The sequence below is a fragment of the Ancylobacter mangrovi genome (assembly GCF_024752335.1).
In the GTDB taxonomy this organism is placed as follows: domain Bacteria; phylum Pseudomonadota; class Alphaproteobacteria; order Rhizobiales; family Xanthobacteraceae; genus Ancylobacter; species Ancylobacter mangrovi.
Map to the genome: position 1 here is coordinate 1 of NZ_JANTHY010000006.1, position 112,136 is coordinate 112,136.

Annotated in this window: 101 protein-coding genes, 3 other RNA genes and 1 pseudogene (1 of these 105 running past the window's edge); 55 read left to right on the forward strand and 50 right to left on the reverse strand. The window is 70.3% G+C overall.

The window, feature by feature from the left end; genetic code table 11:
• The coding region (locus NVS83_RS15430) for an NAD(P)(+) transhydrogenase (Re/Si-specific) subunit beta (protein ID WP_258733595.1) at window positions 1-131 on the forward strand (131 nt) is incomplete at its 5' end.
• 117 nt (window positions 132-248) lie between these two features.
• The gene (locus NVS83_RS15435) at window positions 249-1,709 is read left to right on the forward strand and encodes an extensin-like domain-containing protein (protein ID WP_258740128.1); all 1,461 of its coding nucleotides are present in this window, start codon (window positions 249-251) and stop codon (window positions 1,707-1,709) included.
• 7 nt (window positions 1,710-1,716) lie between these two features.
• Here NVS83_RS15435 and dapB read toward each other — a convergent pair whose 3' ends face one another.
• From dapB to NVS83_RS15460, 5 genes are all read right to left on the reverse strand, one after another.
• Window positions 1,717-2,502 carry a 4-hydroxy-tetrahydrodipicolinate reductase gene (gene dapB / locus NVS83_RS15440; RefSeq protein WP_258740129.1) on the reverse strand — a complete coding sequence of 262 codons (786 nt, stop codon included), beginning with the start codon at window positions 2,500-2,502 and terminating at the stop codon, window positions 1,717-1,719.
• Between the two features lie 23 nt (window positions 2,503-2,525).
• A complete protein-coding gene (locus NVS83_RS15445; RefSeq protein WP_258740130.1) occupies window positions 2,526-3,548 on the reverse strand; it encodes a linear amide C-N hydrolase in 1,023 nt (340 codons plus the stop codon).
• A gap of 84 nt (window positions 3,549-3,632) precedes the next feature.
• An RNA gene (rnpB, locus tag NVS83_RS15450) (RNase P RNA component class A) lies at window positions 3,633-4,026 on the reverse strand.
• 191 nt (window positions 4,027-4,217) lie between these two features.
• Window positions 4,218-4,721 (reverse strand): lytic transglycosylase domain-containing protein, encoded by a 504-nt coding sequence (locus tag NVS83_RS15455; RefSeq protein ID WP_258740131.1) that lies wholly within the window; start codon window positions 4,719-4,721, stop codon window positions 4,218-4,220.
• A 239-nt stretch (window positions 4,722-4,960) separates the two neighbouring features.
• Entirely contained in the window at window positions 4,961-5,773 is an 813-nt protein-coding gene (locus NVS83_RS15460) for an N-acetylmuramoyl-L-alanine amidase (protein ID WP_374115073.1), read from the reverse strand.
• A 277-nt stretch (window positions 5,774-6,050) separates the two neighbouring features.
• Here NVS83_RS15460 and NVS83_RS15465 point away from each other — a divergent pair, with 277 nt between their 5' ends.
• From NVS83_RS15465 to mraY, 7 genes are all read left to right on the forward strand, one after another.
• Window positions 6,051-6,527 (forward strand): division/cell wall cluster transcriptional repressor MraZ, encoded by a 477-nt coding sequence (locus tag NVS83_RS15465; RefSeq protein ID WP_258740390.1) that lies wholly within the window; start codon window positions 6,051-6,053, stop codon window positions 6,525-6,527.
• The gene (gene rsmH, locus NVS83_RS15470; RefSeq protein WP_258740133.1) at window positions 6,527-7,558 is read left to right on the forward strand and encodes a 16S rRNA (cytosine(1402)-N(4))-methyltransferase RsmH; all 1,032 of its coding nucleotides are present in this window, start codon (window positions 6,527-6,529) and stop codon (window positions 7,556-7,558) included. The genes NVS83_RS15465 and rsmH overlap by 1 nt, the downstream gene beginning before the upstream one ends.
• Before the next feature lie 9 nt (window positions 7,559-7,567).
• Window positions 7,568-8,179 (forward strand): cell division protein FtsL, encoded by a 612-nt coding sequence (gene ftsL / locus NVS83_RS15475; RefSeq protein WP_258740134.1) that lies wholly within the window; start codon window positions 7,568-7,570, stop codon window positions 8,177-8,179.
• A gap of 19 nt (window positions 8,180-8,198) precedes the next feature.
• Entirely contained in the window at window positions 8,199-10,007 is a 1,809-nt protein-coding gene (locus NVS83_RS15480) for a peptidoglycan D,D-transpeptidase FtsI family protein (protein WP_258740135.1), read from the forward strand.
• Window positions 10,008-10,168: 161 nt separating this feature from the next.
• On the forward strand, window positions 10,169-11,596 hold the full coding sequence (locus tag NVS83_RS15485; protein ID WP_258740391.1) for a UDP-N-acetylmuramoyl-L-alanyl-D-glutamate--2,6-diaminopimelate ligase: 1,428 nt from the start codon (window positions 10,169-10,171) through the stop codon (window positions 11,594-11,596).
• A 5-nt stretch (window positions 11,597-11,601) separates the two neighbouring features.
• Window positions 11,602-13,041 (forward strand): UDP-N-acetylmuramoylalanyl-D-glutamyl-2,6-diaminopimelate--D-alanyl-D-alanine ligase, encoded by a 1,440-nt coding sequence (locus NVS83_RS15490; protein WP_258740136.1) that lies wholly within the window; start codon window positions 11,602-11,604, stop codon window positions 13,039-13,041.
• 99 nt (window positions 13,042-13,140) lie between these two features.
• A complete protein-coding gene (mraY, locus tag NVS83_RS15495) occupies window positions 13,141-14,226 on the forward strand; it encodes a phospho-N-acetylmuramoyl-pentapeptide-transferase (RefSeq protein WP_258734653.1) in 1,086 nt (361 codons plus the stop codon).
• Window positions 14,227-14,253: 27 nt separating this feature from the next.
• Here the strand turns inward: mraY and NVS83_RS15500 are convergent, their stop codons facing one another.
• Entirely contained in the window at window positions 14,254-15,150 is an 897-nt protein-coding gene (locus NVS83_RS15500; protein WP_258740137.1) for an MBL fold metallo-hydrolase, read from the reverse strand.
• 112 nt (window positions 15,151-15,262) lie between these two features.
• Between NVS83_RS15500 and murD the strand changes: the two genes are divergently transcribed.
• The 14 genes from murD (at window position 15,263) to ligA (ending at window position 34,339) form a co-directional block, all read left to right on the forward strand.
• A complete protein-coding gene (gene murD, locus NVS83_RS15505) occupies window positions 15,263-16,657 on the forward strand; it encodes a UDP-N-acetylmuramoyl-L-alanine--D-glutamate ligase (RefSeq protein ID WP_258740138.1) in 1,395 nt (464 codons plus the stop codon).
• Window positions 16,658-16,699: 42 nt separating this feature from the next.
• Entirely contained in the window at window positions 16,700-17,986 is a 1,287-nt protein-coding gene (locus NVS83_RS15510; protein ID WP_258740139.1) for a sensor domain-containing diguanylate cyclase, read from the forward strand.
• Between the two features lie 81 nt (window positions 17,987-18,067).
• The gene (gene ftsW, locus NVS83_RS15515) at window positions 18,068-19,264 is read left to right on the forward strand and encodes a putative lipid II flippase FtsW (RefSeq protein WP_258734657.1); all 1,197 of its coding nucleotides are present in this window, start codon (window positions 18,068-18,070) and stop codon (window positions 19,262-19,264) included.
• Window positions 19,265-19,272: 8 nt separating this feature from the next.
• Window positions 19,273-20,382, forward strand: a complete 1,110-nt coding sequence (gene murG / locus NVS83_RS15520; RefSeq protein ID WP_258740140.1) for an undecaprenyldiphospho-muramoylpentapeptide beta-N-acetylglucosaminyltransferase — start codon at window positions 19,273-19,275, stop codon at window positions 20,380-20,382.
• 105 nt (window positions 20,383-20,487) lie between these two features.
• Window positions 20,488-21,903 (forward strand): UDP-N-acetylmuramate--L-alanine ligase, encoded by a 1,416-nt coding sequence (murC, locus tag NVS83_RS15525; RefSeq protein ID WP_258740141.1) that lies wholly within the window; start codon window positions 20,488-20,490, stop codon window positions 21,901-21,903.
• The gene (gene murB, locus NVS83_RS15530; protein WP_258740142.1) at window positions 21,900-22,823 is read left to right on the forward strand and encodes a UDP-N-acetylmuramate dehydrogenase; all 924 of its coding nucleotides are present in this window, start codon (window positions 21,900-21,902) and stop codon (window positions 22,821-22,823) included. The genes murC and murB overlap by 4 nt, the downstream gene beginning before the upstream one ends.
• Before the next feature lie 39 nt (window positions 22,824-22,862).
• Window positions 22,863-23,783 (forward strand): D-alanine--D-alanine ligase, encoded by a 921-nt coding sequence (locus tag NVS83_RS15535; RefSeq protein ID WP_258734661.1) that lies wholly within the window; start codon window positions 22,863-22,865, stop codon window positions 23,781-23,783.
• Window positions 23,784-23,884: 101 nt separating this feature from the next.
• Window positions 23,885-24,802 (forward strand): cell division protein FtsQ/DivIB, encoded by a 918-nt coding sequence (locus NVS83_RS15540; protein ID WP_258740143.1) that lies wholly within the window; start codon window positions 23,885-23,887, stop codon window positions 24,800-24,802.
• The gene (ftsA, locus tag NVS83_RS15545; protein ID WP_258734663.1) at window positions 24,802-26,118 is read left to right on the forward strand and encodes a cell division protein FtsA; all 1,317 of its coding nucleotides are present in this window, start codon (window positions 24,802-24,804) and stop codon (window positions 26,116-26,118) included. The genes NVS83_RS15540 and ftsA overlap by 1 nt, the downstream gene beginning before the upstream one ends.
• Before the next feature lie 87 nt (window positions 26,119-26,205).
• Window positions 26,206-27,927, forward strand: coding sequence for a cell division protein FtsZ (gene ftsZ / locus NVS83_RS15550; protein ID WP_258740144.1), 1,722 nt, complete (start codon window positions 26,206-26,208; stop codon window positions 27,925-27,927).
• Between the two features lie 297 nt (window positions 27,928-28,224).
• Entirely contained in the window at window positions 28,225-29,163 is a 939-nt protein-coding gene (gene lpxC / locus NVS83_RS15555; protein WP_258740145.1) for a UDP-3-O-acyl-N-acetylglucosamine deacetylase, read from the forward strand.
• Window positions 29,164-29,389: 226 nt separating this feature from the next.
• A complete protein-coding gene (locus NVS83_RS15560) occupies window positions 29,390-30,292 on the forward strand; it encodes an outer membrane protein assembly factor BamD (RefSeq protein ID WP_258740146.1) in 903 nt (300 codons plus the stop codon).
• A gap of 171 nt (window positions 30,293-30,463) precedes the next feature.
• Window positions 30,464-32,143, forward strand: coding sequence for a DNA repair protein RecN (recN, locus tag NVS83_RS15565; RefSeq protein ID WP_258740147.1), 1,680 nt, complete (start codon window positions 30,464-30,466; stop codon window positions 32,141-32,143).
• Window positions 32,144-32,149: 6 nt separating this feature from the next.
• Window positions 32,150-34,339, forward strand: coding sequence for an NAD-dependent DNA ligase LigA (gene ligA / locus NVS83_RS15570; RefSeq protein ID WP_258740148.1), 2,190 nt, complete (start codon window positions 32,150-32,152; stop codon window positions 34,337-34,339).
• A 180-nt stretch (window positions 34,340-34,519) separates the two neighbouring features.
• Here ligA and NVS83_RS15575 read toward each other — a convergent pair whose 3' ends face one another.
• The 3 genes from NVS83_RS15575 to NVS83_RS15585 all read right to left on the reverse strand — a co-directional run bounded on the left by NVS83_RS15575 (window position 34,520) and on the right by NVS83_RS15585 (window position 37,341).
• Complete coding sequence (locus tag NVS83_RS15575; RefSeq protein WP_258734669.1) at window positions 34,520-34,672, reverse strand: DUF3309 family protein; 153 nt, start codon at window positions 34,670-34,672, stop codon at window positions 34,520-34,522.
• Between the two features lie 185 nt (window positions 34,673-34,857).
• The gene (locus NVS83_RS15580) at window positions 34,858-36,690 is read right to left on the reverse strand and encodes an aminopeptidase P family protein (protein WP_258740149.1); all 1,833 of its coding nucleotides are present in this window, start codon (window positions 36,688-36,690) and stop codon (window positions 34,858-34,860) included.
• 21 nt (window positions 36,691-36,711) lie between these two features.
• Entirely contained in the window at window positions 36,712-37,341 is a 630-nt protein-coding gene (locus tag NVS83_RS15585) for a LysE family translocator (RefSeq protein ID WP_258740150.1), read from the reverse strand.
• A gap of 90 nt (window positions 37,342-37,431) precedes the next feature.
• On the opposite strand from NVS83_RS15585, the gene NVS83_RS15590 reads away from it, so the two are divergent.
• The 3 genes from NVS83_RS15590 (at window position 37,432) to NVS83_RS15600 (ending at window position 41,896) form a co-directional block, all read left to right on the forward strand.
• The gene (locus tag NVS83_RS15590) at window positions 37,432-38,247 is read left to right on the forward strand and encodes an ABC transporter substrate-binding protein (RefSeq protein ID WP_258740151.1); all 816 of its coding nucleotides are present in this window, start codon (window positions 37,432-37,434) and stop codon (window positions 38,245-38,247) included.
• Window positions 38,248-38,319: 72 nt separating this feature from the next.
• Window positions 38,320-40,836 (forward strand): ATP-dependent helicase, encoded by a 2,517-nt coding sequence (locus tag NVS83_RS15595; protein ID WP_258740153.1) that lies wholly within the window; start codon window positions 38,320-38,322, stop codon window positions 40,834-40,836.
• Between the two features lie 109 nt (window positions 40,837-40,945).
• Window positions 40,946-41,896, forward strand: coding sequence for a 50S ribosomal protein L11 methyltransferase (locus NVS83_RS15600; RefSeq protein ID WP_258740154.1), 951 nt, complete (start codon window positions 40,946-40,948; stop codon window positions 41,894-41,896).
• Window positions 41,897-41,912: 16 nt separating this feature from the next.
• Here the strand turns inward: NVS83_RS15600 and NVS83_RS15605 are convergent, their stop codons facing one another.
• Window positions 41,913-42,104, reverse strand: a complete 192-nt coding sequence (locus NVS83_RS15605; protein WP_258734675.1) for a hypothetical protein — start codon at window positions 42,102-42,104, stop codon at window positions 41,913-41,915.
• 160 nt (window positions 42,105-42,264) lie between these two features.
• Window positions 42,265-42,777, reverse strand: coding sequence for a thioesterase family protein (locus tag NVS83_RS15610; RefSeq protein ID WP_258740155.1), 513 nt, complete (start codon window positions 42,775-42,777; stop codon window positions 42,265-42,267).
• A gap of 240 nt (window positions 42,778-43,017) precedes the next feature.
• Between NVS83_RS15610 and NVS83_RS15615 the strand changes: the two genes are divergently transcribed.
• The gene (locus NVS83_RS15615) at window positions 43,018-44,433 is read left to right on the forward strand and encodes an FAD-binding oxidoreductase (protein ID WP_258740156.1); all 1,416 of its coding nucleotides are present in this window, start codon (window positions 43,018-43,020) and stop codon (window positions 44,431-44,433) included.
• Between the two features lie 181 nt (window positions 44,434-44,614).
• Entirely contained in the window at window positions 44,615-48,304 is a 3,690-nt protein-coding gene (locus tag NVS83_RS15620) for an AsmA family protein (RefSeq protein ID WP_258740157.1), read from the forward strand.
• 8 nt (window positions 48,305-48,312) lie between these two features.
• Here NVS83_RS15620 and serB read toward each other — a convergent pair whose 3' ends face one another.
• A complete protein-coding gene (gene serB / locus NVS83_RS15625; protein ID WP_258740158.1) occupies window positions 48,313-49,206 on the reverse strand; it encodes a phosphoserine phosphatase SerB in 894 nt (297 codons plus the stop codon).
• 118 nt (window positions 49,207-49,324) lie between these two features.
• On the opposite strand from serB, the gene miaA reads away from it, so the two are divergent.
• Window positions 49,325-50,248 (forward strand): tRNA (adenosine(37)-N6)-dimethylallyltransferase MiaA, encoded by a 924-nt coding sequence (miaA, locus tag NVS83_RS15630; protein WP_258740159.1) that lies wholly within the window; start codon window positions 49,325-49,327, stop codon window positions 50,246-50,248.
• Window positions 50,249-50,287: 39 nt separating this feature from the next.
• Here miaA and NVS83_RS15635 read toward each other — a convergent pair whose 3' ends face one another.
• From NVS83_RS15635 to purE, 3 genes are all read right to left on the reverse strand, one after another.
• Window positions 50,288-51,271: a protein-methionine-sulfoxide reductase heme-binding subunit MsrQ gene (locus NVS83_RS15635; RefSeq protein ID WP_258740160.1), complete on the reverse strand. Its 984-nt coding sequence runs from the start codon at window positions 51,269-51,271 to the stop codon at window positions 50,288-50,290.
• Window positions 51,272-51,424: 153 nt separating this feature from the next.
• Entirely contained in the window at window positions 51,425-52,501 is a 1,077-nt protein-coding gene (locus NVS83_RS15640; protein WP_374115081.1) for a 5-(carboxyamino)imidazole ribonucleotide synthase, read from the reverse strand.
• 8 nt (window positions 52,502-52,509) lie between these two features.
• Window positions 52,510-53,019, reverse strand: a complete 510-nt coding sequence (purE, locus tag NVS83_RS15645; RefSeq protein ID WP_258740162.1) for a 5-(carboxyamino)imidazole ribonucleotide mutase — start codon at window positions 53,017-53,019, stop codon at window positions 52,510-52,512.
• A 387-nt stretch (window positions 53,020-53,406) separates the two neighbouring features.
• Here purE and NVS83_RS15650 point away from each other — a divergent pair, with 387 nt between their 5' ends.
• Window positions 53,407-55,509: a L,D-transpeptidase scaffold domain-containing protein gene (locus tag NVS83_RS15650; protein ID WP_258740163.1), complete on the forward strand. Its 2,103-nt coding sequence runs from the start codon at window positions 53,407-53,409 to the stop codon at window positions 55,507-55,509.
• A gap of 425 nt (window positions 55,510-55,934) precedes the next feature.
• Entirely contained in the window at window positions 55,935-57,596 is a 1,662-nt protein-coding gene (locus NVS83_RS15655; RefSeq protein ID WP_309486207.1) for a peptidoglycan L,D-endopeptidase MepK, read from the forward strand.
• A 40-nt stretch (window positions 57,597-57,636) separates the two neighbouring features.
• Here NVS83_RS15655 and NVS83_RS15660 read toward each other — a convergent pair whose 3' ends face one another.
• The 3 genes from NVS83_RS15660 to NVS83_RS15670 form a co-directional block, all read right to left on the reverse strand.
• The gene (locus tag NVS83_RS15660; protein WP_258734685.1) at window positions 57,637-57,921 is read right to left on the reverse strand and encodes a DUF2312 domain-containing protein; all 285 of its coding nucleotides are present in this window, start codon (window positions 57,919-57,921) and stop codon (window positions 57,637-57,639) included.
• A gap of 210 nt (window positions 57,922-58,131) precedes the next feature.
• Window positions 58,132-58,434, reverse strand: a complete 303-nt coding sequence (locus NVS83_RS15665) for a DUF1244 domain-containing protein (RefSeq protein WP_258740164.1) — start codon at window positions 58,432-58,434, stop codon at window positions 58,132-58,134.
• Window positions 58,435-58,470: 36 nt separating this feature from the next.
• Window positions 58,471-59,346 carry an N-formylglutamate amidohydrolase gene (locus tag NVS83_RS15670; protein ID WP_258740165.1) on the reverse strand — a complete coding sequence of 292 codons (876 nt, stop codon included), beginning with the start codon at window positions 59,344-59,346 and terminating at the stop codon, window positions 58,471-58,473.
• A gap of 196 nt (window positions 59,347-59,542) precedes the next feature.
• Between NVS83_RS15670 and NVS83_RS15675 the strand changes: the two genes are divergently transcribed.
• On the forward strand, window positions 59,543-60,835 hold the full coding sequence (locus tag NVS83_RS15675; protein WP_258740167.1) for a glycerate kinase type-2 family protein: 1,293 nt from the start codon (window positions 59,543-59,545) through the stop codon (window positions 60,833-60,835).
• Entirely contained in the window at window positions 60,804-61,373 is a 570-nt protein-coding gene (locus NVS83_RS15680; protein WP_258740168.1) for a DUF1036 domain-containing protein, read from the forward strand. The genes NVS83_RS15675 and NVS83_RS15680 overlap by 32 nt, the downstream gene beginning before the upstream one ends.
• Window positions 61,374-61,632: 259 nt before the next feature.
• Here the strand turns inward: NVS83_RS15680 and NVS83_RS15685 are convergent, their stop codons facing one another.
• From NVS83_RS15685 to NVS83_RS15710, 6 genes are all read right to left on the reverse strand, one after another.
• Window positions 61,633-63,210, reverse strand: a complete 1,578-nt coding sequence (locus NVS83_RS15685) for a Do family serine endopeptidase (RefSeq protein ID WP_374115074.1) — start codon at window positions 63,208-63,210, stop codon at window positions 61,633-61,635.
• 204 nt (window positions 63,211-63,414) lie between these two features.
• On the reverse strand, window positions 63,415-63,600 hold the full coding sequence (locus NVS83_RS15690) for a DUF2065 domain-containing protein (protein ID WP_258740169.1): 186 nt from the start codon (window positions 63,598-63,600) through the stop codon (window positions 63,415-63,417).
• Window positions 63,601-63,610: 10 nt separating this feature from the next.
• The gene (hflC, locus tag NVS83_RS15695; protein WP_258740170.1) at window positions 63,611-64,597 is read right to left on the reverse strand and encodes a protease modulator HflC; all 987 of its coding nucleotides are present in this window, start codon (window positions 64,595-64,597) and stop codon (window positions 63,611-63,613) included.
• Window positions 64,594-65,748, reverse strand: coding sequence for an FtsH protease activity modulator HflK (hflK, locus tag NVS83_RS15700; protein WP_258740171.1), 1,155 nt, complete (start codon window positions 65,746-65,748; stop codon window positions 64,594-64,596). Before hflK ends, hflC begins: the two co-directional genes overlap by 4 nt.
• A 183-nt stretch (window positions 65,749-65,931) precedes the next feature.
• Window positions 65,932-66,210 (reverse strand): ribbon-helix-helix domain-containing protein, encoded by a 279-nt coding sequence (locus NVS83_RS15705; protein WP_258734693.1) that lies wholly within the window; start codon window positions 66,208-66,210, stop codon window positions 65,932-65,934.
• Window positions 66,207-66,527 (reverse strand): DUF4169 family protein, encoded by a 321-nt coding sequence (locus tag NVS83_RS15710; protein WP_258740172.1) that lies wholly within the window; start codon window positions 66,525-66,527, stop codon window positions 66,207-66,209. The genes NVS83_RS15705 and NVS83_RS15710 overlap by 4 nt, the downstream gene beginning before the upstream one ends.
• A 328-nt stretch (window positions 66,528-66,855) precedes the next feature.
• Between NVS83_RS15710 and fumC the strand changes: the two genes are divergently transcribed.
• Both fumC and NVS83_RS23465 read left to right on the forward strand, forming a co-directional pair.
• Complete coding sequence (fumC, locus tag NVS83_RS15715) at window positions 66,856-68,247, forward strand: class II fumarate hydratase (RefSeq protein ID WP_258740173.1); 1,392 nt, start codon at window positions 66,856-66,858, stop codon at window positions 68,245-68,247.
• Between the two features lie 133 nt (window positions 68,248-68,380).
• A complete protein-coding gene (locus NVS83_RS23465; protein WP_309486208.1) occupies window positions 68,381-69,250 on the forward strand; it encodes a hypothetical protein in 870 nt (289 codons plus the stop codon).
• 123 nt (window positions 69,251-69,373) lie between these two features.
• On the opposite strand, the gene NVS83_RS15725 is transcribed toward NVS83_RS23465, so the two are convergent.
• The 3 genes from NVS83_RS15725 to NVS83_RS15735 all read right to left on the reverse strand — a co-directional run bounded on the left by NVS83_RS15725 (window position 69,374) and on the right by NVS83_RS15735 (window position 71,298).
• Complete coding sequence (locus NVS83_RS15725) at window positions 69,374-69,853, reverse strand: GNAT family N-acetyltransferase (RefSeq protein ID WP_258740174.1); 480 nt, start codon at window positions 69,851-69,853, stop codon at window positions 69,374-69,376.
• 11 nt (window positions 69,854-69,864) lie between these two features.
• Complete coding sequence (locus NVS83_RS15730) at window positions 69,865-70,659, reverse strand: thymidylate synthase (protein ID WP_258740175.1); 795 nt, start codon at window positions 70,657-70,659, stop codon at window positions 69,865-69,867.
• Window positions 70,660-70,818: 159 nt separating this feature from the next.
• A complete protein-coding gene (locus NVS83_RS15735; protein ID WP_258740176.1) occupies window positions 70,819-71,298 on the reverse strand; it encodes a hypothetical protein in 480 nt (159 codons plus the stop codon).
• Window positions 71,299-71,520: 222 nt separating this feature from the next.
• Between NVS83_RS15735 and NVS83_RS15740 the strand changes: the two genes are divergently transcribed.
• From NVS83_RS15740 to NVS83_RS15760, 5 genes are all read left to right on the forward strand, one after another.
• On the forward strand, window positions 71,521-71,856 hold the full coding sequence (locus NVS83_RS15740) for a hypothetical protein (protein ID WP_258740177.1): 336 nt from the start codon (window positions 71,521-71,523) through the stop codon (window positions 71,854-71,856).
• 39 nt (window positions 71,857-71,895) lie between these two features.
• Window positions 71,896-72,263, forward strand: a transfer-messenger RNA (tmRNA) gene (ssrA, locus tag NVS83_RS15745).
• A gap of 57 nt (window positions 72,264-72,320) precedes the next feature.
• Window positions 72,321-73,103 (forward strand): SspB family protein, encoded by a 783-nt coding sequence (locus NVS83_RS15750; RefSeq protein ID WP_258740178.1) that lies wholly within the window; start codon window positions 72,321-72,323, stop codon window positions 73,101-73,103.
• A gap of 28 nt (window positions 73,104-73,131) precedes the next feature.
• Complete coding sequence (locus NVS83_RS15755; protein ID WP_258740394.1) at window positions 73,132-74,400, forward strand: flavin monoamine oxidase family protein; 1,269 nt, start codon at window positions 73,132-73,134, stop codon at window positions 74,398-74,400.
• Window positions 74,397-74,930, forward strand: coding sequence for a dihydrofolate reductase (locus tag NVS83_RS15760; RefSeq protein ID WP_258734701.1), 534 nt, complete (start codon window positions 74,397-74,399; stop codon window positions 74,928-74,930). Before NVS83_RS15755 ends, NVS83_RS15760 begins: the two co-directional genes overlap by 4 nt.
• Before the next feature lie 12 nt (window positions 74,931-74,942).
• On the opposite strand, the gene NVS83_RS15765 is transcribed toward NVS83_RS15760, so the two are convergent.
• The 7 genes from NVS83_RS15765 to NVS83_RS15795 form a co-directional block, all read right to left on the reverse strand.
• Window positions 74,943-75,770: a tetratricopeptide repeat protein gene (locus NVS83_RS15765; protein WP_258740179.1), complete on the reverse strand. Its 828-nt coding sequence runs from the start codon at window positions 75,768-75,770 to the stop codon at window positions 74,943-74,945.
• A gap of 133 nt (window positions 75,771-75,903) precedes the next feature.
• Window positions 75,904-76,029, reverse strand: coding sequence for a type B 50S ribosomal protein L36 (ykgO, locus tag NVS83_RS15770; RefSeq protein WP_013167868.1), 126 nt, complete (start codon window positions 76,027-76,029; stop codon window positions 75,904-75,906).
• 120 nt (window positions 76,030-76,149) lie between these two features.
• A complete protein-coding gene (locus NVS83_RS15775) occupies window positions 76,150-76,602 on the reverse strand; it encodes a DUF4260 domain-containing protein (RefSeq protein ID WP_258740180.1) in 453 nt (150 codons plus the stop codon).
• 6 nt (window positions 76,603-76,608) lie between these two features.
• The gene (gene rnhA, locus NVS83_RS15780; RefSeq protein ID WP_258734704.1) at window positions 76,609-77,121 is read right to left on the reverse strand and encodes a ribonuclease HI; all 513 of its coding nucleotides are present in this window, start codon (window positions 77,119-77,121) and stop codon (window positions 76,609-76,611) included.
• Window positions 77,118-78,101: a homoserine kinase gene (locus tag NVS83_RS15785; RefSeq protein ID WP_258740181.1), complete on the reverse strand. Its 984-nt coding sequence runs from the start codon at window positions 78,099-78,101 to the stop codon at window positions 77,118-77,120. The genes rnhA and NVS83_RS15785 overlap by 4 nt, the downstream gene beginning before the upstream one ends.
• Window positions 78,102-78,105: 4 nt before the next feature.
• Entirely contained in the window at window positions 78,106-79,077 is a 972-nt protein-coding gene (gene ispH, locus NVS83_RS15790) for a 4-hydroxy-3-methylbut-2-enyl diphosphate reductase (RefSeq protein WP_258740182.1), read from the reverse strand.
• A gap of 90 nt (window positions 79,078-79,167) precedes the next feature.
• Window positions 79,168-79,779: a YceI family protein gene (locus tag NVS83_RS15795; protein WP_258740183.1), complete on the reverse strand. Its 612-nt coding sequence runs from the start codon at window positions 79,777-79,779 to the stop codon at window positions 79,168-79,170.
• Between the two features lie 346 nt (window positions 79,780-80,125).
• Here NVS83_RS15795 and NVS83_RS15800 point away from each other — a divergent pair, with 346 nt between their 5' ends.
• Window positions 80,126-80,830: a DUF1013 domain-containing protein gene (locus NVS83_RS15800; protein ID WP_258734708.1), complete on the forward strand. Its 705-nt coding sequence runs from the start codon at window positions 80,126-80,128 to the stop codon at window positions 80,828-80,830.
• 139 nt (window positions 80,831-80,969) lie between these two features.
• Here the strand turns inward: NVS83_RS15800 and NVS83_RS15805 are convergent, their stop codons facing one another.
• Both NVS83_RS15805 and NVS83_RS15810 read right to left on the reverse strand, forming a co-directional pair.
• Window positions 80,970-82,913 (reverse strand): propionyl-CoA synthetase, encoded by a 1,944-nt coding sequence (locus NVS83_RS15805; protein ID WP_258740184.1) that lies wholly within the window; start codon window positions 82,911-82,913, stop codon window positions 80,970-80,972.
• Window positions 82,914-83,131: 218 nt separating this feature from the next.
• The gene (locus NVS83_RS15810; RefSeq protein ID WP_258734710.1) at window positions 83,132-83,308 is read right to left on the reverse strand and encodes a YdcH family protein; all 177 of its coding nucleotides are present in this window, start codon (window positions 83,306-83,308) and stop codon (window positions 83,132-83,134) included.
• A gap of 201 nt (window positions 83,309-83,509) precedes the next feature.
• On the opposite strand from NVS83_RS15810, the gene NVS83_RS15815 reads away from it, so the two are divergent.
• A complete protein-coding gene (locus NVS83_RS15815) occupies window positions 83,510-83,716 on the forward strand; it encodes a YdcH family protein (RefSeq protein WP_258740185.1) in 207 nt (68 codons plus the stop codon).
• A 65-nt stretch (window positions 83,717-83,781) separates the two neighbouring features.
• Here NVS83_RS15815 and NVS83_RS15820 read toward each other — a convergent pair whose 3' ends face one another.
• Both NVS83_RS15820 and NVS83_RS15825 read right to left on the reverse strand, forming a co-directional pair.
• Complete coding sequence (locus NVS83_RS15820; protein WP_258740186.1) at window positions 83,782-84,267, reverse strand: peroxiredoxin; 486 nt, start codon at window positions 84,265-84,267, stop codon at window positions 83,782-83,784.
• Window positions 84,268-84,418: 151 nt separating this feature from the next.
• On the reverse strand, window positions 84,419-85,270 hold the full coding sequence (locus NVS83_RS15825) for a protein-disulfide reductase DsbD domain-containing protein (RefSeq protein ID WP_258740187.1): 852 nt from the start codon (window positions 85,268-85,270) through the stop codon (window positions 84,419-84,421).
• 129 nt (window positions 85,271-85,399) lie between these two features.
• Here NVS83_RS15825 and NVS83_RS15830 point away from each other — a divergent pair, with 129 nt between their 5' ends.
• The gene (locus NVS83_RS15830) at window positions 85,400-86,026 is read left to right on the forward strand and encodes a YqgE/AlgH family protein (protein WP_258734714.1); all 627 of its coding nucleotides are present in this window, start codon (window positions 85,400-85,402) and stop codon (window positions 86,024-86,026) included.
• A 656-nt stretch (window positions 86,027-86,682) separates the two neighbouring features.
• On the opposite strand, the pseudogene NVS83_RS15835 reads toward NVS83_RS15830, so the two are convergent.
• The 3 genes and pseudogenes from NVS83_RS15835 to NVS83_RS15845 form a co-directional block, all read right to left on the reverse strand.
• Window positions 86,683-89,550, reverse strand: a pseudogene (locus NVS83_RS15835) (EAL domain-containing protein); the annotation flags it as partial.
• 278 nt (window positions 89,551-89,828) lie between these two features.
• Entirely contained in the window at window positions 89,829-90,941 is a 1,113-nt protein-coding gene (locus NVS83_RS15840) for a tetratricopeptide repeat protein (protein WP_258740188.1), read from the reverse strand.
• Window positions 90,938-91,603: a thiamine phosphate synthase gene (locus NVS83_RS15845; RefSeq protein WP_258740189.1), complete on the reverse strand. Its 666-nt coding sequence runs from the start codon at window positions 91,601-91,603 to the stop codon at window positions 90,938-90,940. Before NVS83_RS15845 ends, NVS83_RS15840 begins: the two co-directional genes overlap by 4 nt.
• A 261-nt stretch (window positions 91,604-91,864) precedes the next feature.
• Here NVS83_RS15845 and NVS83_RS15850 point away from each other — a divergent pair, with 261 nt between their 5' ends.
• Window positions 91,865-94,345 carry a carbohydrate-binding family V/XII gene (locus tag NVS83_RS15850; RefSeq protein WP_258740190.1) on the forward strand — a complete coding sequence of 827 codons (2,481 nt, stop codon included), beginning with the start codon at window positions 91,865-91,867 and terminating at the stop codon, window positions 94,343-94,345.
• Between the two features lie 179 nt (window positions 94,346-94,524).
• Here NVS83_RS15850 and pstB read toward each other — a convergent pair whose 3' ends face one another.
• The 5 genes from pstB to tkt all read right to left on the reverse strand — a co-directional run bounded on the left by pstB (window position 94,525) and on the right by tkt (window position 101,131).
• Window positions 94,525-95,367, reverse strand: coding sequence for a phosphate ABC transporter ATP-binding protein PstB (pstB, locus tag NVS83_RS15855; RefSeq protein ID WP_374115075.1), 843 nt, complete (start codon window positions 95,365-95,367; stop codon window positions 94,525-94,527).
• A 170-nt stretch (window positions 95,368-95,537) separates the two neighbouring features.
• Window positions 95,538-96,563, reverse strand: coding sequence for a class I fructose-bisphosphate aldolase (locus NVS83_RS15860; protein WP_258740191.1), 1,026 nt, complete (start codon window positions 96,561-96,563; stop codon window positions 95,538-95,540).
• A 129-nt stretch (window positions 96,564-96,692) separates the two neighbouring features.
• Complete coding sequence (locus NVS83_RS15865) at window positions 96,693-97,892, reverse strand: phosphoglycerate kinase (protein ID WP_258740192.1); 1,200 nt, start codon at window positions 97,890-97,892, stop codon at window positions 96,693-96,695.
• A gap of 78 nt (window positions 97,893-97,970) precedes the next feature.
• A complete protein-coding gene (gene gap, locus NVS83_RS15870) occupies window positions 97,971-98,981 on the reverse strand; it encodes a type I glyceraldehyde-3-phosphate dehydrogenase (protein ID WP_258740193.1) in 1,011 nt (336 codons plus the stop codon).
• Between the two features lie 158 nt (window positions 98,982-99,139).
• Window positions 99,140-101,131 carry a transketolase gene (tkt, locus tag NVS83_RS15875; RefSeq protein ID WP_258740194.1) on the reverse strand — a complete coding sequence of 664 codons (1,992 nt, stop codon included), beginning with the start codon at window positions 101,129-101,131 and terminating at the stop codon, window positions 99,140-99,142.
• A gap of 523 nt (window positions 101,132-101,654) precedes the next feature.
• Between tkt and NVS83_RS15880 the strand changes: the two genes are divergently transcribed.
• The 6 genes from NVS83_RS15880 (at window position 101,655) to NVS83_RS15905 (ending at window position 105,966) form a co-directional block, all read left to right on the forward strand.
• The gene (locus NVS83_RS15880; RefSeq protein ID WP_258734722.1) at window positions 101,655-101,951 is read left to right on the forward strand and encodes a DUF4164 domain-containing protein; all 297 of its coding nucleotides are present in this window, start codon (window positions 101,655-101,657) and stop codon (window positions 101,949-101,951) included.
• A 7-nt stretch (window positions 101,952-101,958) separates the two neighbouring features.
• Window positions 101,959-102,342: a cell division protein ZapA gene (locus NVS83_RS15885; RefSeq protein WP_258740195.1), complete on the forward strand. Its 384-nt coding sequence runs from the start codon at window positions 101,959-101,961 to the stop codon at window positions 102,340-102,342.
• Between the two features lie 132 nt (window positions 102,343-102,474).
• On the forward strand, window positions 102,475-103,263 hold the full coding sequence (locus NVS83_RS15890; protein ID WP_258740196.1) for an inositol monophosphatase family protein: 789 nt from the start codon (window positions 102,475-102,477) through the stop codon (window positions 103,261-103,263).
• 108 nt (window positions 103,264-103,371) lie between these two features.
• Complete coding sequence (locus NVS83_RS15895) at window positions 103,372-104,445, forward strand: flagellar motor protein MotA (RefSeq protein WP_258740197.1); 1,074 nt, start codon at window positions 103,372-103,374, stop codon at window positions 104,443-104,445.
• Complete coding sequence (locus tag NVS83_RS15900; RefSeq protein WP_258734726.1) at window positions 104,445-105,479, forward strand: peptidoglycan -binding protein; 1,035 nt, start codon at window positions 104,445-104,447, stop codon at window positions 105,477-105,479. Before NVS83_RS15895 ends, NVS83_RS15900 begins: the two co-directional genes overlap by 1 nt.
• A 10-nt stretch (window positions 105,480-105,489) precedes the next feature.
• Window positions 105,490-105,966 carry a GNAT family N-acetyltransferase gene (locus NVS83_RS15905; protein ID WP_258740198.1) on the forward strand — a complete coding sequence of 159 codons (477 nt, stop codon included), beginning with the start codon at window positions 105,490-105,492 and terminating at the stop codon, window positions 105,964-105,966.
• Window positions 105,967-106,015: 49 nt separating this feature from the next.
• On the opposite strand, the gene NVS83_RS15910 is transcribed toward NVS83_RS15905, so the two are convergent.
• Complete coding sequence (locus NVS83_RS15910; RefSeq protein ID WP_258740199.1) at window positions 106,016-107,851, reverse strand: ABC transporter transmembrane domain-containing protein; 1,836 nt, start codon at window positions 107,849-107,851, stop codon at window positions 106,016-106,018.
• A gap of 101 nt (window positions 107,852-107,952) precedes the next feature.
• Between NVS83_RS15910 and rpmE the strand changes: the two genes are divergently transcribed.
• A complete protein-coding gene (rpmE, locus tag NVS83_RS15915) occupies window positions 107,953-108,177 on the forward strand; it encodes a 50S ribosomal protein L31 (protein ID WP_258734729.1) in 225 nt (74 codons plus the stop codon).
• A gap of 163 nt (window positions 108,178-108,340) precedes the next feature.
• Here the strand turns inward: rpmE and NVS83_RS15920 are convergent, their stop codons facing one another.
• From NVS83_RS15920 to NVS83_RS15930, 3 genes are all read right to left on the reverse strand, one after another.
• The gene (locus tag NVS83_RS15920) at window positions 108,341-108,844 is read right to left on the reverse strand and encodes a DUF1465 family protein (protein WP_258740200.1); all 504 of its coding nucleotides are present in this window, start codon (window positions 108,842-108,844) and stop codon (window positions 108,341-108,343) included.
• 355 nt (window positions 108,845-109,199) lie between these two features.
• Window positions 109,200-109,595 carry a (R)-mandelonitrile lyase gene (locus tag NVS83_RS15925; RefSeq protein ID WP_258740201.1) on the reverse strand — a complete coding sequence of 132 codons (396 nt, stop codon included), beginning with the start codon at window positions 109,593-109,595 and terminating at the stop codon, window positions 109,200-109,202.
• Window positions 109,596-109,683: 88 nt separating this feature from the next.
• Window positions 109,684-109,890, reverse strand: coding sequence for a DUF1192 domain-containing protein (locus NVS83_RS15930; RefSeq protein WP_258734732.1), 207 nt, complete (start codon window positions 109,888-109,890; stop codon window positions 109,684-109,686).
• Window positions 109,891-110,013: 123 nt separating this feature from the next.
• Between NVS83_RS15930 and NVS83_RS15935 the strand changes: the two genes are divergently transcribed.
• The 4 genes from NVS83_RS15935 to NVS83_RS15950 form a co-directional block, all read left to right on the forward strand.
• A complete protein-coding gene (locus NVS83_RS15935; RefSeq protein WP_374115076.1) occupies window positions 110,014-111,015 on the forward strand; it encodes an NAD(P)H-quinone oxidoreductase in 1,002 nt (333 codons plus the stop codon).
• Between the two features lie 157 nt (window positions 111,016-111,172).
• Window positions 111,173-111,329: non-coding RNA, 6S RNA (ssrS, locus tag NVS83_RS15940), on the forward strand.
• A 13-nt stretch (window positions 111,330-111,342) separates the two neighbouring features.
• Window positions 111,343-111,945 (forward strand): 5-formyltetrahydrofolate cyclo-ligase, encoded by a 603-nt coding sequence (locus NVS83_RS15945; protein WP_258740203.1) that lies wholly within the window; start codon window positions 111,343-111,345, stop codon window positions 111,943-111,945.
• A 3-nt stretch (window positions 111,946-111,948) separates the two neighbouring features.
• A protein-coding gene (locus NVS83_RS15950; RefSeq protein ID WP_258734735.1) for a TIGR00282 family metallophosphoesterase crosses the window boundary here: on the forward strand, window positions 111,949-112,136 show its 5' end (the start). It continues 628 nt past the right edge of the window; 188 of the gene's 816 nt are visible here — the first part of the coding sequence; the start codon lies at window positions 111,949-111,951; the stop codon falls past the right edge of the window.

A 112,136-nucleotide genomic window follows, 5' to 3' on the forward strand; every position in this document is an offset into this window, starting at 1 on the left:
TGCTGTTCATCAAGCGCGGCATGGCGGCCGGCTATGCCGGCGTCGAGAACGAGCTGTTCTTCCGCGACAACACCATGATGCTCTTCGCCGACGCAAAGAAAATGGTCGAGGATATCGTCAAGAACCTGTAATAAGGTTCGAGTTTCGAAATAACGGCCGGGGGGCGACCTCCGGCCGTTTTCATTTGTCTGCGCAAATGACGCGGCTTGCTTAACCGGCTGTCAACCAACGTCGCCTAGCTTGCCCTCATGACGCGCGGCGTTTCCTGGTTTTTCGTAGCCCCGCTCGTCCTCCTGGGGCTTTCCGGTTGCAAGTTCGGGCTCGAGCAGCGCGAACCCTGGCGCTCGGAAGCAGAGGAACGGTGCCTGGCGGAGGGCCTCGTCAAGCCCTCCGCCTACACCATTCCCGTTCGCGAGGTCGACGGCGCCGGCACCTGCGGGATGGACCATCCCTTCAAGGTGCTCGCCTTCAATGACGGGGCCATCGAGCTGTCGCCCAAGGCGACGCTGGCCTGCCCGATCACCGCTTCGGTCGACCGCTGGATGCTCGAGGACATCCAGCCCGCCGCCATGGCCTGGTTCGGCCAGCCGGTGGCCAAGGTCAAGCAGCTCTCCTCCTATTCCTGCCGCAACATGAATGGCGGGCCCTCGGGCAAGATTTCCGAGCACGCCTTCGGCAACGCGCTCGACATCGGCGGCTTCGTGCTGGCGGACGGGCGCGAGATTTCGGTGAAGACCGGCTGGAAGGGCAGCACCGACGAGCGCGGCTTCCTGCGCACGGTGCAATATACCGGCTGCCAGCGCTTCTCGACCGTGCTCGGGCCCGGCTACAACATCTATCACTACGACCACATCCATGTGGACCTGATGCGGCGCACCTCTGGGCACCTGGCGTGCAACCCCAAGGTCGCGCTGCCGACGCCGCCGGCGCCGTTCAGCCCGCCGATCTACAAGGCGCCGCCCATGGTGAACCCGATCTACAAGGCACCGCCCGGGCAGGCGCCGTGGAACGCGCGTCCCATGGTCTCCGCGCCGCCGCCGGCGACGCCGGTCGTCGATACCGAGCCGGCTGAGGATGACGGCTACGCGCCTGCCAACGCCACCATCTTCTCCTCGGCGCCGATCTCCCGAACGCCGGTCGCTCCCGCGCCGGCCGCCGGGCGTCGTCCGCCGCCGCCCGGGCCCGAGACGGCGGGCGCGCCGGTGCCGCTCTCCGCGCCCGGGGCGCCGATGGTGCTGGCGCCGAACGCGCCCGCGCCGGCCTATGGCCACGGCGTCGACCCCGATTATCGCTCGCCGACGCCCGACTACGGCGCGCCGACCCCGCTCACGCCGCCGGCGGGTGCCCCTCCGCGGTCGGCCTATCCGGCACAGAGCGCGCCCTCGGCCTATCCCTCGCAGCCGGCGAGCGCCTATCCGGCGCCATCCTACCCGCCGCCCTCTGCCTATCCGCCGCCTTCCGCCTATCCGGCGCCGGCACGCGCCGCGCCGCCGGCAGGCTCGCGCCCGCCGAGTTCGCGCCCGCCGGGCATCCCGCTGCCGCCCGCATCGGTCCCGCTGGCGCAGTGGCTCGGCATCGACACCACCGCGACCGGCTCGATCGGCGGTGGCGGGGCGGGTCATGCGACCGGCAATGTGCGCTCCTTCACTGCGGAAAGGGCCTTCGCCAGCCCGATCCCCGCGCCCGAGGCCGAGGCCGGCGCGGACTGACCGCGCCTCAGTCGAGCAGCATGTCGAGGCCGCGCCGCACCCCGGTCCAGCCGCCCACCTTGCGCGCCGCCAGCAGCGTGCCGGCGACATAGGGTGCGGCGGAGGAGCCGGCGTCGTGGCGGATGGTCAGCCGCTCGTCCGGCGCGCCGAGGATGCTCTCGATGGCGAGCGAGAAGGAGGGCATGCGCACCGCGTGCACGCGCACCTCGTGGGCGCCGGTGCCGATCGCCCCGCCGCGCGTCTGCGGCAGGCCGACCACCGTGTCGACCGGGCGGCTGGTGGCGGGCCGGCGCACCTGCGCCAACGCCTCGGCGAGCTCGCGCCCGGTGCCCGAGGGCGCGTCCGGCTTGCCGGCCGAGGCGTATTCGATGATCTCCACATCGGCGACATATCTCGCCGCCTCCAGCGTGAAGCGCTTCATCAGCGTGGCGGTGATGGAGAAGTTGCCGGCGGCATGCAGGCCGACGCCCTTCGCGCGGGCGATCGCGTCGAGCCCGGCATAGTCGTCGGCGTCGAGGCCCGACGTGCCGACCACCACGGCGAGCCCGGCCTCGAGCGCGGCGGTTGCGTTCGCCTTCACCACGTCCGGCTTGGTGTAATCGATCAGCACGTCCGCCGGGACGGCGAGCGCCTCCTCCACCGTCGCGAAGACGGGCGCGCCGTCGATCTCGGTGCCGGCGGTGGCGCGGGAGACGGCGGCGACGAGCTCGAGATCCGGCGCGGCGGCGATGGCGGGCACGAGGGCGCGGCCGACCCAGCCGGTGGCGCCGGCGAGGATGATGCGAAGGGGCATGGGCATGGCTCCGGGCGGATGGATCAGGCGGCTTCGGGCCGGGCGGGGAGGGGGGGGAAGGGCTCGGCGGGCGTGAACGCCGCGCTGACCTCGCCGGCATAAACCTCGCCATTGGCGATGGTGAGCTTGCGCACCGGTGCGCCGGGCGCGAGGTCGAGCTTGGCGAGGTTGATCCAGAAGGCGCTCGGGCGCGTCGCCGAGTCGAAATAGTAGATCAGGTCCCGCTGGTTCGCGACGCTCCGCCAGATGGTCGAGGAGATGTTCGGCTGCTCGGGCGTGGTGATGCCCAGCGGCACGCTCACGGCCCGCTGGACGCTCATGACGCAGGCGACGGCCTGATGGGCGTAGGTGTGATCGGGCACGCCGGCGATATAGGCCTTGTCGAGGCTGCGCGGGATGGCGCCGAGGAGGAACGAGGCGCGGGCGAAGCGGTCGGCGGCGTTGTTGGTGCCGGGCAGGAAGGTGAGGCCGCCGATGCGCTGCCAGTAGGCGTTGAGCGCCACCTGCTGCTCATAGGGCGGCGAGTTGGTCATCACGACATAGTCGCGGCCGTGATGGATGACGAGTTCGCCCGCCAGATACTCGAAGATCGCCGAATCGCCGCTCGCGTCGGAGACCGACAGATGGAGCGTCGCCTCCGAGCCGTTGGGCAGCATGGGCGCGAGCAGGGTGAAAGGGTGGGCGGCGAGCGCCTCCACCGCCTCGGCGACGGTGGCGAAATTGTCGAGCACGTACTGGCCCCACAGCGCGATGCTGAGGAACGGGCCGGCGCCGGCCTGGGGGCCGTAGCTGGATTCGGCGAGGTAGAGGATGTTGGCGACGAGGCCCTTCTCATTCATGCCGTCCGTGGTGCCGGCCTCGTAGCCGCTGATCGTGACGCTGCCATAGCGCGAGGTCCAGGCGATGGACTGCGGCCCGGCCGCGCCGTCGCGCTTCATGCCGGCGGGAAACACCCACAGATTGGAGTACATGTCCTCCTTCCAATCCATGTTGCGTCCGGTAATGACGAGATCTTCCGTACCGACGTAGAGCGTGCGGGTGCACATGAGGCAGCTTCCTTCCGTCCGGGCCTGGGCGCCATCATCTATGGCACAGGCCGGACAGGAAACCTGCCTGGACGGAGAGTTCAAGATGCCAGCCGGCCTGTAAGCCGGGTTCTGTATGGCGGGATCGCTCCCGCGTGACGGCCATTCCTCTGGGACGCCGGTTACCCGGCGCCTCGAGCAGTCAACCCGGGCGGCTGTCCGGAGACAGGACCTGAGGCAGGACATCGCTGCCCGGCCCCGTGCCACCCCTATACGACTTTGCTCCCGGTGGGGTTTGCCGTGCCGCTTCCGTTGCCGGCCGCGCGGTGCGCTCTTACCGCACCGTTTCACCCTTGCCGCGGACGAATCCGAGGCGGTCTGTTCTCTGTGGCACTTTCCCTGGGGTCGCCCCCGCCGGACGTTATCCGGCACCGTGTCTCCGTGGAGCCCGGACTTTCCTCGGCGCCCCGAAGGGCGACGCGGCCGTCCGGCCGGCTGGCGGGGGAGCAATGGGGGAGAGCGGGCCCCGCGTCAAGTCGCGCCCCCCGCCGCCGACATTGCGCAGGGGCCTTCGTTCGGATCGTCGGGAGAGGCTGGTGAGGCCGCGCATGGGGGCCGGGGGCACGCGAGACCTGAGCCGGCCCGGCCGCCATGCGCGAAACGTGTCGGCGCGGGCGGCGCCGTGGCGGCTCAGTTGGCGGCCATGAGGGTGCGGGCCTTGGAGCAGTAGACGCGCGCGGCCGAGGACATGCGCCGGGCGCCGTGGCCGCCCTGGTAGCGCATCACGGTGCCGCAGGTGTCGCCGTCGGCGAGGCGGTAGGCGCCGGCGAGATAGCGCATGCCGAACTTGATGTTGGTGGCGGGCTCGTAGAGCGCGGCGCGCGAGCCGCGATAGCCGACGCCGCGCGCGGTCTGGTGCTTGATCTGCATGAGCCCGACCTCGCCGGCGCGGCCGGTCAGGTGGCTGTTCCAGTTGCTTTCGATGCGCACCACGGCGCGGGCGAGGGCGACCGGCACGCCATTGGCGCGCGCCTCGCTGTCGACGAGGTCGGCCAGCTTCTCGCGCGAGGTCTGTTTAGACGTGGTGGAGGAGGCGGGATTCTTGATGTTCGACTTGGCACTCGCGATGTTCGCGCCCGAGAGGGTGATGAACGCGACGGCGAGGGAAGCACAGGAGACGCGAAGAAAGCTCATTACCAGGATTTTGCCTTTGTGGGCTGAGGAAGATCGGCGGGGAAAATCCCCGAAAATCTGTCCCCAATGAGGCTCGAATCCTGCGCGGGCATGGCAATAGCCTGGGCGTGCGCGATTGTCGCGTTACCATCGAGTCACACTGTGGCGCAACCGCAACGTTTGCGAGCGAAACTTGCGCGTGTAGATGGCCCCGCGCAGCAATGCGTCGGAGGTGCCATCAATATAGGCATGCAAATGAATCAGGCGGACGGCGTGCCCTCGTCGGCCGGCCGTTCGGGCCGCGACATCGAGAGCCGATAGAGCGTCTGCAGCGTCGAGACATCGGCGATGCCATCGACGCGGGCGCGGCGGAAATGGCGCTGGAAGGCGCGCATCACCGCCTCGGTCTGCGCGCAGTAGCTGCCGGAGACCGGCACGTCATAGCCATAGAGCGCGAGCATGGCCTGCAGCGCCTCGACCGGCTGGCCGTGCTCGCCGCGCATGAAGAAGCGCCCGTCGCTCGGCGGCACCTCCTCGACCAGGTGGCCGACGCCGGCGCGGTGCAGCACCTCCCACGGAAACTTCTCGCCCGGGTCGTCCTTGCGCAGCGGCGCGACGTCGGAATGGGCGAGCACCCGGTCGGGCGGGATCGGCCGGCGCGAGAGGATGTCCTTGGCGAGCGCGGTGACGGCTTCGATCTGGATCGCGGGGAAGGGCGGGTAGCCGTGCGCGTGGCCGGGATTGGCGATCTCGATGCCGATCGAGCATGAATTTATGTCGCTCGCGCCCGCCCATCGCGCCGCCCCGGCATGCCAGGCCCGCCGCGCCTCCGGCACGAGCTGGGCGATGCGCCCGTCCTCGAACACGAGATAGTGCGCGGAGACCTGCCGCTCGGGCGAGCGCAGCCATTCGAGCGCCTCGCGCGTCGATTCCATGCCGGTGTAGTGCAGCACCAGCATGTCGGGCGCGCCGATGCCGATGCGCTCGCCGTGATTGGGCGAGGCCAGCACCTCGGCGGCGAGCGGCGAGTCGGCCGGGAAGTCGGGCGCGGAGGCGGCGGGCATCTCTTTCATGGCGCCAGCTAAGCGGGCGCCGATCGGGATTCAACCGATTCTTAAGGTTCATGCAGCGTTAATCGGCCATCACCGGCCGGATGGTTCGGTGCGTCGCGCGGTGCGGCGCCCGGGGTCCATTGGCAGCCGTTCCATTGACGCCCATCGTATCCCATGGTAACCCAAATTATTCCGTTGCAGTACCAAGTCGACAAGGTCAGCGGCGCCCACGCGGCGTCCGGTGCCGCGCGGCGTGCTGGCGGCGGATGGCGTAGCTGTGACGGGGCGTACCGGGCCGATGGATCGTTTCGTATCGACCTATGCGATGCGGCTGGATTCGAAGGGCCGGATGTCGGTACCCGCCGCCTTCCGGGCGCTGATCGCGCGCGATGGGCTGGAGCATCTCTACTGCCATCCGGCGCTGGACCTGCCGGCGCTGGAAGCGGGAGGGGCCCGGCTGATGGCGGGGATCGACAGCCTGGTCGAGCGCTTCCCGCCCTATTCGGAAGCGCGCGAGGAACTGGCGGGCGCGCTCTATGGGGCGATCGAGACCCTGAAGCTCGATCCCGAGGGGCGTGTGGTGCTGAGCGAGACGTTGAAGGCGCATGCGCATGTCAAGGACGAGGCCATGCTGGTCGGCCTCGGCGACCGATTTCGGATCTGGGAGCCGGAGCGCTTTCGGGCCCACCTCGCGGAGGCCACGGCGAAGGTGCGGACCTTGAAGCGGCAGCTCGGTTCCCGGAACGCGGGGGAAACCCGCGGCGAGGAGGCGTGATGGCGGGTCGCGGCGGTTCGGAGACGGACGCTGCCGGCGGACCGGCCCGCCATCTGCCCGTCCTGCTCGCGGAGGTGCTCTACTACCTCGCGCCGCGCGACGGCGGCGTCTATGTCGACGGCACCTTCGGCGCGGGCGGTTATACCCGCGCCATTCTCGAGGCGGCCGACACCCGCGTCATCGCCATCGATCGCGATCCCAACGCCATCCGCGACGGACAGGCGCTGGTGGGCGCGAGCGCCGGGCGGCTGACCCTGGCGCATGAGCGCTTCAGCCGGCTCGACGAGGTGGTGGAAGCCGAGGGCACGGGTCTCGTCGACGGGGTGGTGCTGGACATCGGGGTCTCCTCCATGCAGCTCGACGAGGGCGAGCGCGGCTTCTCCTTCCGCCGCGACGGGCCGCTCGACATGCGCATGTCGAGCGAAGGGCCGTCCGCCGCCGATCTGGTGGCGCGGCTCGCTGAGACCGACCTCGCCAATCTGATCTACCGCTTCGGCGAGGAGCGCCAGTCGCGCGCCATCGCTCGCGCCATCGTGGCCGCGCGGGCCCAGGCCCCCATCGAGCGCACGCTCCAGCTCGCCGAGATCATCGCCCGCGTGGTGCGCTCGAAGCCGCACGAGCCGCATCCGGCGACGCGCAGCTTCCAGGCGCTGCGCATCGCGGTGAACGACGAATTGGGCGAGCTCGCCCGCGCGCTGTCGGCGGCCGAGCGGGCGCTGAAGCCCGGCGGCCGGCTGGTGGTCGTCACCTTCCATTCGCTGGAAGACCGCATCGTGAAGAACTTCCTCGCCCATCGCGCCAAGGCGTCGGCCGGCTCGCGCCACATGCCCGCGCTGGACGGACCCGCCCCGAGCTTCCGGCTGGTGGCGCGCGGCGCCGTCGAGGCGGGAGACGAGGAGACGGCGCGAAATCCGCGCGCCCGCTCGGCCAAGCTGCGCGCGGCCGAGAGGACCGAGGCGCCGGCCCATCCGCCGGGCGACCTCGACCGCTTCCTGCCCCCGCTTCCCGCCGCCGACGCCCGCAGCCGCTGAGGTCGAGACATGTTCCGCATACTCAATGCCGTCTCGGTCATCGCCCTTCTCGCCGCGGCCGGCGCCGTCTACCAGGTGAAGTATTCGGCCGCGTTCGAGGCGCAGAAGATCGCCAAGCTGCGCGACGAGATCCACAAGGAGCGCGACCGCATCGCCGTGCTCAACGCCGAATGGGCGCGCCGCACCGCGCCGGACCGTATCCAGGCGCTGGCCGAGAACCATCTCGACATGCAGCCGCTCGACGTCGACCACATGGATCAGCTGGCGAGCCTGCCGGCCAAGCCCGAGAACAATTCCGACTCGCTCGGCGGCATGATCGAGGCGCTGGTGGACGGACCCACGCCCGCCCGCGCCGCGCCGGCCTCCGCCAAGCCGGTGCCCAAGCCCGCGCCCGCAACGTCCGGGCCGCGGCCGGCGCCGCTGCCCGGCGACGGGCCGCTGGCCGACGCCTCGGGCGACGACGACCCGCCCGGCGCGCCGCTGCCGCTGTCGGCCATGCCGGCGGCCGGCAACATGGCGCCGCCGCGCTCGCATTTCGTCGGCCCGCAGGGCGCGCTCGGTGCACCGCTCAATCCCGCCGCATCCCGGCCGCTCTTGCCTCCGGGCACGGTCGGACAGTAGCTCACGGAGGTCGCTTCTCATGGCCATGTCGTCTTCCTCCATCGCTGCGCATCTGAAGGCGGGGCTGGTCGCGTTGCCGGGCGTGCTGCTCCGCCTGCCGCTATACGTCGTGCGCCTGCTGGTCGGCCTCGTGCGCGCCGCCATCGGCCGCGGCCGGCCGGAGCCGCACGCGGTCGCGCGGGCGCGCATCGTGCTATGCATGCTGTTCTTCGCCTGCGCCTATGTCGCGATCGCCGGGCGCCTCGCCATGCTGGCCTCGGTGCCCGAGGGCACGATCGCGCGGCGCGGCCTCGCCGCCGACGCGGTAGCCTCCGCCCGGCCGGACATTCTCGACCGCAACGGGCTGGTGCTCGCCACCGACGTCAAGTCCGCCTCGCTCTATGGCGAGCCGCGCCGGCTGATCGACGTCGACGAGGCGGTCGAGGCGCTGACCGCCATCCTGCCGGACCTGAACGTGGACGAGCTGCGCGACCGGCTCTCCAGCAAGCGTGGCTTCGTCTGGCTGAAGCGCGATATCACCCCGCAGCAGCAGCGCGAGATCCACGCCCTCGGCCTGCCGGGCATCGGCTTCATGACCGAGAACCGCCGCGTCTATCCCGGCGGCACGCTCGGCGCCCATGTGCTCGGCTCGACCAACATCGACAACCAGGGCATCGCCGGCATCGAGAAGTGGATCGACACGCGCGGCCTCGCCGATCTCCACCTCGCCGGCTTTGCCTCCGACCGGCAGCAGGAGCCGGTCGAGCTCGCTCTGGACCTGCGCGTGCAGCACGTGCTGCGCGACGAGCTGTTCAATGCCAAGGAGAAGTTCAAGGCCATCGCGGCGGCGGGAACGGTGGTGGATGTGCGCACCGGCGAGATCATCGCCATGGCTTCGCTGCCCGACTTCGACGCCAACGACCCGGCCCGCTCGCTCGACCCGAAGAACCTCAACCGCCTGACGACCGGCGTGTTCGAGATGGGCTCGACCTTCAAGGCACTGACCTTCGCCATGGCGCTGGACAGCGGCAAGTTCACGCTCAACTCGACGCTGGACGCGCGCGGGGCGCTGCAGTTCGGCCGCTTCAGGATCCACGACTACCACGCCGAGAACCGCGTGCTGACGCTGCCGGAAGTGTTCATATATTCGTCGAACATCGGCACCGCGCGGATGGCGCTGGCGCTCGGCGTCGACGCGCACAAGGCGTTCCTGAAGAAGATGGGCCAGCTCGACCGGCTGCGCACCGAGCTGCCCGAGAGCGCGGCGCCGATCGTTCCCAAGCACTGGGGCGAGCTCAACACCGCCACCATCGCCTTCGGCCACGGCCTCGCGGTTGCCCCGATCCAGGTACTGATGGCCGAGAACGCGCTGGTGAACGGCGGTTGGCTCATTCCCCCGACGTTCCTCAAGCGCACGCCCGAGGAGGCGGCCAAGGTCGCGGTGCGGGTCATCAAGCCGGAAACCAGCGTCAAGATGCGCTATCTGATGCGCCTCAACGCGGTGAAGGGCTCGGGCAAGAAGGCCAACACGCCGGGCTATTTCGTCGGCGGCAAGACCGGCACGGCGGAAAAGGTGGTCAACGGCCGCTACTCGAAGACCAAGCTGCTCACCTCGTTCATCTCCGCCTTCCCGATGGACGATCCCCAGTACCTGGTGCTGGTGATGCTGGACGAGCCGAAGGCGGCCGAAGGCACCTATGGCTACGCCACCGCCGGCTGGAACGCGGCGCCGACCACGGGCAACATCGTCCAGCGCATCGCGCCGATGCTCGGCATCATGCCGCGCCCGGACCTGCCCTCGCCGGAGAGCATCCTGACCAGCTCCGCCAAGGTGGCGCAGGCGCAATAGGCCGGGCTGCCGATTTCCGGTGCGTCACGGGCCCGGAATCGGCTATTGCCATAGCCGGACGGACCTTCGGGCCCGCCGTGCTCCGTGCGAGCAGGACCACGAGGATGTCTGATCCGACCCTGTCGACGACCAAACGCCACCGGACCCTGACGCTTGGGGAAATGGTGGGAGCGGATGCCGACTACCAGGCGGCGGATCCGGCGATCGAGGTTGCCGATCCGGTGCTCGACAGCCGCAAGGCGCGCGCCGGCGACGTGTTCTTCGCCCTGGCCGGCTCGAAGGCGGACGGCATGGCCTTCGCCCGCGACGCGCTCGCGCGCGGGGCGGTGGCGGTCGTCGGCGAGGCCGAGCTCGACGGCATCGAGCCCGGCATCTCCTATGTCCGCGTCGGCAATGCGCGCCGGGCGGTGGCGCTCGCCGCCGCACGCGCCTTTCCCCATCAGCCCGAGACCATCGCCGCCGTCACCGGTACCTCGGGCAAGACCTCGGTCGCGGCCTTCGCGCGCCAGATCTGGCAGAAGCTCGGCCATGCCAGCGCCAGCCTCGGCACGCTCGGCGTGGTCGCGCCCTCGGGCGCGGTCTACGGCTCGCTGACGACGCCGGACCCGATCGCCCTCCACCGGACCCTGCACGATCTCGCCGGGCAGGGGGTGACGCATCTGTGCCTCGAAGCCTCCTCGCACGGGCTCGACCAGTACCGCCTCGACGGGGTGCGCCTGTCGGCCGGGGCCTTCACCAACCTGTCGCGCGACCATCTCGACTATCATCCGAGCATGGAGGCCTATCTCGACGCCAAGCTGCGGCTGTTCCGCGACCTGCTGCCGCGCGGCGGCGGGGCGGCGGTGTGGGTGGACACGACCGAGGGCAGCCATGTCGCCCAGATCGCGGCCGACCATGAGCTGAACGTGCTCGGCATCGGCGTCGCCGGGGCGGGCATCGCGCTGCTCGGCCGTCATGATGAGGGGCTCGGCCAGCGGCTCGAGGTCGAGGCCGACGGCGAGCGCTTCTCGCTCCGGCTGCCGCTCGTCGGCGCCTTCCAGGCCGCGAACGCGCTGATCGCGGCCGGCCTCGTCATGCTCACCGGCGCCTCGGCCGGGGAGGCGCTCGGCGCGCTGGAGACGCTTCAGGGCGTGCCGGGGCGGCTTGAGCTGGTCGGGGCGAAGGAGGGCGCCAGCGTTTTCGTCGACTACGCCCACAAGCCCGACGCGCTCGCCAACGCGCTCGACGCGCTCAGGCCCTATGTCTCCGACCGGCTGATCGTGGTGTTCGGCTGCGGCGGCGACCGCGACCGGGGCAAGCGTCCGCTGATGGGCGCGATCGCAGCCGACAAGGCGGACGTCGCGATCGTGACCGACGACAATCCGCGCAGCGAGGACCCCGCGCTGATCCGCGCCGAGATCCTCGCCGCCGCGCCCGGCGCGCGCGAGATCGGCGACCGGGCGGAGGCGATCCGTGCCGCCGTGGCGATGGCGCATTCCGGGGATGTCGTGCTAATCGCCGGCAAGGGCCACGAAACCGGCCAAATCATCGGCGACCGGACACTCCCCTTCTCCGACCGCGACGTCGCGGCGCACTGCCTGGGAGACTGAACGCGATGGCCGACGCCGAGCCGCTCTGGACGCCCGACGCGCTCGTGCACGCGACCGGCGGCACGCTCATCGGCACGCCCGGCGCGGCGATCGGCGGCATGTCGATCGATACCCGCACGCTCCAGCCCGGCGACGTGTTCGTCGCCCTGCGCGGCGACAACAGCGACGGCCACGCCTATGTCGGCGCGGCGGCCGGGCGCGGGGCGGCGCTCAGCATCGTCGAGCGCGCGCGGGTTCCCGACATGCCCCCCGAGGCGCCGCTGCTCGCGGTCGACGACGTGCTCGCCGCGCTGCAGGCGATCGGTCGCGCGGCCCGCGAGCGCACGCGGGCCCGGATCGTCGGCGTCACCGGCTCGGTCGGCAAGACGACCACCAAGGAGGCGCTGCTGCTGGCGCTCGGGGCGGACGGGCCGACCCATGCCTCAGCCGCTTCCTACAACAATCACTGGGGCGTGCCGCTGTCGCTGGCGCGCATGCCCGAGCGCAGCGCCTATGGCGTGTTCGAGCTTGGCATGAACCATTCCGGCGAGATCACGCCGCTGGTGGCGATGGTGCGCCCGCACATCGCGGTCATCACCACCATCGAGCCGGTCCACATCGCGCAGTTCCCCAATATCGAGGCCATCGCCGACGCCAAGGCGGAGATCTTCAGCGGCGTCGAGCCGGGCGGGGCGGCGGTGCTCAACCGCGACAACCCGCAGTTCGACCGGCTGGCCGAGGCGGCGCGGGCGGCGGGGATAGACACCGTGGTCGGCTTCGGCGAGGCGCTGAGCGCGCAGGTGCGCCTGCTGAGCGTGGCGCTGCAGCCGCAGAGCTCGACCGCCATCGCCGACGTGATGGGCGAGACGGTGAGCTTCAAGGTCGGGCTTCCCGGCCGGCATATCGTGCAGAACATGCTGGCGGTGCTCGCCGCCGCCAAGCTCGCCGGCGCGGATCTGTGCCTCGCCGCCATGGCGCTGGCCTCGCTCGGCCCGCCGCCGGGACGGGGCGTGCGCACCATGCTCGGCGTGCGCGGGGGCACCGCGACGCTGATCGACGAGAGCTACAACGCCAATCCGGCCTCGATGCGCGCCGCCCTCGCCGTGCTGGCCGGCTGCCCGGTGGCCGGGCGCGGGCGGCGCATCGCCGTGCTCGGCGACATGCTGGAACTCGGCCCCTCGGGCGAGGCGATGCACCGCGAGCTCGCCCCGTCGGCGGCGGGCGCCGATCTCGTCTTCTGCGCCGGCTCGCAGATGCGCGCGCTCTGGGAGGCGCTGCCGGAGAACCGGCGCGAGGCCTGGGCGCCGGACGCGCAGGCTCTGCTCCCCCTCGTCGCCGACCGCCTGCGGGGCGGCGACGTGCTGATGGTGAAGGGCTCGAACGGCAGCCGCATGGGCCCGCTCGCGCGTGCCCTGATCGAGCGGTTCCCCGCGCCCGAGGCGGCGCAGGCGGACGCCTCCGAATGATGCGGATGCGCCCCTTCACCCTTTCTCCGCCGGTCGCGCCGCGCTCCGCCCGCCGCCGCGCCGTGCGCCCGCGCATGTCCTCCCCGGAAGGTTGATCCGATGCTGCAATGGCTGGCCCAGTTCCAGGAGAGCCTCCCGGCCCTCAACGTGTTCCGCTACATCACCTTCCGGACCGGCGGTGCGATCATCACCGCGCTGCTCTTCGTGTTCATGTTCGGGCCGGCGATCATCGCTCTGCTGCGGCTGAAGCAGGGCAAGGGCCAGCCGATCCGCACCGACGGGCCGCAGTCGCACCTGCTCAGCAAGAAGGGCACGCCCACAATGGGCGGGCTGATGATCTTCTCAGGGCTGATGGTGGCGACGCTGCTGTGGGCGAACCTGTCCAACCCCTATGTCTGGGTGGTGCTGTTCGTGACCATCGGCTTCGGGCTGATCGGCTTCTATGACGACTATCTCAAGGTGACCAAGCAGACCCATGCCGGGCTGTCCGGGCGCACGCGGCTCGCCATCGAGGCGGTGATCGCCGGCTCGGCGGCGGTCATCATCATGCATGTGGGGCGCGAGCCGCTCTCCTCCTCGGTGGCGTTTCCCTTCTTCAAGGACCTGCTGCTCGACCTCGGCTGGTTCTTCGTCATCTTCGCCGCCTTCGTCATCGTCGCCGCCGGCAATGCGGTGAACCTGACCGACGGGCTCGACGGTCTCGCCATCGTGCCGGTGATGGTGGCGGCGGGCAGCTTCGGGCTGATCTCGTACCTGTCCGGCAACGTGCTGTTCGCGGACTATCTGCAGATCCACTACGTGGCCGGCGTCGGCGAGCTCGCGGTCATCTGCGGCGCGATCATCGGCGCGGGCATCGGCTTCCTGTGGTTCAACGCGCCGCCGGCGCAGATCTTCATGGGCGACACTGGCTCGCTGGCGCTGGGCGGCCTGCTCGGCACCATCGCGGTGGCGACCAAGCACGAGATCGTGCTGGCGGTGATCGGCGGACTGTTCGTGCTGGAGGCGGTGTCGGTGATCGTGCAGGTGATCTCCTTCAAGCTCACCGGCAAGCGCGTCTTCAAGATGGCGCCGATCCACCACCATTTCGAGCAGCTCGGCTGGACCGAGCCGCAGATCGTGATCCGGTTCTGGATCATCGCCGTGGTGCTGGCGCTGATCGGCCTCTCGACCCTGAAGCTGCGCTAAGGCGGCGCGGCGTCCGGGCGAAAACGTTCAGGGCAGCGCCATCACCTTCTTCACGTTGTTGGCGTGGACCTCCTCATAGGGCCCGAAATAGGTGAGGGTGCCCGTGGCGAGGTCGCCGGCGATGAAGGTCGACAGGTCCTGGTCGGCCAGCGACATGTCGGTGCGGGTGCGGATCAGCTTCCTTACATAGCGGATCGTGGCGTCGATCAGCTCCGGCCCGTAGCCGCCGGCGGCGATCGCGTCCGGCGCGCCGTGATTGGGCAGTATGTGCTGGTAGCCCCACCCCTTGACGCGCTGCAGCTCCTCGAGATGGGCGCCGAGCCGCTCGGGCTCGGCCACATAGGTGATCGGCTCCTCCAGCGTGTCGCCGGCGAGCATGATGCCCAGCTCCGGCAGCAGCAGGATCAGGCCGTCATGGCTGTGGATCTCGGCCGGCTCCAGCTCGACCTTCAGCGCGCCGACCTTCAGGCGGGTCGGGCCGGTGATCACGTGGTTGGGCATGACCAGCGGGCGGATCGGCGGATCGCCGCTCTCCAGCGCCGCGCGATGGGCGGCGAGGGCGCGCTCGGTGGCGGCAAGCGCAATGATCTCGCAATCGGCGAACACCTCGTTGCCGGCCACATGGTCGTCGTGCCAGTGGCTGAGCACGACCCGTATGGTGCGCACGCCCGCCTCCTCCAGCGTTCGGCGCATGGCGCGGGCATGGGCGAGCGAGATGTGTGTGTCGTAGACGATCGCGTCGGTGCCATCGACCACCGCGTAGACGCACACGCCGAGCGCATAAGCACCGTCGTCGAGCCAGTTCGGCGCCGCCGACCAGGCGCGTGCGCCCTCGATGCGGCCGTCATAGAAGGCGTAGAGGTTTGGATGCGGGCGCAGGACGCGCATCGTCGAGCCGAGGGGGAGCAGGGTGACGTGTGGCATGCGCAATCTCGTCAGCGTTCCACCGATCATTTCATTGGGCGTGGAAATGCGCTAGCCAATTGAACGGTCCTTCCGACCGCGTCCCGGTCCGCTCGAGATCCCCGTCACCGACATGATTCCCGTGAACACCCTGAACGATCGCGCCGTCGCCCTTTTCGGCCTCGGCGGCTCCGGCCTCGCGACGGCGCGCGCCCTGATGGCCGGCGGCGCGCGGGTGACGGCCTGGGACGATTCCCCCGCCTCGGTCGGGAAGGCGGCGGCCGAGGGCATCCCGACCGGCGATCTCAATACGGCCGACTGGAGCTCCTTCGCGGCGCTGGTGCTGGCGCCCGGCGTGCCGCTGACTAATCCCGAGCCGCACTGGACGGTGCGGCGCGCGCAGGCGACGGGGGTCGAGGTGATCGGCGACATCGAATTGTTCGTGCGCGAGCGCCGCCGCATCGGCCAGCCGGCGCCGATGGCGGCGATCACCGGCACCAACGGCAAGTCGACCACCACCGCGCTGCTCGCCCATCTGATGCGCGAAGGCGGCCGCGACGCGCAGATCGGCGGCAATTTCGGCCCTGCCATACTGGGGCTGGAGCCGCCCGCGCCCGGGCGGGTCTATGTCGTCGAATGCTCCTCCTACCAGATCGACCTGGCGCCGAGCCTCGACCCGACGGTGGGCATCCTGCTCAACCTGTCGCCGGACCATCTCGACCGGCACGGCACCATGGAGCACTACGCCGAGATCAAGGAGCGCCTGGTCGCCGGGGTCGGGGCCGGCGGGACGGCGGTGATCGGCGTCGACGACGCCTGGTGCCGGGCAATCGCCGAGCGCGTCGAGGCGGCGGGCACGCGTGTGGTGCGCATCTCCGTGCTCGGCCCGCTCGACGACGGCATCCATCTCGACGGGACCGATCTCGCGGTGATGGAGCGCGGGCGCCGCACCTTCACCCTGCCGCTCTCCGGCATCGGCTCGTTGCGCGGCGCCCATAACGCGCAGAACGCCGCCGCCGCCTTTGCCGCCGCCCATGCGCTCGGCCTCGCGCCCGAGACCATCGCCGCCGGCATGCGCAGCTTTCCCGGCCTCGCCCACCGCATGGAGCAGGTGCGCACCCTCGGCAGCGTGCTGTTCGTCAACGATTCCAAGGCGACCAATGCGGATGCGGCCGAGCGGGCGCTGGTCTCGTTCGAGGACATCTTCTGGATCGCCGGCGGCAAGCCGAAGGAGGGCGGCATCGTGCCGCTGAAGCCGCTGTTCCCGCGCGTGCGCAAGGCCTATCTGATCGGCGTCGCCGCGCCGGACTTCGCCGCAACGCTGGGCGAGGCGGTGCCGCACGAGATCTGCGGCACGCTCGACGTCGCGGTGGAGAGGGCGGCCCGCGACGCGGCGGCCTCCGGCCTGACCCACCCCGTGGTGCTGCTCTCGCCCGCCTGCGCGAGCTTCGACCAGTTCCGCAACTTCGAATTGCGCGGCGATGCGTTCCGTACGCTCGTTGAAGGTCTTCAGTTACCGCCAAAATAGCCGGCACTCGACCATATAGTGTGGAAGGAGTGGGAAACACGCATGGCAGACACCGCACCCCCGGCATGGATGGAATGGGTCAACGCGCCCCTTCTCCTTCTGGCGCCGGAAGCGGACAGGGTGCTGGCGTTGAACGGGGCGATGCGGCGGCTGCTCGCGGGTGACATCCCCGATTCCCAGCCGATGGCGCTGGAGCGGCTGATCGGGGCGGAGGCGGCCGCGCAGGTGACGCGGGCGGCGGCGCAGCACGGCGCTCCCGACACCAGCGCCGATGCCGGCGCTCCTGCGGCCGGTGCCCCGGCCGTCACCGCGCGTCTTCCCGGCCATCCGCGTGCGTTCCGGCTCGAACTCTCGCCCGTCGACGAGCCGCCGGGCCACTGGCTCGTCACTCTGTGCGGAGAGGTCGCCGGGAAGGAGGAGGGGAAGGCCATCTCCTCCATCTACGAGGACCTTCAGGCGGTGCTCGAATGGATGCCGGTCGGCATCGAGATCTACGACAAGGACGGCGACTGCGTCTTCACCAACACGCATGCGCAGCGCCTGTTCGGCTGGGAGAAGGACGAGCTGATCGACCTCGACGACTGGTGGGAGCATGCCTATCCCGACCCCGTCTACCGCGACGCGGCCATGAAGGCGTGGGACGAGGCGTTGGCCGCCTCCCAGGCGGACGGCGTCGCCGTGCCGATGAACGACTGGAAGGTCACCTGCAAGGACGGCACGCAGAAATTCGTCCATTTCCGCCTGCGCTGCATCGGCGACCATCCGGTGCTGGTCTATTGGGACGTCTCGCAGGAGCAGCAGGTGCAGGCCGAGCTGCGCCACCGGGCGGAGACCGACGAACTCACCGGCCTGCGCAACCGCCGCCGCTTCTTCGCCGACGCCAAGCTGGTGCTGGACACGGCGGCGGCGTGCGGGGACCCGGTCTCGGTGATGATGATCGACATCGACCACTTCAAGGTGGTGAACGACCTGCACGGCCATGCGGTGGGCGACGCGGTGCTGCGCGCCTTCGCCGAGCGCTGCCGCTCCGTGGTCGGCGATGGCGTTCTGGCGCGCCTGGGCGGCGAGGAGTTCGTGGCGCTGCTGACCGGCCTCAGCCAGGACAAGGCGGCCGAGCGCGCGGAGGAACTGCGCCGCTCGATCGAGACGCTGGCGATCTCGGCACAGGCCGAGCCGGTCGTGCTCACCGCCAGTATCGGCGTCGCCACCGCCGCCGCCCCGTTCGACATCGACGCGCTGCTGATGCGCGCGGACCAGGCGCTCTATGCGGCCAAGCGCGCCGGCCGTGACCGGGTTGCGCTCGACCGCGGGGCGATCGGCTCCGCCTGAGGCGTTGCCGGCCGGCGCATTAAGCTGACGTCAACCTTAACCACTCGATAGTCGGGAGAACGTTCTTCCGGAGTGGCGTAGATGATTTCGCGTGCCGAACGCACCATTGTCGGCGAGTGGTGGTGGACGATCGACCGGCTGCTGCTTGGCGCGCTGGCCGCACTTATGATCATCGGCATCGTGCTGGCGCTGGCCGCCAGCCCGCCGATCGCGGCCCGCCTCGGCATTCCCGATCCCTTCTATTTCGTGCACCGGCAGGTGATGTACCTGGTGCCGGCGCTGATCGTGCTGATCGCGACCTCGTTCCTGTCGCCGCGCAACATACGCCGCCTGTCGCTGGTGCTGTTCCTGGTCTTCCTCGGCCTCGTCTTCGCCACGCTGGTCATCGGCCCGGAGGTGAAGGGCGCGCGGCGCTGGCTGACCATTCTCGGCGTCACTGTGCAGCCCTCCGAATTCCTCAAGCCGAGCTTCGTCATCATCGCCGCCTGGCTGTTCTCGGAAAGCGTGCGGCGGCCGGAGATGCCGGGCCAGCTCCTCGCCATCGCGCTGCTGGGCATGGTGGTGACGCCGCTGGTGCTGCAGCCCGACTTCGGCCAGACCATGCTGGTCTCGCTGGTCTGGGGCAGCCTGTTCTTCCTCGCCGGGCTCAGGATGATCTGGGTGATCGGGCTCGGCGGCATCGGCGCGACGGGGCTGTTCATCGCCTATGCGACGGTGCCGCACGTCACCCAGCGCATCGACCGCTTCCTCGACCCGGATTCGGGCGACACCTACCAGATCGACCTCGCCATCGACAGCTTCATGAATGGCGGCTGGTTCGGGCAGGGGCCGGGCGAGGGCACCTTCAAGAAGGTGCTGCCGGACGGGCATACCGACTTCATCTTCGCCGTCGCCGGCGAGGAGTTCGGCGCCATCCTGTGCATGATGATCGCAGGCCTGTTCGCCTTCATCGTGCTGCGGGCGCTGTCGCGGGCGATGAACGACGAGGACCCGTTCGTGCGCTTCGCGGTGGCGGGGCTGTCGATCCTGTTCGGGCTCCAGTCCTGCATCAACATGATGGTCAACCTGCACATGATGCCGGCCAAGGGCATGACGCTGCCCTTCGTCTCCTATGGCGGCTCGTCGCTGCTCTCGCTGGCCTACGGCATGGGGATGCTGCTCGCGCTGACGCGCCGGCGCCCGCGGGTCTCGACGCTGGCCGAGCTGGAGCGGCTGGGCACCCGTCTCGGCACGCGCAAGGCCCCGGCAACCGGCGCGCCGCTGGCGCATCCGGGCTGAGGCGCGCCATGGCCGCGCCGGACACGCCGCTCGTGCTGATCGCCGCCGGGGGAACCGGCGGCCATCTGTTTCCCGCCGAAGCTCTCGCGACCGCGCTCGGGCGGCGCGGCATCGCGGTCGACCTCGCGACCGACGCGCGCGCGGCCCGCTATGCCGGGCACTTCCCCGCGCGCCGGCTGCACGTGCTGCCGGCCGACACGGTGCGCGGGCGCTCGCCCGTGGCGCTGGCGCGGACGGCGCTCGCGCTCGGCACCGGCGTCCTCAAGGGCTTCGCACTGATGCGCTCGCTGAAGCCGGCGGCGGTGGTCGGCTTCGGCGGCTATCCCACCGTGCCGCCGCTGCTCGCCGCCGCCTTCGCCGGCCGGCCGACGCTGATCCACGAGGCGAACGCGGTGATGGGCCGGGCCAATGCGATGCTGGCCTCGCGGGTCAGCGCCATCGCCACCGGCTATCCCGACATACTGAAGGGCAGCCCCTCGCTCGCCGCCAAGGCGCACCACACCGGCAACCCGGTCCGCCCGGCGGTGATCGCGGCGGTCGCGCCGTTCGCGGCGCCGGAGCCGGGCGGGCGGTTCGAGCTGCTGGTGTTCGGCGGCAGCCAGGGCGCGCGGGTGATGAGCGAGGTGGTCCCCGCCGGTATCGAGCGGCTCGACCCGGCGCTGCGCGGCCGGCTCTCCATCGTCCAGCAGGCGCGGCCGGAAGATCTCGATCAGGTCCACGCCACCTATGCCCGCCTCGGCGTCGCGGCCGAGGTGGCGCCCTTCTTCGACGACCTGCCCGCCCGCATGGCGCGCGCCCATCTCGTCATCGCCCGCTCGGGCGCCTCGACGGTGGCGGAGCTGTGCGTGATCGGGCGCCCGTCCTTCCTCGTGCCGCTGCCGGGGGCGATCGACCAGGACCAGCTCGCCAACGCCTCCGCGCTCGCCGGCGCGGGCGGGGCGGCGCTGGTGCCGCAGGCCGAATTCACCCCGGAGAGCCTCGCGACCCGGATCGCCGCGCTGATGGCGGAGCCGGCGGAGCTCGCGGCCATGGCCGCGGCGGCGCACCGGCTGGGACGGGCGGACGCGGCCGAGCGGCTGGCCGAGCTCGTCATCCGCACGGCGGGCCTCGATGGCTAGCGACACTACCATAGGCGGGATGACGTACCGGACGGCCTCGTCTATTGCTGCGCGCCCGGAAATTGTGCCCGCGCGAACCTCGCGCACAGGCCGAAGGAAGATCGCATGAAGCTCCCGCTCTCGCTCGGGCCCATCCATTTCGTCGGCATCGGCGGCATCGGCATGAGCGGCATCGCCGAGGTGCTGCACAATCTCGGCTATACGGTCCAGGGCTCGGACGTCGCCGAGAGCGCCAATGTGAAGCGCCTCGTCGAGAAGGGCATCGCGGTGCATGTCGGCCACCGCGCCGAGAACATCGACGGCGCGGAGGTGCTGGTCGTCTCCTCCGCCATCAAGCGCGACAACCCCGAGCTGGTGGCGGCCCGCGCGCGGCGCCTGCCGGTGGTGCGCCGGGCCGAGATGCTGGCCGAGCTGATGCGGCTGAAGAGCTGCGTCGCCATCGCCGGTACCCACGGCAAGACCACCACCACCTCGCTGGTGGCGACGCTGCTCGATTCGGGCGGCTTCGATCCGACCGTCATCAATGGCGGCATCATCAACGCCTACGGCACCAATGCGCGGCTCGGCGATGGCGAATGGATGGTGGTGGAGGCCGACGAGAGCGACGGCACCTTCCTCAAGCTGCCGGTCGAGGTGGCGGTGGTCACCAATATCGACCCCGAGCATCTCGACCACTTCAAGACCTTCGAGGCGGTGCAGGCGGCGTTCCGCAGCTTCATCGACAACCTGCCCTTCTACGGCTTCGCGGTGATGTGCACCGACCATCCGGTGGTGCAGGACCTCGTCGGCCATGTCGAGGACCGGCGCGTCATCACCTATGGCGAGAACCCGCAGGCCGATGTGCGCCTCGTCGACATCGACCTGAAGGGCGGGCGCTCGCGCTTCGGCGTGCTGTTCCGTGATCGCGAGGGCCGGGTGGTGCACGAGCTGCGCGAGCTGGTGCTGCCGATGCCGGGCAAGCACAACGCGCTCAACGCCACCGCCGCCATCACCGTCGCCCATGAGCTCGGCGCCACGGACGAGCAGATCCGCTCGGCGCTGGCCGGCTTCGGCGGCGTGAAGCGGCGCTTCACCCGCACCGGCGAGGTGAACGGCGTGACGATCTTCGACGATTACGGCCACCACCCGGTGGAGATCGCGGCGGTGCTGCGCGCCGCGCGGGCCTCGACCGACGGGCAGGTGATCGCGGTGGTGCAGCCCCATCGCTACACCCGGCTGCAGTCGCTGTTCGACCAGTTCGCGACCTGCTTCAACGATGCCGACCACGTCATCGTCGCCGATGTCTATGCGGCCGGCGAGACGCCCATCGCCGGGGTCGACCGCGACCACCTGGTCGAGGCGCTGCGTGCGCGCGGCCACCGCTCGGTGACGGCGCTGCCGGGGCCGGAGGCGCTGGCGGGGATCGTCGGTTCCCTGATGAAGCCGGGCGACTACGTCGTCTGCCTCGGCGCGGGCAGCATCAGCCAGTGGGCCTATGCCCTGCCCGAACAGCTCACCGCCCTGCGGGAGAGCGCGGCGTGAGCCTTCCCGACATCACGCCCGAGCTTGCCGCCGGCATGCCCGGGCTGCGCGGGCGCATGCTCGCGCACCAGCCGCTGGCGGACCTCACCTGGTTCCGCGTCGGCGGGCCGGCGCAGGTGCTGTTCGCGCCCGCCGACGAGGACGACCTCGCCTATTTCCTGGCGCGGCTGCCGGGCGAGGTTCCGGTGACGGTGATCGGCCTCGGCTCCAACCTCATCGTGCGCGACGGCGGCGTGCCCGGCGTCGTCATCCGGCTCGGGCGCGGCTTCAATGCGATCGCAGTGGAGGAGGGGTATCGCCTGCGGGTCGGCACCGCGGTGCCGGACGTGAAGGCGGCGCGGGCGGCGGCGGATGCGGGGATCGACGGGCTCGCCTTCTATCGCGGCATTCCCGGCGGCATAGGCGGCGCGCTGCGCATGAATGCCGGCGCCCATGGCGGGGAGACGAAGGACGTGCTGGTCGAGGCGCGGGCGGTCGACCGCGCGGGCAATGTCCGCGTGCTCGGCAACGCCGATTTCGGCTACAGCTACCGCCATTCCGACGCGCCGGCGGACCTCGTCTTCACGCAGGCGCTGTTCCAGGGCCGGCCGGGCGAACCTGCGGCGATCCTCGCCGAGATGGAGCGAATCACCGCCGCGCGGGAGGCCTCGCAGCCGATTCGCGAGAAGACCGGCGGTTCGACCTTCAAGAACCCGCCCGGCCACAAGGCCTGGCAGCTCATCGACGCGGCGGGCTGCCGCGGGCTGATGCGCGGTGCGGCGCAGATGTCGCCGATGCACTGCAATTTCATGATCAACACCGGCGGCGCCACCGCCGCCGACATCGAGGCGCTGGGCGAAGACGTCCGCGCACGCGTGAAGGCCCATTCCGGCGTCGGGCTGGAGTGGGAGATCAAGCGCATCGGCATTCCGGCGGACTAGGCGCCGCGGCCCCTGCGGCCGGCGCACGAGGAGAAGAGCATGGCGAAGCATGTCGCCGTCCTGATGGGCGGCTGGTCGGCGGAACGCGAGGTGTCGCTGAACTCGGGGGAGGCCTGTGCGCAGGCGGCCGAGAGCGTGGGCTACCGGGTCTCGCGCGTCGATGTCGGCCGCGACATCGCCAGCGTGCTGGCCGAGCTGAAGCCGGACGTGGCGCTCAACATTCTGCACGGCCGCCCGGGCGAGGACGGCACCATCCAGGGCATCCTCGAGATCCTGCAGATCCCCTACAGCCATTCGGGCGTGCTCGCCTCGGCGCTGGCGATGGACAAGGCGCAGGCCAAGATCATCCTCGCCGAGAACGGCATTCCGGTGCCCGAGGGGCGCGTGGTCTCCCGGCTCGAGGCGGCGCGCGGGCATGTGCTGGAGCGGCCCTATGTGCTGAAGCCGGTGCGCGAGGGCTCCTCGGTCGGCGTGTTCATCGTCCCGGAAGACCAGGAGCACCCGCCGCAGGAGCTGAATCGCGACGACTGGGCGTATGGCGATACCCTTCTCGCCGAGCGCTACATCCCCGGATTGGAGCTCACCTGCGCCGTGATGGGCGATGAGGCGCTCGATGTCATCGAAATTCAATCCGACCTAAGGTTCTACGATTACGAAGCAAAATACGCTCCGGGCGGTTCCCGCCACATTCTCCCGGCACAAATTTTACCGAATGTTTACCAAAAGGTACGGATGCTAGCGGTTAAGGCGCATCGCGCGCTCGGCTGTCGGGGCATCAGTAGGTCGGACTTCCGTTATGACGACCGGACCGGGGACGAATCCGGTTTGGTCTGTCTGGAGGTGAACACCCAGCCCGGAATGACCGAGACGTCGCTTGTGCCCGAACTCGCGGCCCATGCAGGCTATTCGTTCGGTGAGCTGATACGATGGATGGTGGAGGACGCCTCGCTCGACCGCTGAACCCCAGGCAGAAGCCTGCGGGCGGGCGCGTCGGTGCGGCATCTGAGGATTCGGGGCGGACGGTTGCGCGGGGACGTGGTTCCCAGGCGGCGCCGGCTGCCGTGTCTCGGCCTGCGGCCAGGGCCCGTTCGGCGGGACCGGGCCGCACGCGATTCGTCGACCGCGCCATCATCGGCGGTCGCCGGTTCTTCGTCGGCCTCTCCGCCTCGCGCGTCGTGAACCGCGGCGCCGGCATCTGGCTGGTCGCCCTGCTGTTCGCCGCCACCGGCATTTACGGCCTCGAGCGCGGTGGCCACATGCCCGCCGCCATCGAGACCGCCCGCGACGTGGCCGATACCGGCGCCAACCTCGTCGGTTTCCGGATCGCCAACGTCAACCTGAACGGCCAGAGCCACGTCTCCCCGGGCGAGATCCTCGCCACGGCGGGCGTCAAGCCGACCTCCTCGCTCCCGTTCTTCGACGCCGAGGGCGCGCGCCAGCGGCTCGAGCAGCTTGCCTGGATCAAGCGCGCCACGGTGCAGAAGCTCTACCCCGACCGGCTCGACATCCAGGTGGTCGAGCGCGAGGGCTTCGCGCTCTGGCAGAAGGACGGCAAGATCAACGTGATCGCCCGCGACGGCACCATCATCGCCCCCTATTCGGACGACCCCCGCTACATTCGCCTGCCGATCGTGGTCGGCGAGGGCGCCCAGTCCCACGCGGTCGAGATCGTCGACGCGCTGAGCCTGGTGCCGGGCGTGCGCGACCAGGTGCGCGCCGCCATCCGCGTCGCCGACCGCCGCTGGACGCTGAAGATGGGCAACGGCATCGACGTGCGCCTGCCCGAGCGCGGTCTCGACGACGCGCTGCAGCAGCTCGCCGTGCTCGACCGCGACAAGCAGCTTCTCAGCCGCGACGTCACCATCATCGATCTGCGCTTGCCCGACCGCGTGACCGTCCGCCTCTCCGACGCCGCCTATGAGGCACGTCAGGCCGACCTCAAGGCCCAGGCCAAGGCGAGGAAGGGGAGCAGCACATGATGCGGTCGTATTTCGAGATCGCGCCGAAGATGCGCCCGCTCGCGCCGCGCCGCAGCGGCGTGGTGGGCGTGCTCGACGTCGGCACCTCCAAGATCGTGTGCATGATCGCCCGGCTGAAGCCGCGCGAGAGCTCTAGCCTGCGCCGCCGGACCCACTCGATCGACGTGCTCGGCATCGGCCACACCAGCGCCCACGGCATCAAGGGCGGCGCGGTGATCGACATGGAGCGGGCCGAATACGCCATCCGCCGCGCGGTCGACGCCGCCGAGCGCATGGCCGGCGTGCAGATCGCCTCCGTGGTGGTGTCGATGGCCGGCGGGCGCCTGTCCTCCGAGCACTTCGCCGCCGAGGTCGACCTGCCCGAGCCGGCGGTCGCGGAAGGCGACATCCGCCGCGTGCTCGACGCAGCCTCCACCTTCGCGGTGGGCGAGGGGCGCACCATTCTCCACGCGCTGCCGGTCGGCTACGCGCTCGACGGCGTGTCGGGCATCGGCGAGCCGCGCGGCATGCTCGGGCGCCGGCTCGGCGTCGACCTCCACGTCATCACCGCCGACGGCGCGGCGGTGCGCAACCTGCTGCTGTGCATCGAACGCTGCCATCTCGGCGTCGAGGCGATGGTCGCCGCGCCCTATGCGGCCGCGCTGTCGACCCTCGCCGACGACGAGGCCGAGCTCGGCGTGACGCTGATCGACTTCGGCGCCGGCACCACCACCGTCTCTGTGGTCGAAAACGGCCACTGCGTGCATGTCGACGGCATCGCGGTCGGCGGCCAGCACGTCACCAACGACGTCGCGCGCGGCCTTTCCACCCGTCTCGCCGACGCCGAGCGGTTGAAGAGCCTGCATGGCGGCGTGCTCGCCATAAGCGCCGACGAGCGCGAGATGCTGACCGTGCCGCCGATCGCCGACGACCATCACGACCTGCCGCGGGTAATCCCGAAGTCGCAGCTGCTGCGCATCATCCGCCCGCGGGTGGAAGAGGTCATCGAGCTGGTGCGCGACCGGCTGGTCGCCTCCGGCCATTCGGCCGGGGCCGGCCGGCGCATCGTGCTCACCGGCGGCTCGGCCCAGCTCACCGGCCATGCCGAGCTGGTCGGCAAGGTTCTCGGCGGGCAGGTGCGCATCGGCCGCCCGCTCGGCATCTCCAAGCTTCCCGAGGCGGCGCGCGGCGCCACCTTCGCCGTCGCCACGGGGCTTCTTGTCTATCCGCAGGTTGCGGGGCTCGAGCATTTCGAGGCCCGCCGCCGTCGCCTCTCCCACGGGGAGGAGAGCGGGTACTTCTCGCGCGTTGGCCATTGGCTGCGGGAGGCCTTCTGACGTGTTCCATCCAATCCGCGCCGGCGGAACCGGCACCATAGTGATCGAGACGGGACGAGGGCCCGCCGGCGTTAGGGGACAACAGCAATGACGATCAACCTCCAGGCACCTGACATCCGCGAACTGCGCCCCCGGATCACCGTGTTCGGCGTCGGCGGCGCCGGCGGCAATGCGGTCAACAACATGATCACGGCGGGTCTGTGCGGCGTCGACTTCGTGGTCGCCAATACGGACGCGCAGGCGCTGACGCTTTCCAAGGCCGAGCGCATCGTGCAGATGGGCGTCGCCGTGACCGAGGGCCTGGGCGCCGGCTCGCAGCCGGAAGTCGGGCGCGCGGCCGCCGAGGAGGCGCTGGACGAGATCCGCGACCACCTCGCCGGCGCGCACATGGTGTTCATCACCGCCGGCATGGGCGGCGGCACCGGCACCGGCGCCGCGCCGGTCATCGCCCGGGCGGCCCGCGAACTCGGCATCCTCACCGTCGGCGTGGTGACCAAGCCCTTCCACTTCGAGGGCCAGCGCCGCATGCGCATCGGCGAGATGGGCATCTCCGAGCTGCAGAAGGGCGTCGACACCCTCATCGTCATCCCGAACCAGAACCTGTTCCGGGTGGCCAACGAGCGCACCACCTTCGCCGACGCCTTCGCGATGGCCGACCAGGTGCTCTATTCGGGCGTCGCCTGCATCACCGACCTGATGGTCAAGGAAGGCCTGATCAACCTCGACTTCGCCGACGTCCGCGCCGTCATGCGCGAGATGGGCAAGGCGATGATGGGCACCGGCGAGGCCTCCGGCGAGAAGCGTGCCCTGCACGCGGCGGAGGCGGCGATCGCCAACCCGCTGCTCGACGAGGTGTCGATGCGCGGCGCCCGCGGACTGCTCATCTCCATCACCGGCGGCAAGGACCTCACCCTGTTCGAGGTGGACGAGGCGGCGACCCGCATCCGCGAGGAGGTCGACCCGGACGCCAACATCATCCTCGGCGCCACCTTCGACGAGACGCTGGAAGGCCTGATCCGCGTGTCGGTGGTCGCGACCGGCATCGACCCGGCGGTGATCCCCGAGCAGATCCCGCACAGCTTCTCCAACCTCGCCGACATCGGCGGGCGCCGCATGTCGAATGCCGGCCGCGCCGCCGTCGAGGCCCGCCGCGACGCCGCCCTGCACTCGGTCGCCGCCGCGCTGACCGAGGAGGAGGAAGCCTATGCCGCCTCGGAGGAGAGCTACGAGCCGACCTACGCCGCCCACGCCGCCGACGACCACGTCTATGGCGAGCCGGACCGCGCGCCGGCCGCGATCGACGAGGTGACCATCCGCCAGCTGGCGCCCAAGCCCGCGCTCTACGCCGAGCCGGAAGCCCCGGCGGTGAGCGAGGCGGCCTATGAGGACGAGACGCTCGAGCCGTTCATCCCGCCGCAGGCCGAGCGCCCGTCGCCGCGCATGCCGCGCGTCGACGAGCTGCCGGTGCCGGCGCAGAACCAGATCCGCGCCGCCCGCGGCGAGGCGCCCGAGCACCACCAGAACGAGAAGAAGCGCATGACGCTCCTTCAGCGCCTCGCCAATGTCGGCCTCGGCCGCCATGCCGAGGAAGAGGAGGAGGTCGACCCGCCGGCGGACATGCGTCCGGTGGTGCGCCGCGCCCCGCAGGCCGAGCCGCGCGCCCTCGCCGAGCGCCGTCCCGAGAGTTCGGAATTCGCCAAGCGCCCGGCCGCGCCGCGCCCGATGGACGCCCATGGCCGCCCGGTCGCGCCGCGGCCGGCGGACGACGATCACCTCGATATCCCGGCCTTCCTCCGCCGCCAGGGCTGAGGTGCTGGCGGGCTGGCATCCCAGCCTGTAACAAAGCGATGGCGCAATGCAGCACCCGGGTCGCGAGGCCCGGGTGTAATTCATTGATTGTAAAGGATTTTAGACTCTACTGCGGCAGCGAGGCCACAGTAACAGAGCGTAATCAAGAGTGAGTTGGCGCCACCCGGGGGCGTCGATATGGTCCGGACAACGAAAAGCCGTCGCGGGATTCGGTTCCCGGAACGTTAATGGCGGTTAACTGTGTTGTTTTTTGGAGAGGGGAGCGGACGCGTAACGAAGTCCGTTCTGGGGTCCGGAATGAATGCTGTAGTGCAAACCACTCTTGCCGATAGCGTCGCCCTTTCGGGCGTCGGCGTGCATTCGGGCAAGATGGCGCGGTTGAGCATCGCTCCCGCCGACGCCGACAGCGGCATCGTCTTCCACCGTTCCGACTCCAACCAGTCCGTGCGGGCCTGCCGCAGCGCCGTGCGCGGCAGCGACCTCGCCACCGTGCTGCGCGATTCGAGCGGCCCTGCGGTCTCCACTGTCGAGCACCTGCTCGCCTGCTTCTCCGGCCTCGGCATCGACAATGCCCGGGTCGAGATCGACGGGCCGGAAGTGCCGATCCTCGACGGCAGCGCCGACGAGTTCGTCGCCGCCCTCGACGAGGTCGGCGTGATCGAGACCGGCACCCCGCGCCGCTATCTGCGCGTGCTGAAGCCGGTGCGGGTCGAGACCGAGACCGCCTTCGGCGAGCTCTCGCCCTACGACGTCGGCTTCCGGCTGGAGGTCGAGATCGATTTCGACCACGCCGCGATCGGCCGCCAGCGCTACGCCGCCACCCTGTCGCCGGACGTGTTCCGCAAGGATCTGGCGCGGGCGCGCACCTTCGGCTTCTTCTGCGATGTCGAGCGGCTGTGGCAGGCGGGCTTCGCGCTCGGTGCCTCGCTCGACAACACGATCTGCCTCGGCGACGACGGGGTGATGAACACCACCGGCCTGCGCTACGCCGACGAGTTCGTGCGCCACAAGGCGCTCGACGCGGTGGGCGACCTCGCGCTCGGCGGCCTGCCGATGATGGCGCGCTACCGTTCCTATCGCGGCGGCCACAAGCTCAACTTCGCCGTGGTCGACGCCCTGCTGTCGGACCGCTCGGCCTATGAGATCGTCGAGGCCCGCCTGCCGGCCCGCCGTTCGGTGCGCGGCACGGCCGATGTTGCCGCCGTCGCGGTGCCCGCCTACGCCCCCGAGCTCTGAGCGTCCCGCCGGCGTCCTTTGCGCCGTCCTTCCTGTGCCGCGCCTCGTGCCGGATCGCCCGCCCGGGCCGGCCATCGGGCGGCAGCCATGATGCCCGCCCGGTCTTTTCGGCTTGCCCTCGTGCAGCAGCCACGTTATCGCCGCCATAATGCGGTCGGAAAGCGGCTTTAGCGCGTAGATGCGCGCCGGCCGGGCGACATCGACAAGATCGGGATCGATATCTGTGATGCGTCTTCTCTCCTTCGCCCGTCCCGACCTCTCCTCCTCCCGGGACCAGGCGCGGCGAAAGCGTGCCGCCGGCCTGCTGGCGGTGCGGCTCGCGGGCCTCGTCCTCGTCGGGGCCAGCCTCGGCGGCTGCGCCAGCATGTTCGACACCGACAAGGAAGAGAAGATCTACCCGGACGTGCCGGCCGAGCAGCGCTACAATGAGGGCCTGACCCTCATGGAGAAGGAAGATTACGGCGAGGCGATCCGCCGCTTCGAGGATGTCGACCGCCAGCACCCCTATTCGGAGCTGGCGCGCAAGTCGATCCTGATGATCGCCTACATCAACTACAACCAGGGCAATTACGACGAGTGCATCGCGGCCGCGCGCCGCTATCTGGCGCTGCATCCGGGCTCCGAGGATGCCGCCTATGCCCAGTACCTGATGGCCTCGTCCTATTACGATCAGATCCCCGACGTCTCGCGCGACCAGGCCCGCACCCAGCGCGCCATCGACGCGCTCGACGACGTCGTGCGCAAATATCCCGATTCCGAGTACGCCGTCAGCGCCAAGAAGAAGCTGGAGGTCGCCCGCGACCAGATCGCCGGCAAGGAGATGCTGGTCGGGCGCTACTATCTCGAGCAGCGCAACTATGCCGGCGCGATCAACCGCTTCAAGGTGGTCGTCACGCGCTACCAGACCACGCGCCATGTCGAGGAGGCGCTGTACCGCCTGACGGAAGCCTATATGGCGCTCGGCGTCATCAGCGAGGCGCAGACCTCCGCCGCCGTGCTGGGCTACAATTTCCCGGAGAGCTCCTGGTACAAGGACGCCTTCAAGTTGGTGCAGTCGCGCGGCGTCGACCCCAAGCTCAACGAGGAATCCTGGATCGCCAAGGCGTTCAAGGGCGTCGGCCTCGGCTGACGGGCCGCCCGATCGGCCCGCGCCGCGCCGGCCGGCCCCGCATTGCGGGCCTTCTATCCGGCCAGTCGTGGCATTCTCGAACAGAATAAGAACACCGGTGCGTCCGCGCCTGCGACCTGCTAAAAGGGGCGGGCTCGCCGTACCCTGCGGATTCGTTGTGGAGCGTCACGCATGCTGGCCGCCCTGTCGATCAGGGACATCGTCCTCATCGAGCGGCTCGACCTTTCCTTCCTGCCCGGCCTGACCGTGCTGACCGGCGAGACCGGCGCCGGCAAGTCGATCCTGCTCGACGCCTTCACCCTGGCCCTCGGCGGGCGGGGCGACGGGGCGCTGGTGCGCCACGGGGCAGGGCAGGGGCAGGTGACGGCCGAGTTCGACATCGCCGCCGACCACCCCGTGCGGGCGCTGCTGGCTGAAGCCGGCATCGACGATGACGGCGCGCTGGTGCTGCGGCGGATGCAGCACGCGGACGGGCGCACCCGTGCCTTCGTCAACGACCAGTCGGTGAGCGCGCAGATGCTGCGCAGCATCGGCCGGCGGCTGGTCGAGATCCACGGCCAGCATGACGACCGGGCGCTGGTCGACGCCACCTCGCACCGCGCGCTGCTCGACGCCTATGGCGGCCTCACCGGCCGTGCCGAGGAGGTGGGGGGCCTGTGGCGGGGCTGGCGCGAGGCACGCAAGGCGGCGGCGCAGGAGAAGGCGCGGCTCGACGAGGCCGCGAAGGAGGCGGACTATATCCGCCATTCGGTCGAGGAGCTGAACGCGCTGGCGCCCGAACCCGGCGAGGAGGACCGTCTCGCCGACCGGCGGGCGGAGATGATGCGTTTCGAGAAGATCGCCAGCGACCTCAACGAGGCGCAGGAGGCGGTGGGCGGTGCCGCCTCGCCGATCCCGGGCCTCGCCGCCGCCGTGCGCCGGCTGGAGCGCCGCGCGGGCGAGGCGGACAAGCTGGTGCGCCCGGCGGTGGAGGCGATCGACGCCGCGCTCAACGCGCTGGACCTCGCCCGCACCCATCTCGACGAGGCACTGCGCGAGGCCGATTTCGACCCGCTGGAGCTGGAGCGGATCGAGGAGCGGCTGTTCGCGCTGCGCGCGGGGGCGCGCAAGTTCTCCTGCACGGTCGAGGACCTGCCGGCGGTCGCGGCGCGCTTCGCCGACGACCTCGACGCGCTCGACCACGGCGCGGAGGCGCTGCGGGCGCTGGAGGCGAAGGCGCAGGAGACCGAGGCGGTCTATCGCGCGGCGGCGCGCGACCTGTCCGGGCGCCGCCATCTCGCGGCGGCGGCGCTCGACGCGGCGGTGAATGCCGAACTCGGGCCGCTGAAGCTCGAGCGCGCGCGCTTCATCACTCAGTGCCAGAGCGACGAGGCCGACGAGCAGGCCGACGGCTTCGACCGGGTCGAGTTCTGGGTGCAGACCAATCCCGGCACGCGTCCCGGCCCGATGATGAAGGTCGCCTCCGGCGGCGAGCTCGCCCGCTTCCTGCTGGCGCTGAAGGTGGTGCTGGCCGACAAGGGCTCGGCGCCGACGCTGGTGTTCGACGAGATCGACACCGGGGTCGGCGGCGCGGTGGCGGACGCGATCGGCGCCCGCCTCGCCCGCCTCGCCGAGCGCTCGCAGGTGGTGGCCGTGACCCACGCTCCGCAGGTGGCGGCGCGGGCGGGCCACCATTTCCGCATCGCCAAGGAGATGGTGGCGGAGCAGGACCGGGTGGCGACCAGCGTCGCTCCGCTCGCTCCCGACCACCGCCGCGAGGAGATCGCGCGCATGCTCTCCGGCGCCGAGATCACCACCGAGGCGCGGGCGGCGGCGGAGCGGCTTCTCAAGAGCGCCGAATCCGCTACATAGCCTCATATGAACGCGCGCGCGCCCGAGATCGACGTCGCCAAGCTGACCGCCGACGAGGCGGCGAGCGAACATGCCCGGCTCGGCGCGGAGATCGCCGCGCACGACAAGCGCTACTACCAGGAAGACGCGCCCACCGTCTCCGACGCCGCCTATGACGCGCTGCGCCGGCGCTACGACGCGATCGAGGCCGAATATCCCGAGCTTCGGGGCATCGACAGCCTGTCGGAGAAGGTCGGCGCCGCGCCCTCGGCCAAATTCGCCAAGGTGCGCCACCGGGTGCCGATGCTCTCGCTCGGCAACGGCTTCTCGGACGAGGAGGTGGAGGAGTTCGTCGCCCGCGTGCGGCGCTTCCTCGGCCTCGCCGCCGGGGCCGACCTCGCCTTCACCGCCGAGCCGAAGATCGACGGCCTGTCCTGCTCGCTGCGCTATGAGGGCGGGCGGCTGGTGCAGGCGGCGACGCGCGGCGACGGCTTCGAGGGCGAGGACGTCACCAACAACGTCCGCACCATCGGCGAGATTCCCGACCGGCTGAAGGGCGACGACGTGCCCGCCACCTTCGAGGTGCGCGGCGAGGTCTATATGAGCCACGCCGATTTCGCGGCGCTGAACGAGCGCCAGCAGGCGGCCGGCAAGCCGACCTTCATGAACCCGCGCAACGCGGCGGCGGGCAGCCTGCGCCAGCTCGACGCGAAGATCACCGCCAGCCGCCCGCTGAAGTTCTTCGCCTATGCCTGGGGCGAGGTGAGCGCGGGCGGGCTGCCGGGCGATACCCAGTTCTGCGTGATCAAGGCCTTCGCCCGCTGGGGCCTGCCGACCAATCCGCTGACGGTGCTGTGCCATTCCGCCGAGCAGCTTCTCTCGCACTACCACCGGATCGAGGAACAGCGCGCCGCGCTCGGCTACGACATCGACGGCGTGGTCTACAAGGTCGACAGCCTCGCGCTGCAGGAGCGGCTCGGCTTCGTCTCGCGCTCGCCGCGCTGGGCGCTGGCGCACAAGTTCCCCGCCGAACGGGCGGTGACGCAGCTCGAGGGGATCGACATCCAGGTCGGGCGCACCGGCGCGCTCACCCCGGTCGCCAAGCTCACCCCGATCACGGTGGGCGGCGTCGTCGTCTCCAACGCCTCGCTGCACAATGAGGACTACATCCGCGGCATCGACAGCAATGGCGAGCCGATCCGCGGCACGGTCGACGGCGAGCCGGTGGATATCCGCATCGGCGACTGGGTGGTGATCCAGCGCGCCGGCGACGTGATCCCGCAGGTGGTCTCGGTCGAGCTGGAGCGCCGGCCGAAGGATGCCGCGCCCTTCGCCTTCCCCCATCTGTGCCCCGCCTGCGGCTCGCATGCCGTGCGCGAGGAGGGCGAATCAGTGCGCCGTTGCACCGGCGGGCTTATCTGCCCGGCGCAGGCGGTGGAGCGCATCCGCCATTTCGTCTCGCGCGACGCCTTCGACATAGAGGGGCTGGGCGAGAAGCAGGTGCAGGCCTTCTACGACTGGGGGCTGGTGCGCCAGCCGGCGGACATCTTCACGCTGGAGGCGCGCGATTCGGCGCCGGACGCGCTGACCCGGCTGAAGAACCGCGACGGCTGGGGCGAGACCTCGGCGCGGAACCTGTTCGCCGCCATCGCCGCGCGCCGGCAGGTGCCGGTGAACCGCTTCCTCTATGCGCTCGGCATCCGCCATGTCGGGGAGACCAACGCCAAGCGGCTGATGCGCCATTACGGGACCATCGAGGCGCTGCGCGAGGCCGCGCTCGCGGCGATCATGCCGGACCCGAAGGACAGCCCCGGCGAGCACCCCAAGGGCAACGAGGCCTGGCAGGAACTGGTCGCCACCGAGGGTATCGGCGCGGTGGTCGCCGAGGCGGTGGTCGACTTCTTCAAGGAGCCGAACAACGAGACCGCGCTCGATGCGCTGCTGGCCGAGGTGACGACCGAGCCGATGGAGCAGACCGCCACCGGCGGCGCCGTCGCCGGCAAGACGGTGGTGTTTACCGGCGCGCTGGAGCGCATGACCCGCGACGAGGCCAAGGCGATGGCGGAACGGCTCGGCGCCAAGGTGGCGGGTTCGGTCTCGAAGAAGACGGATTATGTGGTCGCCGGCGCGGATGCCGGCTCGAAGCTCGCCAAGGCGCGCGATCTCGGCGTCGCCGTGCTCACCGAGGACGAGTGGCTGGCGCTGGTGCAGGGCTGAGCGTCGCGCCGCTCTCTGCGCCGCACCCCGCCTCCGGGCGCAAAAAAGGCCGCCGCGAGGAGGACACGCGACGGCCTTCGCCTTCCCGAAAGGTCGGATCGGCCGGGTCGGACCCGGTCAGGCTTGACCCGTCAGGTTTGGCCCGGCCAGTTCCGACCCGGTCAGGTCGGGACCGCCCGGTCAGACCCGCCCGGTCAGCATCATCACGACCAGCACCACGAGCAGGATGGTAACGATGCCGCTGGGGCCATAACCCCAACTGCGGCTGTAACCCCAGCTCGGCAGCGCGCCGATCAGAATCAGAATGAGAATGACGAGAAGAATGGTGGTCATCCGACGCCTCCGTCTGCCCCGTTGTAACGATCGGAGTGGTAACGCGGCGTCCGAATGATCGTTCCATAGGCGCAGGCGAGAGCTTCCGGCGCGCTTCTCTTGCGCCGGCGTTCCCTATACAGCCCGGTGTCTTGGTGCGGATGGTCTCGCGCGGCCGGTTCTCTTGAGGCCGCCGCGCGGGCCGGTCAGTCCGCCAGCGGCGCGGTGGCGGCCTCCAGCCATGCCCGGGTGGGGCCGTCGACCAGCGGGCCGACCTTGGCGCGCACCCGCGCGTGATAGGCGTCGAGCCAGGCGGCTTCTTCCAGCGTGAGCAGGGCGCGCTCGACGACGCGCCGGTCGAACGGGGCGAGCGTCAGCGTCTCGAAGGCGAGCAGCGGCTTCTCCGCACCCTCGACCGTGGGCGCCTCGACCACGATCTCGAGGTTCTCCAGCCGGATGCCGAAGGCGCCGGTCTTGTAGTAGCCGGGCTCGTTGGAGAGCACCATGCCGCGCGCCAGCGCCACCGTGCCGAGCTTGGAGATACGCGCCGGGCCTTCATGGACCGACAGATAGGCGCCGACGCCATGGCCGGTGCCGTGGTCGAAGTCGACGCCCGCCGCCCACAGGAACTGGCGCGCGAAGGGATCGAGCTGGGCGCCGGAGGTCCCGGTCGGGAACACGGCGCGGGCGATGGCGATGTGGCCCTTCAGGACGCGGGTGAAGCGGTCGCGCATTTCCGCGCTCGGCTCGCCGACGATGATGGTGCGGGTGACGTCGGTGGTGCCGTCCTCGTACTGCGCGCCGGAATCGATCAGGAACAGCTCGCCGGCGCGGATCGGCCGGTTGGTCGCCTCGGTGACGCGGTAATGCACGATGGCGCCGTTGGCGCCGGCCCCGGCGATGGTGGGGAAGGACACGTCCTTGAGCGCGCCGGTCTCGCGGCGGAAGGTCTCGAGCGCGGCTACGGCGTCGATCTCGGTGAGCCCGCCCTTGGGCGCCTCGGCGTCGAACCAGGCGAGGAAGCGAGCCAGCGCGGCACCGTCGCGCAGATGCGCGGCGCACATGCCGGCGAGCTCGGCCGCGTTCTTCGCCGCTTGCATCAGCGCCACCGGGCTCGGCCCGGTCGAGACCCTGCCGCCGGCCGCCTCGATGCGCGCGGCGAACAGGGCGGGGGCGGTCGCCTGGTCGAGCCGGATCACCGCGCCGCCGGACGCGGCCTTGTCGATCGCCCGGTCGAGGAACACCGGCTCGATGATCTCGGCGTGATGGGCGAGCTCGTGGCGCGCGGTGTTGGAAAGCTTGCGCCCGTCGATGAACAGGCTGGCGCGGCCCTCGCGCGGGATGATGGCCCAGGAGAGCGGCAGCGGGGTGAAGGCGACGTCGCCGCCGCGGATGTTGAAGCTCCAGGCGACGGCGTGCGGGTCGGAAAGCACCAGTGCGTCGAGCTTCTCCTCGGCGAGCGCGGTGCGGATGCGGGCCAGCTTGTCCTCCGTGCTCTCGCCGGCTAGGGCGAGGTCGCGCAATTCCACCGGGGCGGTCGGGGCGGGGGGGCGATCCTCCCACACGGCATCGACGGGGTTGCCGTCGACCGCCACCAGCACCGCCTCGGCGGCGGTCGCCGCCCGCTCCAGCTTGTCGAGCCCGGCGACCGTCACCAGCCACGGGTCGTAGCCGAAGCGCGCGCCGGCGGGCAGGTGCTTCTCCAGCCAGCGCTCGGGCGACGTTTCGGCCAGCGGCACGACCTCGAAGGATTGAGTGTCGACCTGGTTCGCCGCCTGCAGCGTGTAGCGCCCGTCGACGACGATCGCCGCCTCCTCGCGCAGCACCAGTGCGACGCCGGCCGAGCCGGTGAAGCCGGTGAGCCAGGCCAGCCGCTCGTCGCAGGGGGCGACGTATTCGTTCTGGTGCGCATCGGCGCGCGGCACGATGAAGCCGTCGAGCCCGCGCCGCTCCAGCTCCGCGCGCAGCAGCGCGAGGCGCTCGGTACCGAGCGAGGGGGCGGCGGCGTCGGCGAAGGTCTGGAACCTGGCTTCGAACATGAATGGCGGTCCGTTGCGGCGTCAGGAGCGTTGGGCGATGCCGCGGCCGGCATCGAGAAGCGACTTGGCACCGAACGCGATGAACATCAACCCGACGAGGCGGGTGATGGCGGTGCCGTGGCGCAGGAAGAAGCGCCGCACCGGCGCCAGACCCGCCGCCCAGACCAGGATGATGTCGGCCAGCACGAAGCCGGCGAAGGCGGCGACGAGCAGGCGCGGCGCCGCGTCCCAGGACAGCCCGGCGGCGTAATGCGCGGTCAGCGCCGTGAACATGGCGACCGAGACCGGGTAGGCCTTCGGGTTGGTGAGGCCGAACAGCACGCCGGTCATCACCGGCCGGTTCGCGCCGATCGGCGCCGGAGCGCCGCCGCGCGACATCACCGCCTTGAAGCCGAGCCAGCACAGATAGAGGCCGCAGGCGATGCCGAGCAGGTCGAACAGCAGCGGGCCGAGCTGGTTGACGCCGATGATGGCGGCGAAGGCGAGCGCGGTCCAGAACAGGTCGCCCACAAGATGCCCGCCGACGAAGCGTGCCCCGGCCGCGCGGCCCTGGGTCGCGGCGAGCGAGAACAGGGCGAGGAAGGCCGGCCCGGGGGACAGCACGTAGAGCGCGCCCGCGAGGGCGGTCATGAGATAAAGACCATAGGACATGGAAAGGACCGGCTGGACTGGCTGGAGTGGATGGGTCAGCATCGGAGCGAACGGAGACCGCGTCAATCGCCTCGGCGCATGGGAGACTCCATGATCGCGGCCTTGCGTCTGCTGCTCCTCGTGGGCCTTTGGATACTTGCCGGTGCCGGCGCACCGGCGGCCTTCGCGCAGCCGGCCGATTCGCCCGCCGGGCCGGCGCCGATCCGCGTCGGCACCTTTCCCGACAACAAGCCGTGGGAGTTCCACGATCCTTCCGGCGCGCTGGTGGGGTTCGAGGTCGACACGATCGAGGCGATCGCCGGCGAGATGGGGCGTCAGGTGGTGTTCGTGCCGATGCCATTCCAGGAGCTGATGCCAGCGCTGGAGGCGGGGCGGATCGACGTCGCCATGTGCTCGATCACGCTGACCGCGGCGCGGCTGAAGACGTTCGATTCGACGCAGCCCTATTACGATACCTCGCAGGGCATCGTCGTGCTCAAGACCTCGCACATACGCGCGCTCACCGACCTGAAGGGCAAGATCGTCAGCGTCGAGCCGGGGACGACGAACGAGCAGTGGCTGACGCGGAACGCGCAGCACTACGGCTTCGGCCCCATCGTGCCGGTGCAAGGGCTCGACGCGGCGGTCGACATGCTGCACCGCCGGCAGGTGGACGCCTATTTCGGCGACCTGCCGGCGCTGCTCTACCGGCTGCTGAAGGCGCCGGACCTCGCCGTGGTGCAACGCCTGCCGACCGACGACCGCTACGGTATGCTGCTGGCGCGCCATTCGCCGCTGACCGCCCCGCTCGACGAGGCGCTGTCCGCGATCAAGAAGGACGGCACCATGGCGCGCATTCACGAGCGCTGGTTCGGCAGCCTGCCGCCGCCCGGCTCGCCGGTGGTTAAGGCGCTGCCGCGCCCCTGACCGGCGCAAAAAGGCGCCGCCCTCGCCAAACGGGCATGCCGGTGCCATTTTGTTCGCGCAGGAATCACGTGCATGACAGCGAGCGGGCCCTTGGCCGATCCACGTAAACAGCCGCCCGACAGCGCGGGCGGCGACGACTTCGACATTCCCTTCGACCTGCCGGCCGACACCTCCGCCCCTCGGCCGCGCCCGGGCGGCATTGCCGCGCGCGCCGCGGCGCTGGCCAATCCCGGCGGCCCCTCCTCACCCGGCGGGGCCTATCTCGACGGGCTGAACCCCGAACAGCGCGCGGCGGTGGAGGCCACCGAGGGCCCGGTGCTGGTGCTCGCCGGCGCGGGCACCGGCAAGACGCGGGTGCTGACCACGCGCATCGCCCACATCCTCTCCCTCGGGCGGGCCTGGCCCTCGCAGATCCTCGCCGTCACCTTCACCAACAAGGCCGCGCGCGAGATGAAGGAGCGCATCGGCGCCATGGTCGGCGAGCAGGTGGAAGGCATGCCGTGGCTCGGCACCTTCCACTCGATCGGCGTGCGCATGCTGCGTCGGCACGCCGAGCTGGTGGGGCTGAAGTCCGGCTTCACCATCCTCGACACGGACGACCAGATCCGCCTGCTGAAGCAGCTCCTGCAGGCCGAGAACATCGACGAGAAGCGCTGGCCCGCGCGGCTGCTGGCGAACACCATCGATGGCTGGAAGAATCGCGGCCTGTCGCCCCAGCAGGTGCCGGCCGGCGAGGGCGCGGCCTTCGCCAACGGGCGGGGGCAGAAGCTCTACACGGACTATCAGGCGCGGCTGAAGGCGCTGAACGCGGTGGATTTCGGCGACCTGCTGCTGGAGAGCATCCGGCTGCTGCGCGAGAATCCGGACGTTCTCGCCGACTATCACCGCCGCTTCCGCTACATCCTGGTGGACGAGTACCAGGACACCAATGTCGCGCAATATCTGTGGCTGCGCCTGCTGGCGCAGGGCTCGCACAATGTGTGCTGCGTGGGCGACGACGACCAGTCGATCTATGGCTGGCGCGGCGCGGAGGTGGACAACATCCTGCGCTTCGAGAGCGACTTTCCCGGCGCCAAGGTGATCCGGCTGGAGCGCAACTACCGCTCCACCGGCCATATTCTCGGCGCCGCCGCGCACCTCATCACCCACAATGAGGGCCGGCTCGGCAAGACGCTGTTCTCCGAGGGCGAGAGCGGCGAGAAGGTGACGGTGACCGGCGCCTGGGACAGCCAGGAGGAGGCGCGCGCGATCGGCGAGGAGATTGAGCAGCTCCAGCACCACAGCCACGCCCTGTCGCAGATCGCGATCCTGGTGCGCGCCTCGTTCCAGATGCGCGAATTTGAGGATCGCTTCGTCACGCTGGGCCTGAACTACCGCGTGATCGGCGGCCCGCGCTTCTACGAGCGCGCCGAGATCCGCGACGCGCTCGCCTATCTGCGCGTCATCGCCTCGCCGACCGACGACCTCGCCTTCGAGCGCATCGTCAACGTGCCCAGGCGCGGGCTCGGCGACGCCGCGCTGCGGCAGATCCACGAGCATGCGCGCGCCATGGGCCTGCCGCTGGTCGAGGCCGCGCGCCAGCTCGTCGGCTCCGAGGCGCTGAAGCCTAAGGTGCGGCTGACCCTGCGCGACCTCGTCGGCGCCTTCGACCGCTGGCGCGAGCAGATGGCGAACATGCCCCATCACGAGCTCGCCGAGATCGTGCTCGACGAGAGCGGCTACACCGAGATGTGGCAGAAGGACCGCTCGGCCGATGCCGCCGGCCGGCTGGAGAACCTGAAGGAGCTTGTGCGCTCCATGGAGCCGTTCGAGAACCTCGTCGGCTTCCTCGAGCACATCTCGCTGGTCATGGACGCGGAAGGCGCGGGCGGGGGCGACGCCGTCAACATCATGACGCTGCATTCCGCCAAGGGGCTCGAATTCGACACCGTCTTCCTGCCCGGCTGGGAGGAGGGCGTGTTCCCGAACCAGCGCGCGCTCGACGAACAGGGCCGCGCGGGGCTGGAGGAGGAGCGCCGCCTCGCCTATGTCGGCATCACCCGTGCGCGGCGCCGGGCCAAGGTGTTCTTCGCCTCCAACCGGCGCATCCACGGGCTGTGGCAGTCCAGCGTGCCGAGCCGGTTCCTCGACGAATTGTCCGAGAAGGACGTCGAGGTGACGGAATCGCGCGGCGGCTCGGGCTGGGGCGGCGGCCAGAGCGGGCGCTACGGCTACGGGCCGAGCCGTTTCGACGAGGCGCAGACCTTCGGCGGCTCGTCCTATTCCACGCCCGGCTGGCAGCGCGCGCAGAATGCGGGGCGCGGCGAATCCCATTCCGGCGGGAGCGGCGGACGGTTCAGCGATTCCGGTTTCTCGGACAACCGCCCCTCGCGCTATGCGGCGACCTCGGCGGCGCGCGGGCGGGTGATCGAGGGCGAGCTGATCGCGCGCTCCTCCGGCTCGCCCTCGGCCTTCAAGCGCGGCGACCGGGTGTTCCACCAGAAGTTCGGCTATGGCGAGGTGATGACGGTGGAGGGCAACAAGCTCACCGTCCAGTTCGACAAGGCCGGCGAGAAGAAGGTGGTGGACAGCTTCGTCCAGGCCGCGTGAGCGGCGCGGAGCGGTGAGGGCCGCGCGGGGGCCTGCCGGCAACGCAGCGCTGGCGTTCCGCCGCCACCTCGCCTAAGGAGCGCGCGTTTCACGCGCAGCGAGGACCGTCATGCTCGAAGGACTGCCGCCCAACGGGGCGACCCATGTGATGCGGGTCGAGGCGCCCGAGCACGAGGCGCGCCTCATCGCCGACCTGATCTCGGAGAGCTTCGACCCGGCCGAGGTCGCCACCTCCGCCTTCGAGGTCGAGGTGACGGCCGAGGGCTCGCCCTGGGCGGTCGAGGCCTATTTCGGCGAGGAGCCGGACGAGGAGGCGGTCCGCGAGCTGGTGGCTTTGATCTCGCCCGACCACGCTGCGGCGGCGGTGTTCTCGACGCTCGACAGGAAGGACTGGGTGAGCGCCTCGCTGGAGGGGCTGGCGCCGGTCGCGGTGGGGCGCTTCCTCGTGCATGGCTTCCATGACCGCGGCAATGTCGGCCCGAACCGCATCGGCATCGAGATCGAGGCGGCGCTCGCCTTTGGCACCGGCCATCACGGCACGACCAAGGGCTGCCTTGCCGCCATCGCGGCCTATGGCAAGAGGCGCCGTCCATTGAGGACACTCGACGTCGGTACCGGAACGGGGGTGCTGGCGATCGCCGCCGGGCGGCTGTTCCACGCTCCCGTGGTCGCCAGCGACATCGATCTTGTGGCGGTGACGACCGCGCGCGCCAATGCCCGCGCCAACCATGCGGCGCCGCATATCCGCTTCCTGCATGCACCGGGGCTCGACGCCGGGGCGTTCGAGCGCCTTGGCCCCTATGACCTGATCGTCGCCAACATCCTGCTGGCGCCGCTCAAGCGCATAGCAAAGCCGCTCGCGCGCCTGCTGGCGCCCGGGGGAAGGGTGGTGCTGTCGGGGCTTCTGCCCTCGCACGCGAACGCGGCGCTGGCCGCCTATCGCGCGCAGGGGCTGAGGCTGGTGCGCCGCCGCACCCTCGAAGGGTGGACGACGCTCGAGCTCGCGGCCGATGCGGGGCGCCCGAGGCGCGACCCGGACCGGCCGGGGTCAAGAGGCTGAGGTCAAAGGGCTGAGGTCAGCCGTTGCGCTCGACGCCGCGCAGGGCGGCGGCCATGCGGTCTTCATACCGGGCCATCTCGGCCTCGACATGCTTGGTCTGGGCCTCGATGACGCGCTGCAAAAAGCGCGCGAAGAAGCCGGGCTTGGCGGGAGTGGAAGCCAGCGTCGTCCGGGACGGGGCGGCGATGGCGAAAGAAGCGTGCGCCATGAGTTGTCTCCTTTCTGGAGCGGAAGTTTATGCTCCAGGAAGATAGACATTTCGCGCTGCACAAGAAGACGCACAACATCATGGCTGGCCTGCAAAATGTGCACTGCACAGCAGGCAGCCCGAAGCTTGCCGAAGACCGACCTTCCCGAGAGGCCACGCCTCAGGACAGGTGGATCGGCATGTTGACCGGGCGGCCGAGACCTTCCGGCATTGGCAGCGCCCGATGGGCCGCCTTCATCAGCGCGAGACGCTCCAGCATCTCGTCCGGGAAGGCGGAAACGCGGCGGCTCTCCGGCTCCATATGCTGGGCGATCTGCTCGCAGGTCGCCGCGGTCCAGCCCTCGCGGGCGTGGTGCAGCTCCTGGAACAGGTGCATGCGCTTGTCGTCATAGTTGATGAGGCGCAGCGTCACCCGGACTTCCTGGCCTGCGCGAAGATCGCGCAGGAAGCGCAGATGGGACTCGGTGGTGAAGAAGGAGGCACCGCTGAGGTCGATCGGGTGGGGGCCCAGACCGACGAGGAAGGCCGCCTCCTCGACCGCACGGTCGAAGAGCAGGCTGTAATAGGCTGGTTGCAGCCGCCCGTTGTAATCAACCCAGTTCGTCTCGACCGTCATGACGGACGAAACGAACGGAGCGAAAAACACGGGTTCGAAGTCGATCCCGTCCAACATGACATCATCCCGACAGCTGAGCGCGTAACCCGCGCTGCCTTATTGGCGAGCATTGTGCCGACTTTCCATGCAAGCGTCATCTGTTTTGATGGCGATTGGTTGACTGAAATTCAGCGATAGCGGGGTTTTGCGACGACTTTTACCGTTCGGCCCGCTCATGAACGGCTCGCCGCCGCGCGCGATAAGGTATATGCCTCCCTCGCATTGCGTGCAGGCGGATGGGATTGGCAGGAGACGGGCATGGTGGATCTGGTCGAGGAGCGCATGAGCGGCACGGCGGACGGCGCGGCGGCGCAGGCGGTAATCGCCAGTCTCTCCAGCCACTTCGGCGACCGGCTCTCGACCGGCCGGGCAATCCGCGAGCAGCACGCCAACACGATCACCTGGCTCGCCAACGAGGCGCCCGACGCCGTGGTGTTCGTGGAGAGCACCGAAGAGGTTCAAATTGTCGTGCGCGCGTGCGCGAAGCATGGCGTGCCGGTCATCGCCTTCGGCACCGGCTCCTCGCTCGAAGGCCAGATCAATGCGCCCAAGGGCGGCATCTCGATCGACCTGTCGCGCATGAACCGCGTCCTCGCGGTGCATCCCGAGGATCTCGACTGCGTGGTCGAGCCCGGCGTCACCCGCAAGCAGCTCAACGAGCATCTGCGCGACGTCGGCCTGTTCTTCCCGATCGATCCCGGCGCCGATGCCTCGCTGGGCGGCATGGCCTCCACCCGGGCCTCGGGCACCAATGCGGTACGCTACGGCACGATGAAGGACAACGTGATCGCGCTCACCGCGGTGCTCGCCAATGGCGAGGTCATCACCACCGCGCGGCGGGCCAAGAAGTCCTCCGCCGGCTACGACCTCACCCGGCTGTTCGTCGGTGCCGAGGGCACGCTCGGCATCATCACCAGCCTGACGCTGCGGCTTTCCGGCCTGCCGGAGGCGATCTCGGCGGGCGTGTGCGCCTTCCCGACCATCCGCGAGGCGTGCGACGCGGTGATCCTCACCATCCAGTCCGGCCTGCCGGTGGCGCGCATCGAGCTGCTGGACGAGGTGCAGGTGAAGGCCTGCAACGCCTACTCCAAGCTCGACCTCGCCGAGCAGCCGACCCTGTTCGTGGAGTTCCACGGCACCGAGGCGAGCGTGCACGAGCAGGCCGAGCGCTTCGGCGAGATCGCCGCCGAATATGGCGGGGGCGAGTTCACCTGGGCGACGCGCCCCGAGGATCGCTCGAAGCTGTGGCAGGCGCGGCACGACGCTTACTGGGCCTGCCTGCCGATGAAGCCGGGCGCCAAGGCGCTGGCGACCGACGTCTGCGTGCCGCTCTCGCGCCTTGCCGACTGTGTCGACGAGACCAAGCACGACATCGAGGAGATGGGCATGGTTGCGCCCATCGTCGGCCATGTCGGCGACGGCAATTTCCACACCGTGACGCTGGTCGACATGGAAGACCCGCACGACGTGGCGAAGTGCAAGGAGTTCATCGGCCGCATGGTCGAGCGCGCGCTCGCCATGGGTGGCACGGCGACCGGCGAGCACGGGGTCGGGCAGGGCAAGCGCAAATATATGGAGGCCGAGCACGGCACGGCGACGCTCGACGCGATGCGCGCCGTCAAGGCGGCGCTCGACCCGCAGAACATCATGAATCCCGGCAAGATCCTGCCCTGAGCCGGCCGTGGGGGCCCCGGCATGCGGGTTGGTGCGTGGCTTGCAGGCAGGTTGATTTCACGCTTTGCGTGACATCGTGGAGATTGCGAAAAATATCAATAATCTAGCGCTATGACCGGGGCCGGACTGCGCTGGCTGCCGTGAAGGGCGCGCCGAGGCCGGACCGGTCCGGAGGAGATGCGTGCAGAACCTGCTGCTCACCATTGCGAGCGCCATCATCCTGGCGGTGGCGGCCGCCTTCGCGGCACCGCTCGTCATCGACTGGACGCAATGGCGCTCGACCTTCGAGGCCCAGGCGACGCGGATCGTCGGGGCCCCGGTGGTCATCGACGGACCGATCGAAGCGCGGATCCTGCCCGCGCCGCGGATCACCCTGCACGGGGTGACGGTCGGCGTCGACGAGGCCGGCACCGGCATCAAGGCCGAGGAGCTGAGCGGGCGGTTCTCGCTGGGCGCGCTGATGCGCGGCCAGGTGGTGGCCGAGCAGGTCGATCTCGTTCGTCCGCATCTGCGCCTCGTGCTCGACGCCGAGGGCCGCGTGGCGGCCCCGACCGGCGCCAATCGGCCGGCCGGCTTCAGCATCGCTGCGCTCGGCATCACCGACGGCACCGTCCAGATCCTCGACCGCGCCAGCGGCCGCGAGCTCGACCTCGATGCCGTCGATCTGAGCGGCGACGTCGGCGGGCTGACCGGTCCGCTGCGGCTCGACGGCGCGGTCGAGATCGGCGGGGTGCGGCGCAAGCTCCGCCTCTCGCTGGCCGAGCGGGCGCAGGACGGCACGGCGCGGCTGCGGCTCTCGGTTCAGGATATCGGCGACCCGGTCGCGATCGAGGCCGATGGCACGCTGAGCTTTGCCGCCGGCTCCCCGGTGTTCGAGGGGCGGGCCGCGCTCACCCGCGGCGGCGGTTCGCAGGCGCCGGCCCTGCGCGACAGCGACGGGGCGGTCGGCGGCGACCACCTGCTCGGCGCCTGGAGCCTCGCCGGGCGCGTGCGGGCGACCATGCAGTCGGCCGACGTCAGCGATCTCAGCCTGTCGCTGGGCATGTCCGACCACCCGGTCGAACTGTCCGGCAATGCGCGCTTCGTCGCCGGCACGGGGGTGAACGGGTCCGGTTCGCGGCTGCAGCTCTCGCTCGGCGCGCGGCAGATCGATCTCAACGCCGCAACCGGCAACGCGCCCCCGCTCGCCGCGATCGACGCCTTCGCGCGCACCGTGACGCCGCTGGCGGGGCTCGCCGACACCGGCTCGCTCGACCTCGCCAGCGACACGGTGCTGATGGGCAATTCGGCGATGCGCGAGGTGCGCGCCGGCCTCGACTGGTCGGCCGCGGGCTGGCGCGCGCGCACCGTGGAAGCGCGGCTGCCCGGGCGGGCCGCCGTTAAGCTTGCCGGCCGGCTGCCGCAAGCGGGCGCGGGCAAGGCTCCGTCCGGCACCGGCGGCGACCCAGCCGTGTTCGCCGGCACCATCGTGCTCACCGCCGAGGACCTGCAGGCCTTCGCCGCCTGGGCGGCGCCCGACGCGACGACGCTGCTCGCCGGCCTGCCGGACGGCGCGGCGCGGCTGGAGGCGGACATCGCGCTCGGCGGCGACCGGGTCGCGCTCGACCGGATCAACGCCACCATGGGGCCGGTGCGCCTGTCCGGCACCGGGGCCTATGTCTTCCCCGAGGCCGACAGCCGCGGGCAGCTCGATGCCGCGCTTTCCACCGAGCAGCTCGACCTCGACCCGCTGCTGCCGCCGCTGCGCCGGCTGCTCGGCTTCGGCGGCGAGCGCTTCGACCTCGCGCTCAGCTTCAGCGGCAGGGCGGTGAAGCTTGCCGGCGTCACCGTCGCGGGGATGGACGTCGCGCTGCACAGCAATGCGAGCGGGATCAGCATCGAGCGGCTGTCGCTCGCCGATCTCGCCGGGCTCAACCTCACCGGCTCGGGCCGCCTGGCCGCGCCCGGCGCCAACGGCAGCGAGACCGACGCCCATTTCACCGCGCGCCTGTCCGGCCCGCGCGCCGACGGCCTGCCGGCACTGGCGCAGGCGCTCGGCCTCGCCCCCGCCGCCACGCTCGCGCGCACGCTTGGCCCCGCGCTGGCCCCGCTCGATGTCGGGCTGACCCTCGCCTCGCGGACCGGGCGCATGACGCTGGAAGCGAAGGGCCGGCTCGGACAGGTGAGCGGCGACGTCAGCGCCGGTTTCGGCGGCGACCGGCCGCTCGACGGGCGCGCCACGCTCGACATCGCCGACGGCAGCGCGGTGCTCGGCGGGCTCGGCGTGCCGGGGCTGCGCGCCGGCCTCGGCGCCGCCCGGCTGGAGGCGACGCTCGGCTCCGGCTTCGATGGCCGCCTGAGCTTCGCCGGTGCCCAGCTCGCCGCGAAGGGAAAGCTCGGCTGGGACGATGACGGCCGGCTCTCGCCCGCCCTGACGCTCGACCTCGACGGCGCCGACCTCGCGCGGCTGTTTCCCGCCGTCGATGCCGGGGCGCCCGGCGCGCTTCCCGCGACGCTGCACGGCCGGCTGTCGCGTGACGGCGACAGCTGGAGCGTCGGCGAGCTCGCCGGCACGGTCGGCGGGCAGCGGCTGAGCGGGCGCGCCTCCTACACGCCTGGCCTGCCGCAGCCCTATGACGCGGCGCTCTCTATGGAGCGCTTCAGCTTGCCGGCCGCGCTGGCGCTGGTGAGCGGACATCCCGCCGTGAGGGCGGGCTCGAATGGCGGCTCGAACGGGCCCTGGCCGGACGGGCGCTTCGGGCCGGCCATGCTGGCGGACGTTCCCGCAACGGTGGCGCTCGATGTGGGCACCTTCGATCTTCCGGGCGGGCTCAGCCTTGCCGGGGCGCGGCTGAAGGCGCGGCTCGGCGATGGCGGGGCGGCGGTGGAGGAGATGACAGGCCGGCTGGCGGGCGGCAAGTTCTCCAGCCATTTCACGCTGCGCCGGCGCGGCGACGTCGCCCAGCTCGACGGGCGGCTCTCGCTCACCGACGCCAGTGGCGCGCAATTGCTGCAGGCGGCCGGCGTGCCGCGTCCCGACGTGCAGGGCAAGGTGTCGCTCTCGCTCGACGCGACCGCCAGCGGGGGCTCGCCGCGTGCGCTCGCCGCCTCGCTGCAGGGGCAGGGCAATATCGTCGTGGACGGGCTGGAGATCGCCTACACCGACCCGCGCGCGCTGCAATATGTGATGCTTGCCACCGAGCAGGGCCTGCCGCCGGACCAGGCGCGCACCGTGCAACTGCTCAATGAGGGCCTGTCGCGCGGGCCGCTGCGGCTCGACCGGGTCGAGAGCGCGCTCAGCCTCGTCAACGGCGTCGCGCGCAGCGCCACGGCGCGTGTCGCGGTCGGCGACCAGCGCTACGCCCTGACCTCCAGCCTCGACGTCGCCGCGCTGTCGTTCGAAAGCACGCTGGAGATCGACGACGTCTCCTCCGGCGACGGCCCGGCCTCGCCTGCGGCGGGCGTGCAGTGGCGCGGGCCGCTGGCGGCGCCGCAGCGGCGCTTCGACATCACCGGCCTCAGCGCCGCGATCAATCTGCGGGTGCTGGAGCGCGAGCGGAAGCGGCTCGAGGCCGATTACGGCCGCACCCCGTTGACCGATGCCGGACATTCAACCGACGCTGCACCGGCGACGCCCGCCGCGCCGACCCCCCAGCAGATGCCCGCTCCCCAGCAGGCGCCCGCGCAATCCGCGCCCGCCCAGCCCGCGCCGTCCCGGCAGGTGCAGACGCCGGTGCCCGTGCGGCCGCAGGCCCCGCCGACGCCGCGCGCGCCGCCGCCGGACCCGCTCTATCCCGCGCCGGGCAGCGCCGCCCCGCCGCTGGCGCCGCCGGTCGAGATTCCGCCCGACCCGCTGCGCAACCGCATCATCATGCCCCCGCTCGCGCCCTGAGCGCCGCGCTAGCCGTGCACGAACTCGTCCGCGCCATAGCCCTGCAGGTAGAGCAGCGCCGTGAGGTCGCCATGGTCGATCCGCACCGGCGCGCTCTCGGCCACCTTCGGCTTGGCGTGATAGGCGACGCCGAGCCCCGCCTCGGCGATCATGGCGAGGTCGTTGGCGCCGTCGCCCACCGCCAGCGTCGCTTCATGCGGAAGGCCGAGCGAGCCGCGCATGTCGGTGAGGGCGGCGAGCTTCGCCTCGCGGCCGAGGATCGGCTCCTCCACCAGCCCGGCGAAGGTCTCGCCGTCGGCGATGAGCACGTTGGCGCGGTGGGCGTCGAAGCCGATCAGCGCCGCTACCCGCTCGGTGAAGAGGGTGAAGCCGCCCGAGACCAGCAGCGTGTGCGCCCCGTGCGCGCGCATGGTGCGCACCAGCTCCGTCCCGCCGGGGGTGAGGCGGATGCGCTCGGCGATGACCGAGTCCACCACCGCCAGCGGCAGCCCCTTGAGCAGGGCGACGCGCTCGCGCAGCGCCGGCTCGAAGGCGATCTCGCCGCGCATGGCGCGCTCGGTGATGGCCGAGACATGGGCCTTCATGCCGGCATAGTCGGCCAGCTCGTCGATGCACTCCTGGCCGATCATGGTGGAATCCATGTCGGCGAGGAACAGCTTCTTGCGCCGCCCGGCGACGGGAAGTATCGCGACGTCGACCGGCGCCGGGGCGAGCGCCGCGCGCAGCGCCTCGCCGTCGGCATTGCCCGGCAGGGCGATTTCGGCCGCGACGCCGGCGGCGAGGACGCGCACCGCGCCGGCGCCCGGAAGGCTTGCGCGGGCGCGCGCGATCAGCGCCTCGTCGACCGCCGGGGCGGCCGGGTTGGAGATCAGCACGGCGACGTGGGAAGAAATATCGGTCATGACGGATCGGGCTGCAGGCTGCCGGTGCGGCGGCGGGGAGAGGCGGAAGGTGCGCGATGAAGCGCCGTGATGCGCGGATGACGGCGTGGCCGGACGCCATTTGCCGGCGGGCCGGCCGATGAGCGCGGCCGCCATCCGCCCGCGCGCGGTGCTTATCGCAGGGCCGACCGCGAGCGGCAAGTCGGCGCTCGCCCTGGCGCTGGCCGAGCGCAGCGGCGGCGTGGTGATCAACGCCGATTCGATGCAGGTTTACCGCGATCTGCGCATCATCAGCGCCCGCCCGACGCGGGAGGAGGAGGCGCGCGCGCCGCACCGCCTCTACGGCCATGTCGACGGGGCGCAGGACTATTCCGTCGCCCACTGGCTGGAGGATGCGCGGCGCGAGATCGCGGCGGCTTGGGAGGCGGGCCGCCTACCGATTCTGATCGGCGGAACGGGGCTCTATTTCAAGGCGCTCACCCAGGGGCTCTCGCCCATGCCGCCGGTGCCGCCCGAGATCCGCGCGCGGGTGCGCGGGCTGGGGGAGGATGCGGGCCGCCTCCACGCCCGGCTCGCCGCGCTCGATCCGGCGAGTGCCGAGCGGCTGCGCCCTTCCGACACGCAGCGGCTGATGCGCGCGCTCGAAGTGTTCGAGGCGACGGGGCGGCCGCTGGTCGAATGGCAGAAGGAGCGCGGCGCGGCGCCGCCGCTCCGGGAGGAAGAGACGGCGCGGCTGTTCCTCGCCACCGATCGCACGGCGCTTCGCGAGCGCATCGCCGGGCGCTTCCACGCCATGATGGCGGCCGGTGCGCTGGAGGAGGTGGCGGCGCTCGACGCGCGCCGCCTGCCCGAGGACCGCACCATCCTGAAGGCCCACGGCGTGCCGTGGCTGAGGCGCCACCTCGCCGGCGAGATCGGGCTTGAGGAGGCGATCGCGGGCGGCATCCTCGACACGCGGCGCTACGCCAAGCGGCAGGACACCTGGTTCCGCCACCAGCTTCAGGGCTGGACCACCCTGCCGGCCGAACTGGCGGGGCCATGGCTGGAGCAGCAGCTCGTATAGAGCCGCCGCCGAGCGACTGGCGCGAGACGTCGAGGGTCGTCAGGCCCGCGCGGTGCGGGCGCGGGGCGCGGGCAGGGGACGCCAGCGTAGCACCGCACTGCTCGCTACGGCGATGGCGAGGCCGGTGCCCACTACCCACCATGCGGGGCGGAGCGAATAGCTGAAGTCGAGATTGGCGGCGAGCACCCGCACCGGGTCGACCCCGGTCGCGGCGAGATACCAGCCGGCCTCCAGCAGGGCGGTGGCGAGGCCGGCGAGGAGGGCGAGCGCCACGAGATTGACGAAGCCCGTACCGTGCCCGGCGCGCTGCATCAGACGCCAGCCCATCAGCCACAAGAAGAAGCCGGCCATCAGCGTCGGCTCGGTGACGTCGAGCTTCTGCTGCATGAAGAAGTGCAGAAGGCCGAGCGCGACGATCGGGTAGACCAGCATGTGCAGGCGCGCCCAGCGCTCGGCGCCGAGCCGGCGGATCGCCCCGTCCCACGAGGTCGCGGCGAGCACCATGAGGCCGACAAGGGCGACGAAGCCGATGGTGAGGTAGATGCGCAGCACGATCTCGCGCGCGGCGGTCGTGAGGCTGCCGGTGTCGATCAGATAGAAGGAGAAGTGCACGGCGATGTAGAAGGCCGCGCCGACGCCCAATGTGCGGCGGGCGGCCAGCAGCTTCGGCCAGTTGAACAGCCGGCGCGCCGGCGTCACCGCCAGGGTGATCAGCAGCAGCCGGATGGTCCAGTCGCCGATGACGCGGATCACCTCCACCAGCGGGCGCGCGCTCAGCGCCGGCCCGGGTCCGTCGAGGCCGGGGGCACCAAGTCCGGGGCCACCCAGCCCCGGCGCACCCAGCCCGGGAGCGCCGAGCCCCGGTCCGCCGGCGCCCGGTGCGCCGATGCCGAACGGCTCCAGCGTGGTGAAGCCGCCGCTGAGCGCGCGGGCGATCAGCAGGGCGAGCGGGTACAGCACGATGAGAAGGGCAACGATCTTCTCGGGGCTGAGGCGGCCGTTTCGTTCGCGAAGGAAGGGCATGGTGGGGCAAGCGATGTGGTGAGGTCGGATGAAGAAGTGTCATCGACCATACGCAGCCTGCCCGCGCATTATTTCAAGCGCGCACCGCACGTTCCCGTGAAGCGGTCGTGCGAAACAGACGGACGAGGGCGTCCGCCTGCGCCGGCCGGTGGCTCACGCCTCGGGGCGGATGCGGGTGACGTGGCCCATCTTGCGGCCCGGCCGGGCCTCGGCCTTGCCGTAGAGATGAAGATGCGCCCCCGGCTCCGCCAGCACCTCGTGCCATGTGTCGGCCTCGTCGCCGATCAGGTTGGTCATCTCGACCCGGCCCAGCCGTTCGACCGCGCCGAGCGGCCAGCCGGCGATGGCCCGCACATGCTGCTCGAATTGCGAGGTGACGGCGCCGTCCAGCGTCCAGTGCCCGGAATTGTGCACGCGCGGGGCGATCTCGTTGACGATGACCGCCTGCTCGCCGCCCTCGACGACCAGGAACAGCTCCACCGCGAACACGCCGACATAGCCGAGCGCCTCGCCGATGTGTCGGGCGATCGCGCTGGCCGACGCCTCCACCGCGGGGGTGACGTCCGCCGGCACGGTGGAGCGGTGCAGGATGTGGTGACGATGCTCGTTCTCGGTCACCTCATAGGCAGCGAAGCGCCCGTCGGCGGTGCGCGCGGCGACCACCGAGACCTCGCGCTCGAACGGGACGAAGCCCTCGAGGATTGCCGGGTGCCGGCCGATCGCGGCGAAGGCGGCGGATGCGTCGTCGCCCTCGCGGATCATCACCTGCCCCTTGCCGTCATAGCCGAAGCGGCGGGTCTTCAGCACCGCCGGCCGGCCGATCTCGGCGAGCGCGGCCTCGAGCCCGGCTTCGTCGTCGACGGCGGCGAAGGGCGCGGTGCGGATGCCGAGGCCGGCGACGAAGCTCTTCTCTTCCAGCCGGTCCTGGGTGATGCCGAGCGCGCGCGGGCCCGGATGCACTGGCACGAAGGATTCGAGATGGCCGGCGGTCGCCACCGGCACGTTCTCGAACTCGTAGGTTACGACGTCGACCGTGCGGGCGAAGGCCTCCAGCGCGGCAAGGTCGTCATAGGCGGCGCTGCTATGCGCGTCGGCGACCTGGAAGGCGGGGTTGTCGCCGGCCGGGGCGAAGATGTGCGTCTTCAGGCCGAGCGGGGCGGCGGCGAGCGCGATCATCCGCGCGAGCTGGCCGCCGCCGAGAATGCCGATCGTGTTGCCGGGCTTCAGCATGGGCGCGCTCACGCCGGCCGCTCGGCCACGGCCTCGGTGCGGGCCGCGCGCCAGGCGTCGAGACGGGAGGCCAGGGCCTCGTCGGAGAGCGCCAGCACGGCGGCGGCGAGCAGGGCGGCGTTGGTCGCCCCCGCGCGGCCGATGGCGAGCGTGCCGACCGGAATGCCGGCGGGCATCTGCACGATGGAATAGAGGCTGTCGAGCCCGGACATGGTCTTCGATTCCACAGGCACGCCGAACACCGGCAGCGGGGTGAGCGCGGCCACCATGCCCGGCAGGTGCGCCGCCCCGCCGGCGCCGGCAATGATGGTCTTGTAGCCGGCCTCGCGCGCGCCCCTGGCGAAGGTGTACATCCGCTCGGGCGTGCGGTGGGCCGAGACGATCAGGCAGTCATGGGGCACTTCGAGGATGTCCAGCGTTTCCGACGCGTGGCGCATCGTCTCCCAGTCCGACTGGCTGCCCATGATGATGGCGATCGGCCGCGGTTCGGTGGCCGTCTCGGCCGTGGGCTCGCTCATGTCTGGTTCATTCCCCCGAAAAGAAGGCGCGGATTATAGGAATCGCGCCTGCCGCGGCAAGGCGGAACTGCGGCAGGGCGGCACTTGTGTGCCTCGGCGCCGGCGGCAGGCGCGCGGGCCGGATTTGCCGGCCGGCGGGGCGAAGCTGCGATCATGCTTAACATGACCTTTACTTCGTTCGGTCACAGTGCGTTGTCGGCACGGTTGGCCCTCGTCCCGGTGTGGCATGAGAGCGACGGCTGGCAGACAAGCGGGAACATTATCGTTTTCGTGAGTTGAACCGGTATGGACCCGCGATTGAAAGTGGCGGGCCCGCTATCCGCCTTGCAGGATGGTACGAGGGTGCGGAGAGGGTTTATGGTCGGGCGTATCGGGAAAGAGGCTGGGATGCGGCGCAACGGGCGTTATCTGACAGGGAGCGCGTGCGCGCTGGCGGTTTCGGTCGCGGCCGGCCTCGCCGTGGCGCTGGCCCATCCGCTGCCCGCCTGGGCGCAGGAGTTCTCCGGCGCGCCGATCGCCGTCGATCCGGCCGGCAACGGCACCGGCGACGCGGTCGCCGCTTTCGATCCCGCCGCCTCCGGCATGCAGGATACCGGGCAGGGCGCCTCGCTGCTGGCCTCGCCCGGCGACGAGCCGGCGCCGTTCGACATGAATGAGCACCGCCGGCCGGCCGTGCGCCAGCGCACCGCCGCGCTTTCGGCGCCGCCCGAGACGGTGCCGCCGGCCGAACCGGCCGCCGCAGTCTCCAACACGCCCGCTGCGCCCGCGAGCGAGGGCATGACGCCGGCGACGCCCTCGGTGGGCAACGGCGCGCCCGGCACCGGTGCCGCGACGCCCGGCTCCACCACCCCGGACGTCGCCACGCCGGCGGCCCCGACGCCCGGCGCTGTCACTCCCGGGGCGACCCCGGGCGCCACGACCCCGGCCACCGCCGAGCAGCCGCAGGCGCCCGGGCAGATGGTGCCGACCTATCTCTCCGATCTGCTGTCGAGCCAGGCCGGCCACTATGTGGCGCGCGAGAACGAGCGCCAGGCGCTGGTCGACTTCTACACGGCGCGCGACTACCGCCCGGCCTTCACCGCCGGCAGCGGCTTGTCGCCGCTCGGCAAGGCAGCGGTGGCGGCCTTCGCCGGCTCGTTCGCGGACGGGCTGAACCCGGCCGACTATGTGGCGCCCGCGCTGACGCCGGATGCGCCCGATGCGGCGGTGGCGGAAGCCGAGCTGCGTCTCGCCGGCGCGGCGCTGCTCTATGCGCGCCACGTGCAGAGCGGGCGCTTCGACCCCAAGCGCATCTCCGACAATATCGGCCCGAGCCCGACCGTGCCGGATCCGGCCGCGGTGCTGGCGCAGCTCGCCGGCTCGCCCGACCCGCGCGCGACCTTCGCGTCCTTCGCGCCGCAATATGACGAATACCGGCTCCTGAAGAGGCAGCTCGCGCGGCTGGAGAAGTCCGGGCCGGCGCTGCCGCCGCCGACCGTGCCGTCCGGCCCGCTGCTGCGCCCGGGCGACAGCGATCCGCGCGTGCCGGTGCTGCGCGAGCGGCTCGGCATCGGCGGGGCGCCGGAGGACACCACCTATGACGACCTGCTGGTCGAGGCGGTGCGCGACTTCCAGAGCATGGCCGGCCAGAAGGTGGACGGCATCGTCGGGCGCGACACGCTGAGCGCCCTCAACGAGAATTCCGCGCCCCAGGTCGCCGACGTGATCGCCAACATGGAGCGCTGGCGCTGGCTGCCGCACGAGGTGGCGCCCGCCTATGTGATGGTGAACATTCCCGAGTTCATGGTCCGCGTCGTCGTCAACGAGCAGACGGTGCACGAGACCCGGGTGGTAGTCGGCAAGCCGCAGAACCAGACTCCGCTCCTGACCCAGGACATGGAGTATGTGGTGTTCAACCCGTCCTGGCACGTGCCGCCCGGCATCATCCGCAAGGAGATGCTGCCGGCGCTGCGCGCCAACCCCTATGCGCTGGAGCGCCAGGGAATCGACGTGGTGCGCAACGGGCGCATCATCGATCCGGGCACGGTGGACTGGAGCCGCGGCACGCAGGGCTATTCGTTCCGCCAGCCGCCGGGCGAGCGCAACGCGCTCGGGCGCATGAAGTTCATGTTTCCGAACAAGTACGCGGTCTATCTACACGACACGCCGAGCCGCTCGCTCTTCAGCCGCGACTATCGCGCCTACAGCCATGGCTGCGTGCGCGTCTACGAGCCGCTGAAGTTCGCCGAGGTGATCTTCGGCCTCGGCCTGCCCAATGACGGATGGGGCGAGCAGCGCATCTCGCGGCTGATCGGCGGCAACGAGAAGTACCTCAACCTGAAGCAGCACATTCAGGTGAACCTCGTCTATTTCACCAACTTCGTGGATGCGAGCGGCCGGCTCGTCGCGCGCGACGACCTCTACGGCATCAACCAGGCGACCAAGACCATTCTCGGCCTCGACGGCACCAGCCGGGTCGCCGACCGGCGTGGCGTGATCTCCGCGCGCTGAGGGCGGACCACCTTCCCGAGAGTTCCGGATGGCGGGCGCACGGGCGCCCGCCGCTGCGCCGGCGATCAAATTCCACCTCGCCAAACCTGCCGCTCCGGCATCCTTCACCCGCAAGGAATGCCGCGTCGACGTGATTCGGCGCCGGCAAGTATGCGGCACTGCACGCATTTCATTCGGGGGTGGCAGTGGTCGCGCCGCGTGCCGAATGTGTCATTTTCAGCACGCGAAACCGGAAAGTGTCGATTATCACGGTAGTTCAGTATGAATTTGGCGTGATGGCACTCTTTCGCCACAGTCCGTTTCTAGCGAGGGAGGCAATAAGCGTGGGGGGTGGGCCGTAAACGGCCTCTTAACCAGACCCGACAAGACTGTATTCACCATGTACGTCACGGTCATGCGGACCGTGTCGTCTCGAGGAAACACTGTTGCTCGGGTCCAGGTTCGTGCGCATCATCCCGGCTCTACCTACTCGTCCTCTGATGAAGGCCGCGCTGCTGGCGGCGGCGGTCACATTGTGCAGCGCCGATCTGCTGGAGGACGCGGTCGCCAATGGCGATACCCGCACGCTCAGCTTCCACCATGTCCATTCCGGCGTCAGCGCGACCATCACCTTCAAGAAGGACGGGCGCTACGTTCCCTCCGCGCTGAAGCAGCTCAACGTGCTGATGCAGGACTGGCGGCTCAAGGAGCCGACCAACATGGACCCCCGGCTGTTCGACATCATCTGGGAGGTCTATCGCGACGTCGACGCGAGCCGCCCGATCGAGGTGATCGGCGGCTACCGTTCGCCCAGGACCAACGCCATGCTGCGCCAGCGCTCGCGCGGCGTCGCCAAGACCAGCCTGCACATGCAGGGCAAGGCGATGGACTTCTTCATTCCCGGCGTGCCGCTGGAGAAGATCCGCGAGGCGGGCCTGCGGCTTCAGCGCGGCGGCGTCGGCTTCTATCCGACCTCCGGCTCGCCCTTCGTCCATCTCGACACCGGCGGCATCCGGCACTGGCCGCGCATGACGCGCAGCCAGCTCGCCCGCGTCTTCCCGGACGGCAAGACCGTGCACATTCCGGCCGACGGCAAGCCGATGTCCGGCTACCAGGTCGCCCTCGCCGAGGTGGAGGCGCGCGGCAAGGAGCCGGGCGGCGCTGGCGCGAGCTTCGCCGGCCTTGCGGCGACCAACAACCCGAAGCCGCGCAAGAACCTCCTCGCCTCGCTGTTCGGCAAGGATGACGAGGACGACGACGCCGACAGCGGCGCTCCGGCGCCGGTGGTGACCGCGAGCGCCACGCCCGCCGCGGCTACGCCCGCGGCAGAGGCCCCGGCGTCCCAGGCTGAGGCGTCCGAGGCTCCCGCGTCGGTCGCGCTGGCCTCGGCCGCGCCGATCCCGATGCCCGTGCCCAATCCGCTGCCGCGCCTCGCCATGGCCGCGCCCGCCGTTCCGATGGACAAGCCCGCCGCGCCGGTTCTGGCCGCCGCCGTACCCTCGGCCATGCCCAAGCCCGCGCCCACTCCTGCGCCGGGCGTCGATCCCTCGCTGGCCGCTCTCGCGGCGGCGGTGCCGCTGCCGGAAGCCACGCGCGCCGCGCCGATGGTGGTGGCGAGCGCCGCGCCGGTGCCGCTCCCGCTCGCCCGTCCGGTCGAGGCCGATGGCGGGGCTGCCCTTCCCGAGGTGATTACGCGCGGCGCCGGCGGCGAAGGCGGCCCGGTGCTCGCCTATGCCTCCGCCGCGACCGGCTTCTATCCCCGCCCGCGCCTCCAGCCGGGACGCGTCCCCGCTCCGGCACAGGGCACGGCGTCGGCCGCGACGCCGAGCGCCGCGGGCCGGACCGGGCAGGGCCATTCGTCCGAGATGCAGGCCGAGATCCGGCGCCTGTTCAACGGGCCGACCGTCGCCCGCAATGTGCACCTGCGCCAGCCCGAGCTTCGCCGCTTCGCCAATTTCGTCGCCCCGCCGCGCTCGGTGGTGGCGGGCGGCTTCGGCGGCGACGGCTCCAACGGGCTGTCGACCTCGCGCTTCCAGGGCGCCGCCGTGGTGGCGGTGCCGGTGGTGGCGATGGTCTCCGGGCCGGCGCCTCTGCGCGACCCGCTCTGACGGCGACGTCTGCCGGCGATATCCGCCGGCAGTGCCGGGCTCAGCTGCCGCCGAGCATCCCTAGCGCCTGCATGTAGAGGTCCACGATGGCCTCGTGCTCGGCGCGCTGGTCGGCATCCTGCTTGCGGATCTTCAGAATCTCGCGCAGCGCCTTGGTGTCGAAGCCGTTGCCCTTGGCCTCGGCGAAGACGTCCTTGATGTCGTCGGCGATGGCCTTCTTCTCCTCCTCGAGGCGCTCGATGCGCTCGATGAAGGCCTTGAGCTGGTCCTTTGCGAAGCTCGCAGGGGCGTCGGAGACCGGCTGATCGTAGGAAATGTCGGACATGATGTCTCCCGGTTCTGCGCGCGCCCGCGCCCGCGCAGGCTCGAATTTCGGGCGGCGATGAGGACCCGAAGCGGAGCCCCGCGTCAAGGCGTGGCGACGCTGCGCGGCGCGCTGCACCCGCAATCCACCGTTCTTTGCGCCGATCCGCGCCGCCGCCATATCATGGCCGGATTGCTCGGGCGCGCCTCCCGCCTGCGGCGCGGTGACGGATCAGTGCCCGCCGGGGCCGGTGAAGGCGGCCTTCTGCGCCGGGCTCGCCTCGGCCTGATGGGTAGCCTTCCACTCCTCATAGGGCATGCCGTAGACGATCTCGCGGCTTTCGTCCTTGGTCAGCGGAAGCCCGCGCTCCTGCGCCGCGTCGAGGTACCAGTTGGACAGGCAGTTGCGGCAGAAGCCGGCGAGGTTCATCAGGTCGATGTTCTGCACGTCGCTGCGCGCGCGCAGATGCGCCACGAGGCGGCGGAAGGCGGCGGCCTCCAGCTCGGTGCGGGTCTTCTCGTCGATCTCGGTCATGTCGGCCTCCGGGGATCGGGCGCCGAGGGGCGCCGTTCACGGATAGATAGGCGGTACCGGGCCGGTGCGCGAGCCATAGGCGCGCCGCTCGTGCAGCAGCGGCTCGGCGAGGATGGCCGGCAGCAGCCCGGCAAGGCGGTCGGCCCAGGCCTGCTGGCCGGCCTCGTCGCCGATCAGGTCCTGCCGGATCTCGATCAGCGTGTGGGCGAGGCCGCGCGAGGTGCCGTGACGATAGAGGCAGTCATTGCGCAGCGCCCCGTCATAGGGTTCGTTGTCGCCGACGATGAGATCACCCGGCGCGCGCAGCGCCTCCAGCAGCGGGGCGGTGAAGCGCGGGTCGGCGTCCCACAGCAGCGCGACATGCCAGGGCCGGGGCACGCCGCGCCAGACCGGGGTGAAGCTGTGGACGGACAGGATCGCCGGAACCGTGCCGGCGGCGAGGGCGCGCGCGATCTCGGCCTCGATGGCCGCGTGATAGGGGCGGTGGAACAGGGCGAGCCGGCTCTCCACCTCGTCCGCGTCGGCATGGCGGTTGCCGGGAATGACCGCGCCGTCGGAGAGCCGCATGACGAGGGTCGGGTCGTCCTCGCCGCGGTTGGGATCGATCAGCAGCCGCGAGAAATGCGACAGCACGGCGGAACAGCCGAGCGTCGCCGCCAGCCGCCGCGTGACGCCGGCGACGCCGATGTCGTAGCCGATGTGCCGCTCCAGCTCGCCGGGCGGCAGGCCGAGCCCGTCATAGGCCGCGGGCAGCGCATTCGATGCGTGGTCGCAGATCAGCAGCAGGCCGGCCTCGGCGGCGCCGGGGATCACCTCGAAGGCGGGAAAGGAGGTCGGGTCGTCGATCGTTGCCGCCTCGTCACGACCTCCGTCATGATCGTCGGCACGATCTTCCCGGGAAAGGCGACGCATATTGGCCCAGTCGCGAACGATAAGATGACGCAGGATAGTGACGCAGCCCGCCGGGTGCCATAGGAATACGCGCGTTTCGTGTCGTGCACGGGTCGGATTCGGTGCCGGATTCCGTGCTGCGGCGCAGAAGGCGAAGGTAGAAGATGCGGCGGCCGAACCGCCGGGACAGCGGCTCGCAACGAGCAGGGTGGAATGAATGAGTGACGTTTCGGCGCGTGCCTTTCTCGATCGGCTGTTCACGGCGGCAGTTGCTGCCGCCCATCCTTCGACCTGCCTGCCGCCGGCCCTGCCGCCGCCGCCCGCGAGCGGTCGGCTGATCCTGCTGGCGGCCGGCAAGGCGGCCGGCTCGATGCTGGAGGTCGCCGAGACGCATTATCTCGACACGCTGGGCCTCGATCCCGCGCGGCTCGCCGGCGTCGGCGTCGCCCGCCACGGCTATGGCCGCCCGACGCGGCAGCTCGAAATGGTCGAGGCCGGCCATCCGATGCCGGACGCGGCGGGCCTCGGCGCGGCGCAGAAGGCGCTCGATCTCGCCGCCTCGGCGACCGCCGACGACCTGGTGCTGGTGCTGCTCTCGGGTGGCGCCTCGGCCAACTGGATCGCGCCGGCGGTCGGCGTCGAGCTCGACGACAAGCGCTCGCTGACCCGCGCGCTGCTGCGCTCGGGCGCGAACATCACCGAGATCAACACGGTCCGCAAGCATCTCTCGCGCATCAAGGGCGGTCGCCTCGCCGCGCTGGCCCAGCCGGCGAAGGTGGTGACGCTCTCCATCTCCGACGTGCCGGGCGACGATCCGGCGGTGATCGGCTCCGGGCCGACCGTGCCGGACCCGACGACGCTGGCCGAGGCCCGCGACGTGCTGGCGCGCTACCGCATCGACCCGCCGCCCTCGGTGGCGGTGGCGCTGCGCGACCCGGAGAACGAATCGCCCAAGCCCGGCGATCCCGCCTTCGCCAACAGTGAGTACCTTCTCGTCGCCCGCCCGGCCGATTCCTTCGTCGCCGCCGAGCGGATCGTGCGCGAGGAGGGGCTGGAGCCAATCCTGCTCGGCGACAATCTCGAGGGCGAGGCCCGCGAGGTGGCGGCGGCGCAGGCGGCCAAGGCCCGCGAGCTGAAGGCGGCGGGCAAGAAGGCGGTGCTGCTCTCGGGCGGCGAACTGACCGTGACCATGCGCGGCCAGGGCCGCGGCGGCCCGAACCAGGAATTCGCGCTGGCGCTCGCCGTCGCGCTCGAAGGGGCGGCGGGTATCTATGCGGTGGCCGGCGACACGGACGGCACCGATGGCGGCGGCGGCGACGCCTCCGACCCCGCCGGCGCCTATGTGATGCCCGACACGCTTGCGCGGGCGAAGGCGGCCGGTCTCGATCCTGCCGCCTTTCTCGCCAATAACGATTCCACGAGCTTCTTCGAGCCCTTGGAAGACCTGCTGACGCCAGGGCCGACCTGTACCAACGTCAATGACTTCCGCGCTGTATTCATCGACGATTGAGATCGCACCTGCCCGCCGGGGCGGGCGCCGGGCCGCGTCGCGCCGGTTGGGCGCGAGCGCGATTCGGCGCGCGCTGATCCCGGCGCTGGCGGCGGCGTCGATCTTCGCCGCGACGACGCCCGCCGCCGCCGATTTCCGCCTGTGCAACCAGTCGGCGAGCCGGGTGGGCATCGCGCTCGGCTACAAGGACGGCGACGTCTGGGCCACCGAGGGCTGGTGGAACATCGGCGCCAAGAGCTGCGAGACGCTTCTGCGCGGGGACCTCGTCGCCCGCTTCTACTATGTCTACGCGATCGACTACGACCTCGGCGGGGAGTGGTCGGGGAAGGCCTTCATGTGCACGCGGGAGAAGGAATTCACCATTCGCGGCATCCAGGACTGCCTCGCCCGCGGCTTCGACCGCACCGGCTTCTTCGAAGTCGACACGCACGAGCAGAAGAGCTGGACGGTGCAACTCACCGAGCCGAAGAACAAGCATCCCGACCAGACCGCCGGCGCCAATATCGACGCCCCGCCGCTGCCGCCGCCCAAGCCCTGACGGGCGCGGCCTGTCCGGCGCCCGTCGTTGCGGGCTCGCGGTGGGATTTCTGCCAGACATATGCATCCGCCGCGGCGCGACCTTTGCGCGTCGCCGCGCTGGTGGACCGCTGTGAGGCGTAGCGGCCATTCGTGCGCCGGATGAGCAAGCCGCCGAACCACCCACGAAAATCCGGCCGCACCGCCCTGCCATTCGGTAGAGCAAATCCCGCGACGCTCCGGGCTTCTCGCCAGGCGGCGTCGCGGGCGAAGGCGTCGCGCTAGTCGATCGGCAGCGCGGTGAAGCGCACCTGGCCCTCGGCGTCGCTGATCATCAGCAGGGCCGAGCGGCGACCGTCGGCTTTCAGCTCGTCGATGCGCTTGGAGATATCCTGCGGCGTCTCGGTGGCTTCCTGATTGACCTCGACGATCAGGTTGCCGGCCACGAGGCCGCGATCGGCGGCCGGCGTGTTGGGCTCGACCGAGACGATGACCACGCCCTTCAGCTCGTCCTTGATCTTGAACTTGGTGCGCAGCTCCGGGGTCAGCTCGCTCACTTCGAGGCCGAGCATCTTGGTGGTCTCGGCGGGGGTGGTGTCGGGCTGCTCCTTCGGGGTCTCGTCGGTGGCCTCGGTGTCGTCGCCCTCGTCAAGGCGGCCGACGACGAGCTTCAGCGTCTCCTCCTTGCCGCGGCGGACAACGACCACGTCGACCTCCTTGTCGACCGGCGTGTCGGCCACGATGATCGGCAGCGAGCGCATGTCCTTCACCTCGTGGCCGTCGAAGGTGACGATCACGTCGCCGGCCTTGATGCCGCCCTTGGCGGCCGGGCCGTCATCGGTGACCGAGCCGACCAGCGCGCCGTGCGGCTTGTCGAGCGACAGGCTCTCGGCGATGTCCGGCGTCACCTGCTGGATGCGCACGCCGATCCAGCCGCGCCGCGTCTCGCCGTACTCCTTGAGCTGGGCGATGACGGGCGTCGCGGTGTTGGAGGGCACGGCGAAGCCGATGCCGATGGAGCCGCCCGAGGGCGAGATGATGGCGGTGTTGATGCCGATCACGTCGCCGTCCATGTTGAACAGCGGGCCGCCCGAGTTACCCCGGTTGATGGCGGCGTCGGTCTGCAGGAAGTTGTCGTAGGGGCCGGAATTGATGTCGCGGTTGCGGGCGGAGATGACGCCTACGGTGAGCGTGCCGCCGAGCCCGAACGGGTTGCCGATCGCCATCACCCAGTCGCCGACGCGCAGCGAATCCGAATCGCCGAACTTCACCGATTTGAGCGTTTTGCCGGGCTCAGGCGTCACCTTGAGCAGGGCGAGGTCGATCTTGGTGTCGCGCCCGACCAGCTCCGCCTTCAGCTTCGAGCCATCGGCGAAATTGGCGTAGATCTCGTCGGCGTCGGCGATGACGTGGTTGTTGGTGACGATGAGGCCGGACGGGTCGATGACGAAGCCCGAGCCGAGCGAGGAGACGCGGCGCGGCGTCTGGTCCTCGCCCTGCTGCTGCCGGCGCTTGAAGAACTCCTCGAAGAACTCCTCGAAGGGCGAGCCGGGCGGCAGCTCGGGTGTGGGCACGCCCCGCGAGGGCGCGACCGTCTGCGAGGTCGAGATGTTGACCACCGCGTCCATCACCCGCTCGGCGGTGTCGGCGACCGTGTCCGGCCCCTTGGTCGAGGCGGCATGGCCGGCGGCCGGCATGAGGGCGAAGGCGCCCGCCGCCAGCGTGGCGGCGAGGAGGAGGGCGCCGGCGCGGCGCGGCAGGGAAAGAGGCACTGCCCGGGCGAACGCCTGCAGCGGTGCGAGGGGCGAAGCTTCGGCGTCCCGCTTGCGCCGCCCGAGACCGTGAACCCGCTTCGTCATGCTGCCTCCTTCGCGCCGCGGCGCCGTGCCCGGCGGGCCGCCCGGTTGGCCGGGATGTGCACCACCTCAGCGGGAGACGCTTAACCGGGACGCGGTCCGATGCAAGCCAAAACCACGCGAGGCAGACGCGACGTCAGGCCGCCTCGACGGGCCGGCCGCGGTCCGCCCTCGCGCACCTTCGTACCGAGGCCGTGACGGGCGCCGTCAGCCGCGAATCAGCCAGACGATGAGCAGGCCGATGACGGCGCCGGCCAGCCCCGTAATGCGCAAGGGCATGTCGGGAAGCTGGTCGATCGCCTCCATGGCGCGGCGTACGGCACCGGGTGCCGCCGCCAGCATCAGTCCCTCGATCACCAGCACGAGGCCGAGCGCGACGACGAGATCGGCCATGGCCCGCGCGTCAGTTCGCGGGGGCGGGGCTGGGCTGCGAGCCCGTCTCCGGGGCCGGCGTTGCCGCCGGACCGGAGGAAGCGGGTGCCGGTGCGGCGGAAGCGCTGGGCGCCGACGGCGCCCCGGTGCCCGCAGGGACCGGGTTGTTGAAGAAACGGAAGAAATCCGAATCGGGCGCCAGCAGCATCCGGGTGTCGCCGGACTTCATCGAGGCTTCGTAGGCCTGCATCGAGCGGTAGAAGTCGAAGAAGTCCTTATCCTTGCTGTAGGCTTGGGCGAAGATCTCGTTGCGCTGGGCCTCGCCTTCGCCGCGCAGCTTGTCGGCGGTGGCGTTGGCCTCGGCGACGATGACGGTGGAATCGCGGTCGGCGCGGGCACGGATGGCCTGCGACGCCTCGCCGCCCTGGGCGCGGATCTCGGCCGCCTCGCGCTGACGCTCGGTCTGCATGCGCTGGAACACCGCCTGGCTGTTCGCCTCCGGTAGGTCGGCGCGGCGGATGCGCACGTCGAGGATGTTGATGCCGAAATTCTGCGCCTCGCGGTTCACCTGGTCGCGGATGCGGCCCATCAGCGCCTCGCGCTGGTCGCGCACCACCTCGATGAAGGTGGCTTCGCCCAGCACGCGGCGCAGCGCCGAGTTGAGGATGGTGGCGAGGCGCGAATTGGCACCCTCCACTGTGCCGACCGACTGGTAGAAGCGCAGCGGATTGACGATGCGGTAGCGCGCGAAGGCGTCGACCACGAGCCGCTTCTGGTCGGCGGCGATCACTTCCTGCGAGGGGTTCTCGAGGTCGAGGATGCGCTTGTCGACCAGGATCACGCTGTCGACCAGCGGGATCTTGGCATTGAGGCCGGGCTGCTCGATCACGCGCACCGGCTCGCCGAAGCGCAGCACCAGTGCCTGCTGGGTCTGGTAGACCTGGAACAGCGCCGAATAGAGGACGATCAGGACGGCGGCGGCGAGAATGGCGAGGATGAGGCCGATGCTGTGCTTCATTTCGCGGCTCCCTGCGTGGCCGGGGCCGGCTTGGCGGAGGATGGGCTGAGCGCGCCGAGCGGCAGGTAGGGTACGACCCCGTTGCCGCTCGCCTTCTGGTCGATGATGACCTTGTCCATGCCGCCGAAGACACGTTCCATGGTTTCGAGATAGAGGCGCTGACGGGTCACTTCCGGCGCCTTCTGGTATTCGGCCAGCACGCTGAGGAAGCGCGAGGCCTGGCCGCGCGCCTCGATGACCGCGCGCTCCTTGTAGCCTTCGGCGCCCTGGGTGATGCGGGCGGCCTCGCCGCGGGCCTCGGGCACGACGCGGTTGGCGTAGGCCTGGGCCTCGTTCTGCAGGCGCTCGGCGTCGGCGCGCGCGGCCTGCACGTCGCGGAACGAGTCGATGACCTGCTGCGGCGGGTCGACCTTCTGGAGCTGGACCTGGGTGATGAGGACGCCGGACTGGTAATCGTCGAGGGTCTTCTGCATCAGCTCGTGCACGGCGGTCTCGATGTTCTGGCGCGCGCCGGTCAGGATCGGCTGGATGTTCGTGCGCCCGACCACCTCGCGCATCGCGCTCTCGGCGACCGCCTTGATGGTGCCTTCGGGATTCTGGACGTTGAACAGGAAGTTGGCGGCGCCAATGTCCTCGGTCGAGCCGGCGGCGGCGGGCTTCACCATCCAGAACACGGCGAAATCGACGTCGACGATGTTCTCGTCGCCGGTGAGCATCAGGCTCTCCTCGGCGACGTCGCGCATGGCCGCGCCGCGACGGGGGTCGTCGCCGGTGCGGATGCCGATGTCGATGCGGTTCACGCGCGTGACCTGCGGGGTCAGCACGGTCTCGATCGGGTAGGGCAGGTGGTAGTTCAGGCCGGGATTCGAGGTCGCGACGAAGCGGCCGAAGCGCAGGACCACGCCCTGCTCGTCCGGCTCCACGCGGTAGAAGCCCGACAGCAGCCACGCGACGATGGCGAGGGCGACGACGAGGATGATGCCCTTGCCGCTGCCGAAGCCGCCGGGCATCGCACTGCGCAATTTTTCCTGGCCGCGGCGGATCAGGTCTTCGAGATCGGGAGAATTTGGTCCCGGCGATTGCGGGCCGGTGCCCCAGGGACCGCGCGGACCGCTGCCCCACGGTCCACCGCTCTGGTTCTTCCACGACATTGCGCGGCTACTCCGTTTGCGTGCCCGATCGCCCAGGCCCGCATACGCAGAACCGTGAGACGCCACCGTGCAGATCGATTCCGCGCTCTCCTTAGCGAGAAACGCGGGCGAGGCGGTTATAGGTGACGAGACACCGGGTTACAACGCGCCGTCGCGTGGCGTCATATGGGAATGTACGAAATGTTACGCAACGGTAGACCGCACGGGCATGCTGCGTTCGCCGTGATCGGCGCCGTCGCGCATGTTGGGAGAGTTGCGATAGTGGGCAAGCACATAGAGCCGTATCGCCGATGAAAGATTGCCCTGGTTCCGACCGGAATCGATGGAGGCGACGATCTCCGACAGCGTACTGCGCCGATTTGAGGCGATCTCCTTGAGCGCATCCCAGAACTGATCTTCAAGGCTTACGCTCGTCTTGTGCCCGGCAATAACGATCGACCGCTTCACCACAGGGCTCTTCATGTTTCATCCTCTCGAATTCGCCTATGGCCGTCCAGCAAGTTCGCCCGGCGCTGCTCCTGGGCAGACTCCGCCGTTTTCTGCGCCTTCGACCGGCCAAACTCCAAACGCCTGATCGCGGCAATTTGTTCCGCGGCTTCGCGACGAAGGCGCTTGCGATGTCGATGAAGGTTGATCAGATCCGCCATAAGTAGAATAATACCGCATCCGCCCAGATTGCTCTTCCGATATACCTCTAGTGCAGCAATTTGACCGCATACAGACTTTTTTTTGTCCGTGATTTGGTGGCCGGAAACCATTCGCCGGGCGGGCAGCCCCATCGTGAGTCGCGAATCTGTAGGTAATAGGCTTATCTCTACCTTGCGTTGCTTGAACTGCTCGGTTCAGTCTAGTCAGGTTGCGGACGGGAAGGGGTCACTTTCGCGCCGTGCAAGGCGGCGCAAGGCGTCGCGGCACGCCGGCGCCGCTCCCGGGCGCATCACGGCCTCGTGAAACGGGGTTGATATCTGCGTTTTCGGCTGGTCCGCCCACTCTCCGCAGGGCGCATTTGCGGGGCCTGCCCCGCATGCTAAACCCGGCCGCGCCCCAGGCCCTCGTGCCCGATTGGGACGGTTTTAAGGACGCGCTGATCCGAGAGGCTAAGAAATCATGAGCAAGACCCGCATCGAAACCGACACGTTCGGTCCCATCGAGGTGGAGGCGGACAAGTACTGGGGTGCGCAGGCTCAGCGCTCGCTCGGAAACTTCAAGATCGGCTGGGAGAAGCAGCCGCTGCCGGTGGTTCGCGCGCTCGGCGTCATCAAGCGGGCCGCGGCCGAGACCAATCTCGAGCTCGGCAGGCTCGACCCGGAGCTCGCCCGCGTCATCGTCGCCGCCGCGCAGGAGGTGATGGAGGGCAAGCTCGACGCCCATTTCCCGCTCGCCGTCTGGCAGACCGGCTCGGGCACGCAGTCGAACATGAATGCCAACGAGGTTATCTCGAACCGCGCGATCGAGATGCTGGGCGGGACGATGGGCTCCAAGAAGCCGGTCCATCCCAACGACCACGTCAATATGAGCCAGTCCTCCAACGACACCTATCCGACGGCAATGCACGTCGCTTGCGCGGAGGAGATCGTCCACCGGCTGGTCCCGGCGCTTCAGAAGCTGCGCAACGCGCTGAACGACAAGGCGCAGCAGTGGAAGGACATCATCAAGATCGGCCGCACCCACACGCAGGACGCGACGCCGCTCACCCTCGGCCAGGAATTTTCCGGCTACACCCAGCAGGTTGAGAACGGCATCGCCCGGATCGAGCAGACGCTGCCCTCGCTGATGGAACTCGCCCAGGGCGGCACGGCGGTCGGCACCGGGCTCAACGCGCCGGTCGGCTTCGCCGAGAAGGTGGCGGAGCGGATCGCCGCCATCACCGGGCTTCCCTTCACCTCGGCGCCGAACAAGTTCGAGGCTCTCGCCGCCCATGACGCGATGGTGTTCTCGCACGGCGCGATCAACACGGTCGCGGTGTCGCTGTTCAAGATCGCCAACGACATCCGCCTGCTCGGCTCCGGCCCGCGCTCGGGCCTCGGCGAGCTCGCCCTGCCGGAGAACGAGCCGGGCTCCTCGATCATGCCCGGCAAGGTGAACCCCACCCAGTGCGAGGCCCTGACGCAGGTGTGCGTGCAGGTGTTCGGGAACAATGCGGCGCTCAGCTTCGCCGGCAGCCAGGGCCATTTCGAGCTCAACGTCTACAACCCGGTGATGGCCTACAACTTCCTTCAGTCGGTGCGGCTGATGGCGGACGCCGCGGTGAGCTTCACCGACAATTGCGTCGTCGGCATCGAGGCGCGCGAGGACAATATCGAGGCGGCGCTGGAGCGCTCCTTGATGCTTGTCACGGCGCTGGCGCCGAAGATCGGCTACGACAATGCCGCCAAGATCGCCAAGACCGCGCACAAGAACGGCACCACGCTGCGCGAGGAAGCGGTCGGCGGCGGCTATGTGACGAACGAGGAATTCGACGCAATCGTGCGGCCGGAGAAGATGATCTCGCCCGGTTAACAGGCGTTCAGTTACATGAATGGCTGTTCATCTAAGTATCCGTAAGTTTCTACTGGAACATTACGGAAGTTTCACTTGGTAAGTTGCCGGTCGTGCGTCAGCATTGGCCTCACTTCGAAAGGAGATGAGGCCAATGAAACGCACGATCATTGCTGCTGCCGCAACTGCCCTTCTGGCGAGTGCCAGCTTTGCGGTCGCCCAATCGAACAACGCCGAGGCCCCCAAGCCGCCGACGGCCGAACAGCGGGCGGCGAATGCCGACGCGATGGCCGATGCGCGCATCGCGGCGCTGAAGGCGGGCCTGCGGCTGACGCCGGAGCAGGAGAAGCTGTGGCCGGCGCTCGAGACCGCGCTGCACGACTACGCCAAGGAGCAGTCCGGCTGGCGCCAGGAATGGCGTGAGCAGCACCGCGACTGGCGCGAGCAGCACCAGGCGATGCGCGGGCCGGGCCGGCCGGGTCCGGACGGCAAGCCGGCGCCGGGCCCCGGTGCGCCGCCTCCCGGCGCGCCCGGTCCCGACATGGGCCAGGCGCCGGGCGCGGGTCCCGATGCGGGTCCCGGTCCCCGGATGGGTGCCGGCCCCGCCGGTCCGGGTGGTCCGCACGGCGACGCCGTCGCCCGTCTGGAGAAGCGCGCCGACAGCATGGTCGAGCGGGGTACGGCCCTGAAGAAGCTCGCCGATGCCGCGGAGCCGCTCTACGGCACGCTCGACCAGGGCCAGAAGTTCCGCTTCAACCTGCTGTTCCGCGAGGCGCAGCAGGGCGGCTTCGGCCACGGTCCGCACCATGGCTGGGGTCCCGGCGGGCACGGCAAGGGCTTCGCCATGATGGGCGGGCGCGGCCACGGCCCGTGCGGCCCGGGCATGGGCCGGGGACCCGGAATGGGGCCTGGCATGGGTCCTGGGATGGGTCCTGGGATGGGTCCCGGCATGCACAACGGCATGGGGCCGGGCATGATGAACCCGGATGGCGGGCCGGCCGATGACGAGGGCGACACCCTCTGATCGCGGCACACGGACGGGGATCGCCGCCGGGCGGCGGTCCCTTGCCTGCGGACCACCGCCTGCCAGCTTCCTCGACGGTCGATTTGCAACGGAAAGCGCCGCCGGTTTCGACCGGCGGCGTGCCTATTCGTCGGCTAGGCGGACGAGGGCCTCGCCGCTGACGCGCTGCACCGTCCATTCGTCCATCGGCACGGCGCCGATGGAACGGTAGAAGGTGATCGCCGGCTCGTTCCAGTTCAGCACCCACCATTCGAAGCGGCCGAGGCCCTCGGCGACGCAGCGCTTCGCCAGATGGCGCATCAGCGCGGTGGCGATGCCGCGCCCGCGAAAGGCGGGGCGCACGAACAGGTCCTCGAGATAGAGCCCGTGGCGGCCGCGGAAGGTCGAGTAGTTATAGAACCACAGCGCGAAGCCGGCCGGCTCGCCCTCCCATTCCGCGATGTCGCAGAAGACGCGCGGGCTCGGCCCGAACAGGTCGCGCGCAATGTCTGCCTCGCCGGCCTCCACCTCGTGCAGCAGCTTCTCGTATTCGGCGAGCTCGCGCACGAAGGCGTGGATCAGGCCGGCATCGCCAGGACGCGCAGGACGGATGGCGAGCGACATGCCGTGATCCGTCAAACCGCCACCGGCGCCCGGATGGCGGGGTAGGGGTCGTAGGCCTCGATGGCGATGTCCTCGAAGCGGAAGGCGAACAGGTCGTCCACCGCAGGGTTGAGCTTCAGCCTCGGCAGGGGGCGCGGCGTGCGGGCGAGTTGCTCGCGCGCCTGGTCGACATGGTTGAGATAGAGGTGCACGTCGCCGAAGGAGTGGACGAAGTCGCCCGGCTCCAGCTTCGTCACCTGCGCTACCATGTGGGTGAGCAGGGCGTAGCTCGCGATGTTGAACGGCACGCCGAGGAACACGTCGGCGGAGCGCTGGTAGAGCTGGCAGGAGAGCCGGCCGTCGGCCACGTAGAACTGGAACAGGCAGTGGCAGGGCGGCAGCGCCATCTTCGGCACGTCGGCCGGGTTCCAGGCCGAGACGATCAGCCGGCGCGAATCGGGATTGCGGCGGATGTCGGTGACGAGCTGGGCGATCTGGTCGATCACCCCGCCGCGCCCGTCGGGCCAGCTCCGCCACTGCTGGCCGTAGACCGGGCCGAGATCGCCGTTCTCGTCCGCCCACTCGTCCCAGATCGACACGCCGTTGGCCTTGAGATAGGCGATGTTGGTGTCGCCGGCGAGGAACCACAGCAGCTCGTGGACGATCGACTTCAGATGCAGCTTCTTGGTGGTGACGAGCGGGAAGCCCTCCGACAGGTCGAAGCGCATCTGGTGGCCGAACACGGAATAGGTGCCGGTGCCGGTGCGGTCATCCTTGCGCGTGCCTTCGCGCAGGATCCGTTCCAGGAGCTCGTGATATTGCCGCATGGGCCTCTCATGTGCCGCGCCGCTCTCGTGGTTCGGGTCGGCCGTTGGCGTTTCGACCCACTATATATAGCGCGCAAGGGCGGGCGGCGCACGGCCACCCGCCCGTCGGTCCTGGTGTGAACCACAAGTTTTTGGCGTGTGCGCCGCGTCAGAAGGACGTCAGTCGCACAGGGTGCTCACGCGGATGAGGCCGGACCGGGTCTCGCGCTCCACCATGCGGCAGTCCGACGCCGGGGCGCGGCGGTTCACCGCGCGCGGCAGCGGCGCGGGATAGGGCGGCACCTCGCGGTACCAGCCATTGCCGGCATAGGGGCCCTCTGCCGGCTCGGCGACGATCACCTGCCGGGGCTCGTAGGCGGGCGGCCCATAGGCCGGGGCTTCATAGGCGGGCGCTTCATAGGCCGGGGCCTCGCGCACTACCACGCGCGGGGGCGGGGTCACGACATAGTCCGGCGCGTCGTAGGACGGCTCCTCGCGCACGATGACGGTGGGACCCGGCTCTGCCGGCACGGCGAGCACCGGCCCGGCGGGCTCGGTGGTGCGCACATAGACATCCTGGGCGAGGCCGGGCGTTGCCGAGAGGGCGCACAGGCCGAGGGTGGCGGCCACGCCGCTCATCGTCAGATTGGCGATCTTCATCGTTCGTCTCCGTGTCTGCTCCCCCAGACGGGACCAGAACGGCCGGCGGCGGCGGACGTTCCGCTGCGGGACGTGATCATTCTGCGGCGTTTTCGCGGCGCAGCAGGGGACATGCCGTCGGGCGGTAAGATACGGCGGCATCATCGGAACTTCGCGGCGGCGTGGTACTTGTCATCGAGGCCGGCGCCGTGCGCGCCCGCCCGACGTTGAGGAGGGAGCCCGATGACCGACACCGTGAAGGCCACCGACAGCACCAAGGCTCTGGCGAGCGAGTATCACCGCCTCGCCATGCATCTGAATCTTCTGGAGAAGGATGCGACCCATCCGCTCGACTTCAAGGTCGACGCCTCCAACACCTCGCCCGCGCTGGTGCTGCGCGCCGGCCAGTCGCTGCGCAGCGCCCATTCCGACGTGAAGCTCGACTACGAACTGATGCGGCAGATGCTGATGGAGACGCTCCGCGCGCGGCTCACCGAGCTCGACGAGAAGCTCGCCGGTACCGAGGGCGGCAAGCTGCCGATCGAGCGCCTGCAATATGGCGACCAGACCGAGGCCTGAGGCCGCCGGCGCATAGGTAACTGTGCGCGAGGCGCCCGCCCCCTTCCAAGCGGGAGGGGGAGCGCCTATATTCCGGGTGCCGGCGCAAGCCGGCTACGGCGATAAACGGTTACCGCAATAAACCTTTCGGACCCGGGGGCAGTACCCGGCGCCTCCACCCGAGCCCATCCCGCCCGCCTTTCGGCCCGGTGGGTTCCGGCGGGGGCGAAACAGGATCGACGAGGGCGTAAAGGGTAGGCTTTCGCTCGGCATGGTACCGCCGTCATCGGACCAAACATATAGTTGCCAACGACAACTATGCTCCGGTTGCTCAGGCCGCGTGAGCGGTTTGATCTCTGGGAAATAAGTCCTTGCGGGTAGCACTGTAAGGCGGGGTTCGGAGGCACCTGGCAACAGAAGCCTCCACTTTCTTTTAATCTTAGGTCCGGCTGGCGGTCGGGGCTGGAATCGGGTTCATTGCCGGCATGAGCGTCGATCTGATCCGTTATGACCTTCTCGTGCAGGACGCCTTGCGCGCCGTCGTGCGCCGCGTGCTGAACGACGTCGCCCAGGACGGCCTGCCCGGCGATCATCACCTCTACATCTCCTTCGACACCTGCGCGCCCGGCGTGCGGCTTTCTCCGCGTCTGAAGGAGAAGTACCCGGAAGAGATGACGATCGTGCTCCAGCACCAGTTCTGGGACCTGATCGTCAGCGAGACGTTCTTCGAGGTCGGCCTGTCCTTCAACGGCATTCCCGAGCGGCTGCACGTGCCGTTCTCCAGCCTGAAGGGCTTCTTCGACCCGTCGGTGAAATTCGGCCTGCAGTTCGAGCCGGCGCCGGACGAGGAGGAGGCCGAGGTCGAGGCGCCGCAGCCCGCGCCCGCCGCCATGCGCCCCACCTCCGTGCCGACCACGCGCGGCCCCGTTCCTGCCGCCCGGTCGTCGCAGGCGGAGGCGAAGCCCGCCAAGTCCGGCGCCCGGAGCGAGAGCGCACCGGCCGCTTCCGCCCGCCCGGAGCCGCGTCCCGTCGCGGCGGAGACGCGGCGCTCGCGCATCGGCGACGGCGACGAGGCCGGGGTCGACGTGGCGAAGGCCGAGACTTCCAAGGCCGCCGTGAAAGGCGAGAGTGCCAAGGGCGATAGTGCCAAAGGCAAGGGCGCGGCTGCCGACCAGGAACGCGCGGATGGCGCAAAGCCGGAAGCCGAGCCGGCGGGGAGCCCGTCCGGAGCCCAGGTCGTGCGGCTCGACGCGTTCCGCAAGAAATAGTGCTTGAACGATTAGTGGCGTGAGCGACATGCGTGATGTGATCGTTGTCGGCGCCGGCGCCGCAGGTCTCGCCGCGGGCGCCCGGCTGCACCAGCGCGGGGCCGACGTCATCGTGCTGGAGGCGGCCGAACGCACCGGCGGGCGCGCCTTCACCGACACGACCAGCCTCGGCGTGCCGTGGGACCAGGGCTGCCACTGGCTGCACTCGGCGTCCGTCAATCCGCTGCGCGCTGCCGCCGACGAACTCGGCCTCTCCTATCTCAAGCGCGGCACGCGGCAGGCCCGGGCGACCCATCTCGGGGATCGCTGGGCGGACGAGGCCGAGCGCGAGGCTGCGTGGCGCTCGATCGACGCCGCCTTCACCGCCGTCCACCGGGCCGGCGAGGAGGGGCGTGACATCGCCGCCAGCGAGGTGATGGACCCGGCCGACCCATGGTACCGGCTGGCGCGGCACTGGATGACGCTGATGTCTGCCGCCGAGCCGGAGCGGCTCTCGACGCTCGACTACGCCGCCTATGGCGACACCGGCGAGAACTACCCGGTCGAGCGCGGCTACGGCGCGCTGGTGCAGGCGGCGGCGGCGCGGATGGCGCCCGACCTGCCGGTCGTGACCGGCTGCCCGGTGAGCCTCGTGGACTGGTCCGGCAGCGGGGTCGGCGTGGAGACGCCGCGCGGGCGGCTCCTCGCCCGGCTCGCCATCGTCGCTGTGCCGACCACGGTGATCGCGCGCGGCGGGCTGCGTTTCGCCCCGCTGCTGCCGCCGGACCTCGCCGAGGCGTTCGAGGCGCTGCCGCTCGGCGCGGCGGAGAAGGTCGGGATCCGGTTCGACGGCGACGTCTTCGGCGTCGGCCCGACCAGCTATGTCGACACGATCGACCTGCGCGATGCTGCGCGCCGGCCGATCAATTTCGTGCTCAACCCGTTCGGCGCGCCGATGGCGATCGGTCAGCTCGGTGGCGACAATGCCGCCGGGCTCGTCGCGGCGGGCCCTCAGGCAATGGAGGATTTCGCCATGGCCGCGCTCACCGACGCCTTCGGTGCGGATATACGTCGTCGCGTCACCGGCGTGGCGACCACCAACTGGGTTTCCAACCCGCTCATCGGCGGCGCCTATAGCTGCGCGCTGCCGGGCCTCGCGCCGCTGCGCGCCCGGCTCGGCCAGACGCTCGGCGAGCGGGTGATGTTCGCCGGCGAGGCGGTCTCGCCGCACGCCTATTCGACCGCCCACGGCGCCCACCAGACCGGGCTTGCCGCCGCCGAGGCGGCGCTGGCCCAGCTCACCGGGAAAGCGGCATGAGCGGGACCGAGAACGGCACGCCGCCGACCCTCGCCATCGTCGCGGCGATCGCCGCGAACGGGGTGATCGGGCGCGGCGACCAGCTGCCCTGGCACATTTCGGGCGATTTGAAGCGGTTCCGGGCCATCACCTGGGGCAAGCCGATCCTGATGGGGCGGCGCACCTTCGACGCCATCGGCCGCCCGCTGCCGGGCCGCACCACGATCGTCATCACCCGCGACACCGGCTTCGTCACGCCCGACGGCGTGATGGTGGCGCCGACGCTCGGCGCGGCGCTGGAGAAGGCGGAGCGCGAGGCGGAGCGGATCGGCGCCGACGAGATCGTCGTGGTCGGCGGGGCGCAGATCTATGCCCAGGCCCTGCCGCTGGCGAACCGGCTGCGGCTGACCGAGGTGCACGGCACGCCGGAGGGCGACATCCACTTCCCCGATTTCGACCGGGCGCAGTGGCGCGAGGTCGCCCGCGAGGAGCCGCCGCAGGGCGAGAAGGACGACTTCGCCGTCAGCTATGTGGATTACGAGCGGGTCTGAGCGGGACCCCGCTCAGATCGGCCGACCCTCGATCTTGAGCGAGAGGGTCTTCTCCATGTCCTCGACCGATTCGAGGTGGGGATAGATGGCGAGCGCCCGGCGCGCGGCCTCGAGCGCATGCTTGTCGTCGCCGATCTGCTTGCAGATGATGGCGATGCCGGCCCACGCGCCGTAATGGCGCGGCTCGCGGGTGACGACCTGCTGCAGGTCCGCCAGCGAATCGGAGAAGTCTTCCTGCAGGAAGAACACCGTCGCGCGCTTGTTCCACGCTTCCAGATGATCGGGCTCGATGCGGATCACCGCGTCGAGCAGCTCGATCGCGAGGTCGTAGTCCTTCACCTCGGTCGCGAGCGCCGCGCGGCCCATCAGCAGGTCGGCGGTCGCGCTGCCGCTCGGGGCCAGCGCGATGTCGATCCGGTCGGCGATGGCCTTGGCCGAATCCTTGTCCGGCGCTGCCTTCAGCGCCGCGAACAGGGCGTCGAGCCGCTTCTTGGGGTCGGGTTCGGCCTTGGCCTGCGCTTCCAGCCCGTTGTCCTGCTTCGCGGCGCCGGTGGTCGCGTTCTCGTCCGGCCCGTCGGGGGTGGCGACGTCGGGATTGGTGTCCTCCGGACCGGTGATCTCGGGATCGACGAGGCCGGGGTCCGCAGGCTCTTCCTCCGGCGTCACGCCGGGGGTCTGGACCTGAAGGAGGCGCTCGAGGCCGGCGGCCCGGCGCGTGTCGCCATGCACCGTTGCCGGCGGCTGGTCGGCCGGCGATTGGGCGGAAAGGGCCAGTGCGGACGGGGCCGGAAGGGCGACCGGTGCCGCGGCGATCATCAGGGCAGCAAAAAGGGCGCGCATGGCTCCAGTGTAGGAGCGATGGCGCCCTCGTCAATTCTTGGCCGACCCAGCCGCGAAAACGTGAACGCGGCTGCCCGGAACGCCCGGCCCCGGTGGACGGCGAACCGTCCCCGAAGCCGCTGGGCGCGAAGCCTCAGCCCTGGCGGGCCTTGAAGCGCTTCTGGGTCTTGTTGATGATGTAGACGCGGCCCTTGCGGCGCACCAGACGGTTGTCGCGGTGACGGCCGAGCAGCGACTTGAGGGAATTACGGATCTTCATGACACTTAACCTTCGGATCGATAGCGCCTGCGCATGAGACGGCGCCTCCATGGCCGCGCCCCGATCCGCCAGCTTGCTTGAATTCGAGGCCCGGCTGATAGCGGAGCGGAGGGGCTTTTGTCAATCCGCCGTCGGGCGATCGGCCCCGACTTTGCGGGGATTGGCGGCCTTGCCGATCATTCCGAGATGGGTGTGGCCGAAAGCGTCGGGATATTTGAGCCCGTAGCCGAGCGCGCGGTCGAGCCCGTTATGGGCGAACCAGATCGCGGCGAGCGCCCCGAGCCACGGATCGGCGAGGAGATAGCCGGCCGCCGCGAGCAAGGCCGGGCCGATATGGGTGTGCACGCCGTTATAGAGCCGGGCGCCGGTGGCCGGGCCGGCGAGATAGCCGGCCATGGCGAGGTCGGGCGCGAGGAACAGCAGCGCGAACAGCCACCAGCTCTGCCCGAGCGTGGCATAGGCGAGTACGCCGCCCGCCAGCACCGCGAGGCCCTCCAGCCGCAGCAGCACGGCAGGGGTGCCGCGGACGGTGCCGGAGGCGGGGTCGGGCGCGGGCTCAGGCGCGGCGCCCATGGCGGTTCAGCTCCCGCCGTGGCGGCGCTTGTAGGGCGCCATGCCCTCGCGGGCGAGTTCGTCCGCGCGCTCGTTCATCGGGTCGCCGGCATGGCCCTTCACCCAATGCCAGTGGATCTCGTGGCGGGCGATGGCCGTCTCCAGCCGCTCCCACAGATCGACGTTCTTCACCGGCTTCTTGTCGGCGGTGCGCCAGCCATTGCGCTTCCAGCCGGCGACCCACTTGGTGACGCCGTTGCGCAGATATTCGCTGTCGGTGTGGAGGTCGACCGTGCAGGGGCGCTTCAGCGCGTCGAGCGCCTCGATCGCCGCGGTCAGCTCCATGCGGTTGTTGGTGGTGGGCGATTCGCCGCCGGAGAGTTCCTTCTGCGCGCCGGCATAGCGCAGGATCGCGCCCCAGCCGCCGGGGCCGGGATTGCCCGAGCAGGCGCCGTCGGTCCAGATCGCGACGATGCCCTTCGCGGCCTCGCGCGGGGCGTCGTCGTCGAAGACGCGCGCGGTGCCCGGGGCCGTCTTCACGCCGCGCTCCCGGCGAGGGCGATGCCGTAGTCGCGCACGCTGCGCACCGCGCGGTGGAAGCGCAGACGGCGCAGATAGTCCTTCGGGTCGTGCGGGCGCACCAGCGCGCCGGGCGGCACGTTCAGCCAGTCGACGAGGCGGGTGAGCAGGAAGCGCAGCGCCGCGCCGCGGCACAGGAGCGTGAGGGCGTCGATCTCCGCCGGCTCCAGCGGGCGCTCGGCCTGGTAGGCGGCGAGCAGGGCGCGGCCCTTGGTCTGGTTGTAGGCGCCGTCCGGCTCGAAGCACCAGGCGTTCAGGCAGATGGCGATGTCATAGGCCAGCAAATCGTTGCAGGCGAAGTAGAAGTCGATCAGCCCCGAGAGCCTTCCGTCGGTGAAGAAGACGTTGTCGGGGAACAGGTCGGCATGGATGACGCCGGCGGGAAGCCCGGTGGGCCAGTTAGGCTCCAGCGTCGCGAGCTCGTCGGCGATGAGGGCGGCAAGGCCCGGCGCCACCGTGTCCGCGCGCGCCTCGGCCTGCTCGAACAGCGGTCGCCAGCCGGGCACGGAGAGCGCGTTGGCGCGGTGGAAGGCGGTGAAGTCGGCGCCGGCCTTGTGCAGCCCGGCGAGCGCGGTGCCGAGTGCGGCGCAATGGCCGGCGGAAGGCCGGCGCACCGAGGTGCCGATGAGGAAGGTGGCGATCGCGGCCGGGCGGCCGGCGAGCGTGCCGAGCGCGGCCCCGGCGCGGTTCTTCACCGGCTGCGGGCAGTCGATGCCGCGGCTGGCGAGGTGCTCCATCAGCCCTATGAAGAAGGGCAGGTCGGCCGGGTTCACCCGCTTCTCGTAGAGGGTGAGGATGAAGCTGCCGGCCTCGGTCTGCAGCAGGTAGTTCGAGTTCTCGACGCCCTCGGCGATGCCCTTGAAGGCACGCAGGCGGCCGATCTCATAAGTGGCGAGGAAGGCTTCGAGCTCTTCCGGGGAAACGTCGGTGTAGACGGCCATGGGATTATTCGGCGGCGTCCGGACGGAGCTGGCGGGGGAGGGGGAAGAAGACGTCCTCATGGGCGGTGTAGACGGTCTCGACCCGCACTGTGAAGCGTTCGGCGAAGGCGTCGATGATCTCCTCCACCAGCACTTCCGGCGCCGAGGCGCCGGCGGTGATGCCGAGCGAGGCGATCGAGCCGAACACGTCCCAGTCGATGTCGCCGGCACGCTGCACCAGCAGGGCGGCGCGGCAGCCCTCGCGCTCGGCCACCTCGCGCAGGCGCTGCGAGTTGGACGAGTTCGGCGCGCCGACCACGATCATCGCCTCGACCTGCGGCGCCACCCGCTTCACCGCCTCCTGGCGGTTGGTGGTGGCGTAGCAGATGTCTTCCTTGTGCGGGGCGACCATGGAGGGGAAGCGCGCGCGCAGGATGGCGACGATCTCGGCCGTGTCGTCGAGCGAGAGCGTGGTCTGGGTGGTGAAGGCGAGGTTCCCGGGATCGCGCGGCGCGAAGCTGCGGGCCTGTTCGGCGGTCTCCACCAGCGTGACCGCGCCGGCGGGGAGCTGGCCCATGGTGCCGATCACCTCGGGGTGGCCGGCATGGCCGATCAGCACCACCTCGCGGCCCCTCTTGAAATGGACGACCGCCTCGCGATGGACCTTGGTCACCAGCGGGCAGGTGGCGTCGATGGCGAAGAAATTGCGCTGCGCGGCCTCCTCCGGCACCGACCGGGCGACGCCGTGGGCGGAGAAGATGACCGGCGCGCTGGTGCCCGCGGGCACCTCGTGCAGTTCCTCGACGAAGATGGCGCCCTTCGCCTTCAGCCCCTCGACCACGTATTTGTTGTGCACGATCTCGTGGCGCACATAGACCGGCGGGCCGTAGATCTGCAGCGCGCGCTCGACCGCGTCGATCGCACGCACCACGCCGGCGCAGAAGCCGCGCGGGGCGCAGAGCAGGATGCGCAGATCGGGCTTTGGGGCGGCGCTCATCATACGGTCCATCGGGGGTTCGCCACCGTCATGGGTGGCGGCGCCCTCCGTGTCAAGCGCGCGCGGCGCCCCGCTGCCCTGGCGCTGCGCTCAGGAATTCTTGCGGAACACGCCGACCAGGTCGAGCTTCACCTCGTCCGATACCAGCGGAACGGCGACGCCGAGGCCGAAATCGCTGCGCCTGAGCGTCGCGGTGGCGGTGAAGCCGATCTCCTCGCGCTTGCTGCGCGGGTTGATGCCGGCGCCGAACAGGCTCACCTCGAGCGTCACCGGGCGCGTCACGCCGTGCAGCGTGAGCTCGCCCTCCACGGTCGCCTTCGCCCCGTGCGGCGTCACCTTGGTGGACTTGAAGGTGGCGGACGGGAACTTCGCCACGTCGAAGAAGCCGGGGCTGCCGAGATCCTGGCCGAAGCTCTTCGAGGTGACGGCGAGGGTCGAAATCGGGATGGAGAGCTGGAGCGTCGCCGCCTGCGGCGCCTTCGGGTCGAGATTGAGCGTGCCTTCGCCCGCGCCGAACATGCCCGAGAGCGGGGAGAGGCCCAGATGGTCGACGGTCCAGATGATCTGCGTGTGGTTGGTGTCCACGCCGTAGGTGCCGCCGGAGATGCGGGCGACGTCCGCCTTGCCGGGCATTTCCTGCGCCGCGGCCGGCACGGCGAGCCCCAGCGCGAACGCCAGCGCCAGTAGGGGTAGCGGTTTCATCGACATTCGTTCCGTTTCTGCCGGGCGCAGGGCGTGGCCGCCCGCGCCGCCCATGGGATCAACACGGTCGGCGCGAGGCCGATCCGTGTGCTATTTATTTCGTGAAGCGGGCGCCGCGTTGCTAAATCCTTCCTAAGCGGCGCAAATGTTCCGGGCGCGGCCGAAAGCGACAGGCGAGGCCGTCGTCGGGGCGGGCGGCGTCTTTGCGTTTGCAGGATGGAAGCGGCGCGCCTATATTTAAGTCATCCCGGTCATCGTGAGACGGTCCGTGGCTCCGCCCCAGTCGGGCGGCGGAGCGCGTGAGACTGCTTGTCTGGCCGAACCAATCTTTGAGGAGACGCGTCCCATGGCGAACGCCCCCCTGATGCCGAAGGCCACCGCCGTGTGGCTGGTCGAGAACACCGCGCTGACGTTCGACCAGATCGCCGACTTCTGTAAGCTTCACGTGCTCGAGGTGAAGGGCATCGCCGACGGCGAAGTCGCCCAGGGCATCAAGGGGCTCGACCCGGTGACGACCGGCCAGCTCTCGCGCGAGGAGATCGAGCGCGCCGAGCAGAACCCGAATCACCGGCTGAAGCTGCTGGAGCCGAAGGTGAAGCTGCCCGAGGCCAAGCGCCGCCGCGGCCCGCGCTACACCCCGGTCTCCAAGCGCCAGGACCGGCCGAACGCCATCCTCTGGCTGCTGCGCAACCATCCCGAGCTCAAGGACAGCCAGATCATGCGTCTGGTGGGCACCACCAAGACCACGATTGAATCGATCAAGGAGCGCACCCACTGGAACGCGGCGAACCTGACGCCGATGGACCCGGTGACGCTCGGCCTGTGCTCGCAGATCGACCTCGACATCGAGGTGCAGCGCTCCTCCAAGGACCGCCCGGCGGCCGCCGCCGGCGAGGGTGGGGCGACGCTGCTGCCCGCCGACGTCACCACCGGCGCCGGTGCCCAGGAGCCCTTCGTGCCGGCGCAGAAGCCGCGCGAGGAGGCGATCGACCTCGAGACCGTGTTCGCCAAGCTGGGCGGCTCGCGCAAGAGCGAAGCCGAGGACGAGTGAGCCTTCCGGCTGCGGCGGGACGAGGGCTCCCGCGCGGCGGAAACGCCTTTCCGGCGGAATAAAAAAGGGGCGCACCGGCGCCCCTTTTGTTTTGTCCGTTCGTCTCGCGAGCGTCCGCTCCGGCGGGCCCCGCCGGCGCCTAGGCCGCCGAGGCCTTCGGCAGCCCCCGCGCGCTCAGCGCGGCGGCGATCTCGTCCAGCGAAGAGGGATCGTCGATCGTCGCCGGCATGTTCCAGGGCTCGGCATCGGCGATCTTCTTCATGGTACCGCGCAGGATCTTGCCCGAGCGCGTCTTCGGCAGGCGGTGCACCGCGATGGCGATGCGGAACGCCGCCACCGGGCCGATGCGCTCGCGCACCAGGGCGACGATCTCGCTCTCGATCTCGTTCGGCGCGCGCGCCACGCCCGCCTTCAGCACCACGAAGCCGCAGGGCACCTCGCCCTTGAGCTCGTCATGGATGCCGATCACCGCGCATTCGGCCACGTCCGGGTGGGAGGCGAGGACCTCCTCCATGCCGCCGGTGGAGAGGCGGTGGCCGGCGACGTTGATGATGTCGTCCGTGCGCCCCATGATGAAGAGCTGCCCGTCGGCATCGCAAAAGCCGGCGTCGGCGGTCTTGTAGTAGCCGGGGAACTCGGCGAGGTAGCTTTCCCGGAACCGCTCGTCCTGCTGCCACAGCGTGGGGAGGCAGCCGGGCGGCAGCGGCAGCTTGATCGCGATCGAGCCCATCCGGTTCGGGCCGACGTGGTGGCCGCCCTCGTCGAGGATGTCGACCTGGTAGCCGGGCATGGGCACGCCGGTCGAGCCGACCTTGATGTCGAGCGCGCCGAGGCCCACCGGGTTGCCGGCGATGGCCCAGCCGGTCTCGGTCTGCCACCAGTGATCGACCACCGGAATGCCGAGCCTGGTCTCGGCCCAGACCACCGTGTCCGGGTCGGCGCGCTCGCCGGCGAGGAACAGGGTGCGCAGGGTGGACAGGTCGTAGTCCTTCATCAGGAGGCCCTCCGGGTCCTCCTTCTTGATCGCGCGCAGCGCGGTCGGCGCGGTGAACAGCGCGGAGACCTTGTATTCCTCGATCACCCGCCAGAACACGCCGGCATCGGGCGTGCCGACCGGCTTGCCCTCGAACAGCACCGTGGTGCAGCCGGCGAGCAGCGGCGCATAGACGATGTAGGAATGGCCGACCACCCAGCCGATGTCGGACGCGGACCAGAACACCTCGCCGGGCTTGACGTCGTAGAGCCCCTCCATCGACCAGCGCAGCGCCACCATGTAGCCGCCGGTGTCGCGCACCACGCCCTTCGGCTTGCCGGTGGTGCCGGAGGTATAGAGGATGTAGAGCGGGTCGGTCGCCGAGACGGTGGCGCATTCCACGCCGCGTGCGCTCGTCGCCACCTTCTCGCGCATCGTCGCCCAGTCGAGATCGCGGCCCTCCTTGAGGCCGGCCTCGGCCTCGGGGCGCTGGAAGATGACGCAGGCCGAGGGCGCGTGCTTGGCGATGGTCAGCGCGAGGTCGAGCAGCGGCTTGTAGGCGACGATGCGGTTCGGCTCGATGCCGCAGGAGGCGGAGAGCACGACCTTGGGCCGGGCGTCGTCGATGCGGCTCGCCAGCTCCGCCGCCGCGAAGCCGCCGAACACCACCGAATGCACCGCGCCGATGCGCGCGCAGGCGAGCATCGCGAACACGGCCTCGGGGATCATCGGCATGTAGATGACCACCCGGTCGCCCTTGCCGACGCCGAGCTCGCGCAGCACCCCGGCGAGGATGCGCACCTCGCGCAGCATCTCGGAATAGGTGACGGTGCGCTTGGCGCCCGTCACCGGGCTGTCGTAGTAGATCGCCGGCTGCTGGCCGCGCCCGGCGTCAACATGCCGGTCGAGCGCGTTGTGGCAGACATTGGTGAGGCCGCCGACGAACCAGCGGCCATAGACGCCGAGCGCGGGATCGAAGATCGCGCGCGGCTCGGCGATCCATTCGATGGCGCGGGCGGCGTCGCCCCAGAAGCCTTCGGGATCGTCGATCGAACGGGCATGGATGGCGGGGTAGCGGCTCGCGCGATCGGGGCGTGGCTCGGCGGACATGGTGGCGTCTCCAGGGGACCGGTTGTTCTTCTTGTTCTCGACCCGAGAATTCCGGCCCGCGGCTGTGATTTCAAGAAGGCGGAAATGCTTACGACCTTGGTCGATGCCGGAAATCCTGTCGGGCGGCCTGTCGTGGGGCCCGGTTCCGGAAGGGGTCCGAAATACAAACCGCCGGCCTGCGAGGCCGGCGGCGGAGTTAGTTTCGCCAGGTACTCCGCTCAGTGGAGCGGCGAGCCTCTGAGCCGCGTGATTTCGTCCTTCAGATGAAGCTTGCGGCGTTTCAGGTCCATGACCCGGACTTCATCGGAGCCCGGTCGGGCTACTTCCTCCCGTAACTCCTTCTCGAGCGCCTGGTGGCGACGTTCCAACTCCGCAACATGCGCCTGCATGGACATGGACAATATCTCCCTGTCTCTGGAAGTGAACGTCATCAGTCTGTCACTTGCGGCTAGCGCTGTCGACGAAACGATGCGCTGCACCGCAACACGGCGGCGTGCGGGCGGCCGTATTGCGGGGCGGCGGAAGGACGGCGATACTGCGCGAAACGCCCCGGCCGGAACGGGGCGAGTCGGTCGCGGTTCGAGCGTTAGGCACAGATGACGGCGGATGAGGAACGCGAGCTTCGGGCCCTTCTGGAGCGCCTGAAGCAGGAGCATCGCGATCTGGATGCAGCGATCGAGGCGCTCCACGAGATGCCGGGCAACGATCAGCTCCAGCTCGCCCGCTTCAAGAAGCGCAAGCTGGCGCTGAAGGACCGGATCAGCTTCGTCGAGGACCAGATCTGCCCCGACATCATCGCCTGAGCGGCGGGGGTGCCCCGCCGGGCGGCCCCGGCGCGCGAGGCTTCATGCGCGCCGGAGCCTGATGGTCAGAACTGCGTGAGCAGCACGTCGGCGTTGGTCTTGTCGGCCTTGCTCGGCACGTCCTCGACATTGAGGACCAGCACCTCGCCGTCGTCGACCAGCATGGAGTAGCGCTTGGAGCGCACGCCGAGGCCGGCGGCCGCGCCGTCGAAGTCGAGGCCGAGCGCCTTGGCGAACTCGCCATTGCCGTCCGAGAGGAAGAGGATCTTGCCGCCCGCATTGGAGGCCTTCTCCCAGGCCGCCATCACGAAGGGGTCGTTGACCGCCGTCACCGCGATGGTGCTGACGCCCTTGGCGAGGATCTCGTCGGCACGGGCGATGAAGCTCGGCAGGTGGTTCTTGTGGCAGGTCGGCGTGAAGGCGCCGGGCACGGCGAACAGCACGACCTTCTTGTTCTTGAAGACCTCGTCCGTGGACTTCGGCACCGGCCCGTCGGCGGTGGCGACACGGAACGTGGCGCTGGGAAGCATGTCGCCAACCTTGATCGTCATGGGCTTTTCCTTTCGACGCAATGATTTCACGCGGGTCGGCGGGCCGCGGCCGCAGGCTCCGCCCGGCCGCGATCATACGCGCGCGGCGGCGGAGCCGCACGGGCCCGCTGGCGCAGTAGCATAGTCATTTCCCGCTTCTCGGGAAGAAGCTTCAGTGCGTGGAAAGCGGGGCTTCGACCTCGACCGCCCGGCTGCCGTCGGTCAGGGTGAAGCGCAGCGGCGTGGTGGCGATGTCGGCGCCGTCGGGCACCCCGTCGACCGGGAGCACGAACACGATCTTGCCGTCCGGGCCGGCCTCGCGGGTGGGGAGCGGCAGCGCCCAGCTCTCGTCCGGGCCCTCGACGAACAGGTCGGCATGGTCGGCGTTCGAGGTCTTGGCCTCGATGCGGATCGACTTGTCGTCGCCCGCCTGCTCCAGCACCGCGGTCTCGATGGCCGGCGTGCCGCTGGCGCCGAGCGCGGCCGGCTTCGGCACGCTGGCAAGCGCGGCGGCGAGCGCGGGGGAGGGGGCATCGCCGCCGGGCGGAAGGTCGAGGCTGAGGGTGGCGTTGGCCGGCTGGCAGATCTTCTCGCAGACGGCGAAGTCGAGATTGAGCTTCAGCGTCACGGGCTTGGCCGCGTCGGTCGGCGTGACCTCGATCGGGATCACGACGTCCTTCTTGTAGCCGATGGACAGGCTCCCGCCCTCGTCGAAGCGGATCGGCGCCGGCCAGAGGATCTTCACGCCGCCGACATTCTGCGAGCCCGACCAGTCGAAATGCGGGGGCACGCCGGCATCGCCCGGATAGCGCCAATAGGTCTTCCAGCCCGGGGCGAGGCGGATCTCGACGCCGCCGGTCAGCGAGGCGTGGTCGGCCGGCCCGCCGATGAGGCGCACCGCGGTGCCGTCCGGCGCGGACCAGTCGGAGGCGGCTTCGGCGCGCGCGGCACGGGTGCCGAACGGCACGAGCGCGGCGGTGGCGAACAGGGCGAGGACGATCGGAAAGCTGCGAGACATGACCATGGCGATAGCCTCTCCCGCCGCGGCGCGAAAGTATGCGGCCCGCACTTTCGTGTGAGCCCCTCGGCACCCCAAAGCCGGGGCCGGCGGCGCGGGGTTGAAAATGCGCCACTTGGGTTTACGCTTTCCTTCATGTTGATGGGACGAGGAAGCGACGAGGGTGCCGGCGGCGGGTCCGGCGGGACCTTCCTTGACGGACAGATGCTGGTCGCCATGCCCGGCATGCGCGACGAACGCTTCGCCCGTGCCGTGATATATCTGTGCGCGCACTCGCCCGAGGGGGCGATGGGCATCATCGTCAACCAGCCGGCAAATCACATCAATTTCACCGACCTCTTGGTGCAGCTCGACGTGATCCCGCAGGAGGAGCGCATCCACCTGCCGAACAGCGCCGGCGGGGTGAAGGTGCTGCGCGGCGGCCCGGTGGAGACCGGGCGCGGCTTCGTGCTGCACAGCGCCGACTTCTTCATCCAGGATTCGACGCTGCCGATCGACGACGGCATCTGCCTCACCGCGACGCTCGACATATTGAAGGCGATCGCGGCCGGCGGCGGGCCGGCGAGCGCGGTGCTGGCGCTGGGCTATGCCGGCTGGGCGCCGGGGCAGCTCGAGAACGAGATCCAGCAGAATGGCTGGCTGCACTGCCCGGCCGACACGGCGCTGGTGTTCGGTGCCGACACCGCAGCGAAATACGAGCGCGCCCTGCGCAAGATCGGCATCGATCCGGGCATGCTCTCTTCCGATTCCGGCCACGCCTGACGCGCGCCCGGACGGGTCACGTCCGGCAATGGCGAGCCGCTCGCCATGCGCGGTGGCCGGGCGGCCTCCCACGAAATGCCTTCGAACCGGGATTCGCCAGCGAGCCCCGCATGCGTTGCGGCGAGGGCCGGAAGTCGGCCGGCTCAGGACGTCGGTTTGGACTGGGCGAGGGCGGGGCTCGTCGAGGGCGCGGCGCCCGGGCCGGCGCCGGCCGATCCACCCGTACCCGCCGGATTGCCGCCCGGCGGCTTGGAGTCCGCCGGCTTGGCGTCCGCCGTTCTGGCGGGCGCCGGGCGCGGGGGAGCGGGACGCGGCGGGGGCTGGTCGCCCCGAACGGGCGCAGCCGCCGGAGGCTGGCCGCGGACCGCGCCGGTCTTCGCCGTGGCGGCGTTCGGCGGAGCACTCGTCGCCCCATTGGGCGCGCCGCCCGCCGGGGCGCCTTCGACCGCGCCCGGCCGGGCATCGGGCTGAGGCCGCGCGTTGGCCGCCGCTTCCGCCGTGGCTGCACTGGCGCCGGCCTCGGCCGGCTCGCCCGGCGCCGCGCTGCGGGTGCTCGTGCGGCTGACGCCGCGGGCGGCGGCGCGCGAGAGCTGGCGCCCGCGCTCGGACAGCGCGCGCCCGCGCTCCATCAGCGAGGGCGGCGTACCGTCGGCGATGATGAGCTTGCGCGCTTCGTCCGCGTTCATCGGCTCGCCGAACAGGCGGCCCTGGCCGAAGCGGCATCCGAGCTTGCCGAGCGCGACCGCGGCCTGCTCGGTCTCGATCCCCTCGGCGACGATGTCCATGCCGAGATCGTGCGCCATGTTGATGATGGTGCGCAGGATGATCGGCCGCTGCGCCTTGTTGCCGTTGCGCCCCAGCGCCTTCATGAAGGTGCGGTCGACCTTGATGGTGTCGAAGGGGAAGCGCTGCAGATAGGCGAGCGAGGAATAGCCGGTGCCGAAATCGTCCAGCGACAGGCCCGCGCCCAGCTCGCGCATCCGGGTCAGGATCTGCGCGGCATATTCCGGGTTCTCCATCGCCAGCGACTCGGCGAGTTCCAGCTTCAGCGTGCCGGGCGCCACCACGTTGCGGGCGAGCACCGCCTTGATGTCCTGCAGCAGGTCGTGGCGCAGCATCTGGCGCGAGGAGATGTTGACCGAGACGAAGATCGGCTCGCTGCGCGAGGCGCGCTGCCAGCCGCCGAGCTGGCGCGCCGCGCTGTCGAGCAGGAACAGGCCGAGATCGACCACCAGCCCGGTATCCTCGGCGATGGTCAGGAAGTCGTCGGGGCCGAGCGTGCCCAGGCTCGGGTGCTGCCAGCGGGCCATGGCTTCGAAGCCGGCGACGGCGCGGCTCGAAAGGTCGACCACCGGCTGGTAGACGACGTTGATCTCGCCGCGCTCCAGCGCCTGGCGCAGATCCTCCTCCATGCTCAGGCGGTCGAGCTTGTGGGTGCGCATGCTCGGGCGGAACACCTCGATGCGGTCGCCGCCCACGCGCTTGGCGAAGAACATCGCCAGTTCCGCGTCCTTCAGCATCTCGCCGGGCGAGCGCTTCTGGCCGTCCGCCAGCACGAGGCCGATCGAGGCGGTGATGAAGATCTCTCGGTCGCCGAAGGTGATGGGCGCGCGCAGCGTGCGCCGGAGCGTGTCGGCGAAGGCGGTGATGCGCTCGGGATCGCGCTCGGACAGCAGGATCAGCGCGAAATGGTCGCTGCCGAGCCGGGCCAGCGTGTCCTGCTGCTTGGTCAGGCGCATCAGCCGGCGGGCGACGGTGAGCAGGATCGAGTCGCCCGCGGGCATGCCGAGGCTGGCATTGACCTGCTTGAAGCGGTCGAGGTCGATCATCATGATCGTCGGCTTCAGGCTCTCATCCGCGCGGGAGAGGCCGTTGGCCGAGGCCAGGCGGTCGAGGAACAGTTCGCGATTGGGCAGGCCGGTCAGATTGTCGTGGACCGCGTCATAGAGCATGCGCTCCTCGGCGGTCCGGGTCTCGGTGACGTCGGACAGCGTGCCGATGCAACGCACCACCTCGCCATCGGTGCCGACCACCGGCCGGGCGCGCAGGTTGAACCAGAGATAGTGCCCGTCATGCGAGCGCAGCCGGAAATCCTGGTCGATGCGCCCGCGGCGCTGGTCCAGCAGCCCGTCGAGCGTGGCACGGAAGCGGTCGCGGTCGCCGGGATGGATGATGTCGAGCCAGCCGGCGGCCTCGGTCTCCAGCGTGCCCTGCTTGAGGCCGAGTAGCTGCTCGGCCTCCGGGCTGACATGGATGCGGTCGGTGTCGACGTCCCAGTCCCACACCACGTCGCCCGAGCCGGCGACGGCAAGCGCGCGGCGCTCCAGCTCCTGCGCGCTGCCGGCGACCGAGCCGATGCCGGCGAAGGCGTGCTGCATGACGGTGAAGCCGATCAGCATGACGATCAGCACCAGCCCGCCCAGCAGGGCCGGGGCGACGAGGTCGTTGCCGATATAGCCCGACACCGCCATGCCGGCGGCGATGACCCACACCACCAGCAGGAACAGGGTGGGGATGATGAGCACGGCGCGGTCGTAGCGGTGGAAGGCGAGCCACATCACCACGCCGAAGCCCATGAAGGAGACCACCATCAGCGAGGGCCGGGCGATGCCCGCCGCAGCCGAGGGGTCGAGCAGGGCGAGGCCGACCAGCGCGGCGAGGAACACCAGCCAGCCGGCGGTGACATGGGCGTAGCGCACATGCCATCGGTTGAGATTGAGATAGGCGAACAGGAACACGACCAGCGTGGCGGCGAGGATGGCCTCGCCCGCCGCCCGCCAGAACTGCTGCGCCACCGGCGATATGCCGAACACCTTCGACCAGAAGCCGAAATCGAGGCCGATATAGCCCAGCACCGCCCAGGCCAGCGCCGCCGCGGCCGGGAACATGGCGCTGCCCTTCACCACGAACAGGATGGTGAGGAACAGCGCCAGCAGGCCGGCGATGCCGATGACGATGCCGTTGTAGAGGGTGAAGGAGTTGACCTTGTCCTTGTAGGCCTCCGGCTCCCACAGATAGAGCTGGGGCAGGTCCGCGTCGCCGAGCTCGGCGACCAGCGTCACCGTCGTGCCGGGGTCGAGCGTGATGAGGAACACGTCCGCGTCCGGGTCGTTCTGGCGCTCCGGCCGGAATCCCTGGCTCGCTGTGATGTTGATGATGCGCCGGTCGCCGAGGTCGGGCCAGAGCACGCCGGAGCCGACCATGCGGTAGTGCGGCGCGACGATCAGCCGGTCGACCTGCTCGTCGGTGTTGTTGGCGAGGGCGAACACCGCCCATTTGCTGCCATTGGGCCCCGGCGCGACCGCGCGCACCTCGATCCGGCGCACGATGCCGTCGGCGCCGGGAACGGTCGAGACCTGGATGCGGTCATTGTCGCTGGTGCGGCGCTCGATGGCGGGGGCGAGGTCGACCACGGCGGCGTCGAGCCGGATCGCCACCGCCTCCAGCGCGAAGCTCGGCGTGGCGGGCATCAGCAGGGCAAGGAGCAGCACCATCGCGCCTAGCACGCCGCGCACGGCGCTCATGTCCCGGCGCGGGGCGGGGCCCGGTGCGCCGCTACCCGCGCGGCGGCTCTCCGGCAGGTCCGGCATAAGGGACAGGAGGCGACGGACGATGGCCAAACCGGGTCCTCTGGTCGTGTGCGTGGGCCGCGCTCGCCGGCTCCCCTCGGCGATGCGGGGAGATGAGTAGCGGTGCGCGGCGGCCTGGGCAAGGCGGGCGGACGATTCCTCCCGAGGATCGGGTGCCCGGAATGTCGAGGCGGGCACAATCAGGCCCAATCGTGAAGCATTTGCGGCGGACCTTACATGGCGGCGACGGCGGACCATGCCTTTGCACGGTTTTCCGCTTCGGTGCGCTGCTCGGGCGAAAGCGCGGCGACCATCTTGTCGAGCATCGGGTCGTCGAGCTTCTGCGCCTTGGCCATCATGTGCCAGGCGGCGGCGGCGACCTTGTCCTCCGGCACGCCGCGCCCGGCCGAGAGGATGCGGGCATAGCGGTTCTCGGCGATGGCGTTGCCAGCGAGTGCCGCCTTGCGGAACAGGCCGGCCGCGCGCTCCTCGTCCTTGGGCACGCCGGTGCCGTTGAACACCATGATGGCGAGCTCGGTGGTCGCCACCACATTGCCGAGGTCGGAAGCGCGCAGCAGCAGGCGGGCGCTCTCCAGCGGGTCCTTCGGCACGCCCTTGCCGTCGCGGTAGAGGATGGCGAGCGCGTAGAGCGCGTCCGGCTGGTCCTCGTCGGCGGCGCGGCGGAACCAGTCCGCGGCCATGGCCGGCTCCTTGGGCGCCACAAGGCCCTGCAGGTAGACGAGGCCGAGATTGTAGGCCGCCTCCGCATTGCCTTTCTCCGCCGCCTTGCGGAACAGCTCCACCGCCTCGTCCTTCTGCTGGGTCGAGGAGGACTGCATCTTGATCGAGCCGAGCGCGAAAAGGGCGTCGGGATTGCCCTTGGCGGCGGCGGCCTCGAACCAGGCGCGCGCGGCGGTCGAATCCTGGCGCACGCCATAGCCGATCGAGAGCAACTGCCCGGCGAGCACCATCGCCACCGGGTCGTCCGAGGCGTTGGCGCGCTTCACGGCGAGATCGAGCGCGGTCTTGAAATGCCCGCGCTGGTAGGCGCCATAGGCGGTATCGGTCTTCTCCGGGCCAGCCTTCTCCCGGTTCGCCTTCTCTTCGCCGGCCGCACCTTTCTTCGCCGAATCCTTGCCGGCCTCTGCCCTGCCGGGCTTGTCGAGCGAGATCGAGGCAGGGGCCTTGGTCGGGGTCGCGCCGGTGATGGGGCCGAACGAGTCGACGCCCGGCGCCTGCGCCCACGCGTCGGGGGCCGCGAGGCCGGCGAGCGCGAGCAAGGTGAGCCCGGCGGCGATGCGGCGGGCCGGGTTCCGGGCCGTCTGGTGGCGCGGTGCCGCCATCATCCCGCCCCGGCGCCGGTCGCCATCGCCCCGCCGAGGCCGGCGGCGAGGGCGCGCGCCCCCTCGACCGGATCGTCGAGCACGAGGCCGTCCACGGCGACGAAGTCGACGCCGGCGGCCACGAGCGCGCCGACCTCCTCCAGCGTGGCGGCATAGGCGACGCAGGGCGGCTCGAAGAGATGGGCCCACCACTGGGCGCGCTCGAGCGTGGCGTCGAAGGCGGGCCGGCGCCCGCTCGCGTCGGGTTCGCCGAACATCACATAGTCGGCGGTCTCGCCCGCGGTCATGGCGTCGTGCCGGCTGCGCAGGCCGCCGACGCCGGCGATGCCGTCCGGGCGCAGGGCCGGCAGCGCCGCCCGCAGCGCGTCGGGACCGTCGAGATGGGCGCCGTCCGCGCCGAGCGCGCCGGCCAGCGCGGTGTTGCCCTCGACGAGGCAAGCAGCCCCGATCGCATGGGCGGCCTCGACCAGCGGGCGCAGCCGTTCGGACGATGCCTCGCCGTCCGACGCGCCGGTGCGCAGGAGCACGGCGGCGATGTCCACCGCGCCACCGGCACGGGTGAGGGTATCTGCAAGCCGCGCGATCTCCTCCGCCGCGCCGGTCACGGGCACGAGCAGATAGAGGCGGGGGGCGGTCGGTTGGGGTTCCGTTCGGGATCGGGCCATGTTCGAGCCATGTCGCAGGATGGCGGCGAAAGCGCGGCGCTGTCGCACGGTCTTCATCTAGCCGCCGATGGCGCGAGGGTCCAGCGCCCCGAACGTGCCGCGCGCGGCGCAGCCCCCGCGCGGGCCGCTCAATCCCGCGCGAGCCGGCCCGGCCGGGCGCTTCACCGCGGCCGTGGAGAGGTGGTAGACATCGACCGCCAAGATTCCTGGCGCGCCCCTCGGCCGGCCTGTCGTCGGCCGGCGACGCCTTTCGGGGGAAACATGCCCAGCCACAGCGTTCGCTTCGCCACTTGCGCGGCGGTCCTGACGACCGCCGCCGCGCTTACTCTCGCTCCGGCCCTCGCCCAGCAGCCCGCCGCCGCCCCGCCCGCACAGGCCGCCGCGCCCGCCGATGCCGCCGGCTCGGCGGTTCCGGCCGCGCTGGCCTGGCCGAAGACCTTCGCCTATGGGGACGAGCAGCTCGAGCTCTACCAGCCGCTGATCGAGGCGTGGGACGGCGACCAGCTCACCGGCCGCGCCGCCGTCGCCATCGGCAAGAAGGACGGCACGCCGACCTACGGCATCGCCCATTTCACCGCCCGGGTCGCGGTCGACAAGCCGGCGAAGATCGCCCAGCTCAGCAACATCGCCATCACCAAGGTGGACGTGCCCACCGACGCGACGCAGGACGTCGCGGTGCGCAGCGCGCTGGAGGCGCACATTCCCCCGGAGGGGATGACGGTCGCGCTCGACCACCTGCTCACCAGCTACGCCGCCGCCAAGAATCTCAGCAAGGAGATGACCGAGCCGGTCGACAACACGCCGCCCAAGATCATCTTCGCCGACAAGCCGACGCTGCTGGTGCTGGTCGCCGGCAAGCCGGTGCTGCACGCGATCGACGGCGTGGCCGGCTTCCAGCGGGTGGTCAACACCCACCCGCTGGTCCTGGTCGACACCGCCGGCGCCTTCCACATGCAGGCGGCCGGCACCTGGTACGAGGCGAAGTCGATCGACGGGCCGTGGGTCGTCACCCCCGCGCCGAGCCCCTCGCTGGAGGCGGCCGGCAGTATGGCGACCTATGAGGAATCGGCCGAGACCATGATGCCGGCCAACGGCCAGAAGCCCGCCGTGCCGCCGGCCGTCGTCTCCTCCACCAGCCCGGCCGAGCTCGTCGTCACCGCCGGCGCGGCGCAGATGGTGCCGGTGGACGGCACCTCGCTGCTGCGCATGGCCAATGCCGACCACGCGGTGCTGATGGATCCCTCGAACAACCAGTACTACGTGCTGGTCTCGGGGCGCTGGTTCCGCGGCGCGGGGCTGACCGGGCCGTGGACCTACGTCCCCGGCACCAGCCTGCCTGCCGACTTCGCCAAGATCTCGCCGAAGGACCCGGTCGCCAATGCGCTGGTCGCCGTGCCCGGCACCCCGCAGGCCAAGGAGGCGGCGATCGCGGCGACCGTGCCGCAGACCGCAACCATCTCGCGCGACACCCAGCTCACCGTCCAGTATGACGGCGGCTCGCCGAAATTCGTGCCGATCAAGGGCACCACGCTCAGCTATGCCGAGAACACCCGCACGCCGGTGATCATGCTCGATCCGACGCGCTACTACGCGCTGTTCCAGGGCGCGTGGTTCGTCGCCGGCGCGCCGGAAGGGCCGTGGTTCATCTCCGCCGTGGTGCCGGCGGCGATCTACACCATCCCGGTCACCTCGCCGCTGCACTACGTGACCTATGTGCGGGTCTACGCGTCGACGCCCGAAGTGGTCACGGTCGGCTACACGCCCGGCTATATGGGCGTCGCCATCGCGCCGGACGGCACGGTGGTCTACGGCACCGGCTATGAGTGCCTCGGCTATGTCGGCACCTACTGGTATGGCTGCCCGGCGACCTATGGCTACAACGCCGCCTTCGGTTGGGTCGGGGGCTTCGCCTTCGGCTTCGCCGCCGCCTATGACTGGGGCGCGTGGGGTCCCTACTGGGGTCCCTATTGGGGCCGCGGCCCGTGGGGCGGCCCGTGGGCCGGCGTCAACGTCAACCAGACCAACATCTACGGTCGCTGGGGCGGCAGCGCGACGGTGACCCACGCCTGGGGCTACAATCCCTGGACCGGGGCGGAAGGCGCGGGCAACGCAATTTCCGGCGTCACCGGGCGCGGCACCGCATTCCAGGGCCGCTCGGGCGCCGCCTTCAACCCGTGGAACGGCAATTACGGCGCCGGGCGCGAGGGAAGCTACTACAACCCCGCCACCGGCGCGCGCGGCGCGGCGCGCTCGGGCGTGGTCGGCAATGTCGACAACGGCAATTTCGCCGCCGGCCGCCAGTCCGCCAACTTCAACCCGACCACCGGCTTCGGCCATGCCTCCGAGACCGGCGTCACCCGCGACAACGGGCAGCTCAACGTGGACAGCCGCGGCGTCGCCGGCAACGCCCACACCGGCAACGGCGTGGCGTGGAACAACGGCAACATCTACACCGACCACGACGGCAGCATTCACCAGTATGACGGGGCCAATGGCTGGGAGCAGCGCGACGGCAACAACTGGCGCGCCGACACCGACCAGGGCCAGATCGACCGGCTGAACCAGCAGCGCAGCTTCCAGCAGCTCGGCGACCAGCGGGTCGACAACTTCGCCCGGTCCGGCGGCTTCGACGACTTCCGCGGCGGTGGCGGCTTCGGCGGCTTCCACGGAGGCGGCTTCCACGGAGGCGGCTTCGGCGGCGGCGGGTTCGGCGGCTTCCATGGCGGCGGCTTCCGCCGCTGAGGCGGGTCCCGGCTCGCACCGGGTGGACGCCGGAAGACGACGATCCGACGCCTGCCCGGTGACGCGATGTTCATCGGGCGGGCACCGGGTCCTCCCACCTGCGCCCGTGACGGCGCGACGCTTTGATCCCCGGCGCCCGCGCCGGGGATTTTCGTCTGTAGCCGTGATGAGCCGGCCGCCTAGCCCATCTTGCCGGTGACGTAGCGCGCGGTGCGCTCGTCGGCGGGGGTGGCGAACAGGGTCTGGGTCGGTCCGAACTCGATCAGCTCGCCGAGATAGAGGAACGCCGTGTAGTCGGCGATGCGCGCGGCCTGCTGAAGGTTGTGGGTGACGATGACGATGGTGCTGACCGCCTTCAGCCCCTCGATCGTCTCCTCGATCTTCGCCGTCGAGATCGGGTCGAGCGCCGAGCACGGCTCGTCGAGCAGGATCACCTCCGGGCGCACCGCCATGGTGCGGGCGAGGCACAGCCGCTGCTGCTGGCCGCCGGAAAGGCTCAGCGCGCTGTGGCCGAGAATGTCGCGCACCTCGTCCCACAGCGCGGCCCGGCGCAGGGCGTCCTCCACCCGGGCGTCGAGCTCGGAGGGCGCGAGTTCCTCGTTGAGCCGCATGCCGATGGCGACATTGTCGTAGATCGACATCGGGAAAGGGGAGGGCTTCTGCGTCACCATGCCCACGCGCCGGCGCAGCGTCAGCACGTCGACATGCTCGGCGAGGATGTTCTCGCCGTCGAGCAGCACCTCGCCCTCGGCGCGCTGGTCCTTGTAGAGGTCGGGCATGCGGTTGAAGACGCGCAGCAGCGTGGACTTGCCGCAGCCGGACGGGCCGATCAGCGCGGTAACGCGATTGGCATGGATCGGCAGCGAGACGTCGTTCAGCGCCAGTGTGTCGCCATAGCGGAAGCTGACATGGCGCACCTCCAGCTTGACGGTCGAGGGCCGGGGCGTGCCGGCCGAGCCGCCGGCGAGGTTCTCGACCTCGAAACCGATATGCGGTGGGCCACCCCTCAGCGCGTGTCGCACGGCCCGTTCTCCCCTCTGGCTGAAGAAAAGGCTAGGGGAGGAGCTTGGGCGCCGTCTTGCGTAAGATCAAGCGGCGGGCGCGGTTTTTTGCAGGAAGTACCTGAGCCGGCAAAGAATAAAGGCGCCACCCGCGGGCGGCGCCTTCGATGTTTTCGTGATGGCCGCGCGGATCAGGCGGCCTTCTTCTGCTCGACCTCTTCGCTCCACTGCCCGAGCGCGGCGAGATAGTTCATCTTCGCGCGGTGGGTGAAGGCGGCCTGGCCGGCGGCGACGTTTTCCGGCTTGCCCGACCACGCCTTCTGCGGCGCGGACTGGAGGGCGCGGCCATAGGAGAAGGTGAGGTTCCACGGCAGCCCGCCGGCGCGGATCATGGCGTCGAGATGGGCGGTCGCCTCCTCGTCCGACTGGCCGCCGGAGAGGAACGCCACGCTCGGGATCGCCGACGGCACGCAGTTCTTCAGGCAGCGGATGGTCTTCTCCGCGACCTCGGCGACCGACGCCTGCTTGGCGGACTTCTTGCCGGCGATCACCATGTTGGGCTTGAGCACCGTGCCCTCGAGCTTCACGCGGCCGTAGAAGAGCTGCTGGAACACTTCCTTCAGCACCCACTCCGTGACCTCGTAGCAGCGGTCGATGTCGTGGTCGCCGTCCATCAGCACTTCCGGCTCGACGATCGGAACGATGCCGGCAGCCTGGGCGAGCGCGGCGTAGCGCGCCAGCGCCTGCGCGTTGGCGAGGATCGAGGTGTAGCTCGGAATGTGCGAGCCGATGTCGATCACCGCGCGCCACTTCGCGAAGCGGGCGCCGAGGTCGTAATATTCCTTGAAGCGCTCGCCGAGGCCGTCGAGGCCCTCGGTGATGGTCTCGCCGGGGCAGCCCGGCTGCGGCTTGGCGCCGAGGTCGACCTTGATGCCGGGAATGGAGCCGGCCTTCTCGATCAACTGGACCAGGGTCGTGCCGTCCACCGCCTTCTGGCGGATGGTCTCGTCGAACAGGATGACGCCGGAGATGTATTTCGACATCGCCTCGTCCGACCGGAACAGCATCTCGCGATAGTCGCGCCGGTTCTCGAAGGTCGATTCGACGCCGATCGCGTCGAAGCGCTTCTTGATCGTGCTTGAACTCTCGTCGGCGGCGAGGATTCCCTTGCCGCCCGCCGCCAATTTATACGCAACCTCTTCGAGGCTAGCCGTCATCTCTCTCTCCCGCGCGAAACAGATGGACCCGGCCCCGCAGCCTGGTTTCCGACGGGGCCGGACCGGTTGGAGTGTAGCATCCGGGGCCGGGATGTCTCGATCCTCGAGCCGTCCCGCCCCCGATGGGCCTCAGCGCCTGAGCGCCTCGACCCCCGGCAGTGCCTTGCCCTCGAGCCATTCGAGGAAGGCGCCGCCAGCGGTGGACACGTAGGTAAAGTGCCCGGCGACGCCCGCATGGTTCAGCGCCGCCACCGTATCGCCGCCGCCGGCGACCGACAGCAGCTTGCCCGCATCGGTGAGCCCGGCCGCCGCCTTGGCCACCGCGACGGTCGCGGTGTCGAAGGGCGGCAGCTCGAACGCGCCGAACGGGCCGTTCCAGACCACGGTCTTCGCCGTGTTGAGCCGTTCGATGACCTTCCCGACCGAGGCCGGGCCGGCGTCGAGCATCATCTCGTCGGCCTTGATGTCGTCGACCGAGGCCACGCGATGGGGCGCGTTGGCCTTGAACTCGGTTGCCGCCAGCGCGTCGACCGGCAGCACCACCTCGCAGCCGGCCGCCTTGGCCTTGTCGAGGATCTCCAGCGCCGTCGGCGCGAGGTCGTGCTCGCACAGCGACTTGCCGACGTCCTTGCCCTGCGCCGCCAGGAAGGTGTTCGCCATGCCGCCGCCGATGACGAGGATGTCGACCTTGGCGACGAGGTTGCCGAGCAGCTCGAGCTTCGACGACACCTTGGCGCCGCCGACCACCGCCAGCACCGGCCGCTCCGGTGCTTCCAGCGCCTTGGCAAGCGCCTCGATCTCCTCCTGCATGCAGCGGCCGGCATAGGCCGGCAGGCGATGCGCGAGGCCCTCGGTCGAGGCGTGGGCACGGTGGGCGGTGGCGAAGGCGTCGTTGACGTAGAGATCGCCGAGCGTCGCCAGGGCGGCGACGAAGTCGGGATCGTTCTTCTCTTCCCGCTTGTCGAAGCGGGTGTTCTCCAGCAGCAGCACGTCGCCCGGCTGGAGCGCGGCGACGGCGACCTCGGCGACCGGGCCGATGGTGGCCGGGCAGAAGCCGACCTTGCGGCCGAGCCGGGAGGCGACCTCGTCGGCGATGGGCGCCAGCGACAGCGCCGGGTCCACGCCCTTGGGCCGGCCGAAATGGGCCAGCAGGATCACCTTGCCGCCCTTGTCCGAAATCTCGCGGATGGTGGGCAGCACGGCCTGGATGCGGGTGTCGTCGGTGACTTTTCCGTTCTCGACCGGGACGTTCAGGTCGACGCGCACGAGGACGCGCCGGTTCGCGACGTCGGCGTCGTCGAGGGTGCGGAAGGCGGAAGCCTCGCTCATGGGGCACTCTCCCTCGGATAAGTTGATCTTGATACGAAACGGCCGGATCTCCCAGGGGAAGGTCCGGCCGGAATGCACTCAGATCAGCTTGCCGAGGGCGACCGCCGTGTCGGACATGCGGTTCGAGAAGCCCCACTCATTGTCGTACCAGGACAGCACGCGCACGAAGGTGCCTTCCAGCACCTTGGTCTGGTCGAGATGGAAGATCGACGAGCGCGGGTCGTGGTTGAAGTCGGAAGAGACGTTCGGCTGGTCGGTGGTGCCGAGGATGCCCTTGAGCGGGCCCTCGGCGGCGGCGGCCTTGATCGCCGCGTTGACCTCGTCCTTCGTCACCGGCTTCTTGGCCACGAACTTGAAGTCGACCACCGAGACGTTGGGGGTCGGCACGCGGATCGAGGTGCCGTCGAGCTTGCCGGCGAGCTCCGGCAGCACGAGGCCGACCGCCTTGGCGGCGCCGGTGGTGGTCGGGATCATCGACAGCGCTGCGGCGCGGGCGCGGTAGAGATCCTTGTGGAAGGTGTCGAGCGTCGGCTGGTCGCCGGTGTAGGAGTGGATCGTCGTCATGAAGCCGTGATCGATGCCGATGGCATCGTTCAGCACCTTGGCCACCGGCCCGAGGCAGTTGGTGGTGCAGGAGGCGTTGGAGACGACGAGGTGGTCCTTGGTCAGCTTGTCGTGGTTCACGCCGTAGACGACGGTGAGGTCGGCGCCCTCCGAGGGGGCGGAGACCAGCACCCGCTTGGCGCCGGCGGTCAGGTGCGCGGCGGCCTTGTCGCGGGCGGTGAAGATGCCGGTGCACTCCAGGGCGACGTCCACGCCGAGCGCCGCGTGCGGCAGCTCCGCGGGATTGCGCACCGCCGTCACCTTGATCGGGCCGCGGCCCACATCGATGGTGTCGCCGTCGACCTTCACCTCACCGGGAAAGCGGCCGTGCACACTGTCGAACCGGAAGAGATGCGCGTTGGTCTCGACCGGGCCGAGGTCGTTGATGGCAACGACCTCGATGTCGGTGCGCCCCGACTCGATGATGGCCCGCAGAACGTTGCGGCCGATGCGACCGAAGCCGTTGATGGCAACCTTGAGCGTCATACGTTTAATTCCCCAGGTGAGCTTTCTCATCACGATCCGCGCGTGCGCCTCATAGCGCGGCGGACGTTGGGACACCAGTCGCACATTCTACTGATGCCCCCTGGGGGCGGGTCTGGCGCATTTCCCATGCGCCAGACGCATAGCTTAAAGGGCTCGAATCAGCGCCCCAGGCGGCTCAGCGCGGTCTGCACGACGCCGTCCACGGTAATGCCGAAATGGGCGAAAACCTGGGGCGCCGGGCCCGAGGCGCCGAAGCCGGTCATGCCCACGAAGGCGGCGTCGGAGCCGACGATCGCGTCCCAGCCCTGCCGGATCGCCGCCTCGATGGCGACCTTCACCGGCGCCTTACCGACGACCTGGCGACGGCTCTCCTCTGGCTGGTTCATGAACAGCTCGAAGCAGGGGACGCTGACCACGCGGGTCGGCACACCCTGTTCCTCCAGCACGTCGCGCGCCGCCATGGCGAGCGAGACTTCCGAGCCCGAGGCGAAGAGCGAGACCTGCGCTTCCTCGGAGGCGGAGGCCAGTTCGTAGGCGCCCTTGGCGGTGCGGCAGCGCTCGCTCGAATCTGTGCGCAGCAGCGGCAGGTTCTGGCGGGTGAGGGCGAGCACGCTCGGCCCGGTCTTGTGCTCCAGTGCCAGCTTCCAGGCCTCCGCCGTCTCCACCGTGTCGCAGGGGCGGAAGACGAGCAGGTTCGGGATCGCCCGCAGCGCGGCGATCTGCTCCACCGGCTGGTGGGTGGGGCCGTCCTCGCCGACACCGATCGAATCGTGCGTGAACACATAGGTCACGCGCACGCCCATCAGCGCCGCGAGGCGGATCGAGGGCCGGCAATAGTCGGAGAACACCAGGAAGGTGCCGCCATAGGGGATGAAGCCGCCATGCAGGGCGATGCCGTTCATCGCCGCCGCCATGCCGTGCTCGCGGATACCCCAGTTGACGTAGCGCCCGTCATAGGCGGGAGGCACCACGTCGACCGAGGTGGCCTTGGTCTTGGTGTTGTTGGAATGGGTGAGGTCGGCCGAGCCGCCCACCATCTCCGGCAGCGCGGCGGTCAGCGCCTCCAGCACGATCTCCGAGGACTTGCGGGTGGCGACGGCGCCGCCGTCGGCGCGGGCCTTGGTGATGACGTTGGCCAGCACGTCGCCCATCTTGGAGGGCAACTCGCCACGCACCCGGCGCTCGAACTCGGCGCGCTTGTCGAGCTCGGCGTCCTTCAGGCGCTGGCTCCAGCTCTTGTGCGCCTGGCGCGAGCGCAGGCCGGCGAGGCGCCACGCGTCGAGGATCTCGCTCGGGATCACGAACGGCTCGTATTCCCAGTTCAGCGCCGCGCGGGCGCCGGCGATCTCGGCCGCGCCGAGCGGCGAGCCATGCACGGCGTTGGTGCCGGACTTGGTCGGCGCGCCGTAGCCGATGGTGGTACGGCAGGCGATCAGCGAGGGCTTGTCGGTGGTCTTGGCGTGCTCGAGCGCGGCGAGGATGGCGTGGGGGTCGTGCCCGTCGATCCGGGTCGCCTCCCAGCCGGAGGCCTCGAAGCGGGCGAGCTGGTCGGTCGCCACCGACAGGCTGGTCGCGCCGTCGATGGTGATGTGGTTGTCGTCCCACAGCACGATCAGCTTGGAGAGCTTCTGGCGGCCGGCGATCTCGATCGCCTCCTCCGAGATGCCTTCCATCAGGCAGCCGTCGCCGCAGATCACATAGGTGTGGTGGTCGACGAGGTCGGAGCCGAACTGGGCGGCCAGCATGCGCTCGGCGAGCGCGAAGCCGACCGAGTTGGCGAGGCCCTGGCCGAGCGGGCCGGTGGTGGTCTCGACGCCGACGGTGTGCCCGTATTCGGGATGGCCGGGGGTCTTCGAGCCGAGCTGACGGAAGTGCTTGATGTCGTCGATCGTCATCCCCTCGTAGCCGACGAGGTAGAGCAGCGAGTAGAGCAGCATCGAGCCGTGGCCGGCCGAAAGGATGAAGCGGTCGCGATCCGGCCAGTGCGGGTCGGTGGGATCGAATTTCAGCACCTTGCCGAACAGCACGGTGGCGACGTCCGCCATGCCCATGGGCATGCCCGGATGGCCGGAATTGGCGGCTTCGACGGCGTCCATGGCCAGCGCCCGGATGGCGTTGGCCATGCGATCATGCTTTTCGCGGTTCGACATGAGGACCGATGTCTCCGAAGGGATCGCGTTGCTCTTGGGCGATGTGTCTGGGGCGTTTGGGCGAATGGTCTGGCGAATGGTTCGGCGTCGAGGCTTGCTGGACGGTGATCGTTCCGGGCGAGCCTCACTCGCCGAGGCTTGTTGGTGGGCCGCCGCGGCCCGTCGGGGCTCCTGGCTCCGGGGCTCCTGGCTCGAGGCATGCGGCCCGCCGGCGCCTCACCCCACATCCCGCAGTGCGGCAGCGACGGGCGGGCGAGTGATATCACCCCGCCGCGCCGTGTCAAAGCCGGGGATGTCACAAGCCTGGGGGCGAAGATCGGGCGCGGATCGGCGGCCTGCGCGCGCGGTCGGGCCGCCGCGCGGTTGACGCTGGCGGGACGGGCAGGCTCAATGTCGCCGGAATCGGGTGCGAAACCATCCGTTTGCGTTGCGCCTGCGCGTTCCGTCCGCGACGCCTCCGCCCGGAGGCGCGCCGGGCAAGGGCAGGCGCGGGGCGGGGGAACGTCTTTCGGAGCTATTGCCCATGAATCAGCCGGCTGCGGGCGAATCCACGGCCCTCGACGCCGCGCTCAAGCGTTTCGATGCCGCCCTCGGGACCCTCGAGTCGGCGATCGAGCGTCGGCTGGAGGTGGAGCGCCAGGAGGCGGCGCTGTCGCAGCAGGTGCACGTGCTCAGCATCGACCGCTCGCGCCTCGCCGACCAGCTCGACGACGCGCAGACCCGCGCCGAGCGGATGGAGAGCGCGACCGACGAGGTCTCGCGCCGGCTGGGCAGCGCCATGGAAACCATCCGCGCGGTGCTCGCCGCGCATGAACGCTGAGGGGCGGATGGCACAGGTCACGGTCACCATCGGCGGACGCGCCTATCGCATGGCCTGCGACGACGGGCAGGAGGACCACCTCACCCGTCTCGGCACCGAGGTCGACGCGCGCATCGACCAGCTTCGCGCCGCCTTCGGCGAGATCGGCGACCAGCGGCTCAGCGTGATGGCTGCCATCACCCTCGCCGACGAACTGTCCGAGGTCCGCCGCCGGCTCGGCGAGGCCGAGCGCAACGCCAGCACCGAGCGCGAGGCGCGCGACGAGGCGGCGCGCCAGCTCGGCCGGGTCGAGGCCTCGCTCGCGAGCACGGTGGTCTCCGCCGCCGAGCGCCTGGAGCAGCTCGCCCGCGAGCTCGGGCCGAGCCCGTCCGGCGGCGTGGGCATGGGCTAGACGCTCCGCCCGCCGCGGCCCCGCGGGGCGCGCCGGCCTTGACGCCATGCCGGCCGGAGGGCAGGAGGAAGGCCATGCCCATTCCTCGCGGCCGGCCCGTGCCGCCGCCCTCGCATCCGCCGGAAACCTTCCATGATCCGCTCTCCGCTCATCACCGTCATGGTGCAGGCCGTCCGCAAGGCCGGCCGCTCGCTCGTCCGCGACTTCGGCGAGGTCGAAAATCTCCAGGTCTCGCTGAAGGGGCCGGCGAACTTCGTCTCCAACGCCGACCGCAAGGCCGAGCGCATCCTGCATGAGGAGCTCGCCAAGGCGCGGCCGGGCTTCGGCTTCATCATGGAGGAGAGCGGCGAGGTCGACGGCACCGACGACAGCCACCGCTGGATCATCGATCCGCTCGACGGCACCACCAACTTCCTGCACGGCATTCCGCTGTTCGCGATCTCGGTTGGGCTGGCGCGGGACGGCGTGCCGATCGCGGGCGTGATCTACAACCCGATTGCCGACGAGCTCTATGTCGCGGAGAAGGGCGCCGGCGCCTTCCTGAACGAGCGGCGCATTCGCGTCGCCGCCCGCACCCGGCTCGCCGATGCCGTCGTCTGCTGCGGCATGCCGCATATGGGGCGGGGCGGCACCGACCAGTTCGGGCGCGAATATGCCGTGCTGGCGCCGAGCGTGGCGGGGCTGCGACGCACCGGCTCGGCGGCGACCGATCTCGCCTGGGTGGCGGCCGGCCGGTTCGACGGTTTCTGGGAGCGCAACCTCAGCCCGTGGGACATGGCCGCCGGTATCGTGCTGATCCGCGAGGCGGGCGGCTATGTCAGCGATCTCGACGACAGCGACAAGATGCTGGCCAAGGGCGACATCATCGCCGGCAACGAGACGATCCGCCGCGACCTGTTGGCGGTGCTGCGCAAAGCCTGACGACAAAAGGGAAATCCCGCATTCCATTTCCCTCTCGCTGTGGCATAGTCCGGCGCAAGGGCGGCGTCGCGGGCTAGGCGCCTGCGATTGAAGGAGATGGCCAGGGGCATGGATGCGACGGATCCCTTTCACAAGCTTTCATCGCCCAGGATCTTCCTGGTGCGGATGTTCGTCTTTGTGCTCCTGTGCGTGGCGTTGGCCTCCGTGCTCTACCAGCAGATCTGGTCGGCCTTCCTCAACAATCCGGGCCTGAACGGCGTCATCTTCGGCGTGCTGTTCATCGGCACGATCTTCGCCTTTCGCCAGGTCATGCGGCTGCTGCCCGAGGTCGAGTGGGTGAACAGCTTCCGCCTCGCCGATCCGGGCCTGGAGGTGCGCCGCGCGCCGCGCCTGCTGGCGCCGATGGCGTCGCTGCTGGGCGACCGGGTCGGGCGCATGGCGATCTCGCAGATGACCATGCGGGGCATCCTGGAATCGATCGGCACCCGGCTCGACGAGGCGCGCGACCTGCTGCGCTACCTCACCGGCCTGCTGGTCTTCCTCGGCCTGCTCGGCACCTTCTGGGGCCTTTTGGAGACGGTGGGCTCGATCGGCCGCGTCATCGGCTCGCTGAGCGTTGGGCCGGAATCGGGCTCGGTGCTCGACACGCTGAAGTCGGGCCTCGCCGCGCCGCTGGGCGGCATGGGCCTCGCCTTCTCGTCCTCGCTGTTCGGCCTCGCCGGCTCTCTGGTGCTCGGCTTCCTCGACCTGCAGGCCGGGCAGGCGCAGAACCGCTTCTACACCGATCTCGAGGACTGGCTCTCCACCACGGTGGAGGACCTCGGCGCCGACGTGGCGCGCAGCAAGCCCGCCCCGGTGCCGGTGCCGCCGACCTACATCCCCCCGCCTCCGTCCCCGCCGCCGGCGCTCGTGGCCCCGGCCGGCCTCCTGCCGCCGCCCGATTTCGCCCAGCTCACCGAGGCCATCGCCCGGCTCGACCGGACCATGACCGAGGCCGGCTCGCAGCGCGTCACCACCGCCATGGCCCATCTCGCCGAGAGCCTGCAGGGGCTGGTACAGCACATGCGCGGCGAGCAGCAGATGGTGCGTGACTGGGTGGAGGCGCAGGCTGAGCAGCAGAAGGACGTGAAGAAGCTGCTGGAGCGCCTCAACGAGACGCTGGCGAACCGCGAGAGGGCCTGATGGCACTCGGACGCTCCCGCCGCGGCGATCGCCACATCGACTACTGGCCGGGCTTCGTCGACGCCCTGTCGACGCTGCTGCTGGTTTTCGTCTTCCTGCTCTCGGTGTTCGTGCTCGCCCAGTTCGTGCTGACGCAGGAGATCGGCTCCAAGGACGACGCCATGGCGCGGCTGCAGCAGCAGATCCGCGAGCTCACCGACCTGCTGGCGCTGGAGCGCGCCAGCGACGCCGATTCCGAGAGCCAGATCGGCACGCTGAAGGCCAGCCTCGCTCAGCTCCAGCAGGAGCGCGACACGCTGCGCGACGCCGCCTCCGCGCTGGCGACGCCGGACCAGATCGCCGAGGCCGAGAACCGCAACAGCGAGCTCGCCCGCCAGCTCGGCCAGGAGAAGGACGCGACCGCCCAGGCCGCGGCGCAGATCGCCCTGCTCAACCAGCAGATCGCCGCGCTGCGCCGGCAGATCGCGGCGCTGGAGGAAGCGCTCGACATCTCCGAGAAGAAGGACAAGGAGAGCCAGACCCGCCTCGCCGATCTCGGCCGCCGTCTCAACGTCGCGCTGGCGCAGCGTGTGCAGGAGCTGACGCGCTACCGCTCCGAGTTCTTCGGCCGGCTGAGCGCGATCCTCGGCAACCGCCCGGATATCCGCGTGGTGGGCGACCGCTTCGTGATGCAGTCCGAGATCTTCTTCGACCGCGCCTCGGCGGACCTTCGGTCCGGGGCGATGCCCGCGCTCGACGATATCGCGCGCACGCTGGTGGCGCTCGAGAAGGAGATCCCCGACGACCTCCCGTGGGTGCTGCGCGTCGACGGCCACACCGACGACCGCCCGATCCAGACCCCGCAATACCCATCGAACTGGGAGCTTTCGGCCGCCCGCGCGATCGCGGTGGTGCAGTATCTCGCCGCCCATGGCGTCTCGCCCAAGCACCTCGTCGCCGCCGGCTTCGGCGAGTACCAGCCGATCGACACCGCCGATACCGACGACGCGCGCGCCCGCAACCGCCGGATCGAGCTCAAGCTCACCGAGAGATGAGCCGACGGCGATGACGGAACGCCCCGCTGCCCGGCTCGCACCCTTCGAGTGGGGCCGCATGCCGGCCATGGCGGACCTCTGGGTCGAGGCGTGGCAGGAGACCATTCCGGAGATCGACTTCGAATCCCGGCGCGGCTGGCTGCTCCACCGCCTCGGCACGCTGATCGACGAGGGCGCGGTGATCGATCTCGCGGTGACGGACGACGAGGCGGCGCGGCTGCTCGGCTTCGTCTCGGTCGATCCGCGCACCGGCTATGTCGACCAGCTCGTGGTGCATCCCGACCATTGGGGCGAGGGCGTCGCCCGCCAGCTTGTCGCGGCCGCCGAGGCGCGCACGCGCAAGGGGCTGTCGCTCGACGTCAATGAGGAGAACGAGCGCGCGGTGCGCTTCTACGAGCGCGCCGGCTTTAAGGTCGTCGGCCACGGGGTCAACGCGACCTCGGGCCGGCCGACGCTGAAGATGGAGCGGTCGCCGCACCGGGCGTGACGGGCGGCCGGCCGGTGAGGCCGGCCTCGCGCGTCAGCCGCCATTGCCCTCAGCCGCCATTTCCTTCGCCGAACTGCAGAGCGGCGAGCCGGGCGTAGAGGCCGCCGCGGGCGACGAGGCTGGCATGGGTGCCCTCCTCGACGATGCGTCCGCCGTCCATCACCAGGATCCGGTCCGCCGACAGCACGGTGGCGAGGCGGTGGGCGATGACCAGCGTGGTGCGGCCCTGCATGGAGCGGTCGAGCGCCTGCTGCACCAGCGTCTCGCTTTCCGCGTCGAGCGCCGAGGTCGCCTCGTCGAGCAGTAACACCGGCGCCCGGCGCAGGATGGCGCGGGCGATGGCGATGCGCTGGCGCTGGCCGCCGGAAAGGGTGACGCCGCGCTCGCCCACCGGCGTCTCCCAGCCTTCCGGCAGGCGGGCGACGAACTCGTCGGCACGGGCGAGACGGCCGGCCTCCTCGACCTCCGCATCGCTGGCGTCGGGGTGGCCGAGGCGGATGTTCTCGCGGATCGAGGCGGCGAAGATCGCCACTTCCTGCGGCACCAGCGAGAGGCGTGTGCGCACCGCCGTGGGGTCGGCCTTGGCGATGTCGACGCCGTCCACCATCACCGCGCCCGAGAGCGGGTCGTAGAAGCGCAGCAGGAGCTGGAACAGCGTGCTCTTGCCCGCGCCCGAGGGGCCGACGATGGCGATCCGCTCGCCGGGGCTCACCTCGAAGCTCACCCCGTTCAGCGCCGGCAGGTCCGGCCGCCCGGGATAGGCGAAGCCGACATTGTCGAAGCGCACCGCGCCGCGCGGCGGCTCGGGCAGGGGCAGGGGATTGGCCGGGGCGGCGACCCTGGGGCGGTCGGCCAGCAACTCGGCGATCCGCTCGGTGGCGCCGGCGGCCTGCGATATCTCGCCCCACACCTCGCCGAGCTGGCCGAGCCCGCTCGCCGCCAGCACGGCGTAGAGCACGAACTGGCCGAGCGTGCCGGCGGTCATGGTGCCGGCGAGCACGGCGGTGGCGCCGGCCCACAGGATGCCGACCACACTGGCGAAGACGAGGAAGATGCCGACGCCGGTGAGCCAGGAGCGGGCGCGAATCGCGTCGCTCGCGGCGGAGAAGGCGTGCTCGACCTCGCCGGAGAAGCGCGCATCGGCCGCGCGCTCGGCGGTGTTGGCCTGCAGGCTGCGCACCGCGCCGATGGCCTCGGCGGCATAGGCGGAGGCCTGCGCCAGCATGTCCTGCGCGCTGCGCGAGCGCTTGCGCACGCCGCGCCCGGCGCCGATCAGCACCGCGACGATGACCGGGATCGCGATCAGCAGGGTGGCGGAGAGCCACGGGCTGGTGACGACCATCATCGCCGTGGCGCCGATGAACAGGACCATATTGCGCAGCGCCACCGAGGCGGAGGCGCCGACCGCCGACTTGATCTGCGTGGTGTCGGCGGTGAGCCGCGAGATCAGCTCGCCCGACTTCGCCTGGTCGTAGAAGCCGCCGTCGAGGGTGAGCAGATGGGCGAAGACCTGCGAGCGCAGGTCCGCGACGATGCGCTCGCCCAGCGTCATGACGAGGTAGTAGCGCGCGGCCGAGGCGCCGGCGAGCACCGCCACCACCACGATCATCATGCCGAAATAATTGTCGATATAGCCCGCATGGCCGGCGTCGAAGCCGAGATCGATCATCCGCCGCACCGCAATCGGCACCACCAGCGTCGCCAGCGCCGCGGCGACCAGGGCCACCAGCGCCGCGCAGGTGCGCCCGCGATAGCGCTTGAGGTGCGGCCACAGCGTGGCGAGCGGCTTCAGGCGCGGGCTGGCGGGAGGGCTCAAAGCGGGGGTCTGGAGCGGAAGCGCGTCTGTCTTGTTGGCGTCTGTGCTGGCGGCTTGTGTCACAGGCATGTCTCGGTTATAGAGCCGCTCGGATTTCCGGCAGGATCGTTTTTGAGATCGCCGCATGGTTCCCGGAAGGGGCCAGCCGTGCGGCGGCGAGGATGCTACCCATGAAGAGCGACATCCATCCCGACTACCACTTCGTCAAGGTGGTGATGACGGACGGCACCGAGTACACGACCCGCACGACCTGGGGCAAGGAGGGCGACGTCCTCCAGCTCGACATCGATGCGAAGTCCCACCCGGCCTGGACGGGCGGTTCGACCCAGCTTCTTGATCGCGGCGGCCGCGTGTCCCGCTTCCAGAAGAAGTTTGCAGGCTTTCTAAAGTCCTGACGAGCCTTCCGAAGCGGCAGGTGCGGGCCTCGCCCGCGCCATTCGGCCGCGCCGCGATGGACGATCAACCCTCGGTGAGGCGGCCGCCTCAGCGAGGGTTTTTGTTCGTCGGGACTGCGGAAAGGGGTCGCCGGCGGAGCTTCCGGCCGGTCCGGCGCGCGAGTCAGCCGCGCTCGAAGCTGGAGCGCAGCCGCCGGATATGGCCGGCCACGGCGTTGTCCGAGGGGGCTTCCGGCGCCGCGAGGCCGGCATCGAGCCGGACGATGCGCGCCTGCAGCACGTGGCTGCGCTCGACCAGCGCGCGCAGGCTCTCGGGCAGCGCGGCCTCCTGCTCCTCGTCGCGCGGCGAGCCCAGAAGGTCGATCTTGGCCGCCTCGCGCCGCGCCGTCTCCACCGACATGTCGCCCTCGGCCACCGCCCGCTGCAGCAGCAGCCAGGAGGCGAGCTGCATCAGCCGGGTGGAGAGCTTGAGGCTCTGCTGGGCATAGGCGTTGAGCGCGGTGCGGTCGAGCGCGCGGCTCTCGGCGCGCCCGCTGCCGTCGAGATAGGCCGCGGCCTCGTCGACAAGCGCCATGCCTTCGGTGAACAGCGTCTCGAACGCCGCCGAATCGAGGCGGCGCGCGGCAAGGTTCACCGGCTGCCGCTCATTCCTGTCCGCGTGTCCCATCCTGCCGTCCCGACGACTGATCGCGCCACGAGGCGCCAGCACCAAGCCTGTCGCGCAGATGAGCCCGGCTGTCCAGCCATGCCAAGCCCCGCGGCGGCGGACCGCACAAAAAAGAGCCGCCCGGAGGGGCGGCTCGAAAGTCTAGACAGGGATGCGTCAAACAGAGTGGACAGGGGCCACTCACGGCCAAAATCGACCGCTACCAGTAATAGATCGGAAAGCTTAATGCACAGTTAAGACGAACAGCCGCGTGCCGATGCCGGCAAGCCTGCAGATGCCCGGCGCAAGAGGCGCCCGGATATTCGCCGAATACTTGGCCCGCGCCGGGCGAGGCGGGCGGGAGGCGCCCGGTGGCTCAGCCGCCGTATTGCGCGTCGCTGACGTGCTCCATCCAGTCGACCGCCTTGCCGTCCAGCTTCTCCTGGATGGCGATATGCGTCATCGCCGTGGTCGGCCCGGCCCCGTGCCAGTGCTTCTCGCCGGGCGGAAACCAGACCACGTCGCCGGGGCGGATCTCCTCGACCGGGCCGCCCTCGCGCTGCACGCGCCCGACGCCCGCGGTGACGACGAGCGTCTGGCCGAGCGGATGGGTGTGCCAGGCGGTGCGGGCGCCGGGCTCGAAGGTGACGGCGGCGCCGGCCACCCGGGCCGGGTCCGACGCGTCGAACAGCGGGTCGATCCGCACCTCGCCGGTGAACCATTCGGAGGGGCCCTTGCGGGAGGCCTGCTCGCCCGCGCGCTGGATGTTCATGGGTCTTCCTTTCAGGTGTGACGGCCCGGGGCGCATGGCCGACGGTGCTGCGTCGCGTCGCGCCGTGCGTGTCGCCCCGGCGGGCAGCCTATCGCTTGAAGAAGGTGTCCGCCGCCGTGCGCGAGGCGCGCTTCGATTCCAGCGTGCGGCGCAGGCGCTCGATCTCGGACTGGAGCGCGCCGATGCGCTCCTCGATCTCGGCTTCCGACAGGGCGGAGAGGTCGGTGCCGAGTTCGTGGGTCGCCGGCTTCTTCGCCGGGGGCGCTCCGAAGAGGTCGTCCGCATCGATCGCCATGGTCATCCTCCGTCCCGCCGGCACTGCCGGGCGATCCTATTCCCGGCCGGCCGCGGTTGCCAGTCACGGCCCGCTGGCCTACGAAGCCGGCACGAACGCTTTGCCGCGAAGAGGATGGATGCCGTGACCGATCTGCCCGCCACCATGACCGCCATCGGCCTGCCGACCCCCGGCGGCCCGGAAGCCCTGGTCCCCGAGCAGCGCCCGGTGCCCGCCCCCGGCGCCGGCGAGATCCTGGTCAAGGTCGCGGGTGCGGGCGTGAACCGGCCCGACGTCATGCAGCGCAAGGGGCTCTACCCGCCGCCGCCCGGCGCTTCCGACATTCCCGGGCTGGAGATCGCCGGCGAGATCGTCGCCCTCGGCGAGGGCGTGAGCGGCTGGGAGACGGGCGACAAGGTGTGCGCCCTCGTCTCCGGCGGCGGCTATGCGCAGTATTGTCTCGCCGATGCCGGCTCGGCTCTGCCGGTGCCGGCCGGGCTCTCCATGGTCGAGGCGGCGGCGCTGCCGGAGACCTTCTTCACCGTGTGGACCAACGTGTTCGACCTCGCCGGGTTGAAGGCGGGCGAGACCTTCCTGGTGCATGGCGGCACCTCGGGCATCGGCACCACGGCGATCCAGCTCGCCAAGGCGTTCGGCGCCACCGTGTTCGCCACCGCGGGTAGCGCCGAGAAGTGCGACGTCTGCCGCACGCTCGGCGCCGACTACGCCATCGACTACAAGGCCGAGGACTTCGTCGCGGTGGTGAAGGAGAAGACCGGGGGCAAGGGCGTCAACGTCATCCTCGACATGGTCGGCGGCTCCTACATCGCGCGCAACTACGAGGCCGCCGCCCCGCTCGGGCGCATCGTGCAGATCGCCTTCATGGAAGGCTCGAAGGTGCAGATCGACTATATGCGCCTGATGCTGAAGCGCCTCTCGCACATGGGCTCGACGCTGCGCTCGCGTCCCAAGGCGGAGAAGGCGGCCATCGCCGTCTCGCTGAAGGAGAAGGTCTGGCCGCTGATCGCAGCCGGCACGGTCAAGCCGGTGATGGACCAGGTGTTCCCCCTCGAGGAGGCCAGCAAGGCCCATGCGCGCATGGAGACCAGCGCGCATATCGGCAAGATCATGCTGAAGGTGGGTTGAGCGCGGCCAAGGTCGGCCAAAAGTGGCCGGGCATGACCGAGGATGGACGGGCGCGACGACGTGGCGGCGGGCGGCTCTCCTGCCGTTGCGGGCAGATGCGGTGCACATCGTGCACGACCCTCTGGCAAAACGCCCCGCGACGTCCTAGATTTGTCGTGCGGGGCTGCGAGGCTCGTCAGGAGAACATATTCCCCGGGGCCTTATCGATCTCAAAGGGAGCTGTCCCTGACTGGACCCCTGGGTCCGGATAAACGGCGCCCACCTACGTTGTAGGTTCCCGGGATCGATCATCCAACGGCCATCGCGGCTCCGCACAGTTCATTCATTATGTCCGAAAGTAACGCGCTCACCGACAAGGCCAGCCTCCGCTCCGTCGCCCTGGGACGGCGGGCGGCGCTCGACCCGTCGGCGCGCGAGGCCGCGGCTGCGGCCGCCGCCCGCTTCGCCCTGAAATGGCTGGGCGACGTCTCCGGCGAGACGGTCTCCGTCTTCACCCCCATCGGCACCGAAATCTCGACCGACCCGCTGGTGCGCGGCCTGCGCGCCGCGGGCGCCGCCATAGCGCTGCCGGTGGTGATCGCCAAGAACAAGCCGCTCTCCTTCCGGCTGTGGGAGGAGGGCGTCGAGCTGGTGCCGAGCGCGGGGCCCGGGCTGATTGTCATTCCCGCCCCGCCGGACGGCGCGCGGATCGTCGAGCCGGACGTGCTGGTCGTTCCGCTCGCGGCCTTCGACGCGCACGGGCACCGGCTGGGCTACGGCGCCGGCTTCTACGACCGCACCCTCGCCGGGCTGCGGCGGGCCAAGCGCATCGAGGCGATCGGCTATGCCTTTTCGGTGCAGCAGCTTCCCGCCGTGCCGGCGGAACCCCATGACGAACGCCTCGATGCCATCGCTACCGACGCCGGCATCATCTGCCCGGCGGAGGATTAGTGCATGCGCCTGCTCTTTCTCGGCGATGTCGTCGGCCGGCCGGGACGGCAGGTCGTGCTCGACCACCTGCCGCGCCTGCGCGAGGCATGGACGCTCGATTTCGTGGTGGTGAACGGCGAGAACGCGGCCGGCGGCTTCGGCATCACCGAGGCGATCCATGACGACCTGGTCGAGGCGGGCGCCGACGTCGT

Bases quoted from the DNA above. Each gene is read 5' to 3' on its own strand.
- NVS83_RS15435 (WP_258740128.1), top strand. From the start codon at position 249: ATGACGCGCGGCGTTTCCTGGTTTTTCGTAGCCCCGCTCGTCCTCCTG.
- dapB (WP_258740129.1), bottom strand. From the start codon at position 2,502: ATGCCCCTTCGCATCATCCTCGCCGGCGCCACCGGCTGGGTCGGCCGC.
- NVS83_RS15445 (WP_258740130.1), bottom strand. From the start codon at position 3,548: ATGTGCACCCGCACGCTCTACGTCGGTACGGAAGATCTCGTCATTACC.
- NVS83_RS15455 (WP_258740131.1), bottom strand. From the start codon at position 4,721: ATGAGCTTTCTTCGCGTCTCCTGTGCTTCCCTCGCCGTCGCGTTCATC.
- NVS83_RS15460 (WP_374115073.1), bottom strand. From the start codon at position 5,773: ATGAAAGAGATGCCCGCCGCCTCCGCGCCCGACTTCCCGGCCGACTCG.
- NVS83_RS15465 (WP_258740390.1), top strand. From the start codon at position 6,051: ATGGATCGTTTCGTATCGACCTATGCGATGCGGCTGGATTCGAAGGGC.
- rsmH (WP_258740133.1), top strand. From the start codon at position 6,527: ATGGCGGGTCGCGGCGGTTCGGAGACGGACGCTGCCGGCGGACCGGCC.
- ftsL (WP_258740134.1), top strand. From the start codon at position 7,568: ATGTTCCGCATACTCAATGCCGTCTCGGTCATCGCCCTTCTCGCCGCG.
- NVS83_RS15480 (WP_258740135.1), top strand. From the start codon at position 8,199: ATGGCCATGTCGTCTTCCTCCATCGCTGCGCATCTGAAGGCGGGGCTG.
- NVS83_RS15485 (WP_258740391.1), top strand. From the start codon at position 10,169: ATGGTGGGAGCGGATGCCGACTACCAGGCGGCGGATCCGGCGATCGAG.
- NVS83_RS15490 (WP_258740136.1), top strand. From the start codon at position 11,602: ATGGCCGACGCCGAGCCGCTCTGGACGCCCGACGCGCTCGTGCACGCG.
- mraY (WP_258734653.1), top strand. From the start codon at position 13,141: ATGCTGCAATGGCTGGCCCAGTTCCAGGAGAGCCTCCCGGCCCTCAAC.
- NVS83_RS15500 (WP_258740137.1), bottom strand. From the start codon at position 15,150: ATGCCACACGTCACCCTGCTCCCCCTCGGCTCGACGATGCGCGTCCTG.
- murD (WP_258740138.1), top strand. From the start codon at position 15,263: ATGATTCCCGTGAACACCCTGAACGATCGCGCCGTCGCCCTTTTCGGC.
- NVS83_RS15510 (WP_258740139.1), top strand. From the start codon at position 16,700: ATGGCAGACACCGCACCCCCGGCATGGATGGAATGGGTCAACGCGCCC.
- ftsW (WP_258734657.1), top strand. From the start codon at position 18,068: ATGATTTCGCGTGCCGAACGCACCATTGTCGGCGAGTGGTGGTGGACG.
- murG (WP_258740140.1), top strand. From the start codon at position 19,273: ATGGCCGCGCCGGACACGCCGCTCGTGCTGATCGCCGCCGGGGGAACC.
- murC (WP_258740141.1), top strand. From the start codon at position 20,488: ATGAAGCTCCCGCTCTCGCTCGGGCCCATCCATTTCGTCGGCATCGGC.
- NVS83_RS15535 (WP_258734661.1), top strand. From the start codon at position 22,863: ATGGCGAAGCATGTCGCCGTCCTGATGGGCGGCTGGTCGGCGGAACGC.
- ftsA (WP_258734663.1), top strand. From the start codon at position 24,802: ATGCGGTCGTATTTCGAGATCGCGCCGAAGATGCGCCCGCTCGCGCCG.
- ftsZ (WP_258740144.1), top strand. From the start codon at position 26,206: ATGACGATCAACCTCCAGGCACCTGACATCCGCGAACTGCGCCCCCGG.
- lpxC (WP_258740145.1), top strand. From the start codon at position 28,225: ATGAATGCTGTAGTGCAAACCACTCTTGCCGATAGCGTCGCCCTTTCG.
- NVS83_RS15560 (WP_258740146.1), top strand. From the start codon at position 29,390: ATGCGTCTTCTCTCCTTCGCCCGTCCCGACCTCTCCTCCTCCCGGGAC.
- recN (WP_258740147.1), top strand. From the start codon at position 30,464: ATGCTGGCCGCCCTGTCGATCAGGGACATCGTCCTCATCGAGCGGCTC.
- ligA (WP_258740148.1), top strand. From the start codon at position 32,150: ATGAACGCGCGCGCGCCCGAGATCGACGTCGCCAAGCTGACCGCCGAC.
- NVS83_RS15575 (WP_258734669.1), bottom strand. From the start codon at position 34,672: ATGACCACCATTCTTCTCGTCATTCTCATTCTGATTCTGATCGGCGCG.
- NVS83_RS15580 (WP_258740149.1), bottom strand. From the start codon at position 36,690: ATGTTCGAAGCCAGGTTCCAGACCTTCGCCGACGCCGCCGCCCCCTCG.
- NVS83_RS15585 (WP_258740150.1), bottom strand. From the start codon at position 37,341: ATGTCCTATGGTCTTTATCTCATGACCGCCCTCGCGGGCGCGCTCTAC.
- NVS83_RS15590 (WP_258740151.1), top strand. From the start codon at position 37,432: ATGATCGCGGCCTTGCGTCTGCTGCTCCTCGTGGGCCTTTGGATACTT.
- NVS83_RS15595 (WP_258740153.1), top strand. From the start codon at position 38,320: ATGACAGCGAGCGGGCCCTTGGCCGATCCACGTAAACAGCCGCCCGAC.
- NVS83_RS15600 (WP_258740154.1), top strand. From the start codon at position 40,946: ATGCTCGAAGGACTGCCGCCCAACGGGGCGACCCATGTGATGCGGGTC.
- NVS83_RS15605 (WP_258734675.1), bottom strand. From the start codon at position 42,104: ATGGCGCACGCTTCTTTCGCCATCGCCGCCCCGTCCCGGACGACGCTG.
- NVS83_RS15610 (WP_258740155.1), bottom strand. From the start codon at position 42,777: ATGTTGGACGGGATCGACTTCGAACCCGTGTTTTTCGCTCCGTTCGTT.
- NVS83_RS15615 (WP_258740156.1), top strand. From the start codon at position 43,018: ATGGTGGATCTGGTCGAGGAGCGCATGAGCGGCACGGCGGACGGCGCG.
- serB (WP_258740158.1), bottom strand. From the start codon at position 49,206: ATGACCGATATTTCTTCCCACGTCGCCGTGCTGATCTCCAACCCGGCC.
- miaA (WP_258740159.1), top strand. From the start codon at position 49,325: ATGAGCGCGGCCGCCATCCGCCCGCGCGCGGTGCTTATCGCAGGGCCG.
- NVS83_RS15635 (WP_258740160.1), bottom strand. From the start codon at position 51,271: ATGCCCTTCCTTCGCGAACGAAACGGCCGCCTCAGCCCCGAGAAGATC.
- NVS83_RS15640 (WP_374115081.1), bottom strand. From the start codon at position 52,501: ATGCTGAAGCCCGGCAACACGATCGGCATTCTCGGCGGCGGCCAGCTC.
- purE (WP_258740162.1), bottom strand. From the start codon at position 53,019: ATGAGCGAGCCCACGGCCGAGACGGCCACCGAACCGCGGCCGATCGCC.
- NVS83_RS15650 (WP_258740163.1), top strand. From the start codon at position 53,407: ATGCGGCGCAACGGGCGTTATCTGACAGGGAGCGCGTGCGCGCTGGCG.
- NVS83_RS15660 (WP_258734685.1), bottom strand. From the start codon at position 57,921: ATGTCCGACATTTCCTACGATCAGCCGGTCTCCGACGCCCCTGCGAGC.
- NVS83_RS15665 (WP_258740164.1), bottom strand. From the start codon at position 58,434: ATGACCGAGATCGACGAGAAGACCCGCACCGAGCTGGAGGCCGCCGCC.
- NVS83_RS15670 (WP_258740165.1), bottom strand. From the start codon at position 59,346: ATGCGTCGCCTTTCCCGGGAAGATCGTGCCGACGATCATGACGGAGGT.
- NVS83_RS15675 (WP_258740167.1), top strand. From the start codon at position 59,543: ATGAGTGACGTTTCGGCGCGTGCCTTTCTCGATCGGCTGTTCACGGCG.
- NVS83_RS15680 (WP_258740168.1), top strand. From the start codon at position 60,804: ATGACTTCCGCGCTGTATTCATCGACGATTGAGATCGCACCTGCCCGC.
- NVS83_RS15685 (WP_374115074.1), bottom strand. From the start codon at position 63,210: ATGACGAAGCGGGTTCACGGTCTCGGGCGGCGCAAGCGGGACGCCGAA.
- NVS83_RS15690 (WP_258740169.1), bottom strand. From the start codon at position 63,600: ATGGCCGATCTCGTCGTCGCGCTCGGCCTCGTGCTGGTGATCGAGGGA.
- hflC (WP_258740170.1), bottom strand. From the start codon at position 64,597: ATGAAGCACAGCATCGGCCTCATCCTCGCCATTCTCGCCGCCGCCGTC.
- hflK (WP_258740171.1), bottom strand. From the start codon at position 65,748: ATGTCGTGGAAGAACCAGAGCGGTGGACCGTGGGGCAGCGGTCCGCGC.
- NVS83_RS15705 (WP_258734693.1), bottom strand. From the start codon at position 66,210: ATGAAGAGCCCTGTGGTGAAGCGGTCGATCGTTATTGCCGGGCACAAG.
- NVS83_RS15710 (WP_258740172.1), bottom strand. From the start codon at position 66,527: ATGGGGCTGCCCGCCCGGCGAATGGTTTCCGGCCACCAAATCACGGAC.
- fumC (WP_258740173.1), top strand. From the start codon at position 66,856: ATGAGCAAGACCCGCATCGAAACCGACACGTTCGGTCCCATCGAGGTG.
- NVS83_RS23465 (WP_309486208.1), top strand. From the start codon at position 68,381: ATGAAACGCACGATCATTGCTGCTGCCGCAACTGCCCTTCTGGCGAGT.
- NVS83_RS15725 (WP_258740174.1), bottom strand. From the start codon at position 69,853: ATGTCGCTCGCCATCCGTCCTGCGCGTCCTGGCGATGCCGGCCTGATC.
- NVS83_RS15730 (WP_258740175.1), bottom strand. From the start codon at position 70,659: ATGCGGCAATATCACGAGCTCCTGGAACGGATCCTGCGCGAAGGCACG.
- NVS83_RS15735 (WP_258740176.1), bottom strand. From the start codon at position 71,298: ATGAAGATCGCCAATCTGACGATGAGCGGCGTGGCCGCCACCCTCGGC.
- NVS83_RS15740 (WP_258740177.1), top strand. From the start codon at position 71,521: ATGACCGACACCGTGAAGGCCACCGACAGCACCAAGGCTCTGGCGAGC.
- NVS83_RS15750 (WP_258740178.1), top strand. From the start codon at position 72,321: ATGAGCGTCGATCTGATCCGTTATGACCTTCTCGTGCAGGACGCCTTG.
- NVS83_RS15755 (WP_258740394.1), top strand. From the start codon at position 73,132: ATGCGTGATGTGATCGTTGTCGGCGCCGGCGCCGCAGGTCTCGCCGCG.
- NVS83_RS15760 (WP_258734701.1), top strand. From the start codon at position 74,397: ATGAGCGGGACCGAGAACGGCACGCCGCCGACCCTCGCCATCGTCGCG.
- NVS83_RS15765 (WP_258740179.1), bottom strand. From the start codon at position 75,770: ATGCGCGCCCTTTTTGCTGCCCTGATGATCGCCGCGGCACCGGTCGCC.
- ykgO (WP_013167868.1), bottom strand. From the start codon at position 76,029: ATGAAGATCCGTAATTCCCTCAAGTCGCTGCTCGGCCGTCACCGCGAC.
- NVS83_RS15775 (WP_258740180.1), bottom strand. From the start codon at position 76,602: ATGGGCGCCGCGCCTGAGCCCGCGCCCGACCCCGCCTCCGGCACCGTC.
- NVS83_RS15785 (WP_258740181.1), bottom strand. From the start codon at position 78,101: ATGGCCGTCTACACCGACGTTTCCCCGGAAGAGCTCGAAGCCTTCCTC.
- ispH (WP_258740182.1), bottom strand. From the start codon at position 79,077: ATGAGCGCCGCCCCAAAGCCCGATCTGCGCATCCTGCTCTGCGCCCCG.
- NVS83_RS15795 (WP_258740183.1), bottom strand. From the start codon at position 79,779: ATGAAACCGCTACCCCTACTGGCGCTGGCGTTCGCGCTGGGGCTCGCC.
- NVS83_RS15800 (WP_258734708.1), top strand. From the start codon at position 80,126: ATGGCGAACGCCCCCCTGATGCCGAAGGCCACCGCCGTGTGGCTGGTC.
- NVS83_RS15805 (WP_258740184.1), bottom strand. From the start codon at position 82,913: ATGTCCGCCGAGCCACGCCCCGATCGCGCGAGCCGCTACCCCGCCATC.
- NVS83_RS15810 (WP_258734710.1), bottom strand. From the start codon at position 83,308: ATGTCCATGCAGGCGCATGTTGCGGAGTTGGAACGTCGCCACCAGGCG.
- NVS83_RS15815 (WP_258740185.1), top strand. From the start codon at position 83,510: ATGACGGCGGATGAGGAACGCGAGCTTCGGGCCCTTCTGGAGCGCCTG.
- NVS83_RS15820 (WP_258740186.1), bottom strand. From the start codon at position 84,267: ATGACGATCAAGGTTGGCGACATGCTTCCCAGCGCCACGTTCCGTGTC.
- NVS83_RS15825 (WP_258740187.1), bottom strand. From the start codon at position 85,270: ATGGTCATGTCTCGCAGCTTTCCGATCGTCCTCGCCCTGTTCGCCACC.
- NVS83_RS15830 (WP_258734714.1), top strand. From the start codon at position 85,400: ATGTTGATGGGACGAGGAAGCGACGAGGGTGCCGGCGGCGGGTCCGGC.
- NVS83_RS15840 (WP_258740188.1), bottom strand. From the start codon at position 90,941: ATGATGGCGGCACCGCGCCACCAGACGGCCCGGAACCCGGCCCGCCGC.
- NVS83_RS15845 (WP_258740189.1), bottom strand. From the start codon at position 91,603: ATGGCCCGATCCCGAACGGAACCCCAACCGACCGCCCCCCGCCTCTAT.
- NVS83_RS15850 (WP_258740190.1), top strand. From the start codon at position 91,865: ATGCCCAGCCACAGCGTTCGCTTCGCCACTTGCGCGGCGGTCCTGACG.
- NVS83_RS15860 (WP_258740191.1), bottom strand. From the start codon at position 96,563: ATGACGGCTAGCCTCGAAGAGGTTGCGTATAAATTGGCGGCGGGCGGC.
- NVS83_RS15865 (WP_258740192.1), bottom strand. From the start codon at position 97,892: ATGAGCGAGGCTTCCGCCTTCCGCACCCTCGACGACGCCGACGTCGCG.
- gap (WP_258740193.1), bottom strand. From the start codon at position 98,981: ATGACGCTCAAGGTTGCCATCAACGGCTTCGGTCGCATCGGCCGCAAC.
- tkt (WP_258740194.1), bottom strand. From the start codon at position 101,131: ATGTCGAACCGCGAAAAGCATGATCGCATGGCCAACGCCATCCGGGCG.
- NVS83_RS15880 (WP_258734722.1), top strand. From the start codon at position 101,655: ATGAATCAGCCGGCTGCGGGCGAATCCACGGCCCTCGACGCCGCGCTC.
- NVS83_RS15885 (WP_258740195.1), top strand. From the start codon at position 101,959: ATGGCACAGGTCACGGTCACCATCGGCGGACGCGCCTATCGCATGGCC.
- NVS83_RS15890 (WP_258740196.1), top strand. From the start codon at position 102,475: ATGATCCGCTCTCCGCTCATCACCGTCATGGTGCAGGCCGTCCGCAAG.
- NVS83_RS15895 (WP_258740197.1), top strand. From the start codon at position 103,372: ATGGATGCGACGGATCCCTTTCACAAGCTTTCATCGCCCAGGATCTTC.
- NVS83_RS15900 (WP_258734726.1), top strand. From the start codon at position 104,445: ATGGCACTCGGACGCTCCCGCCGCGGCGATCGCCACATCGACTACTGG.
- NVS83_RS15905 (WP_258740198.1), top strand. From the start codon at position 105,490: ATGACGGAACGCCCCGCTGCCCGGCTCGCACCCTTCGAGTGGGGCCGC.
- NVS83_RS15910 (WP_258740199.1), bottom strand. From the start codon at position 107,851: ATGCCTGTGACACAAGCCGCCAGCACAGACGCCAACAAGACAGACGCG.
- rpmE (WP_258734729.1), top strand. From the start codon at position 107,953: ATGAAGAGCGACATCCATCCCGACTACCACTTCGTCAAGGTGGTGATG.
- NVS83_RS15920 (WP_258740200.1), bottom strand. From the start codon at position 108,844: ATGGGACACGCGGACAGGAATGAGCGGCAGCCGGTGAACCTTGCCGCG.
- NVS83_RS15925 (WP_258740201.1), bottom strand. From the start codon at position 109,595: ATGAACATCCAGCGCGCGGGCGAGCAGGCCTCCCGCAAGGGCCCCTCC.
- NVS83_RS15930 (WP_258734732.1), bottom strand. From the start codon at position 109,890: ATGGCGATCGATGCGGACGACCTCTTCGGAGCGCCCCCGGCGAAGAAG.
- NVS83_RS15945 (WP_258740203.1), top strand. From the start codon at position 111,343: ATGTCCGAAAGTAACGCGCTCACCGACAAGGCCAGCCTCCGCTCCGTC.